97 protein-coding genes (2 of these 97 only partly in view) are annotated in these 115343 nt (G+C 70.6%); 38 read left to right on the top strand and 59 right to left on the bottom strand.

What is annotated here, in order from left to right; genetic code table 11:
* The 5 genes in view from AC3ANS_RS24025 to AC3ANS_RS24005 are tightly spaced (at most 10 nt apart) and all read right to left on the bottom strand, a layout consistent with a single transcriptional unit that may run on beyond the window.
* Nucleotides 1-100 carry the 5' portion of a hypothetical protein gene (locus AC3ANS_RS24025; RefSeq protein ID WP_488294085.1) on the bottom strand. It extends 827 nt beyond the left edge of the window, so only the first 100 of its 927 coding nucleotides appear in the window; the start codon lies at nucleotides 98-100; its stop codon lies off the left edge, out of view.
* 2 nt (nucleotides 101-102) lie between these two features.
* A complete protein-coding gene (locus AC3ANS_RS24020) occupies nucleotides 103-1182 on the bottom strand; it encodes a sulfotransferase family protein (RefSeq protein ID WP_488294084.1) in 1080 nt (359 codons plus the stop codon).
* Between the two features lie 10 nt (nucleotides 1183-1192).
* Nucleotides 1193-2803 (bottom strand): glycosyltransferase family 2 protein, encoded by a 1611-nt coding sequence (locus AC3ANS_RS24015; protein ID WP_488294083.1) that lies wholly within the window; start codon nucleotides 2801-2803, stop codon nucleotides 1193-1195.
* Nucleotides 2800-4398 (bottom strand): glycosyltransferase family 2 protein, encoded by a 1599-nt coding sequence (locus tag AC3ANS_RS24010; protein WP_488294082.1) that lies wholly within the window; start codon nucleotides 4396-4398, stop codon nucleotides 2800-2802. Before AC3ANS_RS24010 ends, AC3ANS_RS24015 begins: the two co-directional genes overlap by 4 nt.
* On the bottom strand, nucleotides 4395-5333 hold the full coding sequence (locus AC3ANS_RS24005; protein ID WP_488294081.1) for a class I SAM-dependent methyltransferase: 939 nt from the start codon (nucleotides 5331-5333) through the stop codon (nucleotides 4395-4397). The genes AC3ANS_RS24010 and AC3ANS_RS24005 overlap by 4 nt, the downstream gene beginning before the upstream one ends.
* Before the next feature lie 45 nt (nucleotides 5334-5378).
* On the opposite strand from AC3ANS_RS24005, the gene AC3ANS_RS24000 reads away from it, so the two are divergent.
* Nucleotides 5379-6032, top strand: a complete 654-nt coding sequence (locus AC3ANS_RS24000; protein WP_488294080.1) for a sulfotransferase — start codon at nucleotides 5379-5381, stop codon at nucleotides 6030-6032.
* A gap of 3 nt (nucleotides 6033-6035) precedes the next feature.
* Here the strand turns inward: AC3ANS_RS24000 and AC3ANS_RS23995 are convergent, their stop codons facing one another.
* The gene (locus AC3ANS_RS23995; RefSeq protein WP_488294079.1) at nucleotides 6036-7397 is read right to left on the bottom strand and encodes a GH1 family beta-glucosidase; all 1362 of its coding nucleotides are present in this window, start codon (nucleotides 7395-7397) and stop codon (nucleotides 6036-6038) included.
* Nucleotides 7398-7412: 15 nt separating this feature from the next.
* Between AC3ANS_RS23995 and AC3ANS_RS23990 the strand changes: the two genes are divergently transcribed.
* Both AC3ANS_RS23990 and AC3ANS_RS23985 read left to right on the top strand, forming a co-directional pair.
* Complete coding sequence (locus tag AC3ANS_RS23990; RefSeq protein ID WP_488294078.1) at nucleotides 7413-8075, top strand: pirin family protein; 663 nt, start codon at nucleotides 7413-7415, stop codon at nucleotides 8073-8075.
* Complete coding sequence (locus AC3ANS_RS23985; protein WP_488294077.1) at nucleotides 8060-8629, top strand: hypothetical protein; 570 nt, start codon at nucleotides 8060-8062, stop codon at nucleotides 8627-8629. Before AC3ANS_RS23990 ends, AC3ANS_RS23985 begins: the two co-directional genes overlap by 16 nt.
* A gap of 12 nt (nucleotides 8630-8641) precedes the next feature.
* Here AC3ANS_RS23985 and AC3ANS_RS23980 read toward each other — a convergent pair whose 3' ends face one another.
* A complete protein-coding gene (locus AC3ANS_RS23980) occupies nucleotides 8642-9565 on the bottom strand; it encodes a diacylglycerol/lipid kinase family protein (protein ID WP_488294076.1) in 924 nt (307 codons plus the stop codon).
* Nucleotides 9562-11139: an FAD-binding oxidoreductase gene (locus AC3ANS_RS23975; protein WP_488294075.1), complete on the bottom strand. Its 1578-nt coding sequence runs from the start codon at nucleotides 11137-11139 to the stop codon at nucleotides 9562-9564. Before AC3ANS_RS23975 ends, AC3ANS_RS23980 begins: the two co-directional genes overlap by 4 nt.
* 17 nt (nucleotides 11140-11156) lie before the next feature.
* Here AC3ANS_RS23975 and AC3ANS_RS23970 point away from each other — a divergent pair, with 17 nt between their 5' ends.
* The 5 genes from AC3ANS_RS23970 to AC3ANS_RS23950 all read left to right on the top strand — a co-directional run bounded on the left by AC3ANS_RS23970 (nucleotide 11157) and on the right by AC3ANS_RS23950 (nucleotide 16063).
* Entirely contained in the window at nucleotides 11157-11759 is a 603-nt protein-coding gene (locus tag AC3ANS_RS23970) for a TetR/AcrR family transcriptional regulator (RefSeq protein ID WP_488294074.1), read from the top strand.
* On the top strand, nucleotides 11756-13318 hold the full coding sequence (locus tag AC3ANS_RS23965) for a glycerol-3-phosphate dehydrogenase/oxidase (RefSeq protein ID WP_488294073.1): 1563 nt from the start codon (nucleotides 11756-11758) through the stop codon (nucleotides 13316-13318). Before AC3ANS_RS23970 ends, AC3ANS_RS23965 begins: the two co-directional genes overlap by 4 nt.
* A gap of 62 nt (nucleotides 13319-13380) precedes the next feature.
* Nucleotides 13381-14412 (top strand): sigma-70 family RNA polymerase sigma factor, encoded by a 1032-nt coding sequence (locus AC3ANS_RS23960; protein WP_488294072.1) that lies wholly within the window; start codon nucleotides 13381-13383, stop codon nucleotides 14410-14412.
* 7 nt (nucleotides 14413-14419) lie between these two features.
* Nucleotides 14420-14983 carry a maleylpyruvate isomerase family mycothiol-dependent enzyme gene (locus tag AC3ANS_RS23955; RefSeq protein WP_488294071.1) on the top strand — a complete coding sequence of 188 codons (564 nt, stop codon included), beginning with the start codon at nucleotides 14420-14422 and terminating at the stop codon, nucleotides 14981-14983.
* A gap of 66 nt (nucleotides 14984-15049) precedes the next feature.
* Nucleotides 15050-16063 (top strand): helix-turn-helix transcriptional regulator, encoded by a 1014-nt coding sequence (locus AC3ANS_RS23950; protein WP_488294070.1) that lies wholly within the window; start codon nucleotides 15050-15052, stop codon nucleotides 16061-16063.
* A 9-nt stretch (nucleotides 16064-16072) separates the two neighbouring features.
* Here AC3ANS_RS23950 and AC3ANS_RS23945 read toward each other — a convergent pair whose 3' ends face one another.
* Complete coding sequence (locus tag AC3ANS_RS23945) at nucleotides 16073-17068, bottom strand: DUF2332 domain-containing protein (RefSeq protein WP_488294069.1); 996 nt, start codon at nucleotides 17066-17068, stop codon at nucleotides 16073-16075.
* Nucleotides 17069-17163: 95 nt separating this feature from the next.
* On the opposite strand from AC3ANS_RS23945, the gene AC3ANS_RS23940 reads away from it, so the two are divergent.
* The gene (locus AC3ANS_RS23940) at nucleotides 17164-18126 is read left to right on the top strand and encodes a hypothetical protein (protein ID WP_488294068.1); all 963 of its coding nucleotides are present in this window, start codon (nucleotides 17164-17166) and stop codon (nucleotides 18124-18126) included.
* A 32-nt stretch (nucleotides 18127-18158) separates the two neighbouring features.
* Here the strand turns inward: AC3ANS_RS23940 and AC3ANS_RS23935 are convergent, their stop codons facing one another.
* The 3 genes from AC3ANS_RS23935 to AC3ANS_RS23925 form a co-directional block, all read right to left on the bottom strand.
* Nucleotides 18159-19616 (bottom strand): NAD-dependent succinate-semialdehyde dehydrogenase, encoded by a 1458-nt coding sequence (locus AC3ANS_RS23935; RefSeq protein ID WP_488294067.1) that lies wholly within the window; start codon nucleotides 19614-19616, stop codon nucleotides 18159-18161.
* Between the two features lie 270 nt (nucleotides 19617-19886).
* Nucleotides 19887-21794: a M4 family metallopeptidase gene (locus AC3ANS_RS23930; RefSeq protein ID WP_488294066.1), complete on the bottom strand. Its 1908-nt coding sequence runs from the start codon at nucleotides 21792-21794 to the stop codon at nucleotides 19887-19889.
* Between the two features lie 235 nt (nucleotides 21795-22029).
* Complete coding sequence (locus tag AC3ANS_RS23925) at nucleotides 22030-24750, bottom strand: helix-turn-helix transcriptional regulator (RefSeq protein WP_488294065.1); 2721 nt, start codon at nucleotides 24748-24750, stop codon at nucleotides 22030-22032.
* 119 nt (nucleotides 24751-24869) lie between these two features.
* On the opposite strand from AC3ANS_RS23925, the gene AC3ANS_RS23920 reads away from it, so the two are divergent.
* Nucleotides 24870-26975, top strand: coding sequence for an elongation factor G-like protein EF-G2 (locus tag AC3ANS_RS23920; RefSeq protein WP_488294064.1), 2106 nt, complete (start codon nucleotides 24870-24872; stop codon nucleotides 26973-26975).
* Nucleotides 26976-26984: 9 nt separating this feature from the next.
* On the opposite strand, the gene AC3ANS_RS23915 is transcribed toward AC3ANS_RS23920, so the two are convergent.
* The gene (locus AC3ANS_RS23915; protein WP_488294063.1) at nucleotides 26985-28886 is read right to left on the bottom strand and encodes a penicillin-binding transpeptidase domain-containing protein; all 1902 of its coding nucleotides are present in this window, start codon (nucleotides 28884-28886) and stop codon (nucleotides 26985-26987) included.
* Nucleotides 28887-28896: 10 nt separating this feature from the next.
* Nucleotides 28897-29292: a MerR family transcriptional regulator gene (locus tag AC3ANS_RS23910; RefSeq protein WP_488294062.1), complete on the bottom strand. Its 396-nt coding sequence runs from the start codon at nucleotides 29290-29292 to the stop codon at nucleotides 28897-28899.
* A gap of 46 nt (nucleotides 29293-29338) precedes the next feature.
* Between AC3ANS_RS23910 and AC3ANS_RS23905 the strand changes: the two genes are divergently transcribed.
* Complete coding sequence (locus AC3ANS_RS23905) at nucleotides 29339-30178, top strand: NAD(P)/FAD-dependent oxidoreductase (protein WP_488294061.1); 840 nt, start codon at nucleotides 29339-29341, stop codon at nucleotides 30176-30178.
* 17 nt (nucleotides 30179-30195) lie between these two features.
* Here the strand turns inward: AC3ANS_RS23905 and AC3ANS_RS23900 are convergent, their stop codons facing one another.
* The 4 genes from AC3ANS_RS23900 to AC3ANS_RS23885 form a co-directional block, all read right to left on the bottom strand.
* Entirely contained in the window at nucleotides 30196-31935 is a 1740-nt protein-coding gene (locus AC3ANS_RS23900; protein WP_488294060.1) for a DEAD/DEAH box helicase, read from the bottom strand.
* 82 nt (nucleotides 31936-32017) lie between these two features.
* On the bottom strand, nucleotides 32018-34123 hold the full coding sequence (locus AC3ANS_RS23895; RefSeq protein ID WP_488294059.1) for a phosphocholine-specific phospholipase C: 2106 nt from the start codon (nucleotides 34121-34123) through the stop codon (nucleotides 32018-32020).
* Between the two features lie 77 nt (nucleotides 34124-34200).
* The gene (gene glmS / locus AC3ANS_RS23890) at nucleotides 34201-36033 is read right to left on the bottom strand and encodes a glutamine--fructose-6-phosphate transaminase (isomerizing) (protein WP_488294058.1); all 1833 of its coding nucleotides are present in this window, start codon (nucleotides 36031-36033) and stop codon (nucleotides 34201-34203) included.
* A 19-nt stretch (nucleotides 36034-36052) separates the two neighbouring features.
* Nucleotides 36053-36331 (bottom strand): hypothetical protein, encoded by a 279-nt coding sequence (locus AC3ANS_RS23885; protein WP_488294057.1) that lies wholly within the window; start codon nucleotides 36329-36331, stop codon nucleotides 36053-36055.
* A 250-nt stretch (nucleotides 36332-36581) separates the two neighbouring features.
* Between AC3ANS_RS23885 and AC3ANS_RS23880 the strand changes: the two genes are divergently transcribed.
* The 5 genes from AC3ANS_RS23880 to AC3ANS_RS23860 all read left to right on the top strand — a co-directional run bounded on the left by AC3ANS_RS23880 (nucleotide 36582) and on the right by AC3ANS_RS23860 (nucleotide 39905).
* Nucleotides 36582-36734 (top strand): hypothetical protein, encoded by a 153-nt coding sequence (locus AC3ANS_RS23880; protein WP_488294056.1) that lies wholly within the window; start codon nucleotides 36582-36584, stop codon nucleotides 36732-36734.
* A gap of 166 nt (nucleotides 36735-36900) precedes the next feature.
* Nucleotides 36901-37491, top strand: a complete 591-nt coding sequence (locus tag AC3ANS_RS23875; protein WP_488294055.1) for a YceI family protein — start codon at nucleotides 36901-36903, stop codon at nucleotides 37489-37491.
* Between the two features lie 93 nt (nucleotides 37492-37584).
* A complete protein-coding gene (locus AC3ANS_RS23870) occupies nucleotides 37585-38493 on the top strand; it encodes a GNAT family N-acetyltransferase (RefSeq protein WP_488294054.1) in 909 nt (302 codons plus the stop codon).
* Between the two features lie 179 nt (nucleotides 38494-38672).
* Nucleotides 38673-38894 carry a hypothetical protein gene (locus AC3ANS_RS23865; protein WP_488294053.1) on the top strand — a complete coding sequence of 74 codons (222 nt, stop codon included), beginning with the start codon at nucleotides 38673-38675 and terminating at the stop codon, nucleotides 38892-38894.
* 36 nt (nucleotides 38895-38930) lie between these two features.
* Complete coding sequence (locus AC3ANS_RS23860) at nucleotides 38931-39905, top strand: LLM class flavin-dependent oxidoreductase (protein ID WP_488294052.1); 975 nt, start codon at nucleotides 38931-38933, stop codon at nucleotides 39903-39905.
* On the opposite strand, the gene AC3ANS_RS23855 is transcribed toward AC3ANS_RS23860, so the two are convergent.
* From AC3ANS_RS23855 to AC3ANS_RS23805, 11 genes are all read right to left on the bottom strand, one after another.
* On the bottom strand, nucleotides 39895-40482 hold the full coding sequence (locus AC3ANS_RS23855) for a hypothetical protein (protein WP_488294051.1): 588 nt from the start codon (nucleotides 40480-40482) through the stop codon (nucleotides 39895-39897). The two genes, AC3ANS_RS23860 and AC3ANS_RS23855, sit on opposite strands and share 11 nt — an antisense overlap.
* On the bottom strand, nucleotides 40479-41690 hold the full coding sequence (locus tag AC3ANS_RS23850) for an acyl-CoA dehydrogenase family protein (protein ID WP_488294050.1): 1212 nt from the start codon (nucleotides 41688-41690) through the stop codon (nucleotides 40479-40481). Before AC3ANS_RS23850 ends, AC3ANS_RS23855 begins: the two co-directional genes overlap by 4 nt.
* Before the next feature lie 9 nt (nucleotides 41691-41699).
* Nucleotides 41700-43319, bottom strand: a complete 1620-nt coding sequence (mctP, locus tag AC3ANS_RS23845; RefSeq protein ID WP_488294049.1) for a monocarboxylate uptake permease MctP — start codon at nucleotides 43317-43319, stop codon at nucleotides 41700-41702.
* Between the two features lie 7 nt (nucleotides 43320-43326).
* Nucleotides 43327-43602, bottom strand: coding sequence for a DUF3311 domain-containing protein (locus tag AC3ANS_RS23840; protein WP_488294048.1), 276 nt, complete (start codon nucleotides 43600-43602; stop codon nucleotides 43327-43329).
* A 150-nt stretch (nucleotides 43603-43752) separates the two neighbouring features.
* Entirely contained in the window at nucleotides 43753-44790 is a 1038-nt protein-coding gene (locus tag AC3ANS_RS23835; protein ID WP_488294047.1) for a hypothetical protein, read from the bottom strand.
* Between the two features lie 156 nt (nucleotides 44791-44946).
* Nucleotides 44947-45360, bottom strand: coding sequence for a DUF1707 SHOCT-like domain-containing protein (locus AC3ANS_RS23830; RefSeq protein ID WP_488294046.1), 414 nt, complete (start codon nucleotides 45358-45360; stop codon nucleotides 44947-44949).
* A complete protein-coding gene (locus AC3ANS_RS23825; RefSeq protein ID WP_488294045.1) occupies nucleotides 45357-46091 on the bottom strand; it encodes a PadR family transcriptional regulator in 735 nt (244 codons plus the stop codon). Before AC3ANS_RS23825 ends, AC3ANS_RS23830 begins: the two co-directional genes overlap by 4 nt.
* 116 nt (nucleotides 46092-46207) lie before the next feature.
* Nucleotides 46208-48127 (bottom strand): M3 family metallopeptidase, encoded by a 1920-nt coding sequence (locus AC3ANS_RS23820; RefSeq protein WP_488294044.1) that lies wholly within the window; start codon nucleotides 48125-48127, stop codon nucleotides 46208-46210.
* On the bottom strand, nucleotides 48124-48678 hold the full coding sequence (locus tag AC3ANS_RS23815; RefSeq protein WP_488294043.1) for a hypothetical protein: 555 nt from the start codon (nucleotides 48676-48678) through the stop codon (nucleotides 48124-48126). The genes AC3ANS_RS23820 and AC3ANS_RS23815 overlap by 4 nt, the downstream gene beginning before the upstream one ends.
* 61 nt (nucleotides 48679-48739) lie before the next feature.
* Nucleotides 48740-49972, bottom strand: a complete 1233-nt coding sequence (locus AC3ANS_RS23810) for an RNA polymerase sigma factor (RefSeq protein ID WP_488294042.1) — start codon at nucleotides 49970-49972, stop codon at nucleotides 48740-48742.
* Nucleotides 49969-50337, bottom strand: a complete 369-nt coding sequence (locus AC3ANS_RS23805; RefSeq protein ID WP_488294041.1) for a YciI family protein — start codon at nucleotides 50335-50337, stop codon at nucleotides 49969-49971. Before AC3ANS_RS23805 ends, AC3ANS_RS23810 begins: the two co-directional genes overlap by 4 nt.
* 169 nt (nucleotides 50338-50506) lie before the next feature.
* Between AC3ANS_RS23805 and AC3ANS_RS23800 the strand changes: the two genes are divergently transcribed.
* Entirely contained in the window at nucleotides 50507-51559 is a 1053-nt protein-coding gene (locus AC3ANS_RS23800) for a glycoside hydrolase family 6 protein (protein ID WP_488294040.1), read from the top strand.
* A 13-nt stretch (nucleotides 51560-51572) separates the two neighbouring features.
* Here AC3ANS_RS23800 and AC3ANS_RS23795 read toward each other — a convergent pair whose 3' ends face one another.
* Both AC3ANS_RS23795 and AC3ANS_RS23790 read right to left on the bottom strand, forming a co-directional pair.
* Nucleotides 51573-51788 carry a DUF4287 domain-containing protein gene (locus AC3ANS_RS23795; protein ID WP_488294039.1) on the bottom strand — a complete coding sequence of 72 codons (216 nt, stop codon included), beginning with the start codon at nucleotides 51786-51788 and terminating at the stop codon, nucleotides 51573-51575.
* The gene (locus AC3ANS_RS23790; protein ID WP_488294038.1) at nucleotides 51785-52063 is read right to left on the bottom strand and encodes a DUF1905 domain-containing protein; all 279 of its coding nucleotides are present in this window, start codon (nucleotides 52061-52063) and stop codon (nucleotides 51785-51787) included. Before AC3ANS_RS23790 ends, AC3ANS_RS23795 begins: the two co-directional genes overlap by 4 nt.
* A gap of 77 nt (nucleotides 52064-52140) precedes the next feature.
* Here AC3ANS_RS23790 and AC3ANS_RS23785 point away from each other — a divergent pair, with 77 nt between their 5' ends.
* Nucleotides 52141-53412 carry an MFS transporter gene (locus tag AC3ANS_RS23785; protein ID WP_488296559.1) on the top strand — a complete coding sequence of 424 codons (1272 nt, stop codon included), beginning with the start codon at nucleotides 52141-52143 and terminating at the stop codon, nucleotides 53410-53412.
* Between the two features lie 144 nt (nucleotides 53413-53556).
* Here AC3ANS_RS23785 and AC3ANS_RS23780 read toward each other — a convergent pair whose 3' ends face one another.
* Nucleotides 53557-54063, bottom strand: coding sequence for a mycothiol transferase (locus AC3ANS_RS23780; protein WP_488294037.1), 507 nt, complete (start codon nucleotides 54061-54063; stop codon nucleotides 53557-53559).
* Between the two features lie 43 nt (nucleotides 54064-54106).
* Here AC3ANS_RS23780 and AC3ANS_RS23775 point away from each other — a divergent pair, with 43 nt between their 5' ends.
* Together AC3ANS_RS23775 and AC3ANS_RS23770 are read left to right on the top strand one after the other, a co-directional pair.
* A complete protein-coding gene (locus AC3ANS_RS23775) occupies nucleotides 54107-55093 on the top strand; it encodes an LLM class F420-dependent oxidoreductase (RefSeq protein ID WP_488294036.1) in 987 nt (328 codons plus the stop codon).
* A gap of 19 nt (nucleotides 55094-55112) precedes the next feature.
* Nucleotides 55113-55589, top strand: a complete 477-nt coding sequence (locus tag AC3ANS_RS23770) for a group II truncated hemoglobin (protein WP_488294035.1) — start codon at nucleotides 55113-55115, stop codon at nucleotides 55587-55589.
* 17 nt (nucleotides 55590-55606) lie between these two features.
* On the opposite strand, the gene AC3ANS_RS23765 is transcribed toward AC3ANS_RS23770, so the two are convergent.
* Nucleotides 55607-57256: a DUF429 domain-containing protein gene (locus tag AC3ANS_RS23765; protein WP_488294034.1), complete on the bottom strand. Its 1650-nt coding sequence runs from the start codon at nucleotides 57254-57256 to the stop codon at nucleotides 55607-55609.
* A 15-nt stretch (nucleotides 57257-57271) separates the two neighbouring features.
* Nucleotides 57272-57424, bottom strand: a complete 153-nt coding sequence (locus AC3ANS_RS23760) for a hypothetical protein (protein WP_488294033.1) — start codon at nucleotides 57422-57424, stop codon at nucleotides 57272-57274.
* A gap of 561 nt (nucleotides 57425-57985) precedes the next feature.
* Here AC3ANS_RS23760 and AC3ANS_RS23755 point away from each other — a divergent pair.
* A complete protein-coding gene (locus tag AC3ANS_RS23755) occupies nucleotides 57986-59230 on the top strand; it encodes an HNH endonuclease signature motif containing protein (protein WP_488294032.1) in 1245 nt (414 codons plus the stop codon).
* A gap of 216 nt (nucleotides 59231-59446) precedes the next feature.
* Here AC3ANS_RS23755 and AC3ANS_RS23750 read toward each other — a convergent pair whose 3' ends face one another.
* From AC3ANS_RS23750 to AC3ANS_RS23735, 4 genes are all read right to left on the bottom strand, one after another.
* Nucleotides 59447-60109, bottom strand: coding sequence for a Type 1 glutamine amidotransferase-like domain-containing protein (locus AC3ANS_RS23750; RefSeq protein WP_488294031.1), 663 nt, complete (start codon nucleotides 60107-60109; stop codon nucleotides 59447-59449).
* 125 nt (nucleotides 60110-60234) lie between these two features.
* The gene (locus AC3ANS_RS23745; protein WP_488294030.1) at nucleotides 60235-61167 is read right to left on the bottom strand and encodes a pseudouridine-5'-phosphate glycosidase; all 933 of its coding nucleotides are present in this window, start codon (nucleotides 61165-61167) and stop codon (nucleotides 60235-60237) included.
* Complete coding sequence (locus tag AC3ANS_RS23740; protein WP_488294029.1) at nucleotides 61164-62273, bottom strand: carbohydrate kinase; 1110 nt, start codon at nucleotides 62271-62273, stop codon at nucleotides 61164-61166. Before AC3ANS_RS23740 ends, AC3ANS_RS23745 begins: the two co-directional genes overlap by 4 nt.
* Before the next feature lie 8 nt (nucleotides 62274-62281).
* Nucleotides 62282-63547: a YibE/F family protein gene (locus tag AC3ANS_RS23735; RefSeq protein ID WP_488294028.1), complete on the bottom strand. Its 1266-nt coding sequence runs from the start codon at nucleotides 63545-63547 to the stop codon at nucleotides 62282-62284.
* An 86-nt stretch (nucleotides 63548-63633) separates the two neighbouring features.
* Here AC3ANS_RS23735 and AC3ANS_RS23730 point away from each other — a divergent pair, with 86 nt between their 5' ends.
* Nucleotides 63634-64275 (top strand): LysE family translocator, encoded by a 642-nt coding sequence (locus AC3ANS_RS23730; protein ID WP_488294027.1) that lies wholly within the window; start codon nucleotides 63634-63636, stop codon nucleotides 64273-64275.
* Between the two features lie 12 nt (nucleotides 64276-64287).
* Here the strand turns inward: AC3ANS_RS23730 and AC3ANS_RS23725 are convergent, their stop codons facing one another.
* On the bottom strand, nucleotides 64288-65886 hold the full coding sequence (locus AC3ANS_RS23725) for a PucR family transcriptional regulator (RefSeq protein ID WP_488294026.1): 1599 nt from the start codon (nucleotides 65884-65886) through the stop codon (nucleotides 64288-64290).
* A gap of 96 nt (nucleotides 65887-65982) precedes the next feature.
* Between AC3ANS_RS23725 and AC3ANS_RS23720 the strand changes: the two genes are divergently transcribed.
* From AC3ANS_RS23720 to AC3ANS_RS23695, 6 genes are all read left to right on the top strand, one after another.
* Nucleotides 65983-67485, top strand: coding sequence for a CoA-acylating methylmalonate-semialdehyde dehydrogenase (locus AC3ANS_RS23720; RefSeq protein WP_488294025.1), 1503 nt, complete (start codon nucleotides 65983-65985; stop codon nucleotides 67483-67485).
* On the top strand, nucleotides 67482-68813 hold the full coding sequence (locus tag AC3ANS_RS23715; RefSeq protein WP_488296558.1) for an aminotransferase class III-fold pyridoxal phosphate-dependent enzyme: 1332 nt from the start codon (nucleotides 67482-67484) through the stop codon (nucleotides 68811-68813). Before AC3ANS_RS23720 ends, AC3ANS_RS23715 begins: the two co-directional genes overlap by 4 nt.
* Nucleotides 68814-68817: 4 nt before the next feature.
* Nucleotides 68818-70227, top strand: a complete 1410-nt coding sequence (locus tag AC3ANS_RS23710) for an NAD(P)/FAD-dependent oxidoreductase (protein WP_488294024.1) — start codon at nucleotides 68818-68820, stop codon at nucleotides 70225-70227.
* Nucleotides 70224-70532, top strand: coding sequence for a cupin domain-containing protein (locus AC3ANS_RS23705; RefSeq protein WP_488294023.1), 309 nt, complete (start codon nucleotides 70224-70226; stop codon nucleotides 70530-70532). The genes AC3ANS_RS23710 and AC3ANS_RS23705 overlap by 4 nt, the downstream gene beginning before the upstream one ends.
* A gap of 106 nt (nucleotides 70533-70638) precedes the next feature.
* Nucleotides 70639-71226: a GNAT family N-acetyltransferase gene (locus tag AC3ANS_RS23700; RefSeq protein WP_488294022.1), complete on the top strand. Its 588-nt coding sequence runs from the start codon at nucleotides 70639-70641 to the stop codon at nucleotides 71224-71226.
* Between the two features lie 108 nt (nucleotides 71227-71334).
* On the top strand, nucleotides 71335-72855 hold the full coding sequence (locus tag AC3ANS_RS23695; RefSeq protein ID WP_488294021.1) for a zinc metalloprotease: 1521 nt from the start codon (nucleotides 71335-71337) through the stop codon (nucleotides 72853-72855).
* 3 nt (nucleotides 72856-72858) lie between these two features.
* Here the strand turns inward: AC3ANS_RS23695 and AC3ANS_RS23690 are convergent, their stop codons facing one another.
* Nucleotides 72859-74325, bottom strand: coding sequence for an aminotransferase class I/II-fold pyridoxal phosphate-dependent enzyme (locus AC3ANS_RS23690; protein WP_488294020.1), 1467 nt, complete (start codon nucleotides 74323-74325; stop codon nucleotides 72859-72861).
* A gap of 177 nt (nucleotides 74326-74502) precedes the next feature.
* Between AC3ANS_RS23690 and AC3ANS_RS23685 the strand changes: the two genes are divergently transcribed.
* Nucleotides 74503-74769, top strand: coding sequence for a hypothetical protein (locus tag AC3ANS_RS23685; RefSeq protein ID WP_488294019.1), 267 nt, complete (start codon nucleotides 74503-74505; stop codon nucleotides 74767-74769).
* Between the two features lie 10 nt (nucleotides 74770-74779).
* Here the strand turns inward: AC3ANS_RS23685 and AC3ANS_RS23680 are convergent, their stop codons facing one another.
* From AC3ANS_RS23680 to AC3ANS_RS23670, 3 genes are read right to left on the bottom strand one after another with little or no spacing between them, the layout of a single operon-like run.
* Nucleotides 74780-75598: a MerR family transcriptional regulator gene (locus AC3ANS_RS23680; RefSeq protein ID WP_488294018.1), complete on the bottom strand. Its 819-nt coding sequence runs from the start codon at nucleotides 75596-75598 to the stop codon at nucleotides 74780-74782.
* Nucleotides 75599-75617: 19 nt separating this feature from the next.
* Nucleotides 75618-76379, bottom strand: a complete 762-nt coding sequence (locus AC3ANS_RS23675; protein WP_488294017.1) for an ABC transporter permease — start codon at nucleotides 76377-76379, stop codon at nucleotides 75618-75620.
* Nucleotides 76380-76386: 7 nt separating this feature from the next.
* Nucleotides 76387-77187 (bottom strand): ABC transporter ATP-binding protein, encoded by an 801-nt coding sequence (locus AC3ANS_RS23670; protein ID WP_488294016.1) that lies wholly within the window; start codon nucleotides 77185-77187, stop codon nucleotides 76387-76389.
* A gap of 159 nt (nucleotides 77188-77346) precedes the next feature.
* On the opposite strand from AC3ANS_RS23670, the gene AC3ANS_RS23665 reads away from it, so the two are divergent.
* Nucleotides 77347-80310, top strand: coding sequence for a hypothetical protein (locus AC3ANS_RS23665; RefSeq protein ID WP_488294015.1), 2964 nt, complete (start codon nucleotides 77347-77349; stop codon nucleotides 80308-80310).
* Nucleotides 80311-80362: 52 nt separating this feature from the next.
* Here AC3ANS_RS23665 and AC3ANS_RS23660 read toward each other — a convergent pair whose 3' ends face one another.
* Nucleotides 80363-81235: an SCO6745 family protein gene (locus AC3ANS_RS23660; protein ID WP_488294014.1), complete on the bottom strand. Its 873-nt coding sequence runs from the start codon at nucleotides 81233-81235 to the stop codon at nucleotides 80363-80365.
* 102 nt (nucleotides 81236-81337) lie between these two features.
* Between AC3ANS_RS23660 and AC3ANS_RS23655 the strand changes: the two genes are divergently transcribed.
* Nucleotides 81338-81598: a hypothetical protein gene (locus AC3ANS_RS23655; RefSeq protein WP_488294013.1), complete on the top strand. Its 261-nt coding sequence runs from the start codon at nucleotides 81338-81340 to the stop codon at nucleotides 81596-81598.
* Nucleotides 81599-82059: 461 nt separating this feature from the next.
* Here the strand turns inward: AC3ANS_RS23655 and AC3ANS_RS23650 are convergent, their stop codons facing one another.
* On the bottom strand, nucleotides 82060-85371 hold the full coding sequence (locus AC3ANS_RS23650; protein ID WP_488294012.1) for an NACHT domain-containing protein: 3312 nt from the start codon (nucleotides 85369-85371) through the stop codon (nucleotides 82060-82062).
* 143 nt (nucleotides 85372-85514) lie between these two features.
* Between AC3ANS_RS23650 and AC3ANS_RS23645 the strand changes: the two genes are divergently transcribed.
* Complete coding sequence (locus tag AC3ANS_RS23645; RefSeq protein WP_488294011.1) at nucleotides 85515-85862, top strand: hypothetical protein; 348 nt, start codon at nucleotides 85515-85517, stop codon at nucleotides 85860-85862.
* 151 nt (nucleotides 85863-86013) lie between these two features.
* Entirely contained in the window at nucleotides 86014-87246 is a 1233-nt protein-coding gene (locus AC3ANS_RS23640; RefSeq protein WP_488294010.1) for a hypothetical protein, read from the top strand.
* A 110-nt stretch (nucleotides 87247-87356) separates the two neighbouring features.
* Here the strand turns inward: AC3ANS_RS23640 and AC3ANS_RS23635 are convergent, their stop codons facing one another.
* From AC3ANS_RS23635 to AC3ANS_RS23595, 9 genes are all read right to left on the bottom strand, one after another.
* Nucleotides 87357-88157 carry a hypothetical protein gene (locus AC3ANS_RS23635; RefSeq protein ID WP_488294009.1) on the bottom strand — a complete coding sequence of 267 codons (801 nt, stop codon included), beginning with the start codon at nucleotides 88155-88157 and terminating at the stop codon, nucleotides 87357-87359.
* A 267-nt stretch (nucleotides 88158-88424) separates the two neighbouring features.
* Nucleotides 88425-88925 carry a Fic family protein gene (locus AC3ANS_RS23630; RefSeq protein WP_488294008.1) on the bottom strand — a complete coding sequence of 167 codons (501 nt, stop codon included), beginning with the start codon at nucleotides 88923-88925 and terminating at the stop codon, nucleotides 88425-88427.
* Nucleotides 88926-89042: 117 nt separating this feature from the next.
* Nucleotides 89043-89927: a hypothetical protein gene (locus tag AC3ANS_RS23625; RefSeq protein WP_488294007.1), complete on the bottom strand. Its 885-nt coding sequence runs from the start codon at nucleotides 89925-89927 to the stop codon at nucleotides 89043-89045.
* A complete protein-coding gene (locus AC3ANS_RS23620) occupies nucleotides 89917-90729 on the bottom strand; it encodes a TIGR04255 family protein (RefSeq protein ID WP_488294006.1) in 813 nt (270 codons plus the stop codon). The genes AC3ANS_RS23625 and AC3ANS_RS23620 overlap by 11 nt, the downstream gene beginning before the upstream one ends.
* A 344-nt stretch (nucleotides 90730-91073) precedes the next feature.
* On the bottom strand, nucleotides 91074-91322 hold the full coding sequence (locus AC3ANS_RS23615) for a hypothetical protein (protein ID WP_488294005.1): 249 nt from the start codon (nucleotides 91320-91322) through the stop codon (nucleotides 91074-91076).
* Between the two features lie 138 nt (nucleotides 91323-91460).
* On the bottom strand, nucleotides 91461-92615 hold the full coding sequence (locus AC3ANS_RS23610; protein WP_488294004.1) for a metallophosphoesterase family protein: 1155 nt from the start codon (nucleotides 92613-92615) through the stop codon (nucleotides 91461-91463).
* A gap of 388 nt (nucleotides 92616-93003) precedes the next feature.
* Nucleotides 93004-95277 (bottom strand): TniQ family protein, encoded by a 2274-nt coding sequence (locus AC3ANS_RS23605; RefSeq protein WP_488294003.1) that lies wholly within the window; start codon nucleotides 95275-95277, stop codon nucleotides 93004-93006.
* Nucleotides 95274-98363 carry an AAA family ATPase gene (locus AC3ANS_RS23600; RefSeq protein ID WP_488294002.1) on the bottom strand — a complete coding sequence of 1030 codons (3090 nt, stop codon included), beginning with the start codon at nucleotides 98361-98363 and terminating at the stop codon, nucleotides 95274-95276. Before AC3ANS_RS23600 ends, AC3ANS_RS23605 begins: the two co-directional genes overlap by 4 nt.
* Complete coding sequence (locus AC3ANS_RS23595) at nucleotides 98351-99118, bottom strand: hypothetical protein (RefSeq protein ID WP_488294001.1); 768 nt, start codon at nucleotides 99116-99118, stop codon at nucleotides 98351-98353. Before AC3ANS_RS23595 ends, AC3ANS_RS23600 begins: the two co-directional genes overlap by 13 nt.
* Nucleotides 99119-99909: 791 nt before the next feature.
* Here AC3ANS_RS23595 and AC3ANS_RS23590 point away from each other — a divergent pair.
* Complete coding sequence (locus AC3ANS_RS23590; protein WP_488294000.1) at nucleotides 99910-100575, top strand: hypothetical protein; 666 nt, start codon at nucleotides 99910-99912, stop codon at nucleotides 100573-100575.
* 305 nt (nucleotides 100576-100880) lie between these two features.
* On the opposite strand, the gene AC3ANS_RS23585 is transcribed toward AC3ANS_RS23590, so the two are convergent.
* Nucleotides 100881-101108: a hypothetical protein gene (locus AC3ANS_RS23585; protein ID WP_488293999.1), complete on the bottom strand. Its 228-nt coding sequence runs from the start codon at nucleotides 101106-101108 to the stop codon at nucleotides 100881-100883.
* Nucleotides 101109-101248: 140 nt separating this feature from the next.
* Entirely contained in the window at nucleotides 101249-102067 is an 819-nt protein-coding gene (locus tag AC3ANS_RS23580) for a GIY-YIG nuclease family protein (protein ID WP_488293998.1), read from the bottom strand.
* Nucleotides 102068-102224: 157 nt separating this feature from the next.
* On the opposite strand from AC3ANS_RS23580, the gene AC3ANS_RS23575 reads away from it, so the two are divergent.
* A complete protein-coding gene (locus AC3ANS_RS23575; protein WP_488293997.1) occupies nucleotides 102225-102815 on the top strand; it encodes a hypothetical protein in 591 nt (196 codons plus the stop codon).
* A 158-nt stretch (nucleotides 102816-102973) separates the two neighbouring features.
* Here AC3ANS_RS23575 and AC3ANS_RS23570 read toward each other — a convergent pair whose 3' ends face one another.
* The 3 genes from AC3ANS_RS23570 to AC3ANS_RS23560 all read right to left on the bottom strand — a co-directional run bounded on the left by AC3ANS_RS23570 (nucleotide 102974) and on the right by AC3ANS_RS23560 (nucleotide 112332).
* Entirely contained in the window at nucleotides 102974-104134 is a 1161-nt protein-coding gene (locus AC3ANS_RS23570; protein ID WP_488293996.1) for a hypothetical protein, read from the bottom strand.
* The gene (locus AC3ANS_RS23565) at nucleotides 104131-109341 is read right to left on the bottom strand and encodes an AAA family ATPase (RefSeq protein WP_488293995.1); all 5211 of its coding nucleotides are present in this window, start codon (nucleotides 109339-109341) and stop codon (nucleotides 104131-104133) included. Before AC3ANS_RS23565 ends, AC3ANS_RS23570 begins: the two co-directional genes overlap by 4 nt.
* A gap of 336 nt (nucleotides 109342-109677) precedes the next feature.
* On the bottom strand, nucleotides 109678-112332 hold the full coding sequence (locus tag AC3ANS_RS23560; RefSeq protein WP_488296557.1) for a replicative DNA helicase: 2655 nt from the start codon (nucleotides 112330-112332) through the stop codon (nucleotides 109678-109680).
* A 532-nt stretch (nucleotides 112333-112864) separates the two neighbouring features.
* Between AC3ANS_RS23560 and AC3ANS_RS23555 the strand changes: the two genes are divergently transcribed.
* The 3 genes from AC3ANS_RS23555 to AC3ANS_RS23545 all read left to right on the top strand — a co-directional run.
* Entirely contained in the window at nucleotides 112865-114208 is a 1344-nt protein-coding gene (locus tag AC3ANS_RS23555; RefSeq protein ID WP_488293994.1) for an MATE family efflux transporter, read from the top strand.
* A 9-nt stretch (nucleotides 114209-114217) separates the two neighbouring features.
* A complete protein-coding gene (locus tag AC3ANS_RS23550; RefSeq protein ID WP_488293993.1) occupies nucleotides 114218-114757 on the top strand; it encodes a hypothetical protein in 540 nt (179 codons plus the stop codon).
* Nucleotides 114758-114833: 76 nt separating this feature from the next.
* Nucleotides 114834-115343 carry the 5' portion of a hypothetical protein gene (locus AC3ANS_RS23545; RefSeq protein WP_488293992.1) on the top strand. It continues 681 nt past the right edge of the window, so only the first 510 of its 1191 coding nucleotides appear in the window; it begins with the start codon at nucleotides 114834-114836; the stop codon falls past the right edge of the window.

Raw genomic sequence — 115343 nt, 5'->3', positions numbered from 1 at the left:
TCAGCCCGGGCTGCAGCGGGCCGTCGTGCCAGGGCCAGGCGACGTCGTAGTCGTGCTCGCCCTCGAGGTTGGGGATGTCGGGCAGGACCGACCCGGGCACCCCTAACGCTCCTTGCCGAAGGCCTTGCGCAGCCCGCGGCGCGCGCTCGGGGGCACCATCGCCCGCACCCCGTGCGGCACCTTGTCGGCGAGCCGGGCCGGCGTGGGCGCGAGCAGCTGGCCCTCGCGCCGCGCGGCGAGCGCGGTCGAGTGGGCGAGCGTCTCGGCCTCCTCGTAGAGGTCGGCGTACGCCGCTCGCAGCTCGTCGAGCCGGTCCTGCACCTCGGGGGTGTCGCCGTCCTCGTCGGCGAGCCGGTCGAGGTGCTGCCACGTCTGCTCGGCGATCTCGCGAAGCCGGCCCGGAACGTGGACGTCGTCCCAGGTGAGGGTGACCCGCCGCAGCGAGGGGTCGATGAACTGGTGCACGCGGCGGATGTCGTTGGCCGTCGCGGACTTCACCGCGTCGACGTCGAAGGCCTGCCCGATGCCGAAGACCGGGATCGTCCAGTCGCGGAGCATGTCGTCGTAGCGCACGAACCGGCGTGCGGAGCCGCGGGTCGAGCGCTCGGTGTGCAGCATCATGTTCACCCAGGCGGCGGTGCGCTGCACCTCGCCGGCGCCCGCGCCCGACTTCGCGGCGGCGTAGTACTTCTGCTTGCTGCCGACGACCTCGGTCACCGGGCGCAGCATCGTGACGTACGCCGGGGCGGCTTCGCACCGCAGCGCCGCGGAGCGCCACAGACCGAGGAACCAGGCCAGCCGCGGGTCCTTGACGACGAGCTCGGGCCCACCTTCGACGAACTGCGCCTCGAGCCACTCGGCGAGCCGGCCGCGGAGCGGGTCGAACGCCGAGAGCTTGCCGGCCTCGAACCACGCCGAGGGCCGCGCGTCGGAGACCTGCACGTTGCAGCGCTTGAGCAGCTCGTCGTGGAAGTCGACGACCCACTGCGGCTCGCCGAACCCCTTGGGGTTGGTCTCGTCAGCGACCACCTCGGGCTGCGGCACGTGCATGCCGAGGGTCTGCAGCGCACCCGACATGGTGCTGGTGCCACTGCGTCCCGATCCGACCACGAACACGACCCGGCGCTGGACCGGGATGGGCTCCGAGAGGGGGATCGGCGTCGACGGGGGGCCAGGCACCATGTCAGGCACCCTAATGCCGTCGGCGACGCAGCAGCGAACCGATCGTGCCGCGCAGCGAGCGGGCGCCCGGCGCCGGCGGGGTCGCCGGCCCGTCGGGGCGCCGCGGTCCTCCGCTGTGTCCTTGCCGGGACACCTGTCCCTGCTGACCCGACTCCGGGCCCGGCTTCCACAGCTGGCGCCACACGGTCGCGGGCTCCAGGGCGGGAGTCGCGGTGCCGCGCAGGTGCTGCGGGCGCAGGCCCGTGGTCGACACGAACCCGGCGTCGCCGCCCTCCACCCACCAGCTGCCGAACAGCTCGTCGATCACGTCGTCGATGTCCTCGCCCGGCTCGGCGACCCGGCTGGCCCGGGCGACGGCCGCGGTGCGCTCCAGCCGCGCCGAGGTGCCGTCGGCCATCAGCACCTGCCGCAGCCCGTGGTGGGTGCGCTCCAGGTGCAGCAGCAGGTTGCGCAGCGTGTGGAGCCCGGGCGCCCAGGAGCCGTCGTGCAAGGTCAGCTTGAACATCGCCCGGCAACGGCCCTCGGGCTCGGACCCGGACTCCACCAGCTCGACGCGGGGCTCGGCGGCGTACGACGCCCGCAACAGCCGGGCGCTCTTCTGCGGGTCGTCGAGGGGCGAGGTGCGCTCGTCGGTGATCGCGGACCAGTCGCCGAGCAGGGTGACCATCAGGTCGGGGGTCGAGGAGGCGAGCACCGCGTCGACGGTCGCGATCACCGGCCCGTGGTCGAGGCCGCGGGTGTCGAGCACGACCTGGAGGTACGGCACCCGGTAGCTGCGGCCGTGCCGTCGCTGGGCCTGCAGGTCGGGCACGCGGTCGGCCAGGAACGGCCGGTTGTAGTCGTTGACGTCGTCCTGCCGGTTCTGCTGCTGGGAGCGGCCGAGGTGCCAGGCCCGGGCGGCGCGGTCGGCGATCAGCACGGCGCCGCACTCGGCGAGCCGGTAGCCCAGCTCGATGTCCTCGCCCAGCCGCAGCGCGGTGTCCATGCCCCCGGCCTCGTCGTACAGGCTCCGGCGCAGCGACCCGGTCGCGCCGACGTGCACGCGCAGGGCCCGCGGGCCGGAGGTGCGCAGGTCGTCGGTCTTGTCCCAGACGTCCTCGACCCAGTGCCGCTCCTTCTCCGCATCGGCGAAGACCTCGTGCATGCGGCCGTCGCCGACGGGCTCGCGGGCCAGCAGCGGCTCGGGGTCGACGAACCACTTGTGCCCGAGCACCACCGCGTGGTCGAGGAGGTGGTGCCACCGCGCCTGGGCCTCGACCTCCTCGGGTTCGGCGAGCATGTCGGCGTCGAGCCAGTGCACGACGTCGCCGTCGGAGGCCAGGACGCCGGTGTGGCAGGCGTTCGCGCGTCCCCAGCCCTCCTCGACCCGGACGATGCGGGTGCGCTCGGGGCGGATCTCGGGGAGCTCGAGACGGGCCCGCGGGTCGTCGTCGGCGACGACCACCTCGAGCAGGTGGGCAGGGTAGGTCTGCGCAGCGAGCCCGGCGAGCACGTAGGGCAGCAGCCGCTGAGCGCCGTACGCCGGGATCACCACCGACACCGAGAGCGTGGGCTCCCACTGGCCGAGCTGCGGCACGTCGAGAGAGCCCCAGTCGTTGCGCTGCACCCGCGGTTGTCTCATCGGTCGGCCTCCAGGAGCGTGCTCGGACGGAAGCCGCGCCACTGCGCGGCCACCGACTGCCGGGTCAGGAAGTAGCCGAGGCCGGTCTCCCACGTGTGGCCTCCGGCAGTACGCCGCAGTACGTAGCCCAGGCCCTGGGTGCGGTAGACGCGGCCACCCGCGGCCCGCAGGTCCTCCAGCAGCGCGGCGTCGACGTGTCGCGGGACGGGCCGGAAGCCGCCGATCTCGCGCAGCACGGAGCGGCCGACCATCATCGTGCCGCCGGCCACGACCCCGCCGTACGCCTCGCTGGCGCCGCGGCGCCGGACGGTGGTGCGGATCGGCTCGAGGTAGACCATCTCCGCGGGCATGCCCACCAGCTCCGCACCCGAGTAGTGGCGGGCGAGCAGCAGGTCGGCCACCACGTCGGGGCCGTACCAGTCGTCGTCGTCCATCTTGAGCACGAGGTCCCCGCCGGCGGCGTCGGTGGCGGCGCGGAGCACGTCGCCGAACACGGTCTCGGCCGGCATCGGCAGCAGCGTGACCGTCCGGTCGCCGAGGCGCTCGCGCACCAGCCCCGCGTCGGCCTCGAAGCCGTGCGTGGCGAGCACCAGCTCGAGCTCGTCGACCCCGCGCTGCCGGGCGACCTGGTCGAGTGCGAAGGCCAGCTGGTCGGGGCGCCGGGTCGGCAGCACGACGCTGACCGAGGGGTACGCCGAGGCCCGCAGCCCGGTGCGGCCGGCCAGCCGGTGGCGCCAGGCGAGGTGGGAGTGCTCGCGCAGGGCGGTCCGGCGCAGCCGGATCGAGTGCTCCTCGCGACGCATCGGGTCGTCCAGCTCGAGCGCCTCGGGCGCGCCGTACCCCTCCCCCACCAGGGGGACACCGGCCATCGCGAGGCCCGCCACCGTGCGCGGATCGGCGCCGGCCGGGACCACCACGGCCTGGGCGTCGCGCAGGTCCTCCACCGTGGCCGGCGTCGGCGCTCCCGCGGGGAGCGGCACCGGGCCGCGGCTCCACTCGCGGCGGAAGCCGACGGGGTTGAGCAGCGCCTCGTCGAGGGGACCCGCGTCCGGCTCGACCCGGACCGCGGCGTGGCCGAGCACCTCGCTCGGCTCGGCGGGGCCGGTCACCACGCTCGCCGGTACCTCCTCGGTCACCGCGGTCGGGTCCACCGGGACCGCGATGCCGTCGAGGACCAGGCCGTGGTTGCCGGTGACGACCGGGGTGCCGGTGTGCCGGGCGAGCTCGACCAGCACGGGACCGACCGGTGCGGGGCGCTTGAAGGTCAACCGGGTGAAGGCGCCGCCATCGGAGGTCTCGGCCTGGAGGCTCGCCAGCGGCGGCCACTCCGGACGCAGCACGGTGGTGATCGGGCTCGCGGCCGCGGTCACGGAACAGACGACGTGCTTGGCGCGGCCGAGATCGGGCAGGTCCGAGACCGCCAGCCGGAGGGCGGTCTCGTCGGCCACCGCGAGCGCCACGGTGGCCCACTTCTGGTCGGGGACCTCCCCACCGGGACCGACGTACGTGACGCCCTCGGGGAGGTCGCCCGGGTCGGCGCCCAGCACGAGCGCCGGTGTGGTGAGCTCGCCGAACACCATCGCGGGCCCGGTCACGACCGCGTGAGGACCGCGGCGCCCTTGTCCAGGTGGAGGGTGGCCGCCTCGAACTCCGGCAGCAGTGAGCGCCACCGGTCGACGACGTCGGCGTCGCCGGGTCGGTTGGTGTCGTCGACCAGGATCGTGCACTCCCGTGCCAGCCGGTCGCGCAGCAGCGGGACCATCGGGTAGCGCGCGGAGGGGCCGGTGCTCTCGGGTGGCCCGTCAACGAGCACCAGGCCGATCTCGCTCAGGTCCGCGAGCGCGGACTCGTCGTACCACGGCGTGTGGTGGTCGGGCAGCGACGTCGGCCCCAGTGGGGCGACCCGCACCTCGACGAGGTCGGCGACCCCGTGGCGGGCCAGGAGCCGCCGGGTGGACTCCGCCCACGCGGGGTCGTGCTCGAGCGCGACGATCCGGGTGGCGATGCCGTGCTCGCGGGCCGCGAGGGCGAGCACCACGGTCGACACCCCACTGCCGCCCTCGACGACCGTGGCGGGGCGGGTCTCGACGAACCGGTCGACGAGCTCGACCAGCAGGTCGGCCGACGCGGTCCACAGGCCCAGCGGCGGGATGCCGGCACGGATCGGCACCATCTCGAACAGGTTGGTGATGTCCTGGACCCGCTTGGCGACCAGGTCGCGCTCGGTACGCAGGTGCGCGGTGGTGACCAGGCCCTTGGGCAGCTGCACCCGCTGCTGCTGGCGCCGGCCGGCGGGCTTCGCCTGGGCGCGGGTCCGGATCTCCTTGCGGAGCCGGCGCTCTGCCTGGTCGACGCGCCGCATCAGCAAGGTGAGGACCGCGTACGAGCAGGCAGCGACGAGCAGCGCCAGCGCCGAGAACGCCAGGCCCACCAGCGCTCCGGTCGTCCCGTCGACGAGACCGAACACGATCGGGACCGCCACCACGACGACGGCGAGGACGGCGGCTGCGAGCCGGACGCGGGCGGACATGGCGGCCATTCTGACACCACCGGGGCACCACCTAGACTCCGCACCATGCCGCGGCCGGACCTGAGCTACCTGTTCGTGGTCACCTATGGCCGCTCGGGGTCGACCTTGCTGATGGGCGTGCTCAACACGCTGCCCGGCTACCTGATCCGCGGCGAGAACCGCGACGCCGTGCGCCACCTGTACGAGTTCGACACCACGATGCGCGCCGAGAGCCAGCGACGCCCGCGGCGCAAGCTGCGCGAGCCGACCCACCCGTTCTTCGGCATCGGTGGCTACCCGCCCCAGGTGGCGGTCCGCGACCTGCGCCGGCTCGTGCTCGACACGGTGCTGCGGCCGCAGGAGGACACCCGGGTCACCGGGTTCAAGGAGATCCGGTGGTACCGCGCCGGGCTCGAGGAGTACGTCGCCTGGCTGCGTGAGGTGTTCCCGGGCGCGCGGTTCCTGGTCAACACCCGCAACCACGAGGATGTGCTGAAGAGCAAGTGGTGGGCCGAGGGCGGCGACAAGTCCGACCACCTGGCCGACTTCGAGCGCCGGATCCTCGCGCTGGCCGACTCGCTCGGCGACGCGGCGTACCACGTGCACTTCGACGACTACGTCGCCGACCCGGCCTCGCTGCGCGGCATGTTCGCCTGGCTCGGCGAGGAGTTCGACGAGGCCTCCGTCCGCGCGACGATGGCCGTCCGCCACTCCGTCTAGGCGTCAGCCGAGGGAGCGGGTCTGGGCGGCGATCACGTCGGCGTACCACTGGAAGGACCGTTTCGGGGTGCGCACGAGGGTGTCGTAGTCGACGTGCACGAGCCCGAAGCGCTGGGTGAAGCCCTCGGACCACTCGAAGTTGTCCATCAACGACCACGTGTAGTAGCCGCGGACGTCGACGCCGCGCTGGCAGGCGGTGGCGACCGCGCGCAGGTGTGCGTCGAGGTAGTCGATGCGCGCCTGGTCGTCGACGACGCCCTGGTCGTCGGGGCCCATGTTGTAGGCGCAGCCGGACTCGGTGATGAAGATCGGCGGCAGCGCGGCGCGGTAGCGGGCGCGCAGGGTGATCAGCCACTCGCGCAGGGCGTCGGGGACGACCGGCCAGCCGAAGTCGGTGGTCGGGTAGCCCACCAGCTCGCGGAACTCGAACGGCATCTCCGCGTCCTCGCGGGCGGCGCCGATCTTGAACGGGTTGTAGTAGTTGACCCCGTAGAAGTCGAGCGGCTGGCGGATCACCGCGAGGTCACCGTCGTGCACCACCTCGGCCATCAGCGGCTGCAGGTCCGCGGGGTAGCGGCCCAGCAGCATCGGCTCGGTGAACATCCCGTTCCAGAGGGCGTCGAAGAGCTTGGTGGCGCCGACGTCGGCCTCGTCGTCGCTGGCGGGCCACATCGGCGCGTGGTTGTTGGCGCAGCCGATGCTGGTGGCGCCCGCGGCGCGCAGCTCGATCGCGGCGCGACCGTGCGCCAGCAGCAGGTGGTGGGCGACCGGCATCGAGTCGAACATCAGGCTGCGACCCGGCGCGTGGATGCCGATCGCGTAGCCCATCATCATCACGACGTTGGGCTCGTTGACCGGGATCCAGTGCTCGACCCGGTCGGCGTACCGCTCGCCGACGATCGCGGCGTACTCGGCGAACCGGTCGACGGTGGCCCGGTTGAGCCAGCCCCCGTCGTCCTCGAGGGCCTGCGGCAGGTCCCAGTGGTAGAGCGTGGCCATCGGCTGGACGCCGTTCGCGAGCAGCTCGTCGATCAGCCGGTCGTAGAAGTCCAGCCCCTCCGCGTTGGGGGCGCCGGACCCGGTGGGCTGGATGCGCGGCCAGGAGATCGAGAACCGGTAGCCGCCGGCCCCGAGGCGCTTCATCAACGCGATGTCCTCGGCGTAGCGGTGGTAGTGGTCGCACGCGACGGCACCGCTGGAGCCGTCGATGATCCGGCCGTCCTCGGCGCTGAACGTGTCCCAGATGCTCGGGCCCTTGCCGCCCTCGGTCGCGGCGCCCTCGATCTGGTACGACGCCGTGCTGGTCCCGAACCGGAAGCCGGGCGGCAGCTGCGGGAGCGAGGTGTCAGAGGAGGCGTCGGGCACGGCACAATGATGCCGGTGAGCGTCGAGATCCGCCGAGGAACTGACCGGTACCTGTCCCGAGGGGACGGATTCTTCACCCGGCACTCCTTCTCCTTCGGCGGCCACTACGACCCCGAGAACGTCGCGTTCGGCTCGCTGGTCTGCCACGACGACCACCGGCTGGCCGCCGGGGCCGGCTTCACCGACCACCGCCACCGCGACGTCGAGATCGTCACGTGGGTGCTGTCCGGGTCGCTCGTCCACGACGACTCCGACGGCCACTCCGCGGTCGTGACCCCGGGCCTGGTGCAGGTGCTGTCGGCCGGCACCGGCGTCACCCACTCCGAGACCGCCGGTCCCGGAGGACCGGTCCGGTTCGTCCAGGCGTGGCTGACCCCCGACGAGATCGGTACGCCGCCGGCGTACTCCGTGCAGGCGCCTGCCCTGGTCCCGGGGCGGCTGAGCGAGGTGGTCACGCTCGGTGACGCCACGCTGTCGGTGGCGCGGCTGGGCGCCGGCGACACCGTGACCCTGCCCGAGGAGCGGCTGCAGCACGTGTTCGTCGCCGGTGGCGCGCTCACCCGCTCGTCGTTGGCCGAGCCGCTGGCCGACGGCGACGCGTTCCGCATCACCGACCGGCCCGGGCTGTCCGTGACCGCGGCGGTGCCGACGGAGCTGATGGTGTGGACGTTCCGCTGACCCGGTCGACCCGACGCGCACTGGTCCTCCCGGGCCGGCGGTACACGCCGGCGCTGCCGCTGCTGCAGCGGACGCGCGGCGTGCTGGAGGACCACGGCTGGTCGGTCCACGAGGTCTGGTGGCAGGTGCCCGAGTCACTGGAGGGGATCAACGGCTGGGTCGCCGACCATGCCCGGGCGGCGATGGCCGAGGAGGCCGCGTTGCCGCCGGCGCCGGAGCGCTGGCTGTTCGCGGCCAAGTCGCTCGGCACCCGCGTCGTACGCACCGGCCCCCGCGCCGGCGCCTACGTGCTGCTCACGCCGCTGGTGACCCTGGCCGGCGTCCTCACCTCGATCACCCAGCTCGTCGCCGAGGGCGTGCCGGTGCTCCTGGTCGGTGGCGTCCACGACGAGCTGTGGTCGGGTGCAGCCGCCCGCTCGACCGGCGCCCGCGTGCTCGAGATCGCCGACGCCGACCACCTCATGGAGGTCCCCGCCGACCCGACCCGCTCCGCCGAGATCCTCGAGCAGGTCGCGGGCGAGGTGTCCGCCTTCCTCGCCGCCCTCCCGCTGTAACGCGGGATTGGCTCAGGCGAGGACGGCCAGGGCCCCCGGGAGGACCTCGAGGACGGCGGGGGCGGAGTCGAGGGCGGGCAGCGGGCCGAGCGGCTCGCCGTCGCCGCCGGCGGGGATCGCGTGGCGGGCGGTGCCGCGCAGCTCGACGCGGGTGCCGGTGAGCACGGTGACCTCCGGCAGGTCGACGTGGCCGCCGTCGTAGACCTTCGGCAGCGAGCGCATCAGCTCGATCCGCGAGGCGGCCTCGATCACCACGACGTCGAGCACCCCGTCCTCGAGGGAGGCCGCGGGAGCGATCTTCATGCCGCTCCCGTAGTACGCCGAGTTGGCGACCACGACCGTCGCGGCGTTGAACGTGTGCTCGACGCCGTCGACCGTGACGAGGTAGCGGCCGGGTTGGTACGTGGCCAGCGAGCGCAGCGCGGCGTAGGGGTACTGCAGCCGGCGCGGCAGCCAGGTCGCCCGGTCGACGATCTCGGCCGCGCGCGCATCGACGCCGGCGTAGACCGAGCCGACGACGACGCGCCGCACGGGACCCAGGCCGGTGGCGGCGAGCAGGTCGATGCGTCGTACGTCGGCCTCGAGCAGCACGCGCGCCTGGCCCGCGGCATCCTCGGGCAGGCCGAGCATCCGGGCGAAGTCGTTGCCCCGGCCGGCCCGCACCAGCCCGAGGGTGCCGCCCCGCTCGGAGACCAGTCCGGCCAGCGAGGAGACCATCCCGTCGCCGCCGACGGACACGACCACGTCGCCGCGGTCGACCGCGGCACCGACCAGCTCGACCATCGCATGCGGCCCGGGCGAGTACGTCACGTCGACGACGGCGCCGGCCTCGCGCAGGAGCCGGGCGACCGGGACCACCGCCTCGGGCGCGGCACCTCCGCCCGACGACGGGTTGACGAGGAACGTGTAGGCCCTGTCGTTTCCTGGGGTGCTCACGGGATCAGCACCCCCGGGTTGAGGATGCCGGTGGGGTCCAGGTCGGCCTTGACCGCGCGCAGGATCGAGACACCGACCGGTCCGATCTCGCGCTCGAACCAGGGCAGGTGGTCGGTGCCGACCGCGTGGTGGTGGGTGATCGTCGCGCCGGCCGCGAGCATCGCGTCGCTGGCGGCGGCCTTCGCGACCCGCCACTGCGCCAGCGGGTCGTCGGACTCCTTCGCGGCGATCGTGAAGTAGAGCGAGGCGCCGGTCTCGTAGACGTGTGAGATGTGGCAGAGCACCAGCGAGGGCTGGCCGAGGGCGGTCTCCAGCGCGGTCTTCACCCCGGTGTAGACGCGCTCGAGGTTGGACCAGAACGTCGCGGTCTCCAGCGTCTCGGCGAGCACGCCGGCGTCGAGCAGCGAGTCGCGCAGGTACGGCGCGTCGTAACGTCCGTGCGCCCACTTCTCCCCCGGCGCGGTGCCGACGTTGGTGCCGCCGAGGCCCTCGAAGACGGCCCTGACCGCGGCCCGCTTGGCCTCGACCGCGGCCCCCTCCCCCTCGAAGCCGGTGACCATCAGGCAGCCGCCGGTCGACTGGCCGCCGATCGCGGCGGGGTCGGCGAGGTTGATCGCGGACTCGGACTCGTCGGAGAGCCGCAGCACCGTCGGCAGGAGACCGGCCTGGGCGAGCGTCCTCATCGCGGTCGCGCCGTCGGCGAACGAGGGCCAGCGCCACGCCTCGTAGACCTTGACCGCCGGCGCCGGACGCACCCGGACGGTCACCGCGGTGATCACTCCCAGCGTGCCCTCCGAGCCGAGGAACAGCTGGCGCAGGTCGGGACCGGCGGCGTTCGCCGGAGCGGTGCCCAGATCGATCCGGCCGCGCGGGGTGGCGACCGTGAGACCGACGACGACGGAGTCGAAGCGGCCGTAGCCGGCGCTGGACTGGCCGCTGGACCGGGTCGCGGCGAAGCCGCCGATGCTGGCGTACTCGAACGACTGCGGGAAGTGGCCCAGGGTCATCCCCTCGGCGGCGAGCAGCGCCTCGGCCTCGGGACCACGCAGCCCCGGCTCGAGCGTCGCGGTCATCGACACGTGGTCGGCGGCGAGCAGCCGCTTCATGCGCACCAGGTCGAGGCTCAGCACGGCGTCGAATCCCTCGCGCCGGGCGACCAGCCCGCCGGTGACCGACGTACCGCCGCCGAAGGGCACCACCGCCAGGTGGTGCTCGACCGCGAACGCCAGCACCGCCGCCACCTCGTCGTGGCTGCCGGGCCGGACGACGGCGTCGGGGGCGTCGGTGAGGTCACCGGCGCGGGCGCGCAGCAGGTCGGGGGTGGACTTGCCCCGGGTGCGGAGCCGGCGGGTCTCGTCGTCGGTCAGCACGTGCTCGGCGCCGACGAGGTCGCCGAGCGCCTCGACGAGCGCGGACGACAACGTGGAGGGCGCCGGGGTCGGGTGCTCGACCGCAGGGCGGTCGTCCACGCCGAACACCATCTCGACCAGGCCCCGCGCCTCGTCGGGAAGCGGCCGGGCGCGCTCGGGGTCGCCCCAGCGGGACGGGTGCATCTCGGACTGGTTCACGGTCACGTGTTACAGTGTGACATATGACGTCACTTCGTCACAACGATGCGGACCGGACCGAGCCCCGGGACGGCTACCTCGACGCGGCTCGTGACTGCATCCTCGACGTCGGCTGGCGGCGTACGACGCTCACCGAGGTGGCCCGTCGGGCCGGGGTCTCGCGGATGACGATCTACCGCACCTGGGCCGACATGCCCCAGCTGCTCGCCGACCTGATGACCCGCGAGTGGGGCGAGGTCGTCGCCGACTCGCTCGCGGAGGAGGACCCCGACGCCCCCACCGTGGAGCGCCTGGTCCGCGACATCGTCGGGACCGTCCAGCGGCTGCGCGAGAACGAGCTGTTCGTGCGGATCGTCGACCTCGACCCCGAGCTGATCCTCCCCTACCTGTTCTCCCGCCGGGGCCGCTCCCAGGACGGCATCCTCGAGCTGACCGTCGCCGCCCTCCGCGAGGCCCAGTCCGAGGGCGCGGCCCGCGCCGGAAACCCGGTGGCGATGGCGCGGTCGATGCTGCTCGCCGCCCACGGGTTCGTGCTCTCCGCGCACACGATGGTCGACGACGACGTCACGCTCGCGGACCTCGACGCCGAGTTCTCGCTCGCCGTGACGCGGAGCCTGCAGCCATGACCGGCACCCGGATCACCCCCGGTCTCGCCGGCGTCCCCACCGAGGTCGACCTGATCGTGATCGGCCTCGGCGTCACCGGCGCCGGCGTCGCGCTGGACGCCGTCACCCGCGGCCTGTCGGTGCTCGCCGTCGACGCCCACGACCTCGCGTTCGGCACCTCCCGCTGGTCCTCCAAGATGGTCCACGGCGGCCTGCGCTACCTGGCGAAGGGCCAGGTCGGCGTCGCGCACGAGAGCGCGGTCGAGCGCGGCATCCTGATGGAGGTCACGGCCCCGCACCTCACGCACCCGATGGCGATGCTGATCCCGCTGAGCTCGAGCGTCACCCGACTCCAGAGCTACGTCACCCGAGGCGGGCTGTGGGCCGGCGACCTGCTGCGCCGCGGCGCTCGCACGGACGTCGAGACGCTCCCCAAGCCCCGTCACCTCTCCGCGACCGAGACCCTCAGCCTGGTGCCGGCGCTGCGGCCGGCGGGCCTGCGCGGTGCGGTGCTCGGCTGGGACGGCCAGCTCGAGGACGACGCGCGGCTGGTGACGACGATCGCCCGCACGGCTGCGTCGTACGGCGCCCACGTGCGCACCCACGCCCGGGTGCTCGAGGCGACCGGCACCTCGGTCGTGCTCCGCGACGAGACCGCACCCTCGGGAGACGGCGCGTGCGCGACGGTGACGGCGCGCAGTGTCGTCAACGCCACCGGTGTCTGGGCCGGCGGGCTCGTCGACGGCATCACCCTGCGCCCGAGCCGCGGCACCCACCTGGTGCTGCGCGAGGAGACCCTGCCCGGGCTCACGGTCTCCGTGTTCTGCCCGGTGCCCGGCGAGACCAACCGCTTCGTGATGGTGCTCCCGCAGCCCGACGGCACGGTGTACGTCGGCCTCACCGACGAACCGGTCGACGGGGAGATCCCCGACGTGCCGGAGGCCTCCGAGACCGAGGTCGGCTTCCTGCTCGACGTGGTCTCGGCCGCGTTCTCCCACCAGCTGCACCGCAGCGACGTCGTCGGCACGTTCGCGGGGCTCCGGCCGCTGCTCGACCTGGGTGACGACGGCGGCGACGGCGAACGCACCGCCGACCTCTCGCGGCGGCACGCCGTGGTGACCAGCTCCAGCGGCGTCATCACGGTGGTCGGCGGCAAGCTCACGACGTACCGGCGGATGGCCGAGGACGCCGTGGACGCCGCCGTCGCCGGCGCGGGCCTCGAGGCAGGGGCCTGCCGCACGCGCGAGCTCCCGTTGCTGGGTGCGGCGCCGCGGCACGAGCTGGCCGCCCTCGAGCTGCCCACGCGCCTGGTGCGCCGCTACGGCACCGACGCCGCGCTCGTGCTCTCCGCGGCCCGCGAGGTCAGCGGGCTGAGCGAGGAGGAGCTGATCGCGCCGGTGCACGACCGGGTGCCCGTCACGCTCGCCGAGCTGATCTTCGGCGTCACCCACGAGGGCGCGGCCGACGTCGACGACCTCCTCGACCGGCGCACGCGGGTCGGGCTGGTGCCGGCCGATCGCGAGCTCGCCGTACCCGCCGCGCACCGGGCCCTGGAGATCGTCGCCGCCGCACACCGATGAATCTGCGCATCGACGCCGGTCGGTAGGTCAGGCAGACTCACACCTGGCGAGGAGCAGCACCCATGACGGCGACCGAGGCGGCACCCGTGACGACCAAGACCGACTCCCAGGGGGACGCCGACGGCGCGGGGCTGGGTGAGCTCGGTGACTTCCCGACGCTGACCCAGCGCTACCAGCGCGAGCTGCTCGCGCACTGCTACCGGATGTCGGGCTCGGTGCACGAGGCCGAGGACCTCGTGCAGGAGACGTTCCTGCGCGCGTGGAAGGCCTCCGCGGACTTCGAGGGCCGCTCGTCGGTGCGCACCTGGCTCTACCGCATCGCCACCAACGTGTGCCTGACCAACCTCGAGGGCCGACCGCGGCGCCCGCTGCCCGCGGGCCTCGGGACACCCGACGCCCTGGCCGGCGATGCGCTGGAGGAGAACCACGAGATCGCCTGGCTCGAGCCGGTGCCCGACGCCGCCGTGGTGGTCGCCGAGCGCGACTCGATCCGGTTGGCGTTCGTTGCTGCTCTCCAGCACCTGCCGGCCCGCCAGCGTGCGGTGCTGATCCTGCGCGACGTGCTGCGCTGGTCGGCGGCGGAGGTCGCGGCCGCGCTCGACACCACCTCGGCGGCCGTCAACTCCGCGCTCCAGCGGGCCCACGCGCAGCTCGCCGAGCGGGGGCTCACCGAGGAGACGGTCGAGCCCGACCTCACGCCCGCGCAGCAGCAGCTGCTGGAGCGCTACGTCGAGGCGTTCTGGCGCAAGGACGTCGACTCGATCGTCGGGATGCTCACCGCCGAGGCCACCTGGGACATGCCGCCGTTCACCAGCTGGTACCGCGGCCGGAAGAACATCGGCTGGCTGATCGGCAACGAGTGCCCCGGCGGCGTCAACGACATGCCGATGCTGCCCACCCGGGCCAACGGCCAGCCGGCGTACGGCCTCTACATGCGGACCCCGCAGGGCGACTTCGTGCCGTTCCAGCTGCAGGTGCTCGAGCTGGACGGCGACCAGGTCCGGCACGTGACCGCGTTCTTCGACCACCGGTTGTTCGAGACCTTCGGCCTGCCCGCTCGGTTGCCCGCCGACCACCGGCCCCCCACCACCTGAGCCCGAGGTGACCCAGACCCTCCCCGGGTCCGTCGAGCTGCTCGACCGGGCCCTGGGCTACACCCGCGCCCGCCTGGCGGCGGTCGAGGCGCCCCTGCTGGCGCGGCCCACGCCCTGCGAGGCGTGGACGCTCGCCGACCTCCTCGCCCACATGGAGGACGGGCTGGACGCGTTCGCCGAAGCCGCCGGCGGGATCGTCGCGGTGCGCGGCGGCAGCCGAGCCGCCGGCCGGGTCGACGCCATCAAGGACAAGGCCTGCGCACTGCTCACGGCGTGGAGCCGCCCGGCGCCCGGCGACGTGGTGATCGAGGGCGCCGCCTCGCGTCTCGACCTGGAGATGCCGCTGCTGGTCGCCACGGCCGCGATCGAGGTCACGGTCCACGGGTGGGACGTCGGGCAGAGCACGGGCGAGGGCACCCCGATCCCCGCCGCGCTCGCGGCACAGCTGCTCCCCCTGGCACACCGCCTGGTCCGGCCCGGCGACCGCGGGGTCCGGTTCGCCGCGGTCCGGCCAGGTCGCGCGATGGCGCCGTACGACGTGCGCCTGCTGGGATTCCTCGGCCGCACCTGACTGGTCCACCGTGGTGATCCACTGGATTCGCCCACCCGCCGGTCGATGCCTTCCTAGGGTGGGTGCATGACCCGAGCCGACCTCGCCGAGGCCTCGGCACGGGACCACCTGCGTGCCGCCCAGAGCCTGGCCGCGCTCGCCTTCCAGCGTGCTCGGGCCGGCCGGATCGGCGAGGCCCTCCGTGACCTCGAGGTCGCGCGCGCCGAGGGTGGTCTCAGCGACCTCGACCGTGCGATGGCGCTCACCACGGCACTGGACTGTCGCCTCGCCCGGGGTGAGCTGTCGCTGGCGATGACGCTCGGGGAGTCCCTCGGGGCCTACCTGGACCGGCCGGGGGTGACGGGCGCCGTCGCGCACTACGGTCGCGGCGAGCTGTCCGCGGCCTCGGGCGACCTCGACCTCGCGGCCGGCCACTTCGGGCGGACGGGGCGGCTGCTCGCCGACGGCCTCGACGACCCCGAGGTCATCCCCTGGCGGATCGGCGGCGCCCTCGCGGCGGTGCGACTCGGCCACCGGCCCGAAGGGGCCGCCCTGGCGCGCGAGCACCTCGCGGTCGCGCGGGCCGCGGACGCGCCGTACGCCGTCGCGATGGGGATGCGCACGCTGGCCACGGTCGACGCACGCAGCGACCGGGTCGCGATGCTGCGCGAGGCGCGCGCGGTGATCGCGGGCGAGCCGGCCGCCCGGCTGGCGGCACAGATCGACACCGACCTCGCCGGACTCCTGATGCTCACCGGCGGACCGCTGGCCGGCGAGGCGCTGGCGCTGCTGCGCTCGGCCGAGGCGTACGCCGGCCGCGAGGAGCTCTGGCCGCTGCAGAGCCGCATCCGCAGGCTGCTCGACCGGCTCGGCGAGCCGGCTCGTCCGGTGCACGGCGAGGCGTTGGCCGCCCTCACCGGTGCGGAGCGCCGGGTAGCCCGGCTGGCCGCCGTCGGGCTGACCAACCGACAGATCGCCGACGACCTGGTCGTCACCGTCAAGGCGGTGGAGTGGCATCTCTCGCACGTCTACCGCAAGCTCGGCATCCGGTCCCGCGCCGCCCTCGCCGGCACCCTCGGCCTGGAGGCCGCCCCGCTCTGACCTCTCCCGTCAACGGGGCGCGAGCCAGCGGAGGCTGCGGCCGTGGCCGTGGGTGCGGGCGACCGCGTGGCCGTCGACGCCGAGCACGAAGCCGTGCTCGTCCTCCGGTGGCTGGGCGGCGGTCGCGGTGACCCGGGGCAGCACCCGCGCTCCCTCGTTGCTGACCCAGTGGCACCGGCCGGCCGCGACCAAGCCGGTCATCAGCTCGTGGAAGGCGGCGCGGCCCTCGTCGGGCAGGTAGGCGATCACCGCGCTGTGGAACACCAGCACCGGCCCGTGCTCCGCGGCCCGGTCGACCATCGCGGGCAGTGCCTCGAGCAGGTCGCCGCGCACCAGGTGGGGCGGGTCGAGCCGGGCGACCTCCACCGCTCGCGCCAGTCGGGCGCGACGGTCGTCGTGCTCGGGCCACACCAGCATGCTCAGCCAGCCCATCTGGTCGGGGTCGGTGACGTCGAGCGGGTTGAGGTCGATGCCGGCCCGCCAGGCGACGCGCGGCACCTCGTCGGGGAGCGGGCCGTCGCCGAGCACCGCGCAGGCCAGCTCGGGATCGCCCGGGTTGCCGGCACGGCGTACGCCGTCGGGCGTGTGCCACGCGTAGCGGTAGCGATCCGGGTAGAGGCACAGTCCCGCGCTGGCCCCCACCTCGAGCAGCGCAACCGGGCGCGACCCGGCCACCGACGCGAACGCCGGGAGCAGCGTGGCCAGCCGCCCGACCTCGTTGGTCTGCGTCGCCCGCCCGAGGATGGTGCGCCGGATCGTGCCGTCGTCGCCGAGCAGGGCGTCGCGCAGCCCGGCGTACGGCCCCGGGGCGGGCACCCCGTGCCACCGGGCCGCCGCGAGGACGAGGTTGGGCTGGCGCTTGGGGACGGGGAGGGTCTCCAGCCACGTCAGCACGTCGACGTCCTGGGCCACCTCGCGCGACCACTCCGCGAAGCACGGCGAGGTCGGATCCGCTGAGGCGGCGAACTCGACGTACTGCGTGACGGTGTCCCCGAAGACGTCCATGACCTCATCATCGCGGGTGACCCGGAGCACGTCCGCAACCCTCGTCCTGGGCAGTTCCGGCCCGGAGCGCGGCGCGATCAGTCACCATGCTGGGCATGGGTACCTTCGGGGGGCGAAGGGCGGTGGTGCGCGCCTGCGTCCTCGCCGCGCTCTCCGGCTCGCTCCTCACGGGGTGCTCGCGAGCGCTCGACCAGGCCCACAGCGTGCAGACCCGGCTCGGCCGCATCGAGCAGGTCGCCCAGGCGAAGGTCACCACCCCGAGCGACGACCGAGCGCCCGCGATCGCGGTCGACTACACCGGCGTCGCCACGGTGCGCGAGCTCACCGGGCTCCTCACCGAGATCGACCGCGTCGCCGACGACGTCGGCTATCCGTCGTACCGCCTCGACCTCAGCCCGGCCGACGCACCGGACGACACCTTGGTCGTCGACGACTCGTTCATCGGCAGCGACGTCGAGCCTCCGGTGCTGCAGAGCTGGCTCACCGTGACCTCCGCGCTGCTCGGTGACGTCACCTACTCCTACCAGCCCGGCAACGAGACGATCACCGTCGACTCCGGCGCCGGCGTGGCCCACGACGTCGGCGAGGCGAGCCGGCTGCGCTACGGGTTCCGGGACACCACGTGGACCTTCGCGAACGGCGACACCGGGTTCGTGGTCGCCGGGCGCGTCTCGCCGACCGACGTCGTGCTGTTCCAGGCCGTGCAGCGGACGGTGTCCTCGCAGGCGCTGCCCGCGCCCGCACCGACCTGGCACCTCGAACGACGCACCGACCACGTCGTCCTCGACCTCGACGTCGAGCTCCCCTCCGGCCCGGTCGAGCCCGAACGGCTCACGATCGGGCGGTACGGCGGGGACGTCGCGCGGCTGGTGGACGCGGCGCTGCGCGCGGTCCGGATCGAGAGCCTGCCGGTGTGGCTGCGGCTGCACCAGCGCACCGAGACCAGCGACGACCTCTTCGCCTACTGGGTCTCCGACCAGCAGCCGGTCCGCGGGCGCGACCGGCTGCAGCGCGGCTGGGACGCCTGGCTCGCGAAGATCGCCCGTTCGACCCGCTGACCCCCGGCCCGGCCCGGCGAGCACCGGTCCGATCAGCCGGCGGGCAGCGCGACGTACGTCGTCTCGAGGTACTCCTCGATGCCCTCGAAGCCGCCTTCGCGCCCGAACCCGCTCGACTTCACGCCCCCGAACGGCGCCGCGGGGTTGGAGATCAGGCCGGTGTTGACGCCGACCATCCCGAACTCCAGGGCCTCGGCCAGCCGGATCGTCCGGGCGAGGTCGCGGGTGTAGACGTAGGACGCCAGGCCGTACTCGGTGTCGTTGGCCATCCGGACGGCGTCGGCCTCGTCGTCGAAGGTGCTGATCGGCGCGACCGGCCCGAAGATCTCCTGCACGTTGATCTCGGACTCGACCGGCACGTCGAGCAGCACGGTCGGCGGGTAGAAGTAGCCCGGACCGTCGGGTGCCTTGCCACCGCACACGACCGTCGCGCCGTCGTGGACGGCGTCGGTGACGAGCTGGCTGACGGTCTCGACGGCCCGCTCGTCGATCAGCGGGCCGACGTCGACGCCGGAGTCCTGGCCGCGCCCGAGCGTGAGCCCGCCCATCCGCTTGCCGAGCTTGTCGGCGAACTCCTGGGCCACCGAGGAGTGCACGAGGAACCGGTTGGCGGCGGTGCACGCCTCGCCCATGTTGCGCATCTTCGCCACCATCGCGCCCTCGACGGCGGCGTCGACGTCAGCGTCCTCGAACACCAGGAACGGCGCGTTGCCGCCCAGCTCCATGCTGAGCCGCTGGAGGCGGTCGGCCGACTGGCGGACCAGGACCTTGCCGACGCCGGTGGACCCGGTGAAGCTCACCTTGCGCAGCCGGTCATCGGCCTGGAGGGTCTCGCTGAACTCCCCGGTGTGGCTGGTGGTGACGACGTTGAGCACCCCCGCCGGCAGGCCGGCCTCCTCGAGCACCGCCGCCAGCGCGAGCATCGTCAGGGGGGTCTGGCTCGCCGGCTTGACCACCATCGTGCAACCCGCGGCGACCGCGGGGCCGATCTTGCGGGTGCCCATCGCGAGCGGGAAGTTCCAGGGTGTGATGAACAGGCAGGGCCCGACCGGCTTCTTGATCGTCAGCAGCCGGCTGCCCCCGCCCGGGGCCTGCATCCAGCGGCCGTGGATGCGCACGGCCTCCTCGGCGTACCACCGGAAGAACTCCGCGCCGTAGGACACCTCGCCCTTCGCCTCCGCGACGGTCTTGCCCATCTCGAGGCTCATCAGGTGCGCGAACGCCTCGGCGCGCTCGGTGACGAGACCGAAGGCGGTGCGCAGGATCTCGCCCCGCTCGCGGGGCGGCGTCGCTGCCCACGAGGCCTGGGCATCGACCGCGGCGTCCAGCGCGTCCACCGCGTCGGCGATCGAGCCGTCCGCGACGTCGGTGAGGACCGAGCCGTCCGCGGGGTCGATCACGTCGAGGCGCTTGCCGCCCTCGGCGTCGCGCCAGCTGCCGCCGATGAAGAGGCCCCGCTGCCCGGGGCCGAGGAGGTCGAGTCCGTTCATGACCCCAGCCTTCCACCCCGACCCCAGCGTCCGCGACCTTGGCGCAATCCGCTGACAGGCCGACGGGCTCATGTCACCCTGGGGACGTCGACTTCGGAGGGAGCACTCAAGATGTCGGCAAGAACCCCTTGCTGACCCCATGCAGCGAGGGGTTCACCCTTTGTCCGCCGGCCCGGAGCACCCCCTCGCCCCGTGACCTGCAGACACAGGGGCGGGGGCCCCGGCGTCGCCGGGGCCCCCGCGCTTGTCCTGCGCCGTACGGCGCGCCTGTCAGGGCGTGTCGTACTTCAAGGTGAACGAGCCGGAGCCGGAGTAGGCGTACACGTCCCAGCGGTAGCTGCCCGCGGTGGCCGCGTAGGTGATCGACTCGGTCGCGGTGGATCCCTCGCTGGAGGCGACGTCGACCCAGCTGCCGCTGCTGTTCTTCTTCTGCAGGTACAGGTCGAAGTCAGCGCCGCTCGGGCCGGTGAGGCAGCCGTTGATCGTGCCCGCCGTGGTGACCGAGAAGCCCGTGGACGACGGCGCGTACGTCGAGTAGCCCGACGTCGCCGTGCCGGTCGCCGTCACCTTGGTGCACGTGCCGCCACCGCCACCACCGGTCGACCCGCAGGTCGGCTCGCCGGACTGGGCCGGGACCGAGATGGCGTCCCAGGCCGACTTGACCCGGTTGAAGGTGGTGCAGTCCGTGGTGCCGTAGAGGTTCTTCGCTGCGGTCAGCGAGGCGATCCGCGCCTTGGCGTGGGTCCAGTACGTCGTCTTCAGCAGCAGCGCGTTGTAGAAGATCTTGCCGGCGGTCTGGATGCCGACGCCGGTGACCGTCGACCCGTTGCAGGTCGGCGAGGCCGGTGAGGCGTTGGAGCCCTGCGAGAGCAGGTAGAACCAGTGGTTGAGCGGCCCGGCGGCCGAGTGGACCTCGGCGTTCTTGATGCTCGAGGACCAGCAGTTGGGGTCACCGGCCAGGCTGGGGTTGTACATGTAGCGGATCGGTCCGCTGCCGGTGAGGTCGGCCTCCTCACCGACGGTGAAGTCGGCGGGGTCGTTGGGGTTCGCGGCGTACGCCTCGGTGAGTGCACCGAAGATGTCGCCGGTCGCCTCGTTCATGCCGCCGGTCTCGTTGTCGCCGGTCGAGGCGCCGGGGGTGGTCTCGAAGACGCCGTGGCCGTTCTCGTGGGCGACGATGTCGATGGCCGTGAGCTGCCGGGCGTTGTCCTGGCTGTGGCCGAAGTTGGTCATCGTGCCGTCGAAGTAGGCGTTGACGTCGGCGAGGCCCACGCGGGAGGGGTAGTTGGTGCCGTTGCCCTTGACGCCGCTGCGGCCCAGCCACGACGAGAGCATGTCGACCTCCTTGTCGACGCTGTAGAGCACGTCGACGCAGGCGGTCTCCAGGCTGGTGCCCGAGCCGTTGCCCCAGACGTCGTCGGAGCCGCTGAAGATCGTCCCGGACTGGTTGGCGCACGAGACCCCGGACCGGCTCGAGTCGGACATGCGGTACGTCGACCCGCTCGCCGAGGTGCCGATCGTGACGCCGGGGTAGTAGTACCCCGTGCCGCTGCCGTCGACCACGCGGTCCCAGCTGCCCAGGACCTTGCCGGTGCGGGCGTCGGTGTAGACGGTGAGCTTGCTCGGCTGACCGTGCGAGGTGCCGGTGACGAGCGTCGACCACGCGAGCCGCGGGGTGTGCTGGGCGAGGACGACCAGCTCGGGCCGGGTGGTGCCGCTGACCTGCTCGACCAGGGTCCGCGCCCGGCGCTGGGCCGCAGCGGCGCTCACCCGGGGCGTGACCGAGCGCAGCCCGATCACCTGCTGCTGGGTCGCGCTGCGGCCGGTGACCTTGCCGGTGCGGTCGACGGCGAGCACGAAGTCCCCGCCGATCACGCGCAGGCCGCGGTAGGTGCGGTCGTAGGCGACGTACTGCGCCCCGTTGGTGGCCGCGGTGGTGCTGACCCGCTGGAAGGAGTCGTGGGGACTGGCCTTGAAGGCGCCGCGGTGGTCGGCGAGGTAGTCGGCCGCGACGCGGTTGGCCTCGCGCTTGCCGGCCTGCGAGCCCTGGTGGGCGGCGGTGGGTGCGACGGTGTGGGCGGACGGGGCCTGGGCTGACGACGACACCTGCGGTCCGAGGGCGACGACGCCCGAGACCGAGGCCGCCAGAGCCGCTCCGAGCAGCGTTCTGGTTCTCATGGAGATGGTGCTCCCTTGTGGATGAGGGGGATGGGAGCTCGCCGCCCCGGAGGTTGCCGGCGTGACGAGTGAGAGAAACGTAGGAAGACCCCGGAGACGGGGGTAGCGGGGAAACCCTTGTCGGCCCTCCGGAGCCCGCAGCCCGCGCACCTACCGCAACCACACCGTCGGACGACCCACGCAAGTCGCACCCGCGGCCGGCGTGGCGGGGCGGAGCCCCGATACGCCAGACCGGCTACTCGGCGGGCCCGGGGACCAGCAGCGTGGCGAGCTGGGTGCGCGAGCGGACGTCGAGCTTGCGGTAGATCCGGGTCAGTGTCGCCTCGACGGTCTTCACGCTCAGGTAGAGGCGCTCGGCGATCTGCCGGTTGCTCGCGCCCTGGCACACCAGGCGGGCGATCCGTGCCTCGGTGTCGGTGAGCCGCCCGATGAGCGGGTCGTCGGTGGCCGTGACCGGCCCGGGCGCCAGCTCGGTGCGGACCTGGTCGAGCCAGGATCGAGCGTGCAGCTCGGCGAAGCACGTCTCGGCCGCGGCGAGCGCGGCCCGGGAGGCGGCGGCCCGGCGGCTGCGGCGCTCGACGTGCGCGCGGGTGAGCAGCGCCCGGCCCAGGTCGAGCCGCATGCCGACGTCGGCGCAGACCTTCGCCGACCGGTCCAGCAGCACCAGGGCCCCGTCGACGTCGCCGCGCGCGGCGAGCACCTCCGCCTCGGCCCGGTCGAGCTGGGCGCCGGCTCCGTCGGTGCCGGACCGCCCGTCGAGCGCGTGCCGCGCCTCGGCGACGAGCCGCTCGGCCTCCGCGACCGAGCCCAGCGCGACGAGCGTGGACACCAGCTCGGGCTGCCACCGGTTCACGGTGGGGTCGCTGATCGCGTGGCTGGCCTCGATCTCCCTGATCCGGGTCAGTGCGCTGCGGGCGGCCAGGGCGTCGCCGCTGCGCAGGTGGGCCTGCCCGAGCAGCAGCAGGTGACGCTGCAGGTAGCGGGTGTCGCCCTGCTCCTCGGCGGCGAGCGCCCCCCGCTCGGCCAGCCGGCGCGCGGTCGCGAGGTCGCCCCCGGCGAGCTCGGCCAGCGCGGTGATGAACCATCCCGTGTGCGGGTCGAGGCCGAACTCCTCACCCACGACGGCCGCCCGTGCGGCGTACCCGAGCGCCTCCCGGCAGCGGCCCAGCCGGACTCCCACCTCGACCAGGCAGCGCAGCACGTGCACCTGGTCCATCCCGGCGCCGCGCTCGACCCGGGCGAGCATCGAGAGGAACGCCGACCAGGCGTCGTCCAGCCGGTCGTCGTAGAACGCGAAGCGGGCGGCGAGGTACGCCGCCGACACGTGGGTCATGCCCGGCGGGGCGGGCTCGGACGCGGGGGTCAGCGCGAGCGCCGCCGCGAGGTGCTCGTCGTGGCGGCCCTCCCCCGTCCAGCGGGTCGCCACGGCCAGTGTGGTCAGCGCCGCGGCCTCGCCGGGGCGGTCGCCGGCGCGGCGCAGCAGGTCGGCCGCATGCTCGGCGCGGTGCGCCGCCTCGGCCGGGCGCGACTCCATCAGGGCCACCCGGGCGCGCTGCAGCAGGACCATCGCCACCAGGCGGTCGTCGTCGCCGGCATCGGCCAGCGCGGCGGTGAGCACCTCGTCCATGGCGGCGACCCCCGAGCCGGCCAGCTCCGGCAGGGCCAGGCGCACCCGCACCATCTGCCCGGGCGTCGCCGACAGCTGCAGGAAGTCGCCCAGCGCCCGCCGCACCAGCTCGACGTGGTTGCCCGGCGCGCCGGTCTCGATCGCGGTCGCGAGCCACTCGACCCGTTCGCCGGCGAGCTCGGCCGGGGAGCGGTCGGCGGCGAGGAGGTAGAGCTCGGTGGCGAGCTCGCGTCCGCCCGCGGTCGCCGCCTCCCGGGCCGCGAGCCCGAGCTCCCGGGCCAGCTCGGCGTGCGGTCGTGGGTCGGCCAGCGCGCGGTGCCGCACCTGCTCCCCGGCGCCCGGCGCCACGCCGGCGAGCTCGCGGTGCAGCTCGGCACGGCGTACGGCGGGGATCGCCTCGGTGATCACCCGGCGCAGCACCGGCGGGGTGAACCGGACCGCCTCCTCGGCGCGGGCGACCAGCCCCGCCGCGGCGGCCGCGCGCAGGTCGTCGTCGGCGCCGATCCGCCCCGCCCGCTCCAGCTGACGAACGGTGGGCCGGTGCAGGAGCGCGGCGCGGGCCAGGGTCTCGCGCACCTGCTCGTCCTGGGCGAGGAAGCGGGACCGGAGCAGCCGCTCGATCGTCTCGGGCAGAGGCCTGGGGCGTCCCAGCAGCGTGGGGTGCGGGCCGATCGCCCCGCACAGCGCCAGCGCGACCGACGGCAGTCCCCCGGACTCGGCGTACACACGCTGCGCCAGGTGGGCGGGCAACCCGTGCCGGCCGAGCAGGTCGATGGTGTCGCCCAGGTCGAGCGGGGGGACCTCCAGGCGGTGCAGATCGGGGAGGGCGGGGGTGCCGCCGTCGGGCCCGACGGTGACGACCAGCCCGACCCTGCCGGGCAGCCGGCGACGGGCGTAGGCGATCACGCAGACGGAGTCGTCGTCGAGCCACTGGGCATCGTCGAGCAGGATCAGCAGGGGCCGGCCCCTCGACAGCTCCTCCAGCAGGGCCCGGAACTCCTCGCAGAGCACCGACCGCAGCGCCTCGGTCGACAGGCCTGCCGCCAGCCGCTCGGCGGGCCGGCGCGGCGGCGTGGCGGGACCCAGCAGCGCCGGTGTCAGCTGGTCGATGAGGTCCTGGACGGCGGTGAACGGCAGCGAACGCTCCGCGGGCGTCCCGGCGGCCCGCAGGACCAGCGCCCCGTGGCCCGAACGGGCGCCGTCGTCGAGGGCGTCGAGGAGGGCGCTCTTGCCGATGCCGGTCGGCCCGTGGAGGGCAACCGGTTGGCCCCGCTCGAGGAGGATCCGGACCGCCGAGAGCAGGGTGAGCCGACCCACCACCCGAGACATGGAACCCCCAGCGTAGGCGACGCAAACCATGACCAACAGCCCTTGTGGTCGGGACCGATGAGGGGTTTGGTCGGAGGACGGAGGTCCCATCAGCGAGACCCGTGGCAGCAGGAGTGGTCATGGCAGACAAGGGCGGCGCAAACCGGAGAGCATCGGGACAGGATCTGGCGGCGAGCAGCCCGGACCGGATCCGCAACGTGGTGCTGGTGGGGCCCGCGGGCTCCGGCAAGACCACCCTCGCAGAGACGCTGCTCGCCGCCGCAGGCGCGATACCGCGCGCCGGCTCCGTCCGCGACGGGACGACCGTCTGTGACCACGAGGACTCCGAGCACGCCCACGGCCGCACGAACTCCCTCAGCGTCGCCCCCCTCGTCCACGAGGGCGTGAAGGTCAACCTCGTCGACACCCCCGGATACGCCGACTTCGTCGGCGAGCTGCGCGCTGGGCTGCGGGCGGCGGACTGCGCGCTGTTCGTCATCGCCGCGAACGACGGCATCGACGAGTCCACCCGTACCCTGTGGCGCGAGTGCGCAGCCGTCGGCATGCCGCGCGCGGTCGTGGTCACCAAGCTCGACCAGGCCCGTGCCGACTACGAGGGACTGCTGCGCCAGGCGCAGGATTCCTTCGGCGAGCGGGTCATGCCGCTGTACGTGCCGGTCCGCGACGGTGCGGAGGTCACCGGGGTCACGGGTCTGCTCTCGCCGAGCGCCGAGGCCGAGGCCACCGGGCTGCGCGGCGACCTGATCGAGGCCGTGATCGAGGAGTCCGAGGACGAGAGCCTCATGGACCGCTACGTCGGCGGTGAGGAGATCGACGAGAAGGTCCTCGTCGAGGACCTGGAGCGGGCGGTCGCGCGGGCGACGTTCTTCCCCGTCGTACCCGTCTGCTCGGTGACCGGGGTGGGCTGCGCCGAGCTGCTCGACCTCGCCGTCCGGGCGTTCCCCTCACCGGCCGAGCACCCCTCCCCCGACGTGTTCCTGCCGTCGGGCGCGGCGGCCGACCCGATCAGCTGCGACCCCGACGGGCCACTGGTCGCCGAGGTCGTGAAGACGACCAGTGACCCGTACGTCGGCCGGCTGAGCCTCGTCCGGGTGTTCTCCGGGACGCTGGTCCCCGACCAGACCGTGCACGTCTCGGGTCACTTCACCTCGTTCTTCGGTGACGGCGCCGGGCACGCCGACCACGACGAGGACGAGCGGGTCGGCAACCTCGGGCACGCCTTCGGCAAGCTGCAGGTCCCCACCGAGCGGGTCGTCGCGGGCGACCTGTGCGCCGTCGGCCGGCTCTCGCGGGCCGAGACCGGCGACACCCTGTCGGCGTCGGACCAGCCGCGGGTGCTCCGGCCCTGGTCGATGCCCGAGCCGCTGCTGCCGACCGCGATCGTCGCGCGCAGCAAGGCCGATGAGGACAAGCTCTCGCAGGCACTGTCGCGGCTGGCGGCGGAGGACCCGTCGTTGCTCATCGAGAACAACCCCGAGACCCACCAGCTCGTGCTCTGGTGCATGGGCGAGTCCCACGCCGAGGTCACGCTGGAGCGGCTCACCGAGCGCTACGCGGTGCACGTCGACCAGGTCCCGTTCGTGGTGTCGCTGCGCGAGACGTTCGGCGGCAAGGGCGCCGGGCTCGGCCGGCACGTGAAGCAGTCCGGCGGGCACGGGCAGTACGCCGTGTGCCAGATCGAGGTCGAGCCACTGCCGGAAGGCGGGGGCTTCGAGTTCGTCGACAAGGTGGTCGGCGGCGCCGTACCCCGTCAGTTCATCCTCAGCGTCGAGAAGGGCGTGCGGGCCCAGATGAAGCGCGGGGTGCGCCACGGCTACCCGGTGGTGGATCTGCGGGTGACGCTGCTGGACGGCAAGGCCCACGCGGTCGACTCCTCGGACATGGCCTTCCAGATGGCCGGCGCACTCGCGCTCCGCGAGGCCGCGGCGGCCACGACGGTGACGATGCTCGAGCCGTACGACACCGTGACGGTGGTCGTGCCCGACGACATGGTCGGTCCCGTGATGAGCGATCTGTCCTCACGCCGCGCCCGGGTGCTCGGCACCGACAAAGCCGGCGACGACCACACGCGAGTGCTGGCGGAGGTCCCGCAGACCGAACTGGTCCGCTACTCCGTCGACCTGCGCTCGGCCACCCACGGCGCCGGCGTCTTCACCCGGACGTTCGCCCACTACGAGCCGATGCCCGAGGAGGTCGCCCGCAACGTGACGACCCGGGAGGCCTGAAACCACGGCTCAGCGAGCGCCGCGAAGGAACGCCTCGATGATCGGGCCGGCGGTGCCGGAGCCCGACGAGCCGACGTCGACGAAGACCGCCACCGCGAGGTCGCCCTGGGCGGCGATCATCCAGGCGTGGGTCAGCACCTTGCCGCCACGCTCGAACTCGGCGGTCCCGGTCTTCGCGATCACCGGAGGACCGGGAACGTCGAGCAGGCCGATGCCGCTGCCCGAGGTGACCACCCCGCGCAGCATCGAGCGGAGCGCGTCCGCCTCGCCCTTGGTCAGCGGTGTGGCCTCGTCGGGCACCGACACGTCCACCGACCTCACGAGCCGGGGCACCACGGTGTGACCGGCCTGCACCGACGCGATCACGGTGGCCATCGCCATCGGTGAGGCCAGCACGGTGCCCTGGCCGATCAGGTCGGCCGCCGCCTCGGTCTCCGACGCCGGCGGCTCGACGCTGCCGAAGTACGCCGGGAACCCGAGGTCGTGGTCGATCCCGAGACCCAGCGAGGCCGCGGCGGCCGCGAGGTCGCCGTCGTGGAGCTTGCCGCGCTGGGAGATCACCGCGGTGTTGCAGGAGTTGGCGATCGCGGTGCGCAGGGGGATGTCGCCCAACGCTCCGCTGGGGTAGTCGTCGTAGTTCTCGAAGCGCTTGCCGTCGACGACGATCGAGGACGTGCAGGGCACCACCGACTCGGGGGTGAGGCCCGCGCGCAGCAGCGCCAGGCTGCTCACGCTCTTGAACGTCGAGCCCGGCGCGAGCTGACCGAACGTCGCCATGTTGTAGCCGTCGTTGCCGGGGCCGTTGGCCGCGGCCACGATCGCTCCGGTGGATGGCCGGATCGCGACCAGCGCGCTGGCCGGGCCGACGGAGGAGAGCGCGTCCTCCGCGACCAGCTGCAACCGCTCGTCGAGCGTGAGCCGCAGCGGCTCGCCCTGCTTGGCGTCGACCCGGAAGAGCTCGCGCTCGCGACCGTCGGAGGCGACCGCGTCGATCTCCACGCCGTCGGTGCCCTGCAGCTGCGCGTCGTACCTCGCCTGGAGCCCGGACAGCCCGGCCTGGTCACCGACCTGGTAGGCGTCGGGGTCCTTCTTGATCATCTCGGCGGTCACGGCGCCGACGCTGCCGAGGATCGGGGCCGCGAAGTCGTGCGTGGGCGCCAGGGGGATGTCATCGGCGAGCGCCCGCGCTCCCGGGATCGCCTGGTAGCCCTGGCCCACGGCGACCGGGACGTCGTCCTTGCGGAACACGATCGCCTCGACGTACGCCTTGTCGCCGGCGGCCTCGACCTGCTTGACGTACGGCGCCGCGTCGACGTCCACCAGCTGCGCCAGCCGGCGGGCGGACTCGCCGGCCCGTGCGGCCGGCACCAGCGAGCGGTCGATGCCGAAGCGCACCACCGGGCGTTCGGTCACGAGCGCGACGTCGCCGGCGCCGAGCACCGGCCCGCGCCCGCCACCGATCGGCGTCGCGTCGAGGACCGTGCCGGCCCCCAGGCTCGGCTCGACCAGGTCGCGCGACCAGGCGACCTGCCACTCGTCGTCGGTCTTCGTCAGCGACGCCTCGGTGGTGTAGCTCCACTCCTCGCCCGCGACCGGCCAGGTCCAGGACAGGGTCGCGGTCGCGGCGTCCTCCTTCTCCTTGGCGACGGTGGCGTCGCCCGCCGTCACCGCGGGAGTCAGGTCGCCCAGACGGTCGACGACCTCGGCGTAGTCCTTGGCCACGTCGTCGGGGGTCTCGTCGGTGAAGGCGACCGCCCCGAAGTCGCCCGAGACCAGCGCGGCCGCCAACGCGTCCGCGGCGTCGTCCGGATCGGGCCCGGACACCTTGTCGGTCGCGTCGCAGGCGGTCATGGCCGCGCTCGCGATGACGAGAGCGGTGGTGGCGAGAGAGAGTCGGCGGCCCGGACGCATGGTGTCGGTTCTACCAGCCCGCGCCGACCGCGGCGCCGACCATGTCGTCGACCGCGGCCTTGAACCGGGGGCAGGTGGCGATGTCGTGGGCGCGGCACCGCAGGGCGTGCTCGGTCATCGCCCGGGATCGGCGCATCTCCTCCATCCGACGGTCCAGGTCGGCGATGTGGGCCTCGAGCACCCGGTGCCGATCGACCGCCTCGGCGTCGAGCAGCACCTGCACCTGGTCGAGCGACATCCCGGCGGCCTTGCTGCGCATGATCACCGCGACCCGCACCAGGTCGTCGCGGCGGTACCGGCGCCTGCCGGCTCCGTCGCGCTCGGGGCGCAGCAAGCCGACGTCCTCCCAGTGCCGGAGCACGTGGGTCTCGAGGCCGACCCGTGCGGCAAGCTCACCGATTGCCACCGTCCCACTTGACTTCATGTTGACATGAAGTCACATCCTCGTGTGCATGACAATCTCAGACACCTTCCAGTACGACGCCGTCGTGATCGGCGGCGGCTCCGCAGGCCTTCAGGCGGCTCTCACGCTCGGCCGCGTGCACCGCCGCACGCTGCTCCTCGACGCCGGTCGCTACCGCAACGACCCGGCCCGCCACATGCACAACTTCCTGGGCCATGACGCCACCCCACCGGCCGAGCTGCGGGCCGCGGCCCGCCGCGACCTCGCCGGCTACGACACCGTGACGCTGCGCGACGCGGTGGTCGCCTCGGTCGGCCGCGACGGTGCGGGCTTCCGCGTGGTCGTCGGCGACGAGGAGATCACCACCCGCGGCCTGGTACTCGCGACCGGCGTCCGCGACGGTCTGCCCGCGGTGCCGGGCCTCGCCGAGCTGTGGGGCGACGTGGTCGCGCACTGCCCGTTCTGCCACGGCCACGAGCTCGCCGGTCGGCGGGTCGCGGTGCTCGGCGACCCCGGCCACCTCGTCGGACTGATGGGACCGGTCGCGTCCTCGGTCGAGGGGGTGGACCCCGAGCGCGTGGCCCGCGTCGAACGCAGCGACGGCGGCCTCCGGATGGTCCTCGACGACGGGTCCAGCGAGGAGTACGGCGGCCTGTTCGTCGCGACCGCCCTCAGCCAGGCGGCGCCGTTCGCCGAGCAGCTCGGACTCACCATGCTGCCGTCGGGCTGTGTCGAGGTCGACGTCATGGGACGGACGAGCGTCCCCGGGGTGCACGCAGCCGGCGACCTGGCCCATCACCCCGACCTGCCGATGCCGATGGCGTCCGTTCTCACCGCCGCCGCGTCCGGGCTGGTGGCCGGCGCCGCGATGGCGGCGTACCTGCTCTGACGTGGAGTCGTCCCGACTCAGCTGCTCTTGTGGCGCGGCTTCCTCTGGGCGGACTCGGCACGGGGCCCGCCGCTGTCGCGGGTGAGCTCGATCAGCTTGCCCGAGATGCGGGTCGACTGGAGCTTGTCCCAGGCGCCACCGGGGAGGTCGGCGGGCAGCTCGACGAGCGAGTGATCGGCACGGATGTCGATGTGCCCGAAGTCCTGCCGGGACAGGCCACCCTCGTTGGCGATCGCGCCGACGATCTGACGGGGCTCGACCTTGTGCCGCTTGCCCACCGAGATGCGGTATGTCGCCATCGGGACGTCGGTGCGACCGCGCGGCCGGCGCTCCCCGCGCTCGGGGCGGGCGCCCCGGTCGGGACGGTCGGTGCGCGCCGGACGATCGTCGCGGGGAGCCCGGACCTCGTCCCTCGGGTCGAGCAGCAGCGGGGTGTCGCCCTGGGCGACCACGGCCAGCGCCGCGGCGACGTCGGCCTCGGGCACGTCGTGCTCGCGCACGTAGTGCTGGACGATGTCGCGGAACCGCTCGATCCGCTCGGTGTTGGCGAGCGCTGCGGTGATCGCGTCGTCGAAGCGGGACAGCCGGGTGACGTTGACGTCCTCGACGGTGGGCAGCTGCATCAGCGTGAGCGGCTGCCGGGTCGCCTTCTCGATGTGCTTGAGCAGGTAGCGCTCACGCGGGGTCACGAACGAGATCGCGTCGCCCTTGCGGCCGGCGCGGCCGGTGCGCCCGATGCGGTGCACGTAGGACTCGGTGTCGGTGGGGATGTCGTAGTTGACGACGTGGCTGATGCGCTCGACGTCGAGGCCACGGGCAGCGACGTCGGTGGCGACCAGGATGTCGAGCTTGCCGGACTTGAGCTGGTTGACCGTGCGCTCGCGCTGCGTCTGCTGCACGTCACCGTTGATCGCCATCGCGGAGAACCCGCGGGCGCGGAGCTTCTCCGCGAGGGTCTCGGTCTCGTTCTTGGTGCGGACGAACACGATCATGCCCTCGAAGTTCTCGACCTCGAGGATGCGGGTGAGGGCGTCGACCTTCTGCGGGTAGGAAACCATCAGGTAGCGCTGGGTGGTGTTCGCCGACGTCGTCGTCTTGTTCTTGACCGTGATCTCGGCCGGGTCGTTGAGGTACTTCTTGGAGATCCGGCGGATCTGCGCGGGCATCGTCGCCGAGAACAGCGCGACGTTCTTGTCCTCGGGGGTGTCGGCGAGGATCGTCTCGACGTCCTCGGCGAAGCCCATGTTGAGCATCTCGTCGGCCTCGTCGAGCACCAGGAAGCGCAGCTCGGAGAGGTCGAGGGTGCCCTTCTCGAGGTGGTCCATGATGCGGCCGGGGGTGCCCACGACGATGTGCACGCCGCGACGCAGCGCGCTCAGCTGGACCCCGTAGCCCTGGCCGCCGTAGACGGGCAGGACGTGCACGCCCTTGATCCGCCCGGCGTAGCGCTCGAACGCCTCGCAGACCTGGAGCGCGAGCTCACGGGTCGGGGCCAGCACCAGCGCCTGGGGCGACTTCTGGGAGAGGTCGAGGCGGGAGAGGATCGGCAGCGCGAACGCCGCGGTCTTGCCCGTCCCGGTCTGGGCGAGGCCGACGACATCGCGCCCCGCCAGCAGCGGGGGGATGGTCGCGGCCTGGATCGCCGAAGGCGTCTCGTAGCCGACGTCGGCCAGTGCCTTGAGCACGGGCTCGCTCAGCCCGAGGTCGGCGAACGTCACCTCGGGGGTGGTCGTCTCGTCGTTCTCGTCACTGCTCACCCGTCAACGGTAGTGGGTGCGGGCGCCGGTGGCGGATTCGTCGTCGCGGTGGGCTGGGTCACCCTCCGATGACGATCCGGCCTCAGGCCGTCAGCGTGGGTCGCCCGGTCTCGACCCGTCCGGTCAGCCGGCGACGGAACGTGTCGTCCTCGACGGCGGTGACCTCGACGTCGTACCACCCGTGGTCGGTGGGCCAGGTGATCGTGCGGTGCGCGCCCGCCGGCACCCGCACGCTGCGTCGGCCGGCCGCGTAGCGCGAGGCCTTCAGGACGAGGGTGACGTCCGCCTTGCCGTCGTTGACGAGGTCCAGGCCGAGCGTGGCTCGCCGACGCACGATCGAGGGGCGTACGTCGACCTTGGCCGCTCGGCCGGTCGCGGTGCCGCGCAGCTCGCACCAGAACCGGTTGGGCCCCTGCACCACGACGTCCCAGTCGGTGATGGCCGGGACCGCCACGAGCTCCTGGCCCGCGGCGCCGACCTGGTGGAACGTGGGTCGGGCGCCGAGGTCGCCGTACCGGTAGACGGTGAACGCCGCGGCCTGGTCGCCACCGTTGGCGAGCACCAGGTTCAGCGCGCCGCCGGTGGGCCTGCCGGACACGGTCGGCTGGTAGCGCAGTGCCCGTGCTGGCCGGCGACCGGCCTCCTGGGTCGGCATCGCCTGGTCTGCGGGCGGGTCGGGGTGCCACCGGGTGATCGGGGCTGGGACGGGGTCGGGCTGCTGGGTGCTCGGCGGCCGACCGGCCCGGTCCCAGTCGAAGGCGTTCGTGAGGTCCGAGAGGGTCTGGCGACGCCAGTCGGAGATGTTCGGCTCCCGCACGCCGGTGACCTTCTCGAGGAACCGGATCGTCGAGGTGTGGTCGGCGAGCGAGGAGTCCACCACCCCGCCGACGGTCCACGGCGACACGATCGTCATCGACACCCGCGGACCGGGCCCGACCGGGTGCCCGAGGTACCAGTCGTCGTCGTTGCCCGAGGACGGCCGCGGCGCGACGGGCGGCGGGACGTGGTCGAAGAACCCGTCGTTCTCGTCGAAGTTCAGGAGCAGTGCCAGGCGCGACCAGGTGTCGACGTCGGCGGCGATGACGTCGAGCAGGTCGTGCACGAGGTTGGCGCTGCCGACGGGCGTGGAGGCTCCGGGGTGCTCGGACTCCGACGCGGGCGGCACCACCCACACCACCGTCGGGAGTGTGCCGGAGCGGATGTCGGCGCGGATCCGGTCGAGCAGCGTGCCCGGCTTGCTGCGGTACATCGCGCGGTCGAACAGCGACCGCTCGGCGGGGGTCAACGACTCCCGGCCCTTCGCCAGCTGGGCGAGCCGGGCGTCCTGCTCGGCCGCCGGCAAGTCACGCAGGGAGTCGTAGAACTCCTCGGTGGTGCGGTAGGTGCCGTCGACGTGCTGCAGCATCTTGGTGCCGATCGCCTTGAACGGCTTGAAGTACTCCACCGCGTTGTCGGTGAAGTTGTCCCACTCCTGATAGATCTGCCAGGAGACGCCCGCCGCCTCGAGCCGTTCGGGGTACGTCGTCCAGTCATACCCGGCGTGCGCGTAGTCGTAGGCGTCGTTGCCGACCGCGCGACGGACGCCGTCCGGCTCGAAGCCGGTCGTTCCGGTCCACCAGTAGTTGCGGTTCGGGTTGGTCGACCCGAACACCGAGCAGTGGTAGGCGTCGAGCGTCGTGAACGTGTCGGCCAGCTCGTACTGCAGCGGGATGTCGCGACGGTCGTAGTAGGTCATCGTCGAGACGGTCTTGGCGGGGATCCACTGGTCGTACCAGCCGTCCGCCCAGGCCTGGGTCGCGTCGGAGAACCCGTGCGGGAGGCCGCCGAGGTACTGGATGTCGGTCGCCGGGCGGCCGGCGACGCTCGCGGCGTCGCGCACCGAGAACGGCAGGACGTCGCGCGAGCCGTCGGCCTGGGCGAACACCGACCCGCCGGCGCGGCGCCGCAGCGGGTCGTGGTCGCCGTACCCCCGAACGCCGCGCAGGCGCCCCAGGTAGTGGTCGAAGGACCGGTTCTCCTGCATGAGCAGGACGACGTGCTCGACGGCCCGGAGCCCGCCGGGGCGGACCGGGGCCGCCATCGCACGGTGCAGGGAGGCGGGCAGGAGCGTGGAGGCGGCGACGGCGCCCGCGGCGGCGGCGCCCGCCCCGAGGACCTGGCGGCGAGAAGGACCCGAGATCTGGTTCACGCCTCCATCCGAGCAGCCCGCCCGCTCGGATGGATGAACGCCGGGCGTCGAGCCGGCGACCGTCGGCGGTCAGCGCCTCACTCGACGGTCACGGACTTCGCCAGGTTGCGCGGCTTGTCGATGTCGTGGCCCAGGTGCAGGGCGGCGTGGTAGGCAAGCAGCTGCAGCGGGATCGTGAGCAGGATCGGGTCGAGCTCGCGCTCGTTGCGGGGTACGACGATGCGCTGGACGTCCGCGTGCTCGGCGAGCTCACCGAGGTCGACGTCCTCGTGCGTGACCACGACCAGCGGTCCGCGCCGGGCCGCGATCTCGTGCAGCGCGCCGACGTTGCGGTCGGTCAGCTCGTCGGACGGGACGATGGCGACCGTCGGCACATCCTCGGAGATCAGCGCGAGCGGCCCGTGCTTGAGCTCGGAGGTCTGGTAGGCCTCGGCGTGGCGGTAGGAGATCTCCTTGAACTTCTGGGCGCCCTCCCGGGCCACCGGGAACCCTCGCACCCGGCCGACGAAGAAGAGGCTCTCGGCCTCCGCGAGCCGCTCCGCCAGCCCGGCGAGCCCGTCCTCCTGGGCGAGCACCTCCTCGATCTGGGCCGGGAGGCGGTTCAGCCCCGCGATCAGGCGGCGTCCGTCGGCGATCGAGAGGTCGCGGACGCGCCCCAGCTGGAGCGCGAGCAGCGCGAAGCCGACGAACATGTTCGTGAGCGCCTTGGTGGAGGCGACCGCGACCTCCGGACCCGCGTGCAGGTAGATGCCGCCGTCGCACTCGCGCGCGATCGCGCTGCCGACGACGTTGACCAGGCCGACCACGCGGCCGCCCTTGCGCCGGATCTCCTGGACCGCGAGCAGCGTGTCGATGGTCTCGCCGGACTGGCTCACCGCGACGTAGAGGGTGTCGGGCTCGATGATCGGGTTGCGGTAGCGGAACTCGCTGGCCGCCTCCGCGTCCGCGGGGATCCGAGCGAGCTCCTCGACCAGGCCTGCCCCCATCTGGCCGACGTAGTAAGCCGATCCGCAGCCGAGGATCTTCACGCGCCGGATCGCGCGGTTCTCCCGGGCGTCCATGTTCAACCCACCGAGGTGGGCGGTCCCGAACCGCTCGTCGAGCCGCCCGCGCAGCGCCGCCTCGGCCGCCGCGGGCTGCTCGTGCATCTCCTTGCTCATGAACGAGTCGTGCTCGCCGGCGTCGTACGACGTGGGGTCGACGTCCAGCTTGATCGCGCTCTTCGCGGTGGAGGTGAGGTCCAGGCGGTAGGTCGTGAAGCCGGTCGCGGTGACGCTGGCGATCTCGCCGTCGTCGAGGTGGGCGACCGTCGTCGTGTGGCGGACGATCGCGGCCAGGTCCGAGGCCACGAACATCTCCCGCTCCCCGACGCCCACGATCAGCGGGCTGCCGTTGCGAGCGGCGACGATGCGGTCGGGGAAGTCGACGTGCATGACCGCGATGCCGTAGGTGCCCTCGATCAGTGCCAGCGACTCGCTGACCTTGCCCTCCAGGGTCTCGGCCTCCGAGAGCGCCACCAGGTGGGCCAGCACCTCCGAGTCGGTCTCGCTGACCAGGTCCACGCCCTCGTCGGCCAGGCGGTGCCTCAGCGCGGCCGCGTTGTCGATGATGCCGTTGTGCACGATCGCGACGCGTCCCTTGGCGTCGGTGTGCGGGTGGGCGTTGACGTCGTTGGCGGCGCCGTGGGTGGCCCAGCGGGTGTGCCCGACGCCGACCTTGCCGGCGAAGCGCTTGGGCAGTCGGTCGGCGAGGTCACGCACCCGGCCGGCCTGCTTGGCGACCTTGAGCCCGGTCCCCCCGAGCACGGCCACGCCGGCCGAGTCGTAGCCCCGGTGCTCGAGCCGGGTCAGACCCTCCACCAGGATCGGCGCAGCCTGCTGGGCCCCGACGTACCCCACGATTCCGCACATCCCGATCGGTCCTCTCAGGTCATCCGTACACGATGCGGCGCAGCTGCCGCTCGGTCAGCGCGGGCGCCGCGACCACCCGCCCCGCGACCTCGGCCGCGAGGCACGCGAAGATCTGGTCGTTGCGAGCGCCGTACGTCCGCAGCTCGGCGTGGCGGCGGCGGACGTACTCCTCCACCGACTCGGCATGGAAGGCGAGCACGTCCTGGACCACTCGGGCCGCCTCGCTCGGCGACAACCCGGTGCTGGCTGCGATCCGGGCGACGAGCTCGGGGTCCGGAGGCCCCGACTGCGCTGACACACCTCGATCCTGCTCCGGGACGCGATCGAAGCGCAACTATCTGCCCGATATCGGGCAGATAGGCGCAATCCCGGAGATCGAGGGTTCTGGCGTCAGGTCCGCATCGGAGGTCCGGGTGGAGCGTCCGGCCTCCGCCGCGCCGCCCGAGAGGGGTCCGAGTGGAGGGCGTCGAGCGAATTTTGCCGAAATAGTGACACCCGGGTGGGTGTGGGCTAATCTAGATGAACAGAAGGTGAACGAAAGGCATCCGATGAACGACTCCACGACGACCAGCAACCTGGTGCAGACCTGGGTGCCCGTGACCGACGCCCACGGGCGGACCCACCTCGAGGCCCACTGGACGACGCCGACCCAGGCCGGCGCCCCCGCCCACCTCGAGCACCACACCCCGCACGCAGCCTGACCGCTGCTCAGACATTCCCGGCAACCCGCCCGACGACCTGCTCGACAGGGTCGGGCGGGTTGTTGCGTTCGCTGGGAATTCTCCCGCTAGAGGGAATGAATCGGACTCCGGTCCGGTTATGGTGGTCAAAGGTTCAACGACCCGACGACCATCACCAGGAGCCACCATGTCCTTCCTCAGCCGCAAGTCCGACGAGACCTTCGACGCCCCCACCGCCGCCGTCGAGGACATCTCCGGCGACTACACGATCGACCCGACGCACACCCGCCTCGGCTTCAGCACCCGGCACGCGATGGTCACGACCGTCCGCGGCCAGTTCACCGGCTTCGCCGGCACCGCCCACGTCGACACCGCCAACCCGGCCGCGTCGAAGGTGGAGCTGACCATCCAGACCGCCAGCATCGACACCGGTGTCGCCGACCGCGACGCCCACCTGCGCTCCGCCGACTTCTTCGACGCCGAGACCAACAAGGAGATCACCTTCTCCTCGACCAACGTCGAGCGCGACGGCGACGACTGGGTCGTCACCGGTGACCTCAGCATCAAGGGCGAGACCAAGCCCGTCACGATCACCTTCGAGCCCACCGGTTCGGCCCGCGACCCGTTCGGCAACCTGCGCATCGGCTTCGAGGGTGGCACCACCATCAACCGCAAGGACTGGGGCCTGACCTGGAACGCCGCCCTCGAGACCGGCGGCGTGCTCGTCTCCGAGAAGATCAAGCTCGAGTTCGACGTCTCCGCGATCCGCAACGCCTGAGCCCACCACTGGTCTCGACCAGTACCGCTCCGCGAGACGGGGCCGCCGGAAAATCGGCGGCCCCGTCTCGCGTCTCCTGCTTCGATGACCCCCGTGCCCGAACCACTCACCCTTCCCGACGGCCTCTCCCAGCGGCCGCTGCTGATCTCCGACTCCGCCGCCGTGACCGAGGTGATGGCCGCCCAGGAGGCCCACGACACGGGCACTGTCTCGATCGAGGAGGCCGACATCCTCGGCGACTGGGGCCGCCCGTCGTACGACGTCTCCGCCAACACCGTCGGCGTCCTCGACGGCGACCGTCTCGTGGCGTACGCCGAGATGATGGGCGCCGACCGCGGCGACGCCGCCGTCCACCCGGACCACCGAGGCCGCGGCATCGGCACCGCCCTGGCCGGCTGGATGCAGGCCAAGGCCCGCGAGGCCGGCTCGCCCGTGATCGGCATGCCGGTGCCGCAGGGATCCCCCGGCGACCGGCTGCTCGAGGCGCTCGGCTACCACGTCCGCTGGCAGAGCTGGGTGCTCAAGCTGCCCGCCGACGCCCAGATCCCGCCGCGTGACCTGCCGGCCGGCTACACGATCCGCGAGGCGACGCCGGCCGACCACGAGGCCTGCTGGACCGTCGTCGAGGACGCCTTCCTCGAGTGGTCCGAGCGCGAACGGACGCCGCTGGACGACTGGCTGGCGACCGTCGTCGGGCGCCCCGGCTTCGAGCCCTGGAACCTGCGCGTGGTCACCGACCCCGAGGGCGCCGTGGTCGGGGTGACCCAGGTCTTCGTCGCCAGCGACAAGGAGGGCTACATCAACAAGGTCGCCACCCGACGCGACCAGCGCGGCCGGGGGATCGCCCAGGCGATGCTGGTCGATGCGTTCGCGGCGGCCCGCGCCCACGGGGCGACCTCCTCGGGCCTCGCGACCGACTCGCGCACCGGCGCGCTCGGCCTCTACGAGAAGGTCGGCATGACGGTGGCCTCGACCTGGGTGAACCGCGCGATCCATGTCTAGTCGGGACTGGAACGAACCTGCGTAACCCACCCCAGGATCGCGAGCGCGTCTAGGGTCGGCGGATGCGTGTCCTGATCGCGATCGCGACTCTTCTGGCTGGTTCCCTCGTCGGCCTGAGCGGAGCCGCACCCGCCTCCGCCTCCGATCTCGTAGCGTGCCCGCCGCCGACCATCCATGGCATGGTCGTCACCGCGCTCAACGTGAACGGCATCGGGTGCGCGGAGGCCGAAGGACTCGCGATCCACTCCCTGCGGCACGGCCCGCCGGATGGTTGGACCTGCGTCCGACGGACCCATCTCCACGACGTCGGGGGAGGCCTCTTCCGCCTGAACTTCACCTGGCACTGCTGGACGACCGACGACACGTCGTACCACCTCCACTACCACCACCACCCGAGGTGACGAGAACAGGTTCCAGCCGTCTGGTTGGCTGAGCCCATGCCACGCACGCCGAGGACCCGGTTCGCCACCCGCTACGACTTCCGGGCCCCCGGAGCCGACCCGGCCGCCCGGCAGGAGATCTTCGCGCGGGCCGTCGAGCAGGCGGCGTACGTCGACCGCCACGGCCAGGACGCGCTGATGGTCTCCGAGCACCACGCCGCGGACGACGGCTACCTGCCCAGCCCGCTGCTGGTCGCCTCGGCGTTCGCCGCGGTCACCACCCGGATCTCGATCACGGTCTCGGCGCTGCTGGTCAACCTCTACGAGCCGGTCCGTCTCGCCGAGGACATCGCCGTGCTCGACCACCTCAGCAAGGGCCGGGTCAGCTACACCTTCGGCCTGGGCTACCGGCCGGTCGAGTACGCGCTCTACGACCGCTCGTGGGAGACCCGTGGCCGTGACGTCGAGGAGCGGATCGGCCGGGTGCTGGAGGCCTGGTCGTCCGGCGAGGTCACGCCCGCGCCCTACTCGCAGCCGCACCCGTTCCTCTTCTACGGCGGCGGCTCGCCGGCCGCCGCCCGCCGGGCCGCGCGACTGGGGCTCAACTTCCAGCCCCAGCACGGCGACCCGGTGCTGAAGGAGATCTACGACGCCACCTGTCGGGCCGCGGGGCGCGAGCCCGGGTTCGTGCTGCGGGCGCCGGAGGGCGGGCCGGCGAACGTCTTCTGCGCCGAGCGGCCCGAGGAGTTCTGGGAGCGCTACGGCCACCACCTGCTCGCGGACGCCGTGGCCTACCAGGAGTGGCACGGCGAGGCGGGGTCGTACGTCGTGGACCACTCGCGCACGGTGGAGGAGATGCGGGCGGCCGGGGTGTACGTCGTGCTCACCGCCGACGAGCTCATCGAGCGCTGCCGCTCCGGCGACATCGCGCTCGTCACCAGCCACCCCGCCTGCGGCGGGCTGCCGGCCGAGCCGTCCTGGGAGAGCCTGCGGCTCGTGTGCGAGACGGTGCTGCCGGCGGTCAGGAGCTGACGGTCGTCACGACCGTCGTCACCGAGGGCCGCGGCGGGGTGGAGGAGAACCCGAACCGCGGCGGCGGGCTGACCGGCACGAGGCGGCCGAGGTCGGACCCGTCGAAGGCCCCGGCGATCGCGGCGATCGCGTGGTGGTCGGTCGCGCCGTACCACTCACGGCGTCCGTTGCCCGCCGAGCCGCGGGTGCGGACGCCGCGCAGGGCGATGCGTGCGACCGGGTCGGTCACCGCGCACCACGCCGGGCTCTCGGCGATCCGGCGCGGCACCAGCCGCAGCACGTGACCGAGTCCGGTCCGGCCGCCGACCTCGAGCCGGAGCGTGAGGGACGCGGACTCGACGTCCCAGCCGTCGACGGCGATCCGCTCCACCCGCACCTCGTCGAAGACGTACGTCGTGGCCACGAAGTCGGCGACCTCGGCGGTCGGCGCCACCAGCACGCGGTGACCGCCGGCCGTCTCGACCATGGCGTCGGCGAACGCGCCGTACGGCGACTCGTCCCAACGCCCCACCACCACGCGGACGCCACTGGTGGTGCCGACGCCGGCGATCGCACCGCGGAACCGCTGGCGACTCACCGGATCGGCGCGCCCGAGATCGACCGCGCGATGACCAAGCGCTGGATCTCCGAGGTGCCCTCGAAGATCGTGTAGATCTTGGCGTCGCGCGCCCAACGCTCGACGGGGTACTCGCGGGTGAAGCCGTTGCCGCCGAGGATCTGCATCGCCTGACCGGTGACGCGTACGGCAGTCTCGCCGGCGAACAGCTTGGACATCGACCCCTCGGCCTGCTCGAAGCGCTTGCCCTGTCGGCCCATCCAGGCGGCGCGCCACACCAGCAGCCGCGACGCCTCGATCGAGGTCGCCATGTCGGCGAGGGTGAAGGCGATCGCCTGGTTCTCGATGATCGGCTTGCCGAACTGCTCGCGGGTCTTCGCGTAGTCGAGCGCCACCTCGTACGCCGCCCGGGCGATGCCGATGGCCTGGGCGCCGACCGCGGGGCGGGTCCGCTCGAAGGTCGCCATCGAGGCGTTGCCACCGGCCCGCGTCCCCTCGCGGGCTCGGGCGAGGCGGGCGTCGAGCTTGTCCTTGCCGCCCAGGAGACAGCGGCCGGGCACCCGGACCTGGTCGAGCACCACCTCGGCGGTGTGCGAGGCGCGGATGCCGTGCTTGTGGAACTTCTGCCCCTGGCTGAGCCCCTCGGTGCCCGGCGGCACGACGAAGCTGGCCTGCCCGCGCGTGCGCAGCTCGGGGTCGACGACCGCGGTCACCACGTGGACGTCGGCGATGCCGCCGTTGGTGGCCCAGGTCTTGGTGCCGTTGAGCACCCACTCGTCGCTGGCCTCGTCGTACGTCGCGCGGGTGCGCATCGCCCCGACGTCGGAGCCGGCGTCGGGCTCGGAGGAGCAGAACGCGCCGAGCTTGAGGTCACCCGGCGCGCCGTACATCGCCGGCACCCACTCGGCGACCTGCTCGTCGGTGCCGTTGGCCCGGACTCCCGCGGCGGCGAGCGAGGTGCCCACGATCGAGAGCCCGATGCCCGCATCGCCCCAGAAGAGCTCCTCCATCGTGATCGGGAACCCGAGGCCGGTCTCGTCGAGCGCCTGGGCGACGATGAAGTCGACGGAGTACAGCCCGGCCTTCGCGGCCTCCTCGACCACGGGCCAGGGGAACTCCTCGCGCTCGTCCCACTCCGCCGCCGCGGGGCGCACCACGTCGGCGGCGAAGTCGTGGACCCAGGCGCGCAGGTCGAGGTGGTCCTGGTCGAGCTCGAACGACGGCGTCACGCGCCGACCCTACGCGTGGGCCCGCTCGTGCGGCTCCAGCTCGGCCTCGACCCCGGGGTCGCCTGCGTCCGCGTGGTAGTCCTGCGGCCGGGTCTGGTCGACCCCCTCGGCGAGGCCCATCGCTCGGAACACCACGGTGAGGACCGCAGCGACCAGCACGTTGGCCACGAAGGCGATCAGCGCGATGTAGACCTTGGTCTCCGTGCCCGGAAAGGCCACCAGCGGCCCGCCGAAGTGCTGCTGCTGGGGCGAGGCGACGCCGTACGCGAGCCAGGTGCCCCAGGCCATGCCGACCGCCCACCCCGCGAACAGGCCCCACCGGTGGAACCACCGGGTGTAGAGGCCGATCACGATCGCCGGCAGCGTCTGCAGGATCCACACACCCCCGAGCAGCTGCAGGTTGATCGCGAAGTCCTTCGACAGGGCGAGCACGAACACCAGCGCCCCGAACTTCACGAACAGGGACGCGATCTTGCTCTGCCTGGCCTCCTGGGCGTGCGTGGCGTCACGGTTGATGAAGGCCCGGTAGATGTTGCGGGTCCACAGGTTGGCGGCGGCGATCGACATGATCGCCGCGGGCACCAGCGCGCCGATCACGATCGCGGCGAACGCGACGCCGGCGAACCACGGGCTGAACTCGTTCTCGAACAGCTGTGGCACCGACTGCTGGGGGTTGTCGACCTTGACCCCGGCGGCGATCGCGACGAAGCCGAGCAGCGCCAGGAGCCCGAGCAGGAAGGAGTACGCCGGCAGCAGGGCCGCGTTGCGGCGGATCACCGAGCGGCTGCGGGTGGAGAGCACCCCGGTGACGGAGTGCGGGTACATGAACAGCGCCAGCGCGGAGCCGAGGGCCAGGGAGGCGTAGGCCCACTCGACGCCGGCCGGCCGATCGGACTTCGGGGGCGCCGTACCTGTCACGTTGGACTGCGCGAACGAGTCCTTCGCGGCGGTGAAGATGTGGTCCCACCCGCCGAGCTGGCTGGGCAGGTAGAGCACCGCGACGATGATCACCACGTAGATCAACGAGTCCTTGACGAACGCGATCAGCGCGGGCGCCCGCAGGCCGCTGGAGTAGGTGTAGGCGGCGAGCACCACGAACGCGACCAGCAGGGGGAAGTCCTTGACCAGCCAGTTGTCGCTGTCCGTGCCGATCCCCATCACCTGCAGCACCACCTGCATGCCGACCAGCTGGAGCGCGATGTAGGGCATGGTCGCGAGGATCCCGGTCAGCGCGACGGCCAGCGCCAACGGCCGGCTGTCGTAGCGACCCTGGACGAAGTCGGCCGGGGTCACGTAGCCGTGCCGGTGGCTCACCGACCAGAGGCGGGGCAGGAACACGAAGATCAGCGGGTAGACCACGATCGTGTACGGCACCGCGAAGAACCCGACCGCGCTCCCGGCGTACAGGGTCGCGGGCACCGCGATGAACGTGTAGGCGGTGTAGATGTCGCCGCCGATCAGGAACCAGGCGATGAACGTGCCGAAGCCCCGCCCGCCCAGGCCCCACTCGTCGAGGCTGTCCAGGCTCTGTGCTCGGTGCCAGCGCGCCGCCGCGAAGCCGAGCACCGTGACGACCAGGAACAGGAACACGAACACGCCGAAGACGACGCCGTTGACGTTCTCGATCATCGGCCGGTCACCGCTGCCCGTGCTCGCGGTGCGCGCCGGTTCCGTCCGGCTCCGGCGGCAGCCCGTGTGCCACCCGTCCGGCCCGGTCGGCGGCGGTCGCCACGACGTACGCCGGCACCGTGAGGGCCACCGAGACCACGATCAGCAGGAACTGGAACCAGTAGTAGAACGGGAACCCGAGGAACGCCGGCTCCTCGCGGTTGTAGAGCGGCACGCACAGCGGCAGCACGACCGCAGGCGCGAGCAGCAGAGCGACCAGGATCCAACGGCGTCGCGACGCCATGGCACACCTCCCGAGATGGATGAACAGCCGTGACGGCGCTCACGTACCCACTTCGGTGGCTGCGGACGCACGTGATCGAGCCCGCCCCGCACGCGGCGGGACGGGCTCGGTCTCGGAGGTGGAGCTCAGTCCGGGGTCACGCTCGTCGGCTCAGCTGGAGGGAGAGATCTGCTTGCCCGTGCGGGACCGCACGCAGAACACGTTGTAGAGGACGTGGCCGCCGCCGCCCTGGTCCCAGAAGCTGAACGCGCGGGTCTTGGGCCGCGGGTCCATGCCGAGGAACCAGACGTGCTGCCAGTCGTAGATCCAGAACGCACCCACCATCGCCTTGTAGTCCTGGTAGGCGCTGCCGTTCGCGCCGTCGTCGCACGAGAGCCGCTTCTCCTGGATGCCGTTGGACCAGGTGTGGTCGTCGAAGCCGGAGTACGGGTCGACGTTCGGCCGCCACTTCATCATCAGCTCGTGCCGGTGCCCGGTGGCCGCGAGGACCCGGTTGCTCAGGCAGCGGAAGGCGACGTTGATGTCGGTGTTGTCGGTGTCGACGACGAACGCCCACTGCCAGCCCCCGAAGTCGGGCGTCGGGTAGCTGCCGATCAGCCGACCGCGCTCGTTGTGGACGAAGTCGAAGCCCGGAGCGACGGCGGAGTACCCGGGCGCGCACTGCGCGGCGTGAGCGAAGCCGGCCTGGTAGGTCCCGTGCAGCATGCCGGGGTGCGAGAACCCGATCGGGTCGGTCAGGTCGATGCCGTGCTTGTGCGCGGCGTTCGCCTCGGTCTGCTTGCGGATGCACGTCACGAAGAGCTTCACCTGAGCGTTGCCGTCGGCGTAGTTCTCGTAGCGGAAGTACCACTGGCTCTTGCTGCTCGAGTACGACGCGTGGAACACCACGTCGCGCTCGTCGCCGAACGTGTCGGGCGGGTTGGCCTGGTCGACGTGGTCGACGCGCCACATCCCGTCGAGGGCGTAGTCCCCGTCGTTGCACGAGAGGTAGGTCTCGCCGGCGTTGTCGGGGAACTCACCACTGAGGTCGACGTGCGCCTCGACCTTGTACATGTAGACCTCGTGCGGGCGCGGGCCGACCGCGGCAGAGGCCGGGTTCGCGAGCGCGCCGACGATGGCCATCGGGCCGAGCAGCGCGGCCGCGGCCGCACCGATGGCGAGACTGCGGATCCGGGACTGAGCCGTCATGACGACGATCTCCTTGCGTTGACAGGTAATGAGGCATGGGCGTCACCGAGAACGCCCTTCCGGCCCCCCCAGCCCGGTGTTCCGCAAGGTTAGGTGTGGCTCAACGCACTGCGAAGCTGGTCTATGACGGTGGTCTACGACACTGGTCTACCGCTCTCATCTGGACCACTGTCGGGCGCTCGCGGCCCTCCGGCGCCGGCCCATGACGAAGAAGACGACCAATGCTCCGGCCAGGATCAGCGGCAGGTGGGTGAGGACCGTGAGCACCAGCAGCACGGCGAGGATCACCAGCAACGGCGACGGGAGACGACGGTGGAACGGCGCCATCCCGGTGCTCCAGTACGTCGCCGGGCGGGTCCCGCGCGGTCGCACCGGCGAGGCCGGCGCGGGCCAGCCCGGCAGGTCGCGGAACACCGGGCGCAGGTCGGCCCGGGTGCGAGCCGCCCAGATCCGGTCGAGGCGCTCGGCGTGCTCCTCGGAGCTCAGCCGGCCCTGGGCGTAGTGCTCACCCAGGGCCGTTGCCGCCTGCTCCCGGTCGGTGTCGCCGATGCGGAGCTGGTCGTCGTTCACGACTCCTCCTCGATGTCCGGGTCCGTCTCCGGGTCCGTCTCCGGGTCGCCGTCCGCCAGCACGCCGTAGAGCCGGCGGCGGGTGTCGACGAGGATCTCGATCGCGGCCCGGCGCTGGTGGTCGCTCCCGTTGGTCACGATCTGCCAGACCGCGCCCATGACCTGGCCGATCTCGGGCTTGAGGTCGGCATAGCCGACCTGGTCCTCGCGGTCCTCCGGCTCGGTCTCCTCGAACGGCGCCCACACGGCGGCCAGCTCGTCCGCGTGCTCGGCGACGTAGGCCTCACCCTCGTCGGTGAGCCGCAGGCTCCGCCGGCCACCGTTGTCGCCGGTCGCGACCAGGCCCTCGTCCTCGAGCTGCTGGATCGTGGGGTAGACCGAGCCGGGGCTGGGGCGCCAGGCGCCCTTGCTGCGCTCGGCGATCTGCTGGATCACCTGGTAGCCGTTGACGGGGTCGCCGTTCCACTGCGCGGTCCGGACGACGTCCAGGATCGCGGTGCGGACGTCCCCGCGGCGGACCCGCGGGCCCCGCTGACGCTCACCCTGGGCGAGGCCGAACAGACCGGCCACCCACGGCGGCGGTCCCGGGTGCCCCGGCCGGCCGAAGCCGCCCGGCCCGCCGCCTGGTCCACCCCAGGGGCCGCCCCACGGTCCCCCGCGGCGGCCACCGTGCTGGTGCCACTCCTGATCCACCTGGCCGGCCCACTGCCGGCTGAATCCCCTGCGTCCCATGTCGGGACTCCTCTCAGATCGAGATATCGCGCTCGGCGTACTGTCGCCGACACTTCACGATATATCGCGAGCGTACGCCCGTCGCGGTGACCGGGCAAGACGATTCCTCGGGCGGCTCACCGCGCCAGCCAGGCGGCGTAGGCGTCGAAGGTGTAGGGGCGGCCGAGGAAGTCGGCGACCAGGTCGGCGGCGTCCCGGGAGCCGCCGGCGGCCAGCACCCGGTCGCGGTAGCGCCGGGCGACGCCCGCCTCGAAGAGATCGTCCGCGTCGAACGCCGAGAACAGGTCCTTGGCGATCACCAGCGACCACATGTAGGTGTAGTAGGCCGAGGAGTAGCCGTTCAGGTGTCCGAAGCTGGCGAACATGTGGGTGCCGTCGATGTAGGCGAACGGCGAGTAGCGCGCCTGCAGGTCGCGCATCGCGGCGGTCAGGTCCGCGGGCCGCGAGGTGTGGAACCAGTAGGACATCGCGGCATAGAACATCTGCGTGCGCGCCTGGTAGCCCTTGCCGAAGTCGTCGGCCGCCCGCATCCGCTCGACGAGGTCGGCCGGGATCGGCGCACCCGAGGCGTCGATCGCGAACCCACCCAGGACCTCCGCGTCCCATGCCCACTCCTCCAGCATCTGGCTGGGCGCCTCGACGAAGTCCCACTCGGTCGCCACGCCGGAGAACCGGGTCCAGTCGCCGTGCCCGGCCAGCACGTGGTGCACGAGATGGCCGAACTCGTGGAACAGCGTGACCACGTGGTCGTGCTCCATCAGCCCCCGGGAGAAGTTGCACACGAGCACGCCTTCCGGCACCTGGCGCCCGGCCAGGCCGTCGACCAGCGTGAACTGGGCGGCGTGCTTGTACTTGCCCTCCCGCGGGTGCAGGTCGAGGTAGATGCGGCCCAGCAGGTCGTCGGTCTCGGCGTCGTGGACGTCGTACGCCGTGACCTCCTCGTGCCAGACGGTCGCGTCGGGCACCGGCTCGTAGCGCAGCCCGAACAGCCGGCCGGTCACGTCGAGCAGGCCCTGCCGCACCCGGGCGAAGTCGAAGTAGGTCCGCACGCGCTGGGAGTCGACGTCGTGACGCTCCTGGCGGACCAGCTCCTCGTAGTACAGCGCGTCCGCGGAGTCGATGCCGCTGGCGCCGGGCACGTCGCGGCGGTAGCGCTCGAGCAGGAGGTCGAGGTCGCGGCGCATCGGCTCCTCGGCGGCCGCCGCGATCCGATCGATGAACGCCGGGATGGCCGGGCCCTCCCCGATCATCTTCACGGCCGCGTCGTACGACGCCCAGTCGGCGTAGCCGACCAGCGTCGCGAGCTCGTGGCGCAACGCGAACATCTCGCGCAGCAGCGGCTCGTTCTGCGGCCACCCGCGCTCCAGGAAGGCGACGGTCACCTCGCGCCGCAGCGCCGGGTCGTGGGCGAACATCCGCACCGGCACCGAGTCGGGGTAGTCGGTCGTGACCGTGACCAACCCGTCGTCGTCCGCTGGATGGGCCTCGACCCAGTCCTGGGGGAGCCCCTCGAGCCGCTCGGGCGGCACCCGCACCGTGCGCACGTCGTCGCGGATCGTGCGGCCGAACTCCTGCCCGATCTCGGTGAGACGGGCGTTGATCTCGGTGAGGCGCGCGCGGGTCGCGTCGTCGAGGTCGACGCCGGCGCGCCGGAAGTCCTCGAGCGTCTTGTCCAGGAGCCGGGCGGCGTCCGGGTGCAGCCCGGTCGGGTCGGCGGCGGCGAACACCTCGTAGAGGCCGCGATCCTGGCGCAGCTCGGTGGCCAGGCGGTCGACCTCGGCCTCGGCCGCCTCGCACGCCGTACGCACCTCCTCCAGCGGGTGCACGTTCGCGAGCAGCGACGAGATCGCCGCCACGCCGGACAGCTCACGGGTCACCTCGTCCCAGGCGCGGAGCACGGCGAGCGTGTCACCCGGAGGGTCGTCGCGCAGCCGGCGGGTGCGCTCGCGGGCGGCGGACAGGCCGTCACGGGCGCGGGTCACCACCCACTCCTGGGCGTCGGCGGCAGCGGGCAGGACGAGGGGTCCGGACGTCATGCCGCCAAGACTAGGGAGGCCCGTCGTGAGCGGCCGTGGGCGTAGAGCAGGTAGCCCGCGGCGAGTGCGACCGTCGCCAGCGCGAGCAACCGGGCCGTGAACACCGGTCCACCAGCCGGGTCGAGGGCTGCGTAGACACGGAGGTCGCCGTCGACGTACCAGACCAGGTACGCCGCGAGCGGCGCCAGCCAGCTCAGCGGGTGCCACCACCGCACCTCGGCCTGGTTGGTGCCGACCAGGAGGAAGTCGACCAGGACCAGCGCGGGCGTCACCATGTGCTCGAGCACCGACCACGGCGCGGTGAGGTTGCCGTTGGCCATCGGGAGGTAGGCCACGCACACCAGGGCCATCGCGGTCGCCAGCGCTCCGCGCAGCCACGGCGAGCGAGGCTCCGCGAACGCGAGTCCCAAGAAGCCCACGGCGACGGCCAGGTTGGTGAGCTGGCTGAGCGCGGTCCACCACACGTCGTACTGCCGGGCGGCGAGCGCGACCCCGGCCGCGGCACACCCGGCGACGCTCAGTCGCCAGGCCGCGACCGCGAGCTTGTCCACCTCACGATCGTGTCACGTTCACCGTCCGTTCACCTGGGGAACGGACCGGATCGGCCCGCGATCAGCCGGGGGCGAGGCTGCCACGGCGCCGGGCCAGGTAGGCGCGCTCGGCGGGGTTCTCGGTGGCCGCGATCGCCGCGTCGTACGCCGCCCGCGCCTCGCTGCTGCGACCCAGCCGGCGCAACAGGTCGGCGCGGGTCGCGTGCCAGGCGTGGTAGCCGGTGAGCGGCAGCCGGTCGACCTGCGCCAGTGCCACCTCGGCCCCATCCAGCTCCGCGATCGCGACCGCCCGGTTGAGCGCGACGACCGGGCTCGGCACGAGCGCGTAGAGCTGGTCGTAGAGCGCCGCGATCTGCCCCCAGTCGGTGTCGGCAGCGGTCGGCGCGTCGGTGTGCACCGCGTTGACCGCCGCGAGCAGCTGGTACTGGCCCGGCCGCTCCCCGGTGAGCTCGGCACGGGCGAGGCAGGCCCGCACCAGCCGGTGCCCCTCGGCGATCAGCTGCCGGTCCCAGCCGCCGCGGTCCTGCTCGTGGAGCGGGACCAGCTCGCCGCCGGCGACCCGCGTCGTACGCCGCGACTCGGTCAGCAGCATCAGCGCCAGCAGGCCCACCACCTCCGGCTCCTCGGGCAGCAGCGTCCGCAGGATCCGGGCGAGCCGGATGGCCTCGGCGGTGAGGTCCTCGCGGATCGGGGCGTCACCGGAGCTGGACAGGTAGCCCTCGTTGAACACCAGGTAGACCACGGCCAGGACGGCCGAGAGCCGGACCTTGAGGTCCTCGGCGTCGGGGACCCGGTAGGGGATGTGGGCGCCCTTGATCTTCTTCTTCGCGCGGGTGATCCGCTGGGCCATGGTGGTCTCGGGGACCAGGAACGCCTGGGCGATCTCGGGGACCGTGAGGCCGCCGAGCAGTCGCAGGGTCAGTGCCACCCGTGCCTCGGGGGCGAGCGCGGGGTGGCAGCAGGTGAAGATCAGCCGCAGCCGGTCGTCCTCGACGGGACCGGTGGGCTCATGGGGGGTGTCGTCCTCCAACATCAGGGCCGCCTGGTGCTTGGCGTCGCGGTGCGACTCGCGGCGGATCCGGTCGATGGCGCGGTTGCCCGCCGTGGTGGTGAGCCAGCCTCCGGGGTTGGGCGGTACGCCGTCCCGGGGCCACTTCTCCATCGCGACGAGCAGCGCCTCGCCGGCCGCCTCCTCGGCGATGTCGATGTCGCCGAACCGGCGTACGAGCGAGGCGACCACCCGGCCGTACTCCTCGCGGTAGATCCGCTCGATGGCCGCGTGCGCGTCGCTCACGCGCCGGGCTCCTCCTGGAAGGGGCGCACCTCGACCCGGTTGGCGCACGCCTTCGACCCCTCGGCGGCCCACCTCAGCGCCGCGTCGAGGTCCGGCGCCTCGATGATCCAGAAGCCGCCGAGGTACTCCTTGGACTCAGCGAACGGCCCGTCGGTGACGATGCTCTCCGCGCCGGTGTTGTCGACGGTGGTGGTCGCCTCGTGAGTCTGGAGCCCGCCCGCGAACACCCAGGCGCCGTCGTTCTGCAGCTTCTGGTTGAACGCGTCGACCGCGGCGAACACGGTCTGCATCTCGTCGGGGCTCATCGCGTCCATCGCGGCCATGTCCGCCTCGTTGTGGATCACGGACAGCAGGTACTGGGACATCTCGGTTCCTCCTGGGGATGGGGCCTCGGTGGCCCGGTCACTGTGTCCACGAACGCGAGGGCCGCGATACGACACCCTTGCGCAAGCCGGTCCTCCCTGCCTATCGGGTTGCGCCCTCGACCTGGGCTCTTCGGGCCCTGCGAGGACCGTGAGCCCGTACCCTGAACGGGTGCTCCCTCGGTCCTTCCTGCTGCGCGCCGCCACGGTGCTGACCGCTTTCGCACTCGGTAGCACTGCACTGGGTGGCACCGCACTGGGTGGCGCCGCGCTCGGCGTACCCACCGGCGCAGACCCGGGGGCACGCCACGCATCGGTCGCGAAGAAGGCGGCGGACCCGCGCAAGACCCGCGGCCTGTTCGTCGACCCGAAGATGCCGGCGTACCAGCAGGGCGGGACGTACCGCGACAACATCGGCAGCAAGGCCCAGGCGTTCTGGGTGATCCCCGAGGCCTACGACACCGCCCACGTGCGCAGCAAGATCCTCGAGTACACCGGCGACGCCGCGGCCGCGCGCAAGACCCCGGTGCTGAGCATCTACGGCATCCCCGGTCGCGACTGCGGCCAGTACTCCTCCGGCAACCCGCTCACGACCGCCGCGCAGTACCGCGGCTGGATCCGGCAGATCGCGAGTGGCCTGCGTGGCACCAAGGCCCTGCTCGTCCTGGAGCCGGACGCCCTGCCGCTCTTCAGCAGCCCGGTGGCGACCTGCCCGACCAAGCCCGCGGGCTGGCAGGGCATGCTCCGGTTCGCGAGCCGGGTGCTGACCAACGCGGGCGCCTGGGTCTACCTCGACGCCGGCCACTCGAACTGGACGCCGTACGACCAGCGGCCGGCGGTCCTCAAGTCGGCAGGCATCGGGTTCGCCCGCGGCTTCAGCACCAACGTCTCGAACTTCCGCCCGACCGCCGACGAGAAGGCGTACGCGGCGAAGATGCTCGCCGGCCTGCGCAAGCTCGGCATCACCGGCAAGCACTACGTCGTCGACACCTCGCGCAACGGAGCGACCCCGAGCAGCGACGGCAACGACGTCATCAACCCCACCTGGGCCCGGCTGGGCAAGCCGCCCCGGCTCGTCTTCGACGGCGCGTTCGACGGGACGCTCTGGGTCAAGCACCCCGGCGAGTCCGACGGCACCGTCAACGGCGGCCCGCCGTCGGGCCAGTGGTGCGACTTCCTCGCCGACCGGCTGCTCGGCCGGCCCGACTCACCCAGCTGCGGCTGACGCTCTGGGGCCCTCAGCGGTCCTCGGCGAGGGTGTGGGCGACGACCGCATTGGCGTGGCCGTGGCCCAGGCCCTGCTCCTTGAGCAGCGCCACCAGGTCCATGTGCTTGGCGGTCGTGCCGTAGCCGGGAGCGGCGCGGACGGCCTGCTTCCAGTGGGCGATCGGCTGTCCGTACGTCTTCTCGATCGACGGGAAGTACGACGCTGGTCCCTTGGCGCTCTCGCTCATCGCTCGATCCTCTCGTTCAGCCGCACCGCGACCGTGTCGCCCGCCGCCTTGCCGGACTCCACACGCAGCGCGCTCTTCACCGGCAGCTTGTGGCGGCCGTCGCCCAGCGCCATGAACGAGCTCTCGAACGGCACCCCGTCAACGGTGCCCCGGACCTTGACCAGGCCCCGGGTCCCGAAGAAGGCGTCCGACTCGGGCCACACCACGTAGGTCCAGCCGCCCTTGGCGTCGCTGCGCTGCAGCACGGCGTCGAAGCGCACGTCGATCTCGGTCATGCCAGATCCGACCCGGCGCGCGGGAAGAACTCATCGGCCGTCTAGGTTCGGCAACCGTGCGCACGTACCGAGACCGACTGGGTGAGCTGGTCGCCGACACCCGGCCGCTGCGCAACGAGCACTTCCGGCGGCTGTGGCTGGCCAACATCATCACGGTGATCGGCGCCCAGCTGACGGTCGTCGCGGTGCCGGCTCAGATCTACCGGGACACCGGCTCCTCGGCGTACGTCGGGCTCACGGGGCTGTTCGGCCTGGTACCGCTGGTGGTGTTCGGGCTGTGGGGTGGCGCGCTCGCCGACGTCTTCGACCGGCGCACGTTGCTGCTGATCACGACCACCGGCCTGATCGGCACCAGCGCCCTCTTCTGGCTGCAGGCGGCGCTCGGCAACACCGACGTGTGGCTGCTGCTCGGGCTGTTCTCGGTGCAGCAGGCGTTCTTCGCGGTCAACCAGCCCACGCGCAGCGCGGTGCTGCCCAAGCTGCTGCCTCCCGAGCTGCTGCCGGCAGCCAACTCGCTGTCGATGACCGTGTTCCAGGCCGGGGCGATCGCCGGACCGCTGGTGGCGGGGGTGCTGATCCCGGTGCTGGGGTTCCGCTGGCTCTACCTGATCGACACGTTCACGCTGTTCGCGACGCTCAGCGCGGTGGCTCGACTGCCCCGGCTGCCGGTCGACACGGGAGTCACCACGACGCCCGGGCTGCGCTCGGTGGTGGAGGGCTTCACCTACCTGCGCGGCCACCCGGTGCTGCTGATGTCGTTCGTGGTCGACCTGATCGCGATGGTGTTCGGGATGCCCCGGGCGCTCTTCCCCGAGATCGCCCACGTCTCGTTCGACGGTCCGGACTCGGGCGGCCTGGTGTTCGCCGCGCTGTTCGCCGCGATCCCCGCCGGCGCCGTCGTCGGCGGGGTGTTCTCGGGCTGGGTCTCGCGGATCGATCGGCAGGGGTACGCCGTGGTCGTGTGCATCCTGGTCTGGGGTGCGGCGATGGCCGGCTTCGGGCTCTCGGTCGCCTTCGCGGACCAGTGGCACCGCCCGATGCTGGTCACGGCCCTGCTGATGCTGGTCATCGGCGGCGCCGCCGACATGGCCTCGGCGGCGTTCCGCACCAGCATGCTGCAGACCGCGGCGGCCGACGCCGTGCGCGGGCGGTTGCAGGGCGTGTTCATCGTCGTGGTCGCGGGCGGTCCCCGGATCGCGGACGTCGCGCACGGAGCCAGCGCGGCCGCCGTAGGTACGGCTGCCGCCGCCGCGGGTGGTGGTGTGCTGGTGATCGTCGGCACCGTCGTCGCGGCGATCGCGGTGCCGTCGTTCGTGCGCTACCGGCTCAGTCGCCTAGGGCGCTGCTGAACAAGACGGGCGCACGCGAGCGGCGACCGGTGCGTGCGGTGGCCAGGCGGCCGAGGAAGGGCGTGGCGGGTCACTTCGACCGAGGCGAACGCCGCCAACGCTCCACCGGTCGTCGCGCAGCCGCGCGGATTGTTCAGCAGGGTCCTAGCGGGCGAGGAGCAGCCCGCGGAGGTAGGCCGCCTGGCCGACGTGCTGGGCATCGTCGTCGACGATGCTCACCAGCCGCACCCCCCGGGTGACCGGCGGATCCCAGTGGGTGTCGACCACGTCGTCGAGGTCCTCCGCGGTGAGGCCGCGGAGGTAGGCGACGGTCGCCTCGTGGGTCGCACGCAGGTAGTCGGCGAGCAGGCCGGCGTCCGCCCGGACCTTGCCCACCTGCTCGCTGGAGTGGCCGTAGCCGTGGTCCGCCGGATCGATGGGCAGCCCGAACCGGTCCACCCAGCCCTGGCTGAACCAGATCTGCTCGGTGCCGGCGAGGTGGGCGATCTGCGCGTCCTGCACGCGCGCGGCGTGCCAGATCAGCCACGCGATGGAGTTGGTGTCCGGCGCCGGCCGGTGGGCCAGCTGGTCGCGATCGAGACCGTCGACCGCGGCGACGCCGTTCTCGACGATCCGCTCGAAGAAGTCGATGAAGACATCCGATGTGTTCATGGGGCTGACGTTACGACCAAGCGCCGACGGGTACCCGCGAACCATGACGCGCTTCGGCTACACCCTGATGACCGAGCAGAGCGGACCCCGCGAGCTGGTGCGGTACGCCGCGGCGGCCGAGGACCTCGGATTCGACTTCGAGGTGATGAGCGACCACTACTCGCCGTGGCTCACCGAGCAGGGGCACGCGCCGTACGCCTGGGCCACCCTCGGCGCGGTCGCCCAGGCGACCTCGCGGGTCGGGCTGATGACCTACGTGACCTGCCCGACCATGCGCTACCACCCCGCCGTCGTCGCGCAGAAGGCAGCGACCGTGCAGATCCTCTCCGAGGGCCGGTTCACGCTCGGCCTGGGCAGCGGGGAGAACCTCAACGAGCACGTCGTCGGCGACGGGTGGCCGGCGATCCAGAGCCGGCAGGCGATGCTGCGCGAGGCGGTCGAGATCATCCGCGAGCTGCGCACCGGCGAGCTCGTGGACTACCGCGGCGACTACTTCGAGGTCGACTCCGCTCGGCTGTGGGACGTGCCCGACGAGGGCATCGAGCTCGCGCTCGCGGTCGCCGGCGACCGGGCGATCGAGAACTTCGCACCCCTGGGCGAGCACCTGATCGGCGTCGAGCCCGACTCCTCGCTGGTCGAGGGCTGGAACGCCGTCGAGGGCGCGCCGCGGATCGGCTCGAAGGCGCGGGCGATCGGGCAGATCCCGATCTGCTGGGACCCCTCCGAGGAGGCGGCCGTGGCGCGGGCGCACGAGCAGTTCCGCTGGTTCGGCGGCGGGTGGAGCGTGAACGCCGACCTGCCGACACCGGCGGGCTTCGCCGGTGCGACCCAGTTCGTCCGGCCCGAGGACGTCGCGGAGTCCATCCCGTGCGGCCCGGACCTCGACAAGGTCGTCGAGGCGGTCAGTGCCTACTGGAAGGCCGGGTTCACCGACATCGCCCTCGTGCAGATCGGCGACGAGGGCCAGGAGCGGTTCCTCGCCGAGGCCGCGGGTCCGCTGCTGGAGAAGCTGCGCGACGCCGCGCCCTGACGCGGGTAGCGTCGCGGCCATGGGCGTTGACGAGCCGGGGCTGCCGACGCTGTTCTCGTGGGCGGGCGGCCACGACGCGGTGCGCCGGATGATCGACGCGTTCTACGACCGGGTCGAGGGCGACGAGCTGCTCACCGGGTTCTTCCCCGGTGGCGTCAGCGAGCAGCACCGCTCCCACGTGACCGACTGGTGGGCGGAGGTGCTCGGCGGGCCGGCGACCTACACCGAGCAGCACGGCGGCTACGAGCGGATGCTCGCCCACCACCGCGGGCTCGCGATCACCGCCGAGCAGCGACACCGGTTCGCCGCCACGATGAGCCTCGCGGCCGACGAGGTGGGCCTCCCGGCGGACCCGGAGTTCCGGGCGGCTCTCATCGGCTATCTCGAGTGGGGCACGCGGCTGGCGGTGGAGAACTCCCAGCCCGGCGCCACGCCCGTCGCGCACGCGCCGGTGCCGCGCTGGGGCTGGGGCGTGGCCCCGCCGTACCAGCCCTGAGTAGCCTGGATCGCGGCTCAGCCGCGCAGCTTGTCGAGCCGGGTGTGCAACGCCGCCACCCGGTGGGCGTTGCCGGGCAGCACGACGTACCTCTCGCCGTACGCCGCGAGCAGGGCGTCGTCGAGCCGGCGGACCGCGCCGGGCGGGTAGCGGTAGTCCATGCGCGCCGCGATCAGGTCGTCGTCGACCTCGGCGAGCACGTGGCCGAGCTCGGCGAGCGTGGTGACGCCCAGCTCGGGGAGCAGGCTCGCGATCCAGGCGTAGTGGTCGGTGCGCGACCACTCCGCATCGGCGTACTGGCCGGCGAGGTAGGCCGCCAGCTCGCGCGCGGTCACGCCCACGGCCTGGGTGTCGGGCTCCTCGGGGGCCGTGCCGCGCAGGCGGTCGCGGATCGTGGTGAACTCCTGGTCGGCGAGCTCGAGCAGCCCGGCGGCGAGGGTGAACCGGCGGTCGAAGTCGCGCGCGTGCTCCTCGGGGACCGTGCCCTTGTAGCGGATGTCGTGCTCGAACTCCGCCCATGCGTGCTGCAGCACCGTGCGCACCTGGACCTGCGCGGTGACGCCGTCCTCGCGGGCGACCTGCAGGTGGCGGCTCGCGTAGCCGAACCGGCCCTCGCTCGCGGTCTCCTGCCCCAGGTCGCGGTCGTCGAGCACGCGCAGCTGGCTGCCCAGCACGTCGGCCACCGCGGCCACGTCGCTGCGCACGTAGGTGATCACCCGCAGCCCGACCTGGTCGCCGATGTCGCGCAGCGGGTCGGTGTAGACGGGCACCCCGTCCACGGCCCGGGCGGCCTTCGCGGCGAACGAGTCGACGCTCTTGGCGCGTCCGGTGACGGTCAGGTAGTTGATGCCGGCCTCGTCGAGGATCGACGTCACCAGCGCGACGTACTCCTGCGCGATCGCCACCAGGCGCGGGTGGCGCTCGGCGTACTCCTCCACGGCGGCGCGGATCGTGGCATGCGCGTCGGGCAGCGTCGGGGTGACGATGTAGCCCTCCTCGAACGTGCCGTACGTCGTGGTCCGCTCGGGCCAGCGCTGCGCGAACAGCGCGACGTAGGCGCAGACCACGGCGTCGACCTGGTCCTCCACCGCGCGCAGGTGGCTCTTGCGGGTGGCCTCGGCGACCTGGGTGCGCAGCGTCTGCCAGCTGCGGTCGGTCACGACGATGCGCTCGACGTAGCTCATCAGCGTGAGCAGCTCGCCGCGCAACAGGTCGAGGTCGCGGCCGCGCTTGTCCTTGTACTTCAGCGTGCGGCCCAGGCCGAACAGCACGATCGTCGCCGGGTGCGGGTAGACCTCGATCGCGCGGCGCTCACGGCCCGAGCGCGGGTCCATGTCGAGCCGGAGCCGCTTGCACAGCCGGGCGGCGCGCGAGCCGTTGACGAACTCCGGCTTGCCGAGGTTGGAGGGGTGCGGGGCCGCCTCGAAGCGACGGAAGTCCTTCGCCAGCTCCTGCTCCGCGGGCCTGGACCCCGTCGCGTTCGTGACGATCAGCGGGGCGTCGAACCCGACCAGGCACGGCCCGTCGAGGTACGCCGCGAGGTGCTCCTCGATCTCGTCGTCGGAGTGCACCGTCGAGACGTGCAGCAGTCGCGCCTCGTCGTCGAGCACGGCCAGGCCGGTCGGACGCCGCTCGCCCCAGGCGAGGTCCACGCCGACGTAGTACATGAGGAGAAGACTGCCCTATCCCCCTGCGCGCTCGAGCGCGAAGCGCGCCGATCGCGCCGCGCGGATCGCCCGGTCCACCCGTCCCGAGCACGGCCGCCGGTCCTCCTCGCGGGCACGCTCGCGCACGTGCGCGACTGCGGTCGTGAGGTTCACGGTCATGGGGTTCATGCGGGGACACGCTCCAAGCTGAGATCTGCGGCGGACGTCAGGCAGGAGTCGTGGCCTGGGGTTGCTGATACGCCGGTCTGGACCTGTGGTCGAGGCAGCGGCGATGGTCGCGCTCGCCTGCGTCGAGAGGTACGTCGGCTTCAGGTCGTCGGCGGTCGCCGTCGTTGGCAGCAACGCGGGGACAGGTCCGCCGCAGCCCGGGCTGCCTCCCGGCCCTCTGACCGCAGCCTCCCCGCGCGGTGCCCGCGTCGAGATGTGCATCGGCTTCAGGCCGATTGTGGTCGCCGTCGTCGGCAGCAAGGCGGGACAGGTCCGCCGCGGTCACGGCTTCCTCCCGGCCCTCGGACCGCCGCCTCCCCGCGCGGTGGTTTCGACCTCCGGTGGTTGAGGTGCGAGGGCCGCCAGACCCGAGCCTCGAAACCACCGACCTCCGGTGGTTGAGGTGCGAGGGCCCCAGGCCCGAGCCTCGAAACCACCCCCAGGAATCCGCTCCACTAGAAGCCTTGACTCTCGAACACGTGTTCGGTAGACTGTCGCCACGACTTCATCTCGGGAGTGGCGATGACCGCACAAGCTCACCCTTCGCACCGTGTCACGCGCGCCGTCACCGAGATCTCCGGCGTCCTCGACCAGGTCGGTGACGCGTCCCTGTGGTCCATGGACGTCCACGAGACCGCCGCCACCATCGTCGAACTCACCCGCGTGGCCGCCCGGGTCACCGAGCTGCAGGCCCGCCTCGCCACCCATGCCTCGTCCGTGGGTGTGGCGGAGCAGGTCGGCGCCACCTCGGTGCCGAACTGGTGGGCGCACCAGACCCGCCTCGCCCACGCCGAAGCCCACCGGATCACCAAGCTCGGCACCGGCCTCGACCAGCACCCCCTCGTGCACGCCGCGTTCAAGGCCGGCGCCGTGCTGCCCGACCAGGCAGCCGTGATCATCCACGCCGTCGACGAGCTCCCCGACCACGTCGACCGCGAGCTCCGCGACCGAGCCGAGGCCCACCTCATCGGTGAAGCAGCCCACTACAACGCCAAAGAGCTCGCCAACCTCGGCCAAGGACTCCTCCACGTCATCGACCCCGAAGCCGCCGACGCCCACCAAGCGAAACTGCTTGAGCGCGAGGAACGCGAAGCAGCCATGGCGACCCGGCTGACGATGCACGACGACGGCACCGGCCTGACCCACGGGCGGTTCACGCTGCCCACCGCCCAGGCCGAGGCCTTCAAGAAGCAGCTCCTCGCGATCGCCGCCCCCAAGCACCGGGCCGCGGTCGAGGGTCACCTCGGCGAACGCAAGCCCGGCCCGCAGCGGATGGGGCAGGCCCTCGTGGAGTGGATCGAGCGCTACCCCGCCGACAAGCTCCCGAACACCGGCGGAGTGTCCGCCACCGTGGTCGTCACCATCCCCCTCGACACGTTGCAGGGCGGGCTCAAGCCCGGGGTCCTCGACACCGGTGCCGTGATCTCACCCGGCCAAGCCCGCCGCCTCGCCTGCGAAGCCGGCATCATCCCCGCCGTCCTCAGCGGCACCTCCGAAGTCCTCGACCTCGGCCGCACCCGCCGCTTCCACACCAAAGCCCAGAGGATCGCGATCGCACTGCGCGACAAAGGCTGCACCGCCGACCGATGCGACACCCCACCCGGCGGCTGCCACACCCACCACGACCCACCCTGGGCCACCGGCGGAACGACCGACATCACCCACGCCCGCCTCTACTGCCCCCGACACCACGCCCGAGCCCACGACCCCAACTACGAGACCACCCTGCTCCCCAACGGCAAGGTCGCCTTCACCCGGCGCACCTGAGCCGTACCGCCAGGGACCGCCACCACAACACCCGGGCCCCCGCCGCCCGCAACCCGACCGCGGACCGCAACCATGCCGCCCCAACCACAGCGAACCGCAACCACGCCTCCTCGGAAACCAGGAAGCGGAACCACACGCCTGCCCGTCAGACGCCCGACCGCCGCCACCCCGCACAGGCCGTCAGGCGCAGACCTTCGGGCGCGGGCCGTCAGGCGTTCACCCGGGCAACAGCTTCCAGGTGCCTTCGGAGACGACCTCGACGGTGCCGTCGACCACCGTGATCGCCGACCGGTCGTCGAGGACGTAGGCCGGGCCGCCGATGGCGCTCGCCCAGCGCTCCGCGTCGGCCATGGTGTTCTCCGGGAACACGTCGAGGTGCGGAAAGATCGAGAAGTCCACGACACCGAGGGTTCGGTCGTCAGGCGCCGACGACCACTCGACGAAGTCGGCACCGATCCGGGGCGTCATCACCATGCTCCCGGCGCTGACGCCGACCCAGACGGCGTCGGTCAGGGTGGACAGACGCTCGGCGAGCCCGGACTCCCGCATCCAGTGGCACAGGTACGTCGCGTCACCGCCGTCGGCGAGGAGAACGTCCGCCTCCTCGACCCACGGCACCCAACGGTCCGGGCCGATCGTCGGCAGCGCGGTGAGCTCCAGGAGGCCCACCGACTTCCACGGGAGTGACGTCATGCCGCCACCCGCCTGCGTACCGCTGACGAACCGGCGCGCGGACGCCGGCCCGCACATCGGGTGGCCCCACTGTGCCGTGGGGATGCAGAGCGCGGTCGCGTCCTCGATCGGCTTGCCCAGGAGCTCGACGAGCGCGCGGTGGATGCTGCCGTTGGTGATGCCGCCGGACGTGAGCAGGAGCTTCACGGTTCCTCCTGGGTCGGGACCTGGACCGCCGACGGTAGACGCTCGACGGACAGCCGACCACCGCTGCGCGGTCGAGGGCGGTGACGCGCAGGGCGACCGCGATGGGCTCGCCAGGCGGACACCTGTCAGAGCGCGGCGTACTCCTGCGCGATCGCGGCGCCGAGCACCGCGTTGTTGCGCACGAGCGCGATGTTGGCGGTGAGCGAGGCGCCGCCGGTGATCTCGACGATGCGGCCCAGGAGGTACGGCGTCGCGTCCTTGCCGTGGATGCCGAGCGCGTCCATGTCGGCGAGCGCCTGGTCGATGATCACGCCGATCTCGTCGGCGGGGATCTCGTCCTCGACCGGGATCGGGTTGGCGATGACGACTCCGCCGGCGATGCCGAGGCGCCACTTGGCGGCCATCGTCGCCGCGATCTCGGCAGCGGTGTCGGTACGCATCGGGGCAGCGTGACCGCTGGAGCGGGAGTAGAACGACGGGAACTCGTCGGCGCCGTAGGCGAGGACGGGGACGCCGAGAGACTCCAGCCGCTCGAGGGTCAGGCCGATGTCGAGGATGCTCTTCACCCCGGCGGAGACCACGGCGACATCGGTCGTGCCGAGCTCGGTCAGGTCGGCCGACTCGTCGAAGGACTGCTGTGCGCCGCGGTGCACGCCGCCGAGGCCACCGGTCACGAAGACCCGGATGCCGGCGAGCGCTGCCAGGCGCATCGTCGCGGCGACCGTCGTCGCACCGTGGGCGCCACTGGCCATCACGAACGGCAGGTCACGCACGCTCACCTTGGCGACGTCGGGGTGGCTGGCGAGCAGCTCGAGGTCATCGGGCCCGAGGCCGATGCGCGGCCGGCCGTCGAGCACGGCGATCGTCGCGGGCACCGCGCCGGCGGCACGGATGATGTCCTCGACCTCGGTCGCCATGGCGACGTTCTGCGGATAGGGCATGCCGTGGCTGATGATCGTGCTCTCCAGCGCGACGACGGGCGCGCCGTCGCGCAGCGCCTGCGCGACCTCGTCGGTGAGGGTGAGCATCGGGTGGGGCTCCGGGTGCGGTGTGGTCATGACAGCAGGCTCCTGACGAGTCGGTCGGTGAGGTCGGGTCGGACGGTGTGGGGACTTGCGACGGTGAGGGCCGCCGCGGCATGGCCGTACGCCGCGGCCGCGGCGGGCTCGGCACCCTCGAGCAGGGCGTGGCAGAACGCCGCGGTCATGGAGTCGCCCGCCCCGGTGACGTCGACGACGCCGGAGTCGGTGCCCGCGTCGACGGACTCCAGAGACACGACGCCGCCCGCGGCGCTCAGCAGGGAGCCGGCCGGACCGAGCCGCACCCACACCACCTCCACGCCGCGGTCGTGGAGCGCCCGGACGGCGGCCTCCTGCTGGCGGCGGGTGCGGGTCGGCAGGTCGGTCAGCGCGGCCAGCTCGTCGCAGTTGGGGGTGATCGCGAACACGGGCCGGCTCCCGTCGAGGAGGGGGGCCAGCAGTGCGGCCTTCGGCACGCTCACCGGGTCGAGCACGACGCGCGTGCCGACGTCCGCGGCCAGGTCGACCGCGTAACGCAGGGTCGGGGTCGCGAGGTTGCCGTCCAGCACCAGCAGCGATGCGGCTGCGACCAAGTCGCGGGCGGCGGCGACGTGCTCGGGGGTGATCGCCTCGGTGGCGGCCATGTCGGCCACCGCGACGACGAGCTCCCCGTTCGCGTCGAGGACGGCGGTGTAGGTGCCGGTGGATGCGGCTTCTCGTCGTACGTGCTCGACGCGCACTCCGGCGTTGGACGTCGCCGACAGCACCTGGTCGCCGAGGCCGTCGCTCCCGATGCCGGCGACCAGGTGGGTCCGGGTGCCCAGCCGGGCGAGGTTCTCGGCGATGTTGCGTCCCACACCGCCTGCGGCCATCGAGGAGGCCCCGGGGTTGCTCGTCGCGGGGACGGCCGACCGGGCGCTGCGCGCCTTGATGTCCATGTTGGCCCCGCCCACGACCACGACCGACTCGCCCTCGCTCAACACGTAGCCACGACCGAGGACCACGCCCTTGCGGGTCAGGTTCGAGAGGTGGACGTTGACGGCGGCGCGTGTCGTCCCGAGCGCCTCGGCGATGGCGGCCGAGGCGATCAGCGGGTCGCGGCGGAGCAGCGTCACGATCTCCTGCTCGCGCTCCGTGAGGTTCATGCTTACTACTATAAAGCGCCTTTATCTTGATAAGCAACGGGCCCGGGCGTGACGAGCGTCGCGATCGCGGTCGTCAACGGCACCGCGAGGACCAGACCGATGCTGCTCGCCAGCGTGCGCACGATCTCCTCGGTGATGTCCTCGGTCGCCAGGAGGTCCACGAAGGGCAGTCCGTAGAGCCGCAGGATCAGCAGGACGGCGAGCGCCGTACCGGCGTAGGCGAAGACGATCGTGTAGATCGTGGAGGCGATGTGGTCGCGTCCGATGCGCATCCCACTGGCGAAGACCTGCGTCCGGCTCATCGCGGGGGCGGCCCCGCGGATCTCCCACACGGCAGAGGACTGGGTGATCGTGACGTCGTTGAGGACGCCGAGCCCGGCGACGACCGTGGCACAGGCGAAGAGCCCGTGGAAGCTGAGGCCGCCCACCAGGGTGGAGAGGATGCCGGCCGACTCGTCGGCGATACCGGTGAGGTGGGTGGCTCCCGTCGCCAGCACCCCGAGCCACGCGGTCACCAGGACACCTGCGAGCGTGCCCGCGAGGGCCGTGCTCGTGCGCATCGAGAAGCCGTGCGTCGTGTACAGCACCACGAACATGATCGCGGCCGCCGCGGTCAGCCCGACCCGAAGCCCGGACTCACCGGTCAGCAGGGCCGGCAGCACGAACTCCCAGAGCAGCAGTCCGCTGAATGCCAGCCCGACGAGCGCGAAGAGGCCCCGCCACCGCGCGATGACCAGCACGATGCCGACGAACACCACCAGCAGGACCAGCAACGGCGTGCTCCGGTCGGTGCCGAAGTAGGCGTACGACGCGTCAGCCCCGTCCTGCCCCGGGGTGCGCTGCAGCTTCACGGTGTCACCGCGCGCGAGGCCCGACGCCGTGACGTGGGGGGCGACCTGGACCGCGGCACGGTCGCCCTTGCCCGCGCCCTCGTCGACCTTCACCTCGATCTGGCCGCAGCCGGCCGTCTGGTCCTCGGGACCATCACAGGCCGGGTGCACCGCGACGACCTCGGCCGTCGGGAACGTCACGCCCGGTGCCGCGAACGGCGCGCTCGCGGTGATCTTGTCGACCTCGGTGCCGCTCGGCCACAGCAGCACGAGGCCGGCGACCGCCGCGACGGCGGCCAGCGCGAGGGCGATGAGCAGCACCGCCCGCGGACCGCGCGCGATCTCGACGTCCGTGTCGGCGTGACCGTGCCCCCCATGCCCGTGCCCGTGCCCGCCATGCCCGGCGCGCGCCCGGTGTGCCCCCTGCGAGTGGCCTGCCGCCATGCCGCGATCCTTCCCCCGTCCCGAGCGTCCGACCGGCTCGGCGGACCCAGTCTGCACCTCGGCGCGACGGGGTCCAGAATGGTCGCGTGCCGACGACCAGCCAGTGGCTCGCCTACGTGGCCGCCAGCGTGGTCTTCATCCAGGTCCCCGGCCCGAGCCTCCTCTTCACGATCGGCCGAGCCCTGACCGTCGGTCGTCGCGACGCACTGCTCTCGGTGGCCGGCAACGCGATCGGCGTGACCACCCAGGTGATGCTGGTCGCGGTCGGTCTCGGTGCGGTCGTCGCGGCGAGCACGCAGGCGTACGTCGCGTTGAAGATCTGCGGGGCGGCGTACGTCGTCTGGCTCGGCATCCAGGCGATCCGGCACCGTGCCGACGCCCGGTCCGCACTCGGCGCCGTCGACCGGATCGGTCTGGCACCCGCTCCGGCGCTGCGCTCGCTGCGCATCGGCTTCACCGTCGGGCTGACCAACCCGAAGACCATCGTGTTCTTCGTGGCGTTCTTGCCGCAGTTCGTCAACGAGTCGGCCGGGCACGCCCGGCTCCAGCTCGCCGTGCTCGGCCTGGCCTTCGGCCTGATGGCCGTCTGCTCCGACACGGTCTGGGCGTTGGCCGCGAGCAGGGCACGGGACTGGTTCGCCCGCCGGCCCACCCGTCTCGACACGCTCGGGACCGCCGGCGGTGTGATGATGATCGGCCTCGGCGCGCTGCTCGTCGCGACGGACTAGTCGTCCCGGGCGCTAGACCCGACGTTGGTCGTGCGCGAGCAGGGCCACGCCTAGGGAGAGCCGCGAGGCCGGGTCGTCGAGGGGATGGCCGATCAGGTCCTCCAGCCGGCGCAGAGCGGGGTAGAGCGAGGTCCGGTTGCGGTGCGCGACCCGGGCGAGCTCGGTCTTGTTGCCACCGACGGCGAGGAACTGGCGCAGCAGCTCGACCAGCCCGGACCCGTGTCGCGCCTCGTGCTCGAGCAGGGCCCCGAGCTCGGCCTCGGCGAACTCCTGGAGGCGCGCGTCGCCCCGCAGCGACATCAGCAGCCCCGGGAGCCGGATGTCGGCCTGGCGGAAGCAGCCCACCTGGTCGTCCTGGCCGGTGCGCGGGAGCGAGGCCGCCACGTCGGCCACGGCACGGGCACTGCGCAGGGAAGCCCCCGCCATCAGCACCCGGTCGACGACCGGCCCCGACGCGAGCACCGCGTCCGGCTCCCGGTCGCGGAGCTCACGACCGACCGCGTCGAGCGTGGCGTCACCTCCGGCGAGGAGCGCTCCGGCGTGCGCCCCGTCGAGTACGCCGACCACGCCGAACGCGCCGGCCGCCAGCACCGCCTCGTGGAGGAGCTCGCTGAGCCGGACCATCCGGCGCTGCGCGGCGGCGACCTCGGACGGCGCCTCCCGGCGCAGCCGCGCCGCGAGCCCGACGTACTCCCGCTCACCGGGTACGCCGAGCGCGCGCAGCCGGGCCGCGGCGGCGGCCTCGGTCCCGAGGCGGTCGTCGAGGAGGTCGAGCAGGAAACCACCGTGCACCCGCAGCTGGATCGCGATGTCGTCGCGCTCGACCATCCGGGCCAGCTCGAGCGCCTGCGCGGCCCGCTCGAGCACCACCCGCACCCGCGCGTCGACCTCGCTGCCGGCACCCACCGCGACCAGCCGGCCCCAGGGTCCGCCGTGGATGCCGACCGGGGTGGTCAGCCAGCGTTCGGGTCCCGCGGCCCCGGTGGCCCGCAGGAAGGGGGTGAGCCGGGAGCGCCGCTCCCAGTCTGCGAGCAGGAGGTCGACCGGCTCGCCGACCGCGGCCGGGGCGAGCACCCGCCGGGTCAGGTCCTCGAGCACCACCGAGGTGCCCGCGAGCGCGGCGGCCGCAGCGACGAGCCGCTCCGAGTCCGCGCGGGCCAGGCCGAGGTCGGTGAACGTGCGATGGACCTCCCCGGCGAACCGGACCTGCTCGAACTGCTCGGCCACCAGCGCGCGGTGCACGGTCTCGGTGACGTCGACGAACCGCACCGGTCGGTTCAGCGCCACCACCGGCAGGCCGGACTCGCGGGCCCGTCGCAGCGCCAGCTCGGGGATCGAGGGGTAGTCGGCGCTGAGCTCGACGACCAGTCCCGCGGCGCCGGCGTCGACGAGCTGCCCGACGAAGTCGGCCGCGGCCTGCGGCGAGGCGGCCATCCCCAGCCCGGTGGTGAGGACCAGCTCGTGCCCGGCGAGCACGGAGCCCACGTCGCGGACCTCCGAGACGTGCACCCAGCGCAGCTCGGCGTCCAGCTGGGCATCCCCGCTGAGGACCACCGGGTCGCCGGCGACGAGCGGCGAGAGGCCGAGCGCCTGGCGCACGGTGATGGCCATGGAGCGGAGTCTAGGGGACGATCTGTCGCTCAAGAGCCGTCTTGGGCGACGATTCGTCCCTCGCGTGCCGCGGCCAACGCCACCAGGATGGGCGTCATGACCTCCCCCACGACCATCCCGCACTGGATCGACGGCCGCCCGGAGACCGGGGCAGCCGCCCGGGTCTCCGACGTGACGAACCCCGCCACGGGCCGCGTGACCGGCCACGTGGTCCTCGCGGACGCGGCCGACGTCGAGGCCGCCGTCGCGTCGGCCAAGGCCGCGTCCGCCACTTGGGCGGCGACCTCGGTCAGCGCGCGCACCCAGGTCGTGTTCCGGTTCCGCGAGCTGCTCAACGAGCGCAAGGAGGAGCTGGCCGCGATCATCACCGCCGAGCACGGCAAGGTGCACTCCGACGCCGTCGGCGAGGTGTCGCGGGGCCAGGAGGTCGTGGAGTTCGCCTGCGGCATCCCCCACCTGCTCAAGGGCGGCAACAGCCCCCAGGTCTCGACCGGCGTGGACGTGCACAGCATCCGTCAGCCGCTCGGCGTCGTGGGCATCATCAGCCCGTTCAACTTCCCGGCCATGGTCCCGATGTGGTTCTTCCCGATCGCGATCGCCGCCGGCAACGCCGTGGTCCTCAAGCCCAGCGAGAAGGACCCGTCCGCATCGATCTGGATGGCCCGGCTGTGGCAGGAGGCCGGCCTCCCCGACGGTGTCTTCACCGTGCTCCAGGGCGACAAGGTGGCCGTCGACGGTCTCCTCGACCACGCGGATGTCGCCTCGATCAGCTTCGTGGGCTCGACCCCGATCGCGGAGTACGTCTACGAGCGGGCCAGCAAGGCGGGCAAGCGGGTGCAGGCGCTCGGCGGGGCGAAGAACCACATGGTGGTCCTCCCCGACGCCGACCTCGACCTGGCGGCCGACGCCGCGGTGAGCGCCGGCTACGGCTCCGCCGGGGAGCGCTGCATGGCGATCAGCGTGGTCGTCGCCGTCGGCGGCACCGGCGACGCGCTGGTCGAGAAGATCGCCGAGCGCACCGGCACGCTGCGCATCGGCGACGGGACCCGCGGGACGGACATGGGCCCCCTCGTCACCTCCGTGCACCGGGACAAGGTGGCGTCGTACGTCGATGCCGGCGAGGCCGACGGCGCCACGCTCGTGGTCGACGGGCGCAAGGTCGACGCCGACGGCGAGCAGGACGGGTTCTGGCTCGGTCCCACGCTGTTCGACCACGTCCGGCCCTCGATGAGCATCTACACCGACGAGATCTTCGGCCCGGTGCTGTGCGTGGTGCGCGCCGAGACGTACGCCGAGGCTCTCGATCTCGTGAACGCCAACCGCTACGGCAACGGCACCGCGATCTTCACCAGCAACGGCGGCGCCGCCCGCGCCTTCGAGCAGGACGTGCAGGTCGGGATGATCGGCGTGAACGTCCCGATCCCGGTCCCGATGGCGTACTACTCCTTCGGTGGCTGGAAGGCCTCGCTCTTCGGCGACACCCACGCGCACGGCGTCGAAGGCGTGCACTTCTTCACCCGAGGCAAGGTCGTCACGATCCGCTGGCCCGACCCCGGCACCGCCGGCGGCCTCGAGCTGGCCTTCCCGAAGAACCACTGACCCCGACCGCAGAGAGGACAGCCATGAGCACGACGTACGAGCTGGACCGCAAGCACGTCTTCCACTCCTGGTCCGCGCAGGCCGAGATCACCCCGATGGTGATCAGCGCGGCTCGCGGGTCCTACGTGTGGGACGAGGACGACCGGCGCTACCTGGACTTCTCCTCCCAGCTGGTGTTCACCAACATCGGCCACCAGCACCCGCGCGTGGTGGCCGCGATCAAGGAGCAGGCCGACCGGCTCTGCACGATCGCTCCCCAGCACGCCAACGAGCAGCGCTCGCAGGCCGCCGCGCTGATCGCGGAGATCGCCCCGGACGGGTTCGAGAAGGTGTTCTTCACCAACGGCGGCGCCGACGCCAACGAGCACGCCGTCCGGATGGCGCGGCTGCACACCGGGCGCTTCAAGGTGTTGACGGCGTACCGCTCGTACCACGGTGGCACGCAGACCGCGATCAACCTGACCGGCGACCCCCGGCGCTGGCCCAACGACACAGCGACGGCCGGGACCGTGCACTTCTTCGGCCCATTCCTCTACCGCTCGGAGTTCCACGCCACGACGCAGGAGGAGGAGTGCGAGCGCGCCCTGCAGCACCTCGCCCGCACGATCGAGGCCGAGGGGCCGCAGACGATCGCCGCGATCCTGCTGGAGACGATCCCCGGGACCGCCGGCATCTTCGAGCCCCCGCCGGGCTACCTCGCCGGCGTCCGCGAGCTCTGCGACCGGCACGGCATCGCGCTGATCCTCGACGAGGTGATGGCCGGCTTCGGCCGCGCCGGCACCTGGCTCGCGCTGGACCGGTACGGCGTGACCCCTGACCTGATCACGTTCGCCAAGGGCGTGAACTCCGGCTATGTGCCGCTGGGCGGGGTGATCATCAGCGACCCGATCGTGGACACGTTCGCCCACCAGCCCTATCCGGGTGGGCTCACCTACTCCGGTCACCCGCTGGCGACCGCCGCGGCGGTCGCGACCATCCACACGATGCGCGACGAGGGCATCGTGGAGAACGCCGACCGTCTCGGCCGCGAGGTCCTCGGGCCCGGCCTGGCCGAGCTCGCCGAGCGGCACCCGTGCGTCGGTGAGGTCCGCGGGGTGGGCGCGTTCTGGGCGGTCGACCTGGTCACCGACCGGACCACCCGCGACCTGCTGCCGCCGGCCGCGCTCGGCGAGGTGGTTGCGGCGTGCAAGGCCGCCGGGATGCTGCCGTTCGCCAACACCAACCGGATCCACCTGGTGCCGCCGTGCACGATGAGTGACGAGGAGGCCCGCGAGGGCCTGGCGATCCTCGACGAGGCGCTCAAGGCCGGCGACGTCCACGTTGCCTGACCGAGTGCCTGAGCCCACCGCCTACGAGCGCCATGCGCCGGCGCCGGCCGCGGTCGAGGCCGCGCTGGCGCCGTCTCGGCACGCGGTCTTCTGGCTCGAGGACGCACCCGGTGCGGCGTACCCGCCCTTGCACGGGTCGACGACGGCCGACCTGACGGTCGTCGGCGGCGGCTACTGCGGCCTGTGGACGGCGGTGCTCGCCAAGCGCCGCGACCCCGGCGCCCGCGTCGTGCTCCTCGAGGCGAACACCGTCGGATGGGCGGCGTCGGGGCGCAACGGCGGCTTCTGCGAGGCCAGTCTCACCCACGGCGAGGAGAACGGCCGGTCGCGCTGGCCCGAGGAGTACGCCGTGCTCGACCGGCTCGGCCGGGAGAACCTCGACGCGTTCGAGGCCGATGTGCGCGACCTCGGGCTGGACTGCGAGCTCGAGCGCACCGGGACGCTGACCGTGGCGGTCGAGCCGCACCAGGTGGAGTGGCTCGCCGACGCTCCGGGATTCCTGGACGCCGACGGCGTACGCCGCGAGGTCGACAGCCCGCTGTTCCTCGCCGGCGAGTGGAGCCGCGACGACTGCGCGTTGGTGCACCCGGCGCGGCTGGCCCGTGAGCTCGCCCGGGTGGCCACCGACCTCGGCGTCGAGATCCACGAGCACACCCGGGTCGACGGTCTCGACACCGGACGTTCGGGTGGCTCGGGCCCGGTGCGCGTGCGCACCACCGCCGGTGTGGTGACCGCCGACCGGGTGGTGCTCGCGACCAACGTCTTCCCCGCCCTGGTGCGGCGGGCGCGGCCGCTGACGGTGCCGGTCTACGACTACGTGCTGATGACCGAGCCGCTCAGCGACGCCCAGCTCGGCTCGATCGGGTGGCAGCACCGCCAGGGCCTCGCCGACCTGGCCAACCAGTTCCACTACTCCCGCCTCACCGCCGACAACCGCATCCTCTGGGGTGGCTACGACGCGATCTACCGCCGGCGCGTCAGCGGCGAGCACGAGGAGCGCCCGGAGACGTTCCGGCGGCTGGCCTCGCACTTCCTCGCCGTGTTCCCGCAGCTGGAGGGCGTCACGTTCACCCACCGCTGGGCCGGGGCGATCGACACCTCCACCCGCTTCACGGCGTTCCACGGCCTGGCCGCGCGCGGCCGCGTGGCGTACGCCGCCGGCTTCACCGGCCTCGGCGTCGGTGCCACCCGGTTCGCGGCCGAGGTGATGCTGGACCGCCTGGGCGGTCTCGACACCGAGCGCACCGGCCTGGAGATGGTGCGCCGGCTGCCGCTGCCGTTCCCGCCCGAGCCGCTCGCCAGCGCCGGCATCAACCTCACCCGGTGGTCGCTCGACCGCGCCGACCACCGGCAGGGGCGGCGCAACCTGTTCCTCCGCACGCTCGACCGCGCGGGACTGGGGTTCGACTCGTGACCGCGCCCTCGTCCCGCCGTCTCCTCTGCGCCGACGTGCGGGCCGCCGACCTCGGCCCCGAGCGGACGCTCGAGCTCGACACCCTCGGCGACACCGAGGTCGGGGTGTGGTCGATGACCCCCGGCACCGAGCAGGACACCGAGACCGACGAGGTCTTCGTGGTGCTCTTCGGTCGCGGCACGGTCACCTTCGAGGACGGTGAGGTCGTCACGCTCACCCCCGGCGTCGCCGTACGCCTGCGCGCCGGCGAGCGCACCACCTGGACCGTCACCGAGACGATCCGCAAGGTCTACGTCGCCCGGTAGGGACGGGCCGGCCGACTTCGACCCCGACCGCCGGCCCGCGTAGGTCGGGTCCCCTCGACACGAAAACCGCGCGACGCCACCGCCACCGCAGCACGAGACTGGCGGCGTGACCCAGGACCTCAGTGCGGTCTCGTGGCCGGCGGCGACCGCCCGGCTGACGATCCGCCCCGCGACCGCCGACGACCTCGACGCCACCTGGGCGTTCCGCCGCCTGCCCGAGGTCACCGAGTGGGTCACCTGGGCGACCACGGACCGCGCGGCGTACGCCGAGATGTTCCTGGCCGCCGACCGACTCACGAGCACGCTCGTGGTCGAGCGCGACGGCGTCGTCGTCGGCGACCTGATGCTGCGCGTCGAGGACGCCTGGGCCCAGGGCGAGGTCGCCGACCAGGCTCGGGGCGCGCAGGCGGAGCTCGGCTGGACCCTCGACCCGGCGCACGCCGGGCGGGGCTACGCCACCGAGGCCGTCACCGAGCTGGTGCGGATCTGCTTCGAGGACCTCGGTCTGCGCCGGGTCACCGCCCTGTGCTTCGCCGACAACGCCGCGTCGTGGCGGCTGATGGAGCGGGTCGGGATGCGCCGGGAGAGCCACAACGTGCGCGACTCGCTGCACCGCTCGGGCCAGTGGCTCGACGGCTACGGCTACGCCCTGCTCGCCGAGGAGTGGCGGGCGCGGAGGACTGCCGACCACTAGCGCCCCGGGCGTGATCCTGGCATCACTTCGCGCAGGCTCCTCAAGCGTCGGCCCGTTTCGCCGATCTGTTCATCGAACGAAACGGAATTCGCTGACAAGGGGACACGGATGTCCACGAAGCGCCCGAGCGCGCCCGCAGGCTGCCCACCGACCGAGCCGACCCGCGGCCCAACGCGTCGAGGACACCGGCTGCGCGCCCTCGCGACGGTCGTGCTGCTGACCGCGGCGACGATCGTGCTGCCCGCCGCGGCCGCACCGCTGCGCGCGGCCGAGGCCGAGGGTTCGGTCTCTCTGGCGCTCACGCCACCGGTCGTCGCGACGACGACGATCCACACCGTGCGCCGCGCCGACGGCCTGCTCGGCCAGGAGACGACGGCCCGCGCGAACAACCGCATCCTGGTCGACTGGGGCGACCTCACACCCCTTCAGGACCAGCCCACCACGATCACGGGCACCGTCCCGGTGCCGAGCAACGGCGGCTCGCGCTGGGTCACCCTCGAGGAGCGGGTCCTCGGCGACGGTGTCTGGGGCTACGTGAAGGACACCCGCTCCGATGCCACCGGCGCGTTCCAGATCGACGTCACCCTGCACCGGGTCAACGAGCCCCGCCGCTTCCGGATCTCGGTGGACAAGGCGCCCGGCGCTCCGGCGCTCGCGACCCCGATGGCGACGTTCCGCGCGGTGTGGCAGCCGGCGCCCCCGACCACGAAGACCTACCCCGGGATGACCGTCCTCTGGCCCGGGTCACAGGTGCTGGTCGGCTCCGACCAGGTCGTCCGCGGGACCCTCACCACGCGCCTCACCAAGCCGACCGCCACTCTGCAGCGGCAGGTCGCCGGCCAGTGGACCGACGTGGCGAGCACCGGTGTCACCGGCAGCGGCACGTTCGGGCTGACCCTGCCCACGGCGTACCTGGGCGACGCGTCCTACCGGCTGCGGATCACCAGCACGCGCAGCGATGCAGTCGAGACGCCCGCCGAGGCCCTCACCGTCATCCCCGACTACACCCCCGACGGCCGGGCGACCAGCTACTCGCTCGTCAGCCCCGAGCCCGTCGGTCGCTGGAACCCGTGTGTTCCGATCACCTACCGCGTCAACACCGCGAAGGCGCCGGCCGGCGTCCTGCCCGACGTCCAGGCCGCCATCGCCGAGGTCAGCCGGGCCACCGGTCTGCGCTTCGACTACCGCGGACCGACCTCGGTGGTGCCGTTCGCCGCCGGCGACACCTTCGACCCCTCGGTTGCCGACCTGGTGATCGCCTGGGCCGACCCTGCCCAGATGCGCGGGCTCTTCCCGAGCGGGACGCTGGGGGTCGGCGGTCCGGAGTTCCGCACCACGTTGGCGGTCGACCCCGCCGGGCGGTCCGTGCGCCAGATCTACCAGGGCGGCGTCACCATCAACACCGCGTTCAACAAGGCCCTGCGACCCGGGTCCGGCGAGGGCCTGACCCGGGTGGCGGCGCTGATGCACGAGATCGGCCACGCGGTCGGGCTCATGCACGTCGAGGGTGACCCGGCCGAGCTGATGTCACCCTCGATCGGCTACGGGCTCGACCAGTGGGGCGCCGGCGACCTCGCCGGTCTCCAGGCGGTCGGCGCGAGCGGGGGCTGCCTGACCCCGGGCAGCTGAGGACTACTCCCGCTCGGCGACCACGCGCAAGGTCTCGACCGAGGTGTCCGCGGCCTCCGGGATCAGCATCCCGGCAGCGACCCCTGAACGCAGGTAGTCCACGGCCTCGCGGGTGATCCGCTCGCCGGGCGCCAGCACCGGCACGCCGGGTGGGTACGGCGTGACCATCTCGGCAGCGACCCGGCCGACCGCCCGGTCGGCCGGGACTTGCTCGACCGTCGCGAAGAACGCGTCCCGCGGCCGCATCACCGTCTCCAGCTCGAGGCCCTCGGCGCTGGGGAACTCGACCTTCGGCGGGCGATCGGCGTCGCCGGCGTCCGCGGCGAGCTGGCGCACCGTCCGGAGGAGGAGGTCGACGGACCGGTCGTCGTCGGCATGGGTGAGGCGGGCGTTGATCCGGCATGTGTCCGATGCTCCGAAGTCGACGTGGTGTCGCTCGCGGGCGATCTCGGCAGCCTGGTAGCCGGTGATGCCGAGCTCGCGCACGTCGATGGTGAGGACCAGCGGGTCGACCTCGAAGGCGTAGCCGTCGTCCACGACCTCCTGACCCAGCACGGAGACGCCGTCGATCTCGGCGAGCCCGGCCCGGGCGCGGGCGGCGAGCTCGAGCGTGGCTGAGAGCAGCTCGCTGCCGTGCTCGACCATCTGCCGGCGCCACCCGTCGAGTGATCCGTAGACCAGGCTGGAGGCACTGGTGGTGGCCAGCAGGTCCTCACGCTGCGCCAGGACGGTCGGGTCGACGCGGTTGCCCTGGAGGTGGAAGACCGAGCTCTGCTCCACGGCACCGCCCATCTTGTGCACACTGGTCACGACCAGGTCGGCGTCGGCGTCCATGCCCCAGGTCGGCAGGCCCTCGTGGAACGGAAGGTGCGCCCCCCAGGCCTCGTCGACGATCAGCGGGACGTCGTGCTCGTGGCACACCGCCGCGACGCCGCGGATGTCCGCGCAGGTGCCCCAGTCGGTGGGCGTGATGAGCAGCATCCCCTTGGCGTCCGGGTTGGCCTCGAGGGCGCGGCGTACGTCGTCAGGCTCCGGTGGGTGGGCGAGGTGCCGCTCGGAGTCGAACTTCGGGTGCACCCAGACGGGCACCGTGCCGTTGATGATCAGCCCGCTCACCACGGACTTGTGGGCGTTGCGCGAGACGAGCAGCTTCTCTCCGGGACCGGCGACCGCGAGCATCGCGGACTTCACCGACAGCGAGCTGCCGCAGGTGGAGAAGAACGCGTGCTCCGCGCCCACCGCGTCGGCCATCAGCTCCTGAGCCTGTTCCAGCACCCCGCCCGACTGGCGCCGGTCGTCCAGGCCGTTCATCGACAAGACGTCGGAGGCGAACACGCCCTCGCCGAGGATCGTCAGTACCCGCGGGTCCACGCCCCGGCCCTGCCGGTGACCGGGGGGACCGAACACGACGTCGCCGCGACGACGGAAGGCCGAGAGAGCGTCGAGGACGGGAGTGCTGGAGTGGTCCATGATGGACCGGTTCCCGCGATGCGTTCCCGGAAACGGCGTTCATGCCCGGCGGTCCGGCCCGTTCGTGGCGGTTTCGCACCCTCGCATCGAGCCTCTGGACCCGACGGTGGGATAGGTGAGACGGTGATCGCCGGCATCGGGGGCCGACCAGCGACCCTCGTGACGAGGGGAGCCGAGATGACCGAGCAGAAGCAGACCGTGGTGGCCAGCACCGACGACCTGCGCCAGATCCTCACCAGGATCCACTCCACGCTGACCTTCGGGTCCACGGCCGCGACGGTCGTCCTGGCGCTCGGGTGGGTCTTCCTCGGCGTGACCGACTCCAGCGTGCCCGCCGTGCTACCGGTCATCACGATCGCCTGCGCCGCGTTCGCGTTCTTCGCCTGGATCAACCAGGAGGAGGTCCAGCAGATCGGCCGGCCGTTCCGGACCACATCTCGGTAGGCACCACCACTCACACGTAGGGATCGGCGAGCCCCGGCTCGACCCGCTCCATCCTGACCAGGCCGCGCCAGCCCCGCTCGACCATCAGCTCGAGGATCCGGTCCCGCAGCCGGACCAGCTCCGGCCCGGCCGAGAGCGCGACGGTGTCGATGAGGTCGGCGAAGGAGCTGTCCGGCAGCGGGTCGTCCTGGGCATCGAGGTCGCCGCTGGCTGCCGCCTGCTCGGCCAGCTCGACCAGGACGTCGGCGATCTGCGCCAGCAGCGCGTCGGACCGCCCGCCGGAGTCGAGCACCTCGCCCATCAGCTCTCCCATCAGCTCGAGCAGGCGTCGCATCAGCGGGTCGTCGAGCTGGGCCTCCTTCTCCACCATGAAGGCGTCGACCTGGTCCGGCATCTGCGCGGCGATCAGGATCCACGCGTCCCGCTCCATCTCGACCATGACGCCGGGTGCGCCCAGCGACCGCATCCGGTCGAGGTAGGCGGTGACGGACGCCGGCAGCGCGAGGCTGTCGCCGGCCGCCAGCCTCGCGATCCGGCGACGGTGCTCCTGCAGCTCCTGGATCTCGTCACGGAGCCGGCGGTCGATGTCGTCGACGGCCGCAGCGAACCCCGCGGCGTCGGCGCCCAGCAGCTCGTGGACCCGCGCGAGTGGCACCCCGGCCTCCGCGAGCGTGCGGATCCGGATCAGCCGGACCAGGTCCGGGGCCGTGTAGCTGCGGTAGCCCGAGGCGTCGCGCTCGGGCTCCGGGAGGAGCCCGATCTGGTGGTAGTGCCGCACGGCACGGGTGGTGACCCCGGCGTACGACGCCAGCCGGCCGATCGTGAGCATGTCCCCAGCCTGCCGTGACTCAGGCGAACTTGCGGTGGTAGACGCGCATCGCGAGCACGTACGCCACCACCAGCAGCCCCCCACACCAGGCGAGCGCGGTCCAGATGTCGTTGCCGACCGGCTGCTCGGCGTACAGGTTGCGCAGCGTGTCCACGATCGAGGTCACCGGCTGGTGCTCGGCGAACCAGCGGACCGGGCCCGGCATGCTCGCGGTGGGGACGAACGCCGAGCTGACGAACGGCAGGAAGATCAGTGGGTAGGAGAACCCGCCCACGCTGTCGGCGGACTTCGCGGTCAGCCCGGGGATGACCGCGAGCCAGGTCAGGGTGAGCGTGAAGAGCAGCAGGATCCCGGTGACGGCGAGCCAGGCGAGGACGCCGGCCCCGGAGCGGAAGCCCATCGCCACGGCGACGACCACGACGAGTGCCAGCGCGATCGTGTTCGCCACCAGCGAGGTGAGCACGTGTCCCCACAGCAGGGCGGAGCGGGCGATCGGCATCGACTGGAACCGCTCGAAGAGGCCGCCCGACACGTCGGTGAACAGCCGGTAGGCGGTGTAGGCGATACCGGAGGCGATGGTGATCAGCAAGATGCCGGGCAGCAGGTAGTCGACGTACTCCTCACCCCCGGTGTCGATGGCGCCGCCGAAGACGTAGACGAACAGCAGCAACATCGCGATCGGGGTGACCGCGGTGGTGATGATCGTGTCCGGACTGCGCAGGATGTGGCGCAGCGACCGACCCAGCAGGGCGGTGGTGTCGCTGAGAAAGTGTCTGTTCATCGGGGCCTCAGTTCTGGGTGGTGGGGTCGGGGGCGGTCTCGTCGCCGATCACCGCGAGGAAGATCTCCTCGAGCGTCGGCTGCTTCTCGACGTACTCCACGCTGGCGGGCGGGAGCAGGGCCTTGAGCTCGGCGAGGGTGCCGTTCACGACGATCCGGCCGTGGTGGAGGATCGCGATCCGGTCGGCGAGCTGCTCGGCCTCGTCGAGGTGCTGGGTGGTGAGCAGGATCGTGGTGCCGGCGGCGGCGAGCTCTCTGACCGCGCGCCAGACTTCCAGCCGGGCCTGCGGATCGAGGCCCGTGGTCGGCTCGTCGAGGAAGATGACGGGCGGGTCACCGATCAGGCTCATCGCGACGTCGAGGCGCCGGCGCATGCCGCCGGAGTACGTACCCGCCCTGCGGTCCGCCGCGTCGGTGAGACTGAACCGGGTGAGGAGCTCCGTGGCGATCCGGCCGGGTTCGACCAGGTGGCGCAGCCTGGCGACCAGCACGAGGTTCTCTCGGCCGGTCAGCATCTCGTCGACCGCGGCGAACTGGCCGGTCAGGCTGATCGACTCTCGCACGCGCGCCGCTTCGGTGGCGACGTCCGCGCCATCGACGAGGGCCGTCCCCGCGTCCGCCTTCGACAAGGTGGCGAGGATCCGGACGGTCGTGGTCTTGCCGGCCCCGTTCGAGCCGAGCAGGGCGAAGACGGTGCCGCGCTCGACGTCGAAGTCGACGCCGCGCAGCACCTCGTGGTCGCCGTACGCCTTGGTCACACCGGCGACCTGGATGGCGGGACGGGTGGGTGTCCCAGATGTCGTGGTCATGACCCGACCTTGAGACCTTGACGCTGCGTCAAGGTCAAGTCCGGTGCTCCTGGCGCTCACGGGTTGCCGCGCTGCGTTCCTCAGGTCTGCTCGGGTGCGGTCGATAGGGCATTAACTGGCGGCCCATGGATGGGCCGCTCTGCTGCGTTGGAGTCATGGATGACCACACGTTCGATGTCCCCGCGGTGGCGTGCCGGGCGACAGACCGCCGCCGTCGCACTCAGCGCGCTTCTCGCGGTCGCCGGGGTCACCGCGACCGCCCTGACCGCGCCCGACGGTCACACGCGCACCGGGTCATTCGCCCAGGTGACGACCATCGACGGCCAGTGCCCCGCCGAGGACGTGATCCCCGGCCTGAACCCGGGAGACCCCGCGTCGTGCGCCCACGCCGACAAGGCACCCCCCGGTGTCGATGTCGACAAGCACGTCGCGACGGCGGTGCTCGAGGCTCGCACCGGCGCGGCGGCCGCCGCGGTGGCGGCGGCCCAGGACGAGGGCGTGCCCGTGGCGGCCCAGGTCGCGGCCGTGAGCGACCGGGTCCCATGCGACGGGGACGGCACCTCCGGCTACCGGGTGCAGGCGATCTACGTGGTCACCTCCGACCGGACCAACCGCTTCGCAGCGGTCGGCGACCAGATCAAGCAGTGGGCCTCCGGGGTCAACACCGTCTTCAACCTCTCGGCCGCCAAGACCGGCGGCGTTCGCGACGTCCGGTTCGTGACGGCGTCGAACGGGGACGGCACCTGTTCTCCGACGGTCCTGAACGTGACGCTCGCTCCGGGGTCGTTCACCAGCTTCGACGCCACGATCAACGCGATGCGGGCCGCGGGCTACACCGCACCGAACCGCAAGTACCTGATGTGGGTCGACGGGACGGGTCAGTGCGGGATCGCCCAGACCTACCTGAGCAGCGGCGCCGGCCAGGACAACCCGAACAACGGCTCCTACCCCCAGTTCGCACGCATCGACACGGGCTGCTGGGGTCAGTCCCAGTCGGTCGAGGCCCACGAGCTGTCGCACACGATGGGCTCGGTGCAGGGCGACGCTCCGCACGCGACGACGCGCGGCCACTGCTACGACGAGTCCGACCGCATGTGCTACGCCGACGGCGGTGGCAAGACCATGCAGCAGATCTGCCCGTCCGACCAGGAGACGCTGTTCGACTGCAAGGACGACGACTACTACTCGACGTTCCCTCCGGCCGGCTCCTACCTGGCCACCCACTGGAACACCGCGAACTCACGCTTCCTCATCGGCGGAGGTGACGGTGTCGGCGGCGGCTCGCTCGGCACCCCGACGACCCTCGGCGGAGTCGTCTCCGTGAACAACCCGGCCGTGCCCGGCCTGCCCACGCAGGTCTCGGCCACGCTGGAGGTCCCGACCGGGCGCACCGCGTCGGTGACGTGGTCGACGTCGCGCTCCGACTGCACGTTCGCGGACAAGACCGCCACCCAGACCCAGATCACCTGCGGCGCCCGGTCGACCTCGGCCGGCACGGTCACCGCGACGGTGGTGGACAGCACCGGGGCCAAGCTGGTGCGCACCAGCGCGCTGACGTTCTCGGCGAGCCAGCGCACGGCCGCCACCGCGTTGACGATCGACGGCGCGTCGGCGTCGTACGTCGCCTGCCCGACCGGGAAGGCCGTGCTGTCCGCGTCCGTGGTCGACCAGGCCAGCAACACCCCCGTCAAGGGCATCTCGGTCGCGTGGATCCGGAAGAGCGGCACCAGCCTGCCGGTGCAGGTGGCCTCAGCGCTCACGAACGACGCGGGCGTCGCCTCGGCGCTGGTGACCGCGACGGCGGGCGCCTACTCGGTCAAGACCCTCGCGGCCCCGGCGTTCCCCACCACGACGTCGTCGTCCGTCGACGTCACCGTGGCCACCGGTCCGTGCACCACCCAGGTGACCTCGGGGTTCGACCACACGTCGGTCCAGGCGGGTGCACCGGTCGGGGTCAGCGGGGTCCTGACTCGCACCCTTCCCGACGGGTCGACGACCGCCCCCGCGGCCGGGGAGACGGTGTCGGTCTACGGCAAGGCCGGAACCGCGACGACCTGGTCGCCGGTGGGCTCGGCCGTGACCGGTCCCAGCGGGACGTACTCCGTCGTGGTGAAGCCGCTCGTGTCGACCTCGCTCCAGGTGCGGTTCGCCGGGCGAGCCGGCGTGGCCGCCTCGACCGCGGCGATCACGCCGATCACCGTTACCCCCTGGACGACGACGGTCGTGGTCAGCCCGTCCGCGACGGAGCTGATGGCCGGGTCTGCGGTCACCGTGACCGGTTCGGTGAGGCAGTCCGAAGCCGACGGCACGACCGCGAGCGCGATGGTCTCCACGCCCGTGAAGATCACCTACCCCTTGGCGGATGGCCGGACGGCCACCGCGTCGGCGAGCACCAACGCGTCCGGGACCTACTCGACGGTCGTGCGGCCGACCGGATCCGGCGATGTGGTGGTGAGCTACGGCGGCAAGGTCGGCTGGCTCGCCTCCTCCGCCGCTGCCACCCTGGTCGTCCACCCGTGGACCACCGAAGTCACGGTCAGCACGTCGTCCCAGGACCTCATGGCCGGCACGGCCGTCACCGTCACTGGGTCGCTGAAGCAGTCCGACGGCACGACCGCGACCGCGATGCCCTCCACGCCGGTGACGATCACCTACCCACTGGCTGGCGGCCGGACGGCCACCGCGTCGGCGAGCACCAACGCCTCCGGCCTCTTCTCGACGGTGGTCCGTCCCTCGGGATCCGGCGACGTGGTCGTCCGCTACGCCGGCAAGGCCGGCTGGGTCGCCTCCTCGGTGACCCAGGCGATCGTCGTCCGGCAGTGGGGGACGGCGCTGACCCTGTCCGCGACGCGCGATCCGCTGACCGGGTACGTCCTGGCAACCGGGACGCTCACCCAGGTCAGCTCCACCGGGGTCTCGTCGCCGAGGCCGTCGGGCGCAGTCACGATCACCTACCAGTACTCCGCGACGAGGACGGCGTCGGTGACGGTCACCACCTCCGCGGCGGGGACGTTCACGGCCCGCGTCCATCCCGGCGTCACCGGTCTCGTGCAGGCCGCGTACGCCGGGACCACGGGTTGGGCGGCGGCGTCGGCCACCCCGGTCACGATCACGGTTCCGTAGGCGCGCCGGCGGGTCGGGCGACCCGTCGGCAGAGGTCGGGGAACCCGGTGGGTCAGCGGACCTCGTCGAGGTCCAAGCCCATCGGGGACCGCGCCGGGATCTCGCCGGAGGCCACGACGGCCGCGGCGATCGGGCGCAGGTCCTCGAGGAGCCGGTCGACCTCCGACCCCTCGAGGTCCGCGTACGCCGTCGCCGCCGCCCGGTCGGTCTGCTCCTCCAGCCCCTGCTTGAGCTCGCGGCCACTCGAGGTGAGGTCGCCGTTGCGATCGACCAGGCCTCGGGCCGCGAGGCCGGCCTCGAGCGCCTCCCACTCCTCGGCTCCCAGCTGCCGAGCGAGACCGTAGACCTCGAGCGGTGTCCCGGTGGCCAGCGCATGGAGCACGTGCGACTCGCGTCCACCGATCCCTGCGGTGACCAGGGCCGCGACGTGGCCGTCACCGCGGTGCTCGCGCAGCAGCGTGGCGGCGTGCCAGAGCCGGGCGAGCGGGTCGTCCGGGACCGGCAACGCGCGGTTGGCGGCGAACAGCGGCCGGCCCTCGAGCGGGGCTGCTTGCGCCGCTCGCATCGCGAGGTCGGCGGCCCGTTCGACCGCGGCACCCGGCGTACCCGCCAACTGGCGGCGCAGCGCCGCGACGGACCCGTCCCGCCGCGCGTCGAGGGCGGCCCCGGGCCGCGCGAAGCCCCAGGCATCCGGCAACGCCCGCGCCACGTGGCCGAAGGTGAAGTTGTAGAAGACCGCGTGGGTGAGCTCCGCCGACGCCCGGCCGAGCGGCGCAGCACGTCCCGCGAAGTAGCCCATCCAGAACCCCCGGTAGCCCGCGGCCCGCAACGCGGCGAGCGGCTCGGGTGAGAAGTACGTGACCGCGTGGATCGGCTCGAGGAGCTGCCACAACCGCCGCGCCGAGCGCGCCCTGTCGTCCGTCATGGCCGCAGGTCTACCCCGGCCGGGGCACGGAGTCGACTCGTTTGCTGTCGTGCGATCGGGGGCAGCGTGCGAAGAAGACCACCCGAGCCGAGGAGCACCGCCATGACCTCTCTCCGTCGTCCGCTGCTGTCCGCCGTTGCGGTGGGCATCGCCCTGGCCACGCCCGCGCTGGCGCTCTCCCCCGCACAGGCGGGTGGTCCCGGCACCGTCTACGTGTACGGCGCGACGTACACCGAGTGCACCAACAACCTCAGCTACACCGTCAAGCTCTACCGCGCCAACGGCTACACGGTCACCGGCGTGCACGGGTGCCGCAAGACCGGAGACGGGTCCCGCTACTTCGGCGACTTCGTCGCCAGCTAGGGCGCGCCTCCCACCGGGCGAGACCCCCGGACCGGCGGTGGCAGTCAATGTCTACTGATTGAGTAATGAATTCATGAGCTGCACGACTTGAAGAGTTCGTTACATCTCGACACATTTGCCGACGATCGCCGAATCTGCAATCCCGCCAGGCTCAGTCCCCCCGAATCTGCAACGCCACCGGTCTCGAATCTGCAACGAGGCCAGTGGGGCGTCGTCTTGCTGGGGCCTCGGTGTTGCCGGCGGAGTCTTCGACTAGCCCAGCTCGGAGCGGCCGGTCTGCATGGAGAAGACCCGTTCGTTCGTTCGGCACCTCCCCCTGCACATCAACAGCGACGACACGGTCGTGCCGATGGCGAGCGGTGTCTTCAGGCAGGCGAGGGTAGCCGTTGTACCGGCCCTGTCACCATGGGAGCACGACGTGAACGCGCCTCGCGTCCGGCGCTCCTACTCCCTCAGCTCGGTCACCGGCGACCGGTCGCGGGCCCGAGGGGTCCATCCACGTAGATGTCGAGCACGTCTGCGTTGTACAGCCTCGCCTCTGCCCACGAAACCATCTCCATCTTCCACACCTCGTCACTGGTGGCGTCCGCCGCCTGGACAGCACGGCGGGCGGCTTCGACCGCATCGTCGCGTGTCCAATCCGCGATGGGATACAGGATCGGGCGTCGGAAGACGTCACGCTGGGCTGTTCGCGCGACGAGAGCCCCGAAGAACGTGGTCAGGAGCTGAAGACCCACTTGATGGTCGGCGCGATAGGCCAAGTCAATCGCGGTCGTCGCCAGGTGCATCCAATCTGCCCGGTCCCCCTCGTCACTCAGACGGAGAGCCACTTCCATGACGACATCGTAAGGAAGGGCGGTGATGAAACCCTGGAACCAGCTTGCGTCCATCATCCACACTGAGCCTGTCACGTCGTCCTGCCGCGAGTCCGCGAGCCGACGGAGCAAGTCCTCGACTGTGACCTCAGTGGGGGTGGCTGCCACCCGCTCCATCGTGGCGAGCAGGACCTCCGCCGCGCCAACGTCGTACTGCCACCCCGCGAACGACTCATGGGTTGAACCATGCGCGACAGTCGCACTATCGGCAGGCGTATCAACTGGATCGAGCGACCGGGGACGCGAGTTGTACCATGGTTCACGAGCCACCCGGGCACCTAACAGCGCCCATCGTGAAGCATCCCGGACATCGCGCTCTGCGCGTTCAGTAAGCGCGGCTGCCGTCTGAAACGCGGTGCGCTCACCCAGCGCATCATGAAGCACGGCCTCAAGGTCGGCGCCCTCGACTGCCTCAAGGTTGAACAACTCACCGCTCAGCATCGACGCGACGTACTCCACCACGAATGAGCGTGCGCCCGAGACGTGATTCGCTGCTTCGACGACTGTGGCGCGGTCCTCCTCACGGATGAGCCCGCGGAGCCGTTCTATCTCATTGAGCCAGTCATCGGACGAGCCGACGGTAGACAGGGCTCCAACGATGCGGTCAAGAGCCACAGCGGCCACTGCGGGGTTCGGGCTCGCCCCGTAGATCGGATGTTGCTCCGCGGCCGATCGGCTGATCTCGGCGATCGCCCACTCGGCGAAGCCCTCCGCATTCGACGCGAGTCCCCGCCAGACTCCGCGCTCGAAGTTATAGGTGCACGCAAGCCCCGGCAGTCGCGCCAGCAACTGCCGCTCGGCATCCTCTGCGTCCGTCCACGACAGCATTCCGGAGTCCACCTGACGCCCAAGGACATACGCAAGGGCCTCGAACCCCTGTGCTTCCTCCTGCGTGAGCGGTGCGGTCGCCTTGGCAAGGAGTTGCGGTAGGCGGGTGCCGGTGCCGTCCAGCCATTCGACTCCGATCCAGTCCCCGATGCTCGCCAGGGCGTCCTGACGCTCACGAAGTAGATAGTCGGAGCCTCCGTTAAGGAGCAGATCACTAACCGCCGTTGCACGCCTGCGTCCTAGTGAGTCCCACGCGTTGGCCTCAGACCATAAGTCCCCAGCGATCTCGTCGAGGACTCCCAACTCGGCGAGTGCTCCCGCGCAATGCTCCAAAGGGACCCGCCAGGTTGGGCGGAGAAGTGCTTGCCGCAGCACCGCCTCGGCGTGGGGAACCTCCTCCAATAGCTGAAGCGCCAGTTCGCGTCCGACAAGGTGTTCATGAATCGTCCGGTGGAGCCACCGGACAGGTTGACTCATGGGATCGGTGTCGTCGGGTGGGCCGAAGGCCACCAAGAGCCCATCTGTGGAGTAGAGCTCGAACAACTGCTCACGGGAGGTGCGGCTCGTGGCGGAGAGCCATCCCAGTCGCGCGGTGTCTAGCCAGACTGCGTGTTTGTGACGTGGAGCCTGCCTCGTTGCCATTACCCATGCGATCTGTCGAGCAGCCGATAGAGCACTTTCGACATCCGTCACCGAACGGTGCACGGCAGGCAACTTCCACCGTCGGCTCAGGAACAGGTGGAGGTACTGCCGATAAAGGCCATACTTGTTTGTCGCGACTCGCTCTGCCTCAGCAACGAAGCAGATGAACCCTGCAATCAGCTGGTTACGGGCGACCTCAGCCAGCCCGTCGTCGGCAATGGCTGCCAGGGCAGCGCTTCGGCCTCGGGGATTGCGACCGTCGCGGAACCATGACTCGATGAGCTGACGGGGACCGTCGTGGTTCAGCGCCAGGACGACGTACTCGTCCAGACTGCCAAGTGGCTTGGTATAGCCGGTGATCCGCGATGACACCACCAGTGTGATGTTGAGGACGTCGAGATGCCGCAGCACCTCCAGGGCACCCTGATGGTGGTCAGGCCTACTGATCTCATCGAGGCCATCGAGCGCAACCAACACTTCGCAATCCGGATCGAGCAGGCGTTCAGCGAGCTGAGAGGCCACTAGCGACGTCGGGTCGTGGCCCAGCCAGTTGAGGAAAGCTGTCACCACAATTTGCGCTGCAACGGCAGGTCCACCGACTCTCGCGCTAGCGGCGACGCGGCCAACGTCGTCCAGCCGCGCGAAGACTAACGTCGCTCTTCCTTCACGGATCGTGTCGATCCCCAATCCTGCTAGCAGTGTCGTCTTGCCGCAGCCGGGGTCGCCCAACAGGACCACTCGTCGTCTTGAGCGAAGCAGGGAAAGCGCAGCTTCCGGTGTGCTGTACGGCCTGAAATCGCTGTAGAGCCCCGGGCGATCCGCGACAGCAGTCGGGAAGTCCTCGACAGACGCCAGACGTCCGAGTTCGGCGAATCCCTCGACCGAGAGGTGATCAGGGAAGTAGTCAGGCAGCCGCATGAGGAGCTGCTCCGTAAGCCGCTGGTTGGCCCGCAGTTCCATGTCGTCGTTGCCACCGGTGCCGTGCGGTGGGGCGTCCGCATACTGCGACCCGCGCACAGTCGGACGACCCACACGATCTGCCTGCTCCTGCGCATACCGTCGCAGCAGGGTTCGGAAGTCTGGAAACTGCTCGGGCGACACTGGGTTCACCGGCACCAGATCAACTACTGCGGCTGCGAAGAAGGGACGCAGATGTGGCGGCGGGACCGTCGGCCGCGGCCGGCTGGGCGTGGGCCGCCAACTCGACCGAGTGCCGCTCGGGATCGTGTACCTGCGCCATCCGCTGGCGTCGCTTCTGATCCCGTCGGCCCGCTCATGGTCTCCAGAAGCATGGGCGAGTGCACTGTCGGCTTCTAGGCGTTCGATTGCCTTCTCTTGGATGATCCGGGCCAGACCGGCCGGCCCACCGGCCGCCTCAAACGCTGCACTGGTCCACGCCGCATACGCTGCCAGCAAGTCGTCGGCCATTTCACCTCTCGCCATCGTTCCCCGACGCGGCGAGTATCGCAGGGCGCGCAGGTGCGCGCAGGCTTCCTGCGCTGCTTCCGCTGGCTTGAACTTCTGGCATGCCCCGGAGCGACCGGGGTCTACGTCACCAAGAGGTGGACCACATGAAGAAGCTGATCACGGCGGCCGTCACGGTCGCGGCACTGGCGACCGGCGCTGCTATTGCTCCAGCCGGCACCGCCGAGGCGCTCGAGGTGCGACCCGGTCGAGGCTTCGCCCAGACCGACATCCTGCTCGACTCCTACGAGACCCGCCAGGCTGCCACCCGGCCTGAGATGGCCTGGTGGTACTGCTGGATGTCAGTCCAGCGCAGCCCGGGCCTCGCTGCGGTTTACGCCACCGGGGCATGCGCGATGGCGGTGAACGCGTCGGCCGCATACGCCCTGAAGCGCGGCAAGCGCGCCGGGGTGACAATCCTGCCCTGGGGAAGCTGGTGGAACTGGACCTACTGACACCACTGAGTTGGCCAGCGACGGGCGGGGGATCGCTTCCCCCGCCCGTCGCTGCCGCTGCCGCTGCGTGGCACGTCCCCGTCCACGTTGCAGATACGCGAGGCGGACCAAACATGCGGCTCGCAGACCCCGTGCTGGGAGCATTGGACTCGTGAGCGGGGAACAGGAGCACGATGCGGCCGAGATAGCCGAGACCGACGAGGATCGGCTGCTGACGCCAGCCCAACGCGCCGGGCTCCGGACCGCCCGAGACGCATTGAACGGCCCCACCGGAGACGCGCTTCGAGCCGCGCTGCGAGACGGCACACTGGCCGCGAACATCGACGCACTGGCGGCACTTCCGGAAATGAACACCGCCCGGCTCGTCGAAGGGCTCATGCCAAGCCTCACCACGGCCGCCCTGCTCCCCGCCTTCGACACCGCCCGGCTCGTCGAAGGGCTCATGCCAAGCCTCACCACGGCCGCCCTGCTCCCCGCCTTCGACACCGCCCGGCTCGTCGAAGGGCTCATGCCAAGCCTCACCACGGCCGCCCTGCTCCCCGCCTTCGACACCGCCCGGCTCGTCGAAGGGCTCATGCCAAGCCTCACCACGGCCGCCCTGCTCCCCGCCTTCGACACCGCGCGGCTCGTCGAAGGGCTCATGCCAAGCCTGAACGCGGGGGCCCTGCTCCCCGCGTTCGAGATCGGCGCGCTCTTCCGGGGAGCCCTCCCCGGACTCACCGACGAGTTCCTGGATCGGATCCGGCGCGGCTTCGAGCGGCTGGTCCCGCGCAACCTCCGATCCCTCGATGACCTCCGCTACCAAGACATGACCACTGTGATGCGCGAAGAAGGGATCCCGTTCGTGCTGGTTCCCGATGCCGTGACAGCCGCCGCCCTACTTGACGCCGACGACGCGGGCGCGCGACGACTCGTCCTCGTTGACCGAGCAGAGCCGATCTTCGATGCATGCGAAGGGATCCTCGCCCTGTGCGTCGACCACCGCATCGCATTCCCCGGAAGCCAAGTGCGCCAGGCCATTGGGGCATACCGGGCCGGGTTCCCGGGTCCGGCGCAGGCGAGCGCCGCCACCGTCCTCGACTCGGTCCTCTACGACCATCCGGAGAAGACGCACCGCGGCTACCTTGTCGGATCGCGGACTGCCAAGGGCGGGATCACTCGGACGGCGTACACGATGACCCTCGACCACATCCGACTCATGACTCTCACCCCAGTCAGCGCCGTCCAGATCGAGGACTCGCGCGGAAAGAACGAGCCGCGGATCGAGTTCTCCCGGCACGCCACCGTCCACCGTGTCACGGAGGAGCAGTACACCGAGTCGAACGCCGTGCAGGCAATCATGCTCGCCACCAGCCTGCTCGGCTTCATCCAGGGTCTCTGGTGAGACCTTGATCGGCCGCGGCAGGACGGCTCGCTATACGACGCGCCATTCCCTCGCGCGAGTCGCGAAGCCGGTCTCCTGCAGATGCATCGCGGTGTCGACCCCGGGACGGTCTATTGGTCTGCGGTGTCGTCAGCCGCTACCTTCTCGTAGAGACGTTCCTCACCTGCCACCTTTTCGTCCGCCGTCTGCCATGGTGCAGGGGTGTTCAGCGTCGCCATCGTGATGTAGCGGCCCTGGACGACGCGATCCGGTTGGGCGAACTTCAGCGCGGCTCGCAGTTCATCGCAAAGTTTCACGTACTGGGAAATCTCGCTGTAGATGCCGTCGTCAGCCAGTGTGATGCGTCGGTCGTGCCCCACCATCGTCCCGTCGTCATCAGGTGAATAGACCAGCCGTGACTCCGCCTCGAGTTGCACCTTTCCCAGCGCTGCTAGAACCTCCGAGGTCCGCAACTTCATCAATGCGGTCGCGACGGACGCGTCGAACAGATGGACGAAGGGCGCGACTGCGCGGATGTGCATGTCCTGCCGCTCGGCCCGCCACCGCAGCGTTTCACCCGGGTTGAACAGGACGGGCGATCCCCAACGTGAGAACTGCTGTCCGAGCCAGATCCGCTTGCAGAAGGCTTGGATCTCCGGGCCTGAGGTAGGCGGCCCACCAGCCCATCCATAGGCCAACGGTTCCAGGTCAGCAAGAAGAGCTTGGCCATCATCAGCCATCCGAGACAGGATTCCCCAAACACCTTCGTACGCACTCTCGCGTTCCACCTGCCGCGGGCGCTCGACAATCAGCAGATTGAAGATCCAAGCCCCAATGAAGGCGTACGCGAGCGAGCCGACGAAGAACCCAACCTCGTGCCCGATCGGTATCTTCTCCGGCATATCCATGAGTGCCGTGATGACAGCCGCCACGAGCAGACAGCCTCCGAAGGCCCAGAATCCGGACGACCGAACAATTGAACGCCAAAGGTTCCGCACGGAGGGATGCTGTCAGGGATCGCGTCGTGCTCGTACCCCGGGCTCGTGTATGCCCACCCCGTCCACCACCCCGGCAGCCGGTGCCATCGCCGGCCGGGGGGACGCAAGAGGCCTGCCACGCGCTGTCGGGTATGCACGAGGCGGCTGAAGTTCCGTCGGGTACGTCGGATTGCCGTCGTCGAGTACGTCGACTGGTTCTGCCTACGGGTTGGTGGGTAGGGCGGCATACAACTGCTTGAGGAGAGTCTCGATCTGAGAGTGATCTCCAGTCATCGATGCGAACGACGCGGTGCCGTAGGGCTCGTCCGGCCGCGGCCGGACCCGTAGCAGCGGTGGTATGCCATAACGGGCACAGATCCACAGGACCCAGAGGCGGGCTGTCCGGCCATTCCCGTTGACGAACGGGTGGATGCGGACCCATTCGCCGTGCACGTAGGCAGCGAGTTGCAGGGCGTTAAGGTCTCTTGCGAGCGGGCCTAGGCTAGCGCCATCGATGCGCACCAGTTCGACAAGAAGGTGCCGAATCAGAGCGTCAACCTCCCCCCACACGAGGTACGAGCGGACACCCGCGATTCCACCGATTTGGACCTCGTAGTCGATGAGGTCGGTGTGGTTATCCCCACGAAACCGGCCAACGTATGCGGGACTCGGGGTCGGCAGGCCCTCGTGGATGCGACGATGCCATTCGAGGGGAGTTTCCATTGATGGAGGCTCCGCGCTTTGCGCATGACTGACGACCTGCGGGTAGAGCGCCCGCAGATTAGCCGCCAGTTCAGGCGTGTCGGGGTCTCCCGACCAAGGCGGCCCGGGCACGTGTCGTCACCGCTCGCCGTCGCCCCAGCACAGCCTCTCAGCCTCTGCGACCTGCTTGGGCGTCATCTGTTCGGCGCCGAGGATCACGCGACCTTCGCTGGAAGGGGTGTTGTCGAGCTGGTCAAGCCGCTTGAGATAGTCGTCCACATCTCCACCGCGCCTCGCTGGAGACGTGATCGTCGGCTGACCGAGTGCCGCGATCGTTGCGACCGCGTCTTCCCAGGTTTCTGCTGCCATCAGCTGGTCTAGGAGCGACGGACTACCGGATTTCAGGATGCGCAACAGGTCGACGCGGCCCAGCCGGGAGATGGCCAGTTCCAAGGTCGACCGCAAACGTAGACCGTCGGCGATAGTCGCCGGTCGCACCATGGAGTCCGGCTTCTTGCGCCACAAGTAGAAGGTCGGTACTGAGACATGCCCGACTCGGCACGCTCGCTCCTGAGTCAGACCCAGCACGTCTCGGAGCCAGATCACGGTTTCCGTACCGATGTTTTCCGTCCGCGGAGTCGCGGCCTGGGCAGGTTGATGGTCGACAAAGACAGGTGGCACGTCGAGCATGAACTCAGACACCCACTCGGACGTCCCAGGGGTGAAATAACTCACCGTCGTAGGGCGCTCGTCTTCAAGAACGGTTGCAGAGCACTGCAAAGCGAGTTGCCTAGTCCAGGACGCCGGGGTGGAAGCCTCGACGTCCATATGCCAGCCATCCGCCAGCACCGTGACGCCGTTTCGTACTGCTGGCCAGGCAGCAAGGACTGCCGCGCGCAGTGTCCGCGCTAGGTGAGTACCGCTCGCGTCCACTCGGGCGGGTTCGCCAACAATGGGGATCGCGAGGCAAGGAGTCAATGACGCAAACGAGCCGAACGGGATCCCGAACTGCTCAGTGTTCATCGAGATCCTCCGAAGTCTCTCCCATCGGACCCATAGCCAACCACGCCCCAGGGGTGACGCACTGCTGAAACACCGAAAGCGCGTGTTCATGGAGTTGGTCAGTTGCGAGCAACACCGCGTCGGCCTCAAACCCGGAGGTGGCTTCCATATAGGCGTCGACGTCAATGAGTAGGCCTACTTCGGCCGTCTCAGTCTGAACCATCGCATGGTTCAGGTTCACCCGTGTCTCTCCTAACGCGAGGACCTGACGTCCTTGAATCATCGTCACGTCAGGACCCTCGTCGCTAGCGCCAAAACCCAGAAGTCCCGGGTGAACAAAGGGGACAAATTCACCGACGTGAGCCAGTGGCCCTAGTCCTAGAACCTTCCCGAAAACAACATTCACATACCGCAGCCCGACACGGGTAGTGACGCCAGGATTCAGCGTGCCATCGACGGCGCGCAGGAGATCGTCGATCCACGACTCAAACTTGTCGTCCCACGACTCGTAGTCACTTGTCTCAATCGTGATCGCGCCGGGCGCCACGGTCACGACCGTTCTCCCCTCGTCAGCCGTGAGTCGCCACGCCCCTTCGCCAGGCGGCGCCGCGACAGGCTGCGGTCCCCCCATCGACAACTGGAACGCCACCTGCTCCTGCACGGGAGCGAGGGAAGTGTTGTGCTTCAGCGCGCCCTGAAGAGCCATGACTGCGCGACCGTCGCTGAGTTTGACGTCTGAGGTGAACTTGAGCTGCCAAAGGACGTTGATGAGCGGCGACCTAGTCAATCTCCGGTGATCGACAGACCCGGAACTGGCGCTCATATCATTTTCCCCTCAAAGGCGCAACTAGAGTGTAGTTAGAGTGTAGTGCGAACGGGCGCATAGGCAAGGGTCTTCGGGCTAACGTGACCAGTCCGACCTGGCCCAGCGGGGCCGCCCCATGGACGAGGACCCTGGCGCGAGGTGACCTTGGGGCCTCCCTGGCAGAGCCGGAAGATGCCCTCACTGTCGAGTTAACTCGATGTGAACACTCTCGGCGTATCTCGCCACGACCTCGGGGTCACCGCCGTCGTTGAGGAACGCAACGGGTGAGTGGCCGTCCAGTTCCTCGGCCGGCATGCGGAGGTACACGACGATCGTCCACGGGTCTTGGTCGCGCAGAATCGTCAAGAGAGCCGCTCTATTGCGGGGATGACTCTGACCTCTCCTTCGTGCAGATGAAACTGCATCACCGGGTACCAGACGCGACCATCGCTGTCGCGAGACGAGACGCCCAGGAGCGTCCCGGCCCGACGGCGCACCGCCAACTCCTCGGGTGAAGCCTTGAGAACGGCCTGCGTGTGCTCTTCGGTCCACAGTTGGGCGGCGAGGTCGGCCAGTTCCTCACCGGGCGCACATCCCTCAATATCGGTCATGTCGTCGTCGCTTCGCTTGCTCGAGCTGTCTAGGTGTGACCAGGCAACTGCTCTTGACCGGGCTTCGCCGCGGACCGCACCCACCACGGTCGCGTGCGACTTACGCATCGCTCACCTTCACGATCGACGCAATCTGACTCAGAAGTCGTCCGGCGCAGTCAGGGTTCGCAAGTCCAAGAGCCGGACGTTGCCGTCGTGACCTTGCATGTGGAGCGCCCAGATCGTGGTGTCATGGTCGACGGCTGGCAGACGCACCCTCGCTTCGTCCGCTACGTGGTAGTGCCCGTGCACCAGCAGCTTGGGGCAAACGCCCTGGAGCGCGTCAGTGATTCTTCGGCTGCCCTCCCGCGCGTAGGTGAGCGCATCGTCTGGCCATCCCATCGGATTCGTGGCCACGATCGCCGCGACCTGCGGGGTGCACCACGGCGGGCTGGGGGCGTCGTGGGTGACCATGACGTCCGCGTAGCCGCCCGCGATCGTTTGAGCGACATCGTCGTCGGTGATCTGTTCTTCGGGCCACCAGTCCTTACCCTTGACCCGCATGTCACGGTCGAGGGACGCGGCGCCTCCGAGGGCCACGAACGTCCGGCCCCCCATCTCCCATCGCCAGCCTCGCGGCATCACCGAGATGTGCTCGGTGATGTGGATCGGAAGCAGGCTGCCGTCGGGGGCGTGCCGTTTCGGATTGGCCCAGAGGGTGGTGAGCCGGCCCCAGTCCTCGTGGTTCCCGGGCACCACCATGAGTGAGATGCCGTGGTCCCGGCAGACCGCATCCACGGCACGCAGGTACCGCTTGCCGCTCGCTCCGGGCCAGATGCCGAAGTCCCCGACGTGGACGACGATGTCGATTCCGCGCTCACCGAGCGACTGGAGCCGCGCGATCGCCCACACGGTGTCGCCGTGCCAATCGCCCGCGACCGCGACGACGCGCGAGACCTGTGGAACGTCCCCAGACGAAGGTACTTCCGGCGAGGCGGATTCAGCACGCCTACCGACATCTCCGGGTTCCCCGACGGGAACCTCGGTGTCCCAGTCGTCCCACTCGTTTCGCTGACGAGGCGGATGGTTGGCGCAGGTGACTCGGCCGCCTTCTGTGTCGTGACCGCAGATCATGCAGAGGCGCCCCACTAAGAGGTGGTCGTTGCATGCATCGATCGCGGCTGTAGCCCAATCGAGTTGTCGACCGGCTTCGAGAGCGAACTGGTCACGCCAGTTGGCGATGGCCGGCCCGTCGAGGTCATCGTGCCGAAGGCTGTCCGTCAGCTGGTGGAGGGAGGCCGGTAGTGGATTCATCGCGAGCGCTCCTCGCCGTGCGCGCGGCCGGCCCGAACCGACCCCGGGGATGGTTGACCGGTAGACGACGGCGCGCCTCGTCCATGCCCGCCCTGAGCCCCGTCCAGGGCGCCACTTGGATCCCGCGGCCCTGGCTCGGTCCCGTCTGGCTCGCGGAGAAAGGAGTCGTAGAGGTCACCGGGTAGGCCGCTGCCGCGGTCGCACTCGTGCAGGTACTCCGGCTCTAGCCCCGCTTGCTGGAGCAGGTCGGCGACGCGTCGGAGGCCGCACGCCCTCAACGTCGGTGGCCCACTGGTACTGGCGCGTTCCGGGGCCCTTCCCGGCGGTTGTCGTCCGTCTGTGGGATCCCAGGCCGTGATGCCGGTGTCGTGCGGTTCAGGTTGCGTCGTCATGAGCCCGGTCTCCCGGCCTCTAGGCCGGTGAGGGGCGTCTGCCTGATCAGGGCGTGTAGCTGACGTCCAACGTCGGTGATGTCGATGCGGTGGGTGCCTCGGTCGAGGAGGGTGATCTCGAGTTCGCGTTCCAGCGACCGCATGGATTCGGTCATCGAGGACTGGCGAAGACCGACACGGGCTGCGGCTCCGGTGATGTTTCCGGTCTCGGCGACGACGGCGAAGCGGGCCAGCTTGACCGCGAGGCGTTCGGCAGCGAGGGATTGGCCTGAGAGGGCGAAGCTGACTGCTTGCTCGAGCGTGAGTCCGGCGGCAAGGGAGTCGGGCTGGCTGCTGGTGTTGCGGCAACGTCGGCCAGCCCATCCGTCGAGTAGTCGATCCATCTGTGGTTCGGGCATGAACCAGGCGTCGTCGCTGGTCCGGCTGGGCGCCCAAGTGATGGGTTCGTCCAGGCAGTTGACCAGCAACGCTCGTTCGGCTCGCTTCAGCAGGGCCTCAGGCGGATCCGTCTCCCAGGACTGGCGTTGGCGCGTGTAAGCGATGCGGTGGCTGGCATGCAGTTCAAGGCGCTCCGGGCTGAGGAGAATGTCGTTTCCGGTGAGTTGCTCGTAGACCCACCACCCCATGAATCGTGCGAGTCGAGGAGTCGGGCGGACACCCAGTTCCCGGGCGATGCGTCGAGCCGTGCGGCCTGCGGGGACCACAGGTTGAGCGAAAGTCCGGCGCCGACGGGCGTAATCGATCGGCACCCGCGCGGCGATGAGGGCTTCGTGGAGCGTGAGGAGGTCGTCGAAGATCTCCGTGTCGTCGGGGTCGTCGAGTCTCAGGACGATGTTCATGCCATGTTTGACTCGTCCCGCCAGGTGGGGGTGGCCGAGTCGCTGGCATGCTCGCCGGAGGTTGGGGTCGGTGCCGACCGTGAGCAGTGCGGCACTGGCTGCAAGACCTGTGTAGCTGTCTTGCCGAAGGCCGTGCTGGTCGAGGACGTCGGGCCACATCCGAGCGGGGACCTTACTCGGGTCCAGCGGGGGGCGTGGACGTCCATCGGGTAGCAGGCGCGCGGTTCTGATCCGGATGGAGCGAGCCTGACCACGCCAGGTTCGGCTGACATTGAGGTGGAGTGCCATGGCGAGAGCCCATGAGACTCGACGACTGCTGGCGCCGCTGGCAGCGGTGGCTCTGGCGCCGTCAGGTAGCACGCCGAGGAGTTCTCGTGCGGCGTCGATGGTGGGGCTGGTGACGATCCTGATAGCGGCGCACGCGATGAGGGCGATGGCGACCGGCGAGAGGGAAAGGTCGCGGAGTCGCGCTGCGGGGCTGGCAGTCACGGTGAGCCCAAGGTGCGGTACCCACTGACGCAGGGCATGGGCCAGGGCGTCTCGGTCCCCGCCTCCCAAATGCGGGCAACCCACCATGACGTCGGCGTAGGCCGCCGGAATGTCCTGGGCAGGCAGGTAGACGGCGAGTATGCGGGTGAGCCCGGCGACGTCGTTGAGCCACTCGATCCGTGAGACCGGCCGGCCGAACGCGAGGGCCGTGGCGTGCTGGTCGTGGATGACCCCGTGCACGACCGCTTGGGCGGCGAGGACGGGTGCGATCACGGCCGGTTCGTCCCATCCGGTGTCGGCGGTGGCGTTCGCGAGGATGACGGTGGCGCAATCGCACCCATCGACCGTCGACACCGCGTGGTCGCCGCGAGTGGGGGTCAGGGGATGTCCCGCTGCGCGGGAGCGGACCGGACGCTGACAGTGTGGACACCTGGTCAGCAGCAACCGTCGGTGTCGAAGGCAAGCGAAGCTCCACTGCAGATACCAGGCGAGGTTCCACCGCAGGCCGCGCTCGTTCAGGCAGTCGGGGCAGTACCGGGCGCCGGAGCCGCGGGCCCAGACACCGGTCCCGTGTCCGCGCTTGTCGTGCGGGGGCATGAGTTGCACGTCGAGGTAGCGCCGCAGGGTCATGGCCGGCCAGCGGGCGGTGGGGATTCCGGTGGCCGCGGAGAGGGCGTCAGCGTCGCGCGCGGTGATGTCGCGGACCAGTGCGTAGGCCGTGCTGGCCGTCAGGCCGAGGTGGCGGTGCAGGCTGCGGTGCGGAATCCCGAGCCCGTGAGCGACGTATTCCAGGTATCCGTCGAGTGGCTCTCCGGGCAGGGGGGCGGGTGCGTACGCCAGCCGGGACACAGGCGAGAGAAGTGCGGGCTCCGCGGCGGGCGCAGCGTTCTGGTAAGTGTTGGGTGCTGGCGTGGTGGCTTGCGTGTCCGCGACGCTGGTCATGGCCGGGCCCTCAGATCGGCGGCGTCGGTGTGCATCGTGGCGGCTTCGGCGCGGACGTGGTCTTCGGTCAGGACCCCGTTGTTGTCGGCGATGGCTTCGACGGTTGCGCGCTTGAGGGTGTTGAGGATGCTTCCGGGCCTGCCCTCAAGGGCGACGGTGATGTCTCGGATGAGTCGGGGTTCGAGGAGGCAATCGACCTGGAGGTCGGGGACCGCGTTCATCCTCCTGGCGAAGTGGGCGACCAGTTCGGTCGCGTCTCTTCCCTGGCCGCGGCGCAGCGGGGTTAGGCGGAGCTCGAAGTGGCGGCGTTGGAGTTGTTGGACGGTGTCGTTGTTGCGTCCCGGGTCTCGCAGGAGTGCTGAGCGTTCCATCTGGATGCCGACGAACACGAAGGGGACGGGCAGGTGCAGGAGGTGGCGGAGCCCGTCGACCAGCCGGGAGGCGCTGTCGGAGACGCGGCGGTACATCTGGGCGTCATCGACAACGATGAGGATCGTCCCGATCAGGACCAGAAGGTGGCTGAGGATCTGGTGGAGCTCCTTCTCGCTGCCGCTATCGGGGATTCCGCAGGCTCGTGCGATGGAGGCAAGTAGGCCGCGGGCCTCTTGGGTCGAGGTCGCCTCGACGTAGACGTACGGGGTCCGCAGATACCCGTCGACGGTGCGTTGTCGCCACTTCAGCTCGGGGTTGCGGCACCGATTCAGCAGCACTTGGGTCACCGCGGCGCTCTTCCCGAGGTGGGATGGGCCGCTGATGGCGAGCCAGCACTCGTTGGTGCCCGCGTGTTGGCGGATCACCTTGTCGAACGCGGCGTCGACTTGGGCCTCGTAGGCCGTGCGGATGTGTTGGGTGTGGATCCACGCGAACAGGGCGTCCTGGCCCTCAGGCGGCGGTCCGCTGCGCAGGCGATGGATGTCCTGCCATCGATCGTGGTCAGAGAAGGACAGGTGCATCGCTACCCCTCCAGATCCCATGGGTCGGGGTCGTCGACTGCGTTCTCCCCCCATGTCGTCTTCGATGTCTCGGACGCGATAGTCCGCGAGGGCGTCCTCGAACTCATCGAGAGGCCAACCGGCGCCCCAGGGGTCGGCAACGGTGGATGGCTCCGTCTTCAATGCGCGGCGCCGGGCCGGGCGCATTGGCACCACGTTCTCCGGGCTGAGACCGTCGTCCTTCCAGGCGTTGGTGAACAATTCGATGAGGTCGGCTCGGTGGCTGCCCATCGCGTTGTGACTCGGCCACTTCTGTCCGGTCAAGGTCCGGAGCATGGCATGGCGTACCTCCTCGAAGGAGCCCACGACTCCGCTCGCGGCACCGGGCGCGTGGAGGGTGCGGACCTGGAACGTCCCGGGCTGTGGCCAGTAGAGACGGCCGGGAGCGTCGGGGTCGTAGTAGAAGGTGAGCGGACGAGAGACGCCACGCCCGGAGGACGCTTTGATCAGGTCCTCGTATCCCTCGCAGGTGTGGCGGCGCTTCTGCCAGGTGACGCCGTCGTCCTGTGGGGACAGGGAGACGTTCTTCAGCAGCCTGAGTGGAAGGGTCGGGTCGGAGAGGACGCGAAGTGGAACCCCTCGGGTAAGCGAGATGGTGACCGCTTCGAGCGGTGTCAGGTGCCGTCGCGGGGCGAGGTCGTGGGCGAGTCCGGTATGGGGCTGAGTCGCGATCCAACGACACCAGGCACGCAGAGCCGACTGCGCCGCCGGGAGCCACAGCAGGGTCCGGCTCTCTTGGTGCGGCCGGTTCTCGACCGTGTTGCCGATGTGCCCAGGCAGTAGTTGGCAGAACTCGGCGAACTTCCTGATGTGAGACTCGATGTACGCCTTATCGGTCGGTTGCATCGTCCGGGCCCACCGCACCTGGATACCGAGCATCGCGCAGAAGGCGATGAAGTAGCCGTTCTCCTCCTCCGCGCCGTGGTCGAGGACGATGCAGCCCGGGAGAGCCGCGGGCGGGTCCCCGTCGACCACCCAGGCATTGACGTCGATGCTGCTTGGCACTGCCGGCATGGGGGTCCCCCCGGGAGACCCGGACCACAGGCCGTCACCGCCAAGCATGCCCCACAGCAGAAGCGCCAGATGGATGCCTCGTGGTGGTGTGGGGACCAGCCGCACCCACAGGTAGCGGGTACTGGTGCAGACCGCGAACACGGCCCAGACCCGCAGCGGACCGTCTGGAGTCCAGATCTGGAAGTCGTTCTTCGTCGAGTCCATCTCGACGCGATCGGCGAAGTCCAAGGCACGGTGCCGCACGCCGTCGATCTTCGGTCGGTTGCTCTGCTGCTGCCGCGTTTTGGCAGTGCGCTGGTTGCGGCCACGGTTCAACTGCCGCACTAGCCGGACGAACGTGTCATAGGAGAGCGCCTCGACGTCGAGCGGCAGGATCGCCCCGCCTGGGCCAGGCATTCCGGCGGCCCTGCCCACCAGTCCGCGGCGGCGAAGCTCGGCGAGCACCAGCGCGTGCTCGTTCACCAGAGACTTCTTGCTCTGTAGATGTCGATCGCGGAAGTGATCACGTACGACTGCGAGGACCTCCGGCGACACCTCGGCCGCTCCAGATGCTCGCAGGTGTCGGGTCACGTGGTCGATCAGCCCGATGGCTCCTTGCGTTTTGTACCGTCGGAGCCAGCGGCCGAGTTTGTCGTCGGTGAGAGCCAACTCGGCCTTCTTGGCGCGGCGGCGCTCGGCTTCGGTCGTGATCTCGGCGTCGTATCGGGGATCAAGGGTGGCATCGCTCGGCCCGGTGCGTCCGTAGAGGACGTCGATGACGTGACACTCGCGCTGACGGGCCAGTCGGCGCTGGGCCCTGCTCACCCAATGCAACAGCTCGGTGCTCGGATCCGGAGCGATCCAGTTCGAGGTCATTCTGAAGTGCGCAGCCTGGTCGGCGAGGACGTCCTGAATGGGGCGGTGGCGGACCTCTCCGTCCTCACTGACGATCACGGCCACCGATCCGTCAGGCTCCATGACGTGCTTCAGGACGACCCTCTCGACACCATCAGAGCCGTCCAACACAGAACCCGGCGCGAGGTCCATGCTGAACGCCCGGCCACCTGAATCGTGCGCATCGCCCACCGTCACGCCGCGCACCCCGTGTCACGCTCGCACGCTGTCCACCGAAGCTCCGTGGCGAGACTGAGCGGCCTGTTGAGGTCTGCCTGGCATTCGCCGGTCGCCAGAAGGTGCTTCACGACCTGCTGTCCGATCCGAAGTGACAGCAACGAGTAGTCGCAGTGGCCCGTCCTGCCACCGGACCAACCTCTCGACGAGTTCACAACGGTGCAGGCCCCGCCCGCGGTCTCGGGTCGGGCGCGCACGACCGCCGAGCACTCGTCGGCCAAGAATGGATTGGGCCACCGGTACCGGGAGAGCAGCAATAGGTTCTGCGCCATCTGCGGGCTCACATCGCCCAACACCTGGTATTTGATTCCTGCAAGCCGACAGGTCTCGGCCGTCAGCCCCAGTACGAGCCTGACCCACGGCTCGCCCTGCTGATCGTCGCGTTTGACGTCAGACAACTCCAGTCGCCCGTCCCTGATCGCCGCAAGATCAGGCACGTGATGGAGGTGGCCTTCTCGGTGCGACCAGACCATCGCGCACGGCTGCGCAAACAAGGCCGTAACGGCGGGATCGAAGCTCTGCCTTGTCAGGTGATGTAGTTCGAGGAGGGACTCCACCGACAGCATCAGCACGTAGCCGTCGCGTATCACGGGGTACATCCCGATCGCATTCGGCGCGCCTTTGTAGGTCCCCACCCGCCGCACGGGCAGCAGGTCAAGCGACCGCGGAGTCGCCATCTCTCCGACCGGTTGAGTCACCGCCAGACCACCGACGTTCCAGATCACGGAGCAGCACGCCGGACTCAGCTCGCCAGACTGAATCAACTCCGCCGCCCGCTCCCTGGGCAGGTTCTTCCCCAACAAAGCCCGCACTGAGGTCGGCATTCGCTGCGTCCCGCGCCTCGCCGTTGCCCGCGGCATCGCCGGATGCGGCTCCGGCAACCCATATCGAGTCGGCTCGATCTCAGTCTCGACGGCCGCTAGCTCAGCTCCCCGATGCGTCCCGGGCGAGGAGGTCATCGCCTATTCCAGACGCGCTTGACTCTGCTTTTCCGACGCTGCTCCCACCGGAGGTCTGCGACTGGACGGTCCGATGAGCCGAAGGGAGCCGGATGCTCCACCTCAACGAGCGCGGGAGCGTCGCGTCCAACCGGCGACCAGCTCATCACCGCGAGCGCGACCACGCCAACGGACTCGCCCCTGACCACGCCCAGCGCGGTCCGGCGGGCGCCAAGGCGGCTGCCGTCCTTAGCTCGTTCACATCGCCAACGCGCAGCCAAATGCGCGACACTGTTCAAAGCAGCGCCCTCCGTGTAGCTCACCCAGTTTCCGCGAGGGCGCTGCAAGTGAAGCCCGCTCCACCGTTGCCGCGGTCCGAGCGGGCTTTGCGCTTCTCAGCGCTCAACTCGCGGCTACTCGCGGCTCCCAGCGTACGGGATGAAGCCGGGTTAGAACAGTATTTGCGCCCACTGCCCGGGACGCAGATGCATTGGGCTGCTAGGGGGTTCGGCACGCCCGCCGTCCATTTGCGCACGATCCATCGTGTTAATACACCTGACCTGCGATAACATCGTCGCATGAGTGGAGACGCGCCTAGTGTCGCCGTGGTGGACCGGGCCGGCTTGGGCTTCCTTCGGCCGAGCGCAAAGGAACGGAAGGAGGGTGGACTCAATCCCGACGGCCGTTCGGTGGCCACCCCTTGCCGGCTTCCTGAGTGCCACATGCTCGTGGAGCGGCGCTCGGGACCGGGCCGCGCAAAGTGGTTCTGTGGCCCTGAACACCGACGAATGTTCCAGCGCCGAGGCGAAGCGCTAGATCGGGCGCTCCTGGAACTTGAGATTGAACTGGAGGACCCGGCAAGAAGGCGACGCTCCACCGTCGTAGACGGTAACTGGTTGCGCGAGCTGCGCCGCCAGTACGACCCAATGCCCTTGGACGCGCCGGCCGACGTGCCAGAACGCGAGATTCCGGCACTCATCTGGTCAATCGTTCGCAAGATCGCCGGACGACCACTGGCCCCTGACGTGTGCCCGCTATGCGCCGGGACCGGCAAACAGATGCGCCACCTCTCCTTCTGGTCATACCGCGCGCATCGCAGACTGGGGCCAGACGAGATCCTCGACGCGGCCTACCAGATGCTTGAAGACTGGGCGATCGTCGAAGGTAGGCCCGGCGCGATTGTGCGCGCACAGCAAGAGATCGCCACCCTGCGCGACAGCGGCTCGAACTCAGGACCCCTATGAGCCACTAGGCATCTGCCTCGCCGGCGCTCCGGCCCCGGATCGATGCTGATCGGCATGTGGGCCAAGCGTGACGCGGCCGACGGTTCGATCATTGACGCTATTCGGTCCCGCAGTCGGCGGCCGCTGCCAACCTGACCGACTTGCAGACATCGAGATCACCGACGATCAGACGACAACCGCGGCGACGGCGACACCCACCCCATCCACGCCCGGAGTGTAGGCGGCAGGCCGTGCTTGCTGGCGACGGCCGTCAATAGCACGACGCGCTCTGACACTGCGCCGTCTGGTGGCGAGATGACGCAGTGTCAGCGCCGCGATCTGTGATCGGGGTTCGACGGCGGTTCGTTGAGGTTAGACGTAAGGCGATCTTGGACCTCCCGACTGATGTGCTCCGCGTGGCGTCCGATCTGGCCGATGTACCAGCTCTTCACGGATGGCACGAAGGCGATGCCGATGACGAGCGCCAGCGCGATCCGCCTCCGGGCACGCTTCGACGGCACGAAGTCGTAATCGCTGGCGTCGAAGATGTCCACCGGCGCACCGTCTCACCGACCACCGACAGTTCGGAGAGACGGGCAATAGAGATCCATCGGCCCACTAGGCCAGGCCAGCACAGGTGGACGCGGAAAGGCGGCGGTAAGACGCGAGATGGGTCTCCGTACTGCTGACGGGGTCAGGTGACATCTCTGTCGGCCAAAGATCCCAGATCGACTCCAAAGGCGTCTTCGATAAACGCAGTGGTGGTCGGTTGGGCATCTAGCGATGCCCGTATATGCGTGGTCGTGTAGAGGCCACTCTTCGGGACCCACTTGGCCTCTGCCCTCTCTACTGCGTGCACCCATTCGACGGCGACGACGTACTCGCAGGTCGCGTTGTTGTCAGCATCGTGTGCCAGGTTGGGTTCGACAAGGTCGTACTCTCCGAGCGCTTTGCCCTTGTGCCGGTACAACGGGTATGGGACGGCCGGCGACCGCACGAGGCCTACGCCGACATAGCCAGCCCCCTTGAGGTAGGCGACCACTACATCGCCCTCTTCAAGCCCGCGAAGTGGGTCGCTCCACTTCGGCTTGCCGCCCGCCGCTAAGAAGCCGAAACGAAGACAGTCGTCCCAATTGCGGGTCTCGCCTTCACCGACGTTGACGTAGTAGATGCCGTTTTCGAAATCGAAGCGCGCGAGTCGTTTGTGAAAAGTGTCGCGCGGCCGGAACTTTTCGACGTATTGACCTGACGCAACATTCGTCAGCGTGCGACCCAGCTTCCAGATGAGGGTGGTCTCGACCATCAGCGCTTCGGCCGATGTGAGGCCCCTAGCGATGATCCGGATGATGGGCTCGAGTCCCTCCTGCTGGATCGCCTTGATGCGCGCGACCTTGACGGAGTCGCCGGTGTCCTGGAGATGTGCCTGGCTGCGCGACCCCTTGCCCTTGCCGTAGTAGAACTCCTCCAGGTTGCGCGGGTCGATGTACACGTAAACGTAGTAGCGATCCGACATGTCCACAGTTTCCTCCTAGGGGCCTATGAGTCTCGCGCTTCGCTGACCTCGCGCCCGCTGGCGGCGGTATGGCGCGGACGGGCGACTGCCTCGGCCGGTGGCGGGCATAACGACGAGTCGACGACCGAGCGAGCCGTTCGTTTGGTTCGATGTCCCTGTGAGTCTCGAGCCACCCCCGCCGCCAGCATTGTCAGGAAGTGAGAAGTTCGTCGGGGCCAGTGCCTCTGTCGTGGACTTCTGGCGTTTCGCAATGAGCGATCTCCGGACCAACAACGTTCGCGGGTACCTTGCCGAGTTCCTCGTCGCCCGTGCAGTGGGTTCGCGCGCGGCTCGCGTCGAGTGGGATCCCTGGGACGTGACCGCCCCCGACGGCACGCGAATCGAGGTGAAGTCCTCCGGGTTCGTACAAGCATGGACACAGAAGCAAATCAGCAGGCCCAGCTTCCAGGTAACCGCCGCGTACCGGTGGGACGCCGTCACCGGTACCTCGTCGCCGGACCAGGCCTTCAATGCGGACGTGTACGTCTTCTGTCTGCACACTGCGACCTCCCATGATCACTACGACCCGCTCGACGTGGGGCAGTGGAAGTTCTACGTGGCGACTCGCCTGCTCGTCGAGGCTCAAGCCGGCGCAAGGATGGGCTTGTCCACGCTTGCACGAATCTGCGGCGAGCCAGTCATGTATGACGGTCTCGCCACCAGCATCGCGACGGCCGCTACTGGCCAGAACCCGCAGGGAGCCGGCTGAAGTCCTCGACGCCAGTCAAGCGACCAATTGCTCGGTCTTCCGCAGCGATGTGACGCAGGGTTAGTAGCAAGCGGTGCGCGGCAGGACCGAGCGGATCAGGTGTCCCCGCATGGCGCGGCCCCGGCGCTCGGGACCGCGGTGGAGCCCCCGGTTGCGCCTCAGTCGCCTTCCATGTCGTTGTCTTCGTCCTCGAAGTGCCGCACCGTGATGCCGGACTGGATGCGGTTCTTGTCGAGTGCCTCTTCGAGGCGTTCGTACAGGTCTGGACGAATGATGAGGTCCGTGCCGTGGATCGCCGGGGTAAGAGGGGTGTAGCTGCCGTCGTGGATGAGGAATCCACGCCAGTTGCGCCCAACCAGGGCTGGCCCTTGGCCGTCGATGAGGCAGTGTCGAACTGTCGGAGACTCTGGGCGCAGGTCGAGAAATGCCACGAGTTCGAGTCGAGGCACCAGAGTGAACGGGTGAAGTCCGACGCCGCGGCCGCGGTGGGGTGCGCTCCGCTGGCCTCGGTAGTTGGCCATCGTGGCCAGCGGTCCTTGCAGGTCCTCCAAGATCTCCGCGGCTGAGGCTTGGTCAATGCCCGGGAGCAAGTGGTCGTACGTGGTCAGCCAGATGTTCGGTGGGCTGGTTCCGACAGGCACCGAGTCGATTGAAATGGACGGGTCGGATATCTCGAGGCCAGTCGAGATGAGCAGTTGGCGGTTTGGCTGTTCGGGGTAGGTGGTGGCGAAGGTGGCCTGCCGTTCGAACATGCCGAGTTGAACCCAGTCGTTGTACGGCTTCTCGGCGACACGGACAGGTTCTGCGTCCTGTCCAGCGAGGCGGCGTGTCCGCTCGAGGTCGACCGCGGTCGGCGGCGGCCACTCGTCCTCGCTATCTTGCCAAGGAATGGGCGTCAGTGAACGCGCCAAGAGACGGTGGCGGGTTGCCGGACGGGGAACTCGAGACGATTCTTCGAGGAGTGCCCACCTGGCCGATGGGGCAAGCGGGAACGCGTACCCGGCTTCGAACCTCCGGGCATCGGTTGCCAGGAAGCCTTCGCGGGCGCGTGCTGCTCTAATGCCGGCCGCTGCCTGTTGGAGGGCGTTCTCTGAATCTTCTTCATCGTTGAAGTAGGCGTCGGGGATACTTTGCGACGATGGCGAGCGAAGTTGGCCGATCTGTTCGCTGGAGCGATGCTTGATGGTTTCGACTTGGTCGACCAGGCTTTGGATCACGGCTTCGCGCACGCCGGGTGGTTCGTTGGCGTCGGCGAGGCGTTCGTCCAGGAATAGGTGAACGAGTCCCTCGGCTTGCTCGCGTGGGCTATTCCAGGTCATTCTGCTTCTTCTTCGTGCGCTCGGAGGAGGGCGTGGAACGCGGCACTGACGGACGGTGCCGGGCTGGTAGCAGGCGGTTCCGGGACCGGGCGTCCGTGGATTCCGAGGATCTGGCCCGCTAATGCTCGGACAGACAGGCGGGCGCTTGCCGCGAGTTGGGTGAGTTCCGCGGCGAGGTCGTCTTCGAGTTCGCCGGTGTGTACGTTCACGCGCACTGTTTCGAGCAGCCAGGTGATGCGGCCTGCGTCCAAGCCGTTGCGAAGTATGTATGCGAGCGCGCTTTGGGCGACCTTCGGGCGGACGGTGAGGAGGAACTCGGCGGCTACCAGGGCGAGTCGTATCTGTTCCCGTGTGGCCTGACAGATGGTTGCGAGTGCCAATGTTGCGATGGCAAGGTCGAGGTCGCCATCCGAGTCCGGCACTGGCGTCGGGTGGTAGACGTGCGTACCTGTTACGGCGGTCCCGGGGAGGCGGTGACTGATGATGTCAAACGCCGCGTCCCAGCAGGCGGTGGCGGTGCCGCCGGGGCTGGTCGCAGGCTTCGCGGCGAATGCTGTGATGAGGCCTTGGCTGCTTCCGTATGAGCCGTAGGACGCGGCGGCGACACGGTTGGTGACCGCTGCCGCGAGGACTCGCTCGGCGGTGTCCGGGTCGAGCTCATGGGCCTGTTTCCAGAGTGCTCGGCGCTCCCTGCCTGCGAACTGTCGCCAACCTCCGCCGCCTCGGATGCGTTGGTACGCGGTGGCGAGGCAGTAGCTGGCTACCTTGGCGACCGCTGGGTTGTCGTCGGCGTAGGTGGCGAGGCCTTCTCCGAGATCGGCGAAGATGTCGTTTCGGGCGAACATGGAGATCTCGCGGGCGACGCCGTCGATGAGGACGATTCCGGCCTCGGGCCCGTCGGCGAGTGTCGATTCGAGAATACGGAAGCCGATCGAGTTGGTCGCTGCATCGATGTCCCAGGTGGGTGGCTCGTCTTGGTAGCGCTCGTTGTCGATTGTGTGGGCGATACTGATGGCACCTGCGCGTCCTTCAGGGGCCTCGGGACGTTGGGCTGATGTGAGGCGCTTGAGGAGAGCGTGTGGGTCTGGCGTCGGTTCCGTCGAGGGGAACGAGCTGTTGCTTTCTCGATCTGGGCGAGCTGCTCGCGGATCGAACTCGGGGCCACCTAGGTTCACGACGGCTTGGACGAGGACCTGGTCTACGGCCTCTTTGGACTGGTCGCTCGAATACTGCATCGGCTGGTTGTCATACGACGCGGCGACGTTGTTGGCGAGGACGGCCAGCATCGTGTCGCCGGGTTGGCTATTTCCGCGTTCGGTTTCCAGACGGCAGAGGACTTCCAGGTCGACCGTTGGTGATCGCCAGGCAATGCTTGTGGTGAGCCGCAGTGCGGCGAGGGCGGCGGGGTCTGCCGTCGCGCTGAGGTTCTGCAGCAGGTGCGTCTGCGCTGCTTCTGCTCGGGCGTCCTCGAATCCGATGGTGTCGAGATACAGGTCGGCGGCATCGCGGGCTGCAGCGACCGGGTCGACAGATGCGGCAATCTCCCACCACTCGGTGACGTAGTGCGATGTGTCGCGGCCGTCCGTGTGCTGCCGTACCAGGTAGACCAGGTCGACGAGTCTGGCCAAGCGTGCCCGTGCTTCCGAGACGTCCTCGATGTCTTCGATGCTTGCGACGATCTCAGAGAGCGTGGGGTCTTTGTGGCCGCCGTAGCTCGAGAGCAGGTCGGCTGCTCGGTTCCAGCACTCGCGTGCCTCGTCGGTGGCTCCTGCTGCGATGCAGATGCGGGCGGTCTCGAGTTCGAATGCAGCTTGTTGGCTGTATCCGGTGTGGTCGTCGTCGCGGCGTTCGCGGATGACGGCGAGCAGGGCGTGAATGGCGTCGATGCCGACGTGTTGGGAGACCCGTGCGAGGACTGAGAGTAGGTCGTTGGTGGTCAGCGGACCGTTCTCGCCGAGGCCGAAGTTGGTGCTTGTTGTTGTGCCGTCGCCTACGGCGATGAGGTGGTCGAGGACGGTGTCGAGGTCCGTTTGCTGGACGACGGTGAGGGAGTTCTCGATGACCTGGTGGATGAGGGGATGAATGAAGTACAGGTCGCACGCACGCGGCTTGCCGGTGAAGGGCTTGGCTTCGGCGACAAGGTCGGCGAGTGCGACGACCACGGCAGCTGATGCGTCCTCGGGTGTTGAGGTGCCGGCGCGGACGTCGTCTGCGATTCCGATGGTTGCGACTGTGTAGCGGAGCCATGCCCGGTAGAAGCCGACGCCGGAGAGCTTGCCTCCGATCTTGAGCACGAGGGCTGGGTCGATGACCCGCGCGAGGGTGAGGAGAGCATGCCAGTTCCTGACCGCGGGTTCGTTGGCGGTCCTCTCCTTGAGGATGACGTCCGTGGCGGCGTTCAGCTCGGCTTCGAGATCGGTGATTCCGAGTCCCGCAAGTACATCCTGCGCGGCGATGCCGTGGAAGAGGTACCCGATGGTGTCGAGCGTCGGGTCCAGTTCCCACGCTTGGCGGGCTAGATCGTGGGGGTCGGGGAGCCCAATGGTCCCGTTAGCGGCGAGGTCAGCGAGGGTCAGGTAGGCCACCGCGGCGTTGGCCGGGACCTTCATTGCTGCTGCGACCTGGGGCATGTAGTCGGCGGGCAATCCTGCCGTGAACGTTTCTACGAGGTCAGCCAGGGGCGCCTCAAGCTCGCCTTCCAGGTGCTCGGCGATTGCTGGAATGAGGGACGGGTCGACGTCTTGTCGCTGGGCACGGAGTCGAAGCGCCCCGCGTTGAGCGGCCAGCTGGAGTGTTCCGTCCCGGTCTGAGGAGGAGCTACCCCGCTCCGCCTTCCGCTGCGTCTCCCACCCCTCGATGTACGCCTTCCAGGGAGCCGCTGCGCCAGCTCGGTCGACGGCGTCGCTGATGCGGAGGCCCCATCTCGGGGGGAACGTGGCACGACCGTTGTAGACAAGGCGTTCTGCGACGACCTCGGCACCGAGGATGTTCACGATTACCTCGGCATAGTCGGTGACGGTGTCGGCGAGAGCGTCGTTCTCGTACGTGTCGATTGCCTTGCGGACTTCGATGCAGGTGACGAGCGTCGGCCAGTCCAGGCGCGTTTCGGCCTCGCGTGAGATGACGCAGAGGGCCCGTTGAAGCGCTTCCGGGGAGTGGAACTGCCTGATTCCGTCTGCCACGAACTGGGGACCGACCAGTGCCTTGAGTAGGCCGTACTCGTTGAGGTTCGCGAGAAGGTCAGGGAGGTGGCGGAAGGCTCGGGAGTCGCTGAGGAATCCGCGGTCTTCGAGCCACTTCGCGATGCTGCGGCGAATCGCGGTAGCGGTCTCGTCATCGATGTTGCGGAGGATGTGCCGCGAGAAGCTCTCGTGGTGCAGGCGCAACCCGCCGAGCCCCCTTTGGGTGTTGAGGACTGGGGCAAGCGTCTGAAGGGCGGGAATGACAATGGCTTTGATGGGTGACCCGAGAAGCTCCGCCAGTTCGTCGGGGGTGAGCGAGAAGTCGCACAGCGCGAGCGTGTCTGTGGCGAAACGTTGGTCAGGGGTCATCGCGTCGCGCAGGTAGTCGTAGTACTCCTCAACCGTTGTGGCGGTGTCCGGGACCAGTTCTAGGCGATAGATGAGTTCGTTGACTGTGAGCGGCGCCGGGTTGTCGTCGAGAGGTGATGCGCCAAGTGCGAGCCGGCACAGATAGGTCGCGTAGAGCGCGTTCCCGTTCGAACGGTCGTGGACCAACGTGACGATGGTGTCCTCGTCAGACGAATCGACGGGTCCGCTGCCGTCGGGCGATTCGAGCAGGCCGTGCTTGGCGGCGAGCGCCTTGATTTCGTCTTGGGACATCGGCGGCATCTGGATGGGGTCGGATGCGGGGGCCGCTGGATCGAGGTGGGTTCCGGGCTGGCTTGCGATGAGTAGACAGACGCCGGCGGGGAGGTTGAGGGCAGCGAGCTCCTCGACCAGGAGGCGTGACGGGTCCTTCTCCTGGTTGGTGCTGCGTCCAACGATCCGGTCGACGTGGTCGAGGCCGTCAACGACGAGGAGGACTGGTTTGGCGGGATGGGTTCCGCGGCAGTTCTCCAGTGCCGATCCGAGCGCTTCGATGCTCGTCGCGAACTTGGGCCGCAGATCTTCGATTGCTTCGGGGACCGCTTGTCCGAGCTGGTCGAGGAGACTGCCGATGACGACTTCGGTCAGGACACGTTCCTGTAGGTGATCGTCGCTTGAGCCAAGCCAGCAGTGGTGACGTGCGACCACCCAGGCGCGGTCTCGGTAGCGGTTTGTAAGCTCTTCGCACAGCCACGACTTCCCGACTCCTGGCTCGCCTACGACGACAACTCGTCCGCCGGCGGGCGCTGTGCTGTCGATGTGTTTGCTCACCTCTGTCGCTGCGCCGACACGAGCAACGGCGACTTCAGCTTCGATGGGATGCCCTGCCGTGACGGCTCCAAAGTCGACTCGCAGCCCGAGCCGGGGTTCGATGAGGTCGCGCCGGACGACTCCGGTATCGACTACGCGCGCAGACGTGGCTGCTTGAACGAGTGCATGTGCCGCGAATTCGGGGGAGACATCAGTGTTGGGGATGCGTCCTGCTCCAAGATCTTCTCGGACGCGTCGGAGGAGGGCGCGTTCGGCAGGTCCCGGGTCAGCGAAGCTGATGGTTGAGGACGGTGCGCCTGTGTCGACGATGAGACTGCTGCAAGCGCTACGGAGGTCGTCGTCACTGAGGTGCTTGACCAGTTCGGCCCAGGGCTTGTTGGCGCGCAACGCGGCGGGGTCGAACCGGTACTTCGCCGTTGTGATGCCCGGGAGCGGGTCGGCCGGTCGATCGGACGGGTCGATCGGCCTCAAGACGACTGCGAGGGGGTCGTCGGGTTCTTGATCTCGGACGACGATTCGGTACGTGGTCGCTGGGGACGTAGCAAGGTCCTTGAGGAGGGAGTCGAGGACCCTGCCCAGCTTCAGGTTTCGGCCGTCTTGGGAGAACGTCTCTTTCGAGAGCTGACGGTCTGTAGTTGTGTGCTTGATTTGCAGACGGACTCGGGTCTTGTCCGAATAGGTGATGTTGACGTCGTCAAACCGATCTGACTCGAAACCCTTGGTGTCGACCGTGATGGTCTCCGCGGTACCTAGGAGGAGGTCGACCAGGGCGACTGCGGTGACTAGGTCTTGGTAGAAGTAGCCGTGGTGCGTCGGACCGAGACTCATCGCCTTAAATCTGCCCCTCTACTCCCGCGCGTTGGTTCGCTCGTCAGGAACGTCTAGTTGCGGGCGATGATGGCACGTGCCACCGACCAATCTTGAGATGGCGTCGTTGGCCGGGCCGGGCGAATAGCTGGTCCCCCCGGGATGTAGAGCATCCCCTGCATTCTCATGCCATCTTCAGGCGCAACTTGGTGCGGCAGGAGGTGGCTTGAGGTGCTTCGTGAACGGCAGGCGACGGGTGCGTGTTTCTGGGCGGAGTGCCGTGCGTCCCGAATCTGCGGGAACTGTGGATTGGATCGTTCATCCGCAGATTCGCGGATCGTCGGCAACATTCGCGCCTCAGTGCGCCATGTCGACGAAGCGGGAGTAGTGGCCCTGGAAGGCGACGGTGATGTCGCGGGTGGGGCCGTTGCGGTGCTTGGCGACGATCAGGTCGGCCTCGCCGGGGCGGGTCGACTCCTTCTCGTAGACGTCGTCGCGGTGGAGCAGGATCACCATGTCGGCGTCCTGCTCAAGGCTGTTGTGCGCGGCGATGCCTTCGACGACGAAGTTGTGCGTGCCCATGACGGTGGCGTCGTAGACGTCCTGCTCGCCGATGAGGTCGATCGAGGTGACCGAGTCCCAGTAGACGTCGTTGGTCGCGAGCACCTCGAGGTCGGCGTCATCGAGAACGGCCGCCACTCGCGAAAGCCGCTCCCGGCTCGGGGCGTGCTTCCACATCGTCGAGCCACAGAACTTCGTGCCCATGGCGGTCGCGAACTCGCGGTGCGTCATCCCGCGGTCGGTGAGGATGCCGCGCACGTCGTCCCACACCTGCGTCGGGATCGTGTCGAGATTGGTGTTCGCCTTCACCTCACGGATCGCCTCGGCGAGGGCACGAGCCTTGTCGCCCCGGAGACCGTGCACACCGATCTCGTCGAGGAACCGGAGCTGGTTCTCGACGCCGTAGACGTACAGGTGCCAGCCATCGCGGTAGCCAGGCTTGCGGACACGCTTGATCCGGGTGAAGACGTTGTAGCGGAGCAGGAGCCGCGCCAGGTCGTCGACCAGGCGCCGGCTGGTCGAGGCGTAGTACACGCGGCCGACGCCGCGCTTCTCGTCGTAGCCGACCGAGCCATCGGTCGCCCAGATGTGGCGCAGGAACGTCCCGACCTGTGCCTTGGGCAGCCCGAAGACCCAACCCGGGACGAACTTCTCGTGGCTCCGCAGACCGAACAGCCCGTCCTCATCGAGCCAGGCGGCGATCGGGTTCCGCTTGCCGCGCGCGAGCCGATACGGCGCCGGAAGCCGCAGGGTGGTGACCCGTGCGGCGGCGTACTCGTCGCGGACCGGCTCGATCCCGAACCGTCGACTCGCAGCCTCGGCGACAGCGCTCAGGTTGGCCTCGTCGACGCTCGCGTAGCGGATCGGCTGACGCCGGACGAACGACCCGTCGCCGAGCAGGTGAGCCAGCAGCACCACCTCGTCCGCGTCGCGCTCGGCGATCTGCAGCGGCGGGGGGACGTGGCGGATCGAGCCGAGCCGCGCGCCGATGGCGAGCTCGGAGAGCGGCATCCACCCCTCGTAGGTGAGGAACTTGTGGCTGCCTGTCGCGGTGATCCGGCGGCCCGAGGCGAGCGTGAGCTCGTAGACCGGCTTGCGGCCGGACGGGAAGGCGTGGGTCAGCGTGCGAGGCACGAGCTTGAGTCGGTCATCGAGCGACCACACCGGAATGTCCCTCGCCCCGGACTCCATCAGGTCTCCGAGGGTGATCTCGGTGTTGTCGTCGGCACGCATCAAACGGGTGTCGGCCGTCAGGCATCCCGATTCGCGAAGGTCGCTCATCATCGGGCGCTTGTCGCCGCGCTGCTCGGGGCCACGGTTGAGCTGGGAGAGCGCGATGATCGGGACGCTGAGCTCCTTGGCGAGCAGCTTGATCTGGCGGGAGAACTCCGAGACCTCCAGCTGGCGGGACTCGACCTTCTTGCCCGAGGTCATCAGCTGCATGTAGTCGATGACGATCAGGCGCAGGTCGTGGCGCTGCTTGAGCCGGCGCGCCTTGGCGCGGATCTCCATCATCGTCATGTTCGGCGAGTCGTCGATGAACATCGGCGCCGAGGACACCTCGCCCATCTTGCGGGCCAGCTTGGCCCAGTCGTCGTCGTTCATGTTGCCGTTGCGGATGTGGTTGAGCGGCACCTTCGCCTCGGCCGAGAGCAGGCGCATCGTGATCTCGGAGCGCGTCATCTCCAGGCTGAAGAACACGCTGGTGAGGTTGTTGTGGATCGAAGCGGCCCTACATAAGTCTAGTGCCAAAGTCGACTTGCCCATAGCGGGGCGGGCCGCGACGATGATCATCTGACCGGAGTGGAGACCGTTGGTGAGGTCGTCGAGGTCGGCGAAGCCGGTGGGGACGCCGTAGAGGCCCGCCTCGCGGTTGCCGATCGCCTCGATCTCGTCGAGGACGCCGTCCATGATGTCGCTCAGCGGCGCGTAGTCCTCCGCAGAGCGACGGTCGGTGATCTTGTAGACCTCCGCCTGGGCGGTGTCGACGATGTCGTCGACCTGGCCCTCACCGGCATAGCCGATCTGGACGATCTTGGTGCCCGCGTCGACCAGGCGGCGCAGGATCGCCTTCTCGCGCACGATCTCGGCGTAGTACCCGGCGTTGGCGGCGATCGGCACGTTGGCCGAGAGCGTGTGGAGGTACGGCGCGCCACCGATGCGCTGCAGCTCACCGCGGCGCTGGAGCTCGGCAGCGACCGTGACCATGTCGACCGGCTCGCCGCGACCGTAGAGGTCGATGATCGCGTCGTAGACCGTCTCGTGCGAGGGCCGGTAGAAGTCGACCCCACGCAGCGTCTCGGTGACGTCGGCGATGGCGTCCTTGGAGATCAGCATCGCCCCGAGGACGGACTGCTCGGCCGCCATGTCCTGCGGCGGCGTCCGGTCGCCGGGCGAGGAGGGTCGCTCCCCGGGGGCGTACGCCGCCGGCCCGTCGCCCCAGTCGTCGATCGGCGGCTCCGGCAGCCCTCGCGAGCCCTGCTCGGTGACACTCACAACCTGTCCCCTTGATCGTTCCCGTGTCGACCCAGTTGGCTTGGATCACCGACGCTATACGTGACGACCGACAATGCTCGGACCCCGGCAGAAGGCCGCAGAGTGCACCCAGAACGACCGACGACCAAAGCGACCGTAGGCGTCCTAGGGGCTATCCCGTTAGCCCGTTTTCCACAGGGTCTGGGGATAACTCCCTCGGAGCCGTGGACGACACGCGCGAGCGTGTGGGCCAAGCTGGGGAGGAACTGTGGAAACAGCCGCCCCTCAGCGCGCAGATGTGGCTCTGACCTGCGACGATTGCCCTCCACAGCTGTGGACGAAAAATACTTGGCCCGTGAGCTCGCGCCATGGACACGCCACCGTGCGTTCACCCGGACGCTTTGTCGACATAGCGCCGGGAGCAGGTTTTCCAGAAGTCATCCACAGGTGTTGATAACTAGTCCGGTCGGGGGCATCGGCGGCTGATGGTCCTTACAGTGACTAGGCCGTGGCCGTGACCCGCGCGCGCGACCGGGAGATCCTGCGCCTGGCCGTGCCCGCCTTCCTCGCCCTGGTCTCCGAGCCGCTGTTCCTGCTGGCGGACGCCGCGATCGTCGGGCACCTCGGGACCGCACCGCTGGCCGGCCTCGGCGTCGCCGCCGCGGTGCTGCAGACGGCGGTCGGGCTCTGCGTCTTCCTGGCGTACGGCACCACCGCCGCCGTCGCCCGGCACCTGGGCGCCGGCGACCAGCGCGGGGCCCTCACCCAAGGCGTCGACGGCCTCTGGCTGGCCGTCGTGATCGGCGTCGTCGTCACCCTGCTCGGGGTGCTGCTGGCCGGCCCGCTCGTCGGGCTCTTCGGAGCGTCGGAGCAGGTGACCGGGCCGGCCGCGACGTACCTGCGCATCGCCTTCCTCGGGACCACGCCGCTGCTGCTCGTGCTCGCCGCGACCGGAGTGCTGCGCGGTCTCCAGGACACCCGCACCCCGCTGCTGGTCGCGGTCGGGAGCAATGCGCTCAACGTGGCGCTCAACCTGGTCCTGGTCTATCCCGCCGGGATGGGCATCGCCGGGTCCGCGCTCGGGTCGGTGATCGCCCAGGTCGCCGGCGCCCTGGCCTTCCTGCTCGTGGTCGCCCGGGCCGCCCGCGCCCACGGGGCCTCCCTGCGTCCCGACCTGCCCGGGATCCGCGCCGCCGGCCGCGCCGGGGTCCCGTTGGTGGTGCGCACCCTCACCCTGCGCGCCGCGCTGCTGCTCACGACGTACGCCGTCACCCTGAGCGCCACCGGCTCTCGCGAGCAGGAGGTCGACCTGGCCACCCACCAGCTGGCGATGACGCTGTGGACGTTCCTCGCCTTCGTGCTCGACGCCATCGCGATCGCCGCGCAGGCACTGACCGGACGGGCACTCGGCGCCGGCGACGTGGTCGCGGTGCGCGAGACCACCACTCGGATGATCCGCTGGGGCGCCGTGAGCGGCGTCGCCACCGGGCTGCTGCTCGCCGCCGCCAGCCCGCTCCTCGGGCCGCTGTTCACCGGCGACCCGGACGTGCGCGAGCTGCTGGTGCCGATCCTGGTCGTCGCGGCTCTCGGTCAGCCGGTGGCCGCGGTCGTCTTCGTGCTCGACGGGGTGCTCATCGGTGCGGGCGACGGCCGCTACCTCGCCCGCGCCGGCATCCTCACCCTCGCCGCCTACGCGCCCGTGCTGCTCCTGGGTGCCCTCGCCTCGGCCGGACTGGCGGCGATCTGGGTGTCGTTCGTCGCGGTGTTCATGGGCGCCCGGCTGGTCGTCCTGGTCCGTCGCGCTCGGGGTGACACCTGGCTCGTGACCGGCGCTCGGATCACCGATGCATAGGGTGACGCCGTGAAGCCGCTCCAGTCCATCGCGATGGGACTGCTGATCATCGCCGTCGTGGCGCGGGTGCGCGGCTCGTACGACGCGCTGCCCGACCCGATCGGATGGGTCCTGGTGCTCCACGGGCTCAGGCGGCTGCCGCCCACCATCGACCACCGTCCGGCTCTGCGCAGCCTCGGCTCGGTGTCGCTCGTGGCGAGCGTCCTCCTGTGGTTCCCCGCCGTCCGCGACGCACTGGAGCGGACCGACGAGTCACTGCTCTGGGCCGCCGACCTCCCGCAGCTCGCGTTCGTCGGGCTCCTGTGCCTGGTGCTGTCGCGTGCCGCCGCTGCCGAGCCCGCTCGCGCGCGCTGGCTGCACACCGCGGCCGTGCTCACGCTCGTGGCCGCCGTCCTCCCGGTCGTCGTGCTGGGCGCCGGGACCGACTCCCTGCTCGAGGTCATGTACGGCGGCGCCTCGATGCTCCTGGTCCTCGTGGTCGTGCTGCTGTTCCGGTACTCCTCGTGCCCCTGGGCGCTGCCCGAGGTGGACCAGACCGCTTCGGTGTGAGGGGCGTCTCCTCGTAGCCCCCGGGCATGGTGGACGTTGCCTGGGCTGGGAGCACCAGCTCGAACCGGAGGGATCCATGCGCCACATCTCTACCCGACGCCTCGCCGTCGCGTTCGCCACGGCCGTCGTGGCGGCCGCGCTGCCGCTCGCCGCGCCGGCCGCGCCGGCCGATGCGGCCGACCCGTGCCTGAGCGAGGCGCAGCCGAAGGACCCGCTGCTCGGCCTGCCGATCGGCACCGCCTGCGACGACACCGTCCCCCCGGTCACGGCGCTCGGCGACGTGACCCCCGCGGTGGCGAACGGCTGGGTGCGCTCGACCTCGGTGACGATCTCGTTCACCGGCAAGCACACCGACGCCGACACCGACCCGATCAGCTACCAGTGCCAGTTCTTCAACACCGTTACCGCACCGACCGCCTGGCAGAGCTGCACCTCCCCGGTGAGCTACGACAAGCTCGACCAGAACGCGGCGACGCCGTACACCTTCCGGGTGCGTGCCGTCGACACCCCGGACAACGCCCACGACATCACCAAGGACCCGTTCTTCGCCGCGCCCGCCGATCTGCCCGACGTCGACCAGACCCCC

The sequence above is a fragment of the Nocardia sp. 149-1B genome (genome assembly GCF_057747975.1).
The sequence above is the reverse complement of the archived record's forward strand: the minus strand, read 5'-3'. Positions and strand labels throughout refer to the sequence as shown.

Bases quoted from the DNA above. Each gene is read 5' to 3' on its own strand.
- AC3ANS_RS24020 (WP_488294084.1), bottom strand. From the start codon at position 1,182: ATGGTGCCTGGCCCCCCGTCGACGCCGATCCCCCTCTCGGAGCCCATC.
- AC3ANS_RS24015 (WP_488294083.1), bottom strand. From the start codon at position 2,803: ATGAGACAACCGCGGGTGCAGCGCAACGACTGGGGCTCTCTCGACGTG.
- AC3ANS_RS24005 (WP_488294081.1), bottom strand. From the start codon at position 5,333: ATGTCCGCCCGCGTCCGGCTCGCAGCCGCCGTCCTCGCCGTCGTCGTG.
- AC3ANS_RS24000 (WP_488294080.1), top strand. From the start codon at position 5,379: ATGCCGCGGCCGGACCTGAGCTACCTGTTCGTGGTCACCTATGGCCGC.
- AC3ANS_RS23970 (WP_488294074.1), top strand. From the start codon at position 11,157: ATGACGTCACTTCGTCACAACGATGCGGACCGGACCGAGCCCCGGGAC.
- AC3ANS_RS23965 (WP_488294073.1), top strand. From the start codon at position 11,756: ATGACCGGCACCCGGATCACCCCCGGTCTCGCCGGCGTCCCCACCGAG.
- AC3ANS_RS23960 (WP_488294072.1), top strand. From the start codon at position 13,381: ATGACGGCGACCGAGGCGGCACCCGTGACGACCAAGACCGACTCCCAG.
- AC3ANS_RS23950 (WP_488294070.1), top strand. From the start codon at position 15,050: ATGACCCGAGCCGACCTCGCCGAGGCCTCGGCACGGGACCACCTGCGT.
- AC3ANS_RS23945 (WP_488294069.1), bottom strand. From the start codon at position 17,068: ATGGACGTCTTCGGGGACACCGTCACGCAGTACGTCGAGTTCGCCGCC.
- AC3ANS_RS23940 (WP_488294068.1), top strand. From the start codon at position 17,164: ATGGGTACCTTCGGGGGGCGAAGGGCGGTGGTGCGCGCCTGCGTCCTC.
- AC3ANS_RS23935 (WP_488294067.1), bottom strand. From the start codon at position 19,616: ATGAACGGACTCGACCTCCTCGGCCCCGGGCAGCGGGGCCTCTTCATC.
- AC3ANS_RS23930 (WP_488294066.1), bottom strand. From the start codon at position 21,794: ATGAGAACCAGAACGCTGCTCGGAGCGGCTCTGGCGGCCTCGGTCTCG.
- AC3ANS_RS23925 (WP_488294065.1), bottom strand. From the start codon at position 24,750: ATGTCTCGGGTGGTGGGTCGGCTCACCCTGCTCTCGGCGGTCCGGATC.
- AC3ANS_RS23920 (WP_488294064.1), top strand. From the start codon at position 24,870: ATGGCAGACAAGGGCGGCGCAAACCGGAGAGCATCGGGACAGGATCTG.
- AC3ANS_RS23915 (WP_488294063.1), bottom strand. From the start codon at position 28,886: ATGCGTCCGGGCCGCCGACTCTCTCTCGCCACCACCGCTCTCGTCATC.
- AC3ANS_RS23905 (WP_488294061.1), top strand. From the start codon at position 29,339: ATGACAATCTCAGACACCTTCCAGTACGACGCCGTCGTGATCGGCGGC.
- glmS (WP_488294058.1), bottom strand. From the start codon at position 36,033: ATGTGCGGAATCGTGGGGTACGTCGGGGCCCAGCAGGCTGCGCCGATC.
- AC3ANS_RS23880 (WP_488294056.1), top strand. From the start codon at position 36,582: ATGAACGACTCCACGACGACCAGCAACCTGGTGCAGACCTGGGTGCCC.
- AC3ANS_RS23875 (WP_488294055.1), top strand. From the start codon at position 36,901: ATGTCCTTCCTCAGCCGCAAGTCCGACGAGACCTTCGACGCCCCCACC.
- AC3ANS_RS23865 (WP_488294053.1), top strand. From the start codon at position 38,673: ATGGTCGTCACCGCGCTCAACGTGAACGGCATCGGGTGCGCGGAGGCC.
- AC3ANS_RS23860 (WP_488294052.1), top strand. From the start codon at position 38,931: ATGCCACGCACGCCGAGGACCCGGTTCGCCACCCGCTACGACTTCCGG.
- mctP (WP_488294049.1), bottom strand. From the start codon at position 43,319: ATGATCGAGAACGTCAACGGCGTCGTCTTCGGCGTGTTCGTGTTCCTG.
- AC3ANS_RS23840 (WP_488294048.1), bottom strand. From the start codon at position 43,602: ATGGCGTCGCGACGCCGTTGGATCCTGGTCGCTCTGCTGCTCGCGCCT.
- AC3ANS_RS23835 (WP_488294047.1), bottom strand. From the start codon at position 44,790: ATGACGGCTCAGTCCCGGATCCGCAGTCTCGCCATCGGTGCGGCCGCG.
- AC3ANS_RS23825 (WP_488294045.1), bottom strand. From the start codon at position 46,091: ATGGGACGCAGGGGATTCAGCCGGCAGTGGGCCGGCCAGGTGGATCAG.
- AC3ANS_RS23820 (WP_488294044.1), bottom strand. From the start codon at position 48,127: ATGACGTCCGGACCCCTCGTCCTGCCCGCTGCCGCCGACGCCCAGGAG.
- AC3ANS_RS23805 (WP_488294041.1), bottom strand. From the start codon at position 50,337: ATGTCCCAGTACCTGCTGTCCGTGATCCACAACGAGGCGGACATGGCC.
- AC3ANS_RS23795 (WP_488294039.1), bottom strand. From the start codon at position 51,788: ATGAGCGAGAGCGCCAAGGGACCAGCGTCGTACTTCCCGTCGATCGAG.
- AC3ANS_RS23790 (WP_488294038.1), bottom strand. From the start codon at position 52,063: ATGACCGAGATCGACGTGCGCTTCGACGCCGTGCTGCAGCGCAGCGAC.
- AC3ANS_RS23780 (WP_488294037.1), bottom strand. From the start codon at position 54,063: ATGAACACATCGGATGTCTTCATCGACTTCTTCGAGCGGATCGTCGAG.
- AC3ANS_RS23775 (WP_488294036.1), top strand. From the start codon at position 54,107: ATGACGCGCTTCGGCTACACCCTGATGACCGAGCAGAGCGGACCCCGC.
- AC3ANS_RS23770 (WP_488294035.1), top strand. From the start codon at position 55,113: ATGGGCGTTGACGAGCCGGGGCTGCCGACGCTGTTCTCGTGGGCGGGC.
- AC3ANS_RS23765 (WP_488294034.1), bottom strand. From the start codon at position 57,256: ATGTACTACGTCGGCGTGGACCTCGCCTGGGGCGAGCGGCGTCCGACC.
- AC3ANS_RS23760 (WP_488294033.1), bottom strand. From the start codon at position 57,424: ATGAACCCCATGACCGTGAACCTCACGACCGCAGTCGCGCACGTGCGC.
- AC3ANS_RS23755 (WP_488294032.1), top strand. From the start codon at position 57,986: ATGACCGCACAAGCTCACCCTTCGCACCGTGTCACGCGCGCCGTCACC.
- AC3ANS_RS23745 (WP_488294030.1), bottom strand. From the start codon at position 61,167: ATGACCACACCGCACCCGGAGCCCCACCCGATGCTCACCCTCACCGAC.
- AC3ANS_RS23740 (WP_488294029.1), bottom strand. From the start codon at position 62,273: ATGAACCTCACGGAGCGCGAGCAGGAGATCGTGACGCTGCTCCGCCGC.
- AC3ANS_RS23735 (WP_488294028.1), bottom strand. From the start codon at position 63,547: ATGGCGGCAGGCCACTCGCAGGGGGCACACCGGGCGCGCGCCGGGCAT.
- AC3ANS_RS23725 (WP_488294026.1), bottom strand. From the start codon at position 65,886: ATGGCCATCACCGTGCGCCAGGCGCTCGGCCTCTCGCCGCTCGTCGCC.
- AC3ANS_RS23720 (WP_488294025.1), top strand. From the start codon at position 65,983: ATGACCTCCCCCACGACCATCCCGCACTGGATCGACGGCCGCCCGGAG.
- AC3ANS_RS23695 (WP_488294021.1), top strand. From the start codon at position 71,335: ATGTCCACGAAGCGCCCGAGCGCGCCCGCAGGCTGCCCACCGACCGAG.
- AC3ANS_RS23690 (WP_488294020.1), bottom strand. From the start codon at position 74,325: ATGGACCACTCCAGCACTCCCGTCCTCGACGCTCTCTCGGCCTTCCGT.
- AC3ANS_RS23685 (WP_488294019.1), top strand. From the start codon at position 74,503: ATGACCGAGCAGAAGCAGACCGTGGTGGCCAGCACCGACGACCTGCGC.
- AC3ANS_RS23680 (WP_488294018.1), bottom strand. From the start codon at position 75,598: ATGCTCACGATCGGCCGGCTGGCGTCGTACGCCGGGGTCACCACCCGT.
- AC3ANS_RS23675 (WP_488294017.1), bottom strand. From the start codon at position 76,379: ATGAACAGACACTTTCTCAGCGACACCACCGCCCTGCTGGGTCGGTCG.
- AC3ANS_RS23670 (WP_488294016.1), bottom strand. From the start codon at position 77,187: ATGACCACGACATCTGGGACACCCACCCGTCCCGCCATCCAGGTCGCC.
- AC3ANS_RS23665 (WP_488294015.1), top strand. From the start codon at position 77,347: ATGACCACACGTTCGATGTCCCCGCGGTGGCGTGCCGGGCGACAGACC.
- AC3ANS_RS23660 (WP_488294014.1), bottom strand. From the start codon at position 81,235: ATGACGGACGACAGGGCGCGCTCGGCGCGGCGGTTGTGGCAGCTCCTC.
- AC3ANS_RS23655 (WP_488294013.1), top strand. From the start codon at position 81,338: ATGACCTCTCTCCGTCGTCCGCTGCTGTCCGCCGTTGCGGTGGGCATC.
- AC3ANS_RS23650 (WP_488294012.1), bottom strand. From the start codon at position 85,371: ATGGCCGACGACTTGCTGGCAGCGTATGCGGCGTGGACCAGTGCAGCG.
- AC3ANS_RS23645 (WP_488294011.1), top strand. From the start codon at position 85,515: ATGAAGAAGCTGATCACGGCGGCCGTCACGGTCGCGGCACTGGCGACC.
- AC3ANS_RS23630 (WP_488294008.1), bottom strand. From the start codon at position 88,925: ATGGAAACTCCCCTCGAATGGCATCGTCGCATCCACGAGGGCCTGCCG.
- AC3ANS_RS23625 (WP_488294007.1), bottom strand. From the start codon at position 89,927: ATGAACACTGAGCAGTTCGGGATCCCGTTCGGCTCGTTTGCGTCATTG.
- AC3ANS_RS23620 (WP_488294006.1), bottom strand. From the start codon at position 90,729: ATGAGCGCCAGTTCCGGGTCTGTCGATCACCGGAGATTGACTAGGTCG.
- AC3ANS_RS23615 (WP_488294005.1), bottom strand. From the start codon at position 91,322: ATGACCGATATTGAGGGATGTGCGCCCGGTGAGGAACTGGCCGACCTC.
- AC3ANS_RS23610 (WP_488294004.1), bottom strand. From the start codon at position 92,615: ATGAATCCACTACCGGCCTCCCTCCACCAGCTGACGGACAGCCTTCGG.
- AC3ANS_RS23605 (WP_488294003.1), bottom strand. From the start codon at position 95,277: ATGACCAGCGTCGCGGACACGCAAGCCACCACGCCAGCACCCAACACT.
- AC3ANS_RS23590 (WP_488294000.1), top strand. From the start codon at position 99,910: ATGAGTGGAGACGCGCCTAGTGTCGCCGTGGTGGACCGGGCCGGCTTG.
- AC3ANS_RS23580 (WP_488293998.1), bottom strand. From the start codon at position 102,067: ATGTCGGATCGCTACTACGTTTACGTGTACATCGACCCGCGCAACCTG.
- AC3ANS_RS23570 (WP_488293996.1), bottom strand. From the start codon at position 104,134: ATGACCTGGAATAGCCCACGCGAGCAAGCCGAGGGACTCGTTCACCTA.
- AC3ANS_RS23565 (WP_488293995.1), bottom strand. From the start codon at position 109,341: ATGAGTCTCGGTCCGACGCACCACGGCTACTTCTACCAAGACCTAGTC.